Genomic DNA, 113,878 nt, shown 5'->3' with positions numbered 1-113,878 from the left:
ATCGAAGCCGCCCGGCCGCGTATCGACGTTGTCGGGTCGATCACCCGCTCGAAAGGCACGGCCGCACCCTGCGAAAAAGCCTGCCCTCGCAGCTCATCCGAAAAACGGAAGCCAAACGGGTGTGCCTTGGACACGCTTTCGCGAGATTTCTTTCCCGGCCTCGTCGCCGCCACACCTTCCTCTAACGCGCCTAGCCGCAGGACAGGCTCCGTGCAGAGCGTCTTGGAGAGTCGCTTCGATAACGCGCAGCTCGGCGATCCGACCTCGTTTAGCAGTGGAAAGAACAGGACATGTTTTCAGGACTGATGGCAGCCATCGCGGGCTTTATAACCCATGCAATCAGCTCCATGGGCTATGCCGGGATTGCTGCTTTGATGGCGATTGAATCCGCCTGCATCCCACTCCCATCTGAAGTGATCATGCCCTTCTCGGGCTATCTCGCGTCCACTGGTCAGTTCTCGCTGCTACTTGTCGCCACCGTCGGTGCGATCGGCTGCAATATCGGCTCGACGATCGCCTATCTCGCCGGTGCCTATGGCGGTCGCAAGGCCGTGGAACGCTGGGGGCGATACATCTTGCTCAGCCCCTCGGATCTGGACCGGGCCGATCGATGGTTCTCCCGTTTCGGCAGCGCCGCCGTCTTTATCTCGAGGCTCTTGCCGCTGGTGCGAACCTTCATCTCCCTCCCGGCCGGCATCGCACGGATGCCGTTCTGGAAGTTCCAGATCTACACCTTCATGGGCTCGTGGCCCTGGTGCCTCGTCCTTGCCTATGTCGGCCTCAAGCTCGGCGAAGAGTGGGACAAAAGCCCGGCCCTGCGCAACACGATGCACGCCCTCAACGGTGTGGTGCTGGTTGCGATCCTGGTAGGCCTCGGCTTCTACGTCCGGCGCTTCTTGAAAAGTCGGAAGGCCTAACTGCGGGCGAAAGCCGGGCAGCCTAGAAGGCTCGACCACCAAAGATATCGATGGTGGCCTCTGCCGTGACGCCTGCCGAAAGAAAAGCGCCGCTCAAGGCATCGGTCGAGCTTTTGTCGCTCAGAGCATTTGGGCTTTGATAAGGTTCGCAGGGACTTGTTCGGGCCGGCACCCTCGAATTTCATAGGCCGCGCTGCACTTCTGCAAACACTTCGGCCAGCACAGAAACGGCCAGCAGCCTTGGGTCGCGCGCGGATTGGATCACCCCGATCGGCCCGCGAACCCGCGCGCGGGACGCCGCCTCGACACCACGGGCCTGCAAGCCTTTCTGTCGGCGATTTTGCGTGCGCATGCTTCCCTGCGCTCCGATATAGAACGCGGGAGTTGCGAGCGCCTCTTGAAGCATATCCAGTTCCCAATCGTGATCGTGAAACAGAAGGATCACGGCGGTATGGGCGTCGATGACAACATCTGGAGGGATCGCGCTTCGGTCCAATTTTCGCACCGTGCAACCCGCGCCTTCAGCATTGGCAAACGTGTCGTCTTCGGGCGTCAAAAGAAGATGCGGCGCGCCGGTGGCGCGCACCAGATCGGCGAAGAAGACCGCCTCGGCGCCAGCCCCAAAAATCACGAAGCGAGGCTCCGGGAGGAAAGCGATACGCAGATCAATCGTCTCGGCGGGAGCCTCGTCCTCGGGCGTGAAACGCAAGCCACCCGACGCGCTCAACCCTAAGGCCGTCTCCTCGCGCCGCGTGCGCCGGTCTGCCAACTCGGTCAACAAGGCGCGGTCCGGCGCGGGGATCACCGTGACCTCGAGCGCGCCGCCGCAGGGCAGTTTCAGATCGAAAAAGGGCGAGCCCGCGCCATAGCGCAGCTTGCGCACCTTCCCGTCGGCCAGCGCCGCGAGCGCATGATCGACCACATCTTCTTCGATACAGCCGGAGCTGAGCGCCCCGAAGCGCCGACCGTCCGGCAAGATCGCCATCGCGGTGCCGAGATTGCGATAGGCCGGGCCTTCGATGCCGGAGATAACCGCGATCGCACCGGGTTTGTCAGACCTTGCCAGTTCGAACCAGGGATCTTGCGCGGCGGGATGGGTCACGGCTGGACCCTCAATCGTTCGACCCGGCCAGCGCGCGATGCGCGACCTCGACGAAGAACTGCACGCCGAGCGGAAGGATCGCATCGTTGAAATCGTAATGCGGGCTGTGCAGATTGCGCCCGCCCTCTGCCGATCCGTTGCCGATCCAGCCATAGGCGCCGGGCACCTTATCCAGAAGGAACGCGAAATCCTCGCTCGCCATGCTGGGTGCGTAATCGACCTGCACCGCATCGCGGCCCACGATGGCCTCGGCCGCGCGGCGCGCCGTTTCGGCGGCCCCCGCGTCGTTGATCGTGGCCGGGTAGCGACGCTGATAGGTCAACTCGGCCTTGGCGTGAAACGCCTCGGCGATCATCTCGGCGCGGCGCGTCATCTCGACCTGCACAAAGTCACGCGTCGCGGGGCGCAGGGTGCGCACGGTGCCGCGCAAGATCACTTCGTCGGGGATCACATTGAGCGTGTGGCCCGCATGGATTTGCGTCACGGAAATCACCGTCGCGTCGGTCGGATCCACCGCGCGGCTCACAATCGTCTGCCACGCCAACTGCAACTGCGCGGCCAGCGTGATCGGGTCGATCCCCTCATGCGGCATCGCGCCATGCGACCCCTTGCCCATCACCTTCAGTTCGAACGTGTCGAACGCGGCCATCACTGGGCCAGCGCGCATCGCGATCTTGCCTGCCTCCAGCCCCGGCCAGTTATGCAGCGCAAAGGTGCTGTCGAGCGGGAACTGGTCGAGCAACCCATCCTCGATCATCACCCGCGCGCCGCCTTCGTTTTCCTCGGCGGGCTGGAAGATGAACACCACCGTGCCCGGACCCGGCGGATCGGCCGCCATCGCCTGCGCCGCCCCGAGCAGCATCGTGGTGTGACCGTCATGGCCACAGGCATGCATCTTGCCGGGGATCTCGGAGGCATAGTCCGCCCCGGTCAGTTCGGAGATCGGCAGCGCATCGATATCGGCGCGCAGGCCGACCGTCGGCCCTTCGCCATTACGCAGAACGCCGATCACTCCGGTCCCGGCGAGCCCCTCGTGGACCTCGAGCCCGAACCTGCGCAACTCAGCTGCGATGAAGGCAGCGGTCTCGTGTTCTTCGAAGGCCAGTTCTGGGCGGCGATGCAGCGCGTGCCGCCATTCGACCAACTGGTCTTCCATCGCCTTGATCGCCGGGGTGATGTTCATCGCGCGTCCTTTCAACCAAAGAGCCAGCAGATTCCAAACCCGAGGCCAAGACCGACCAGAAGCCATGCCGCGCGGTCGATCAGCGGAATATGCCCCACCGCCGCAGTAGCCACCGCACCCGTCGGGGCGGCGCCTGCGCTATCCGAACTTATATCCTCCGCCTCGCCGGTCACGACCCGCGAGAAGGCATTGAAGAAATCCTCGGCATTCTTGCGCGCGACGCCCTGGATCAATCGCCCGCCGACCGCGGCCAGTTTGCCGCCAACCTCGACATCGGCGACATAGGACAAGCGCGTGCCCTCGCCTTCGGGCGCGAGCTTGATTTCCGCGCCGCCCTTGGCGAAGCCCGCAGGGCCACCCTGCCCGCGCCCGGTGATCCGGTAGGAGACGGGCGGGACAAGATCGCTCAGCTCCACCTTGCCGCGAAAACTGGCCGAGACCGGGCCGACCCGCGCCACGACCGTAGCGGTGAATTCGGACTCACCCGTCTGCTCCATCGCCTCGCAGCCCGGGATCGCGCGGCGCAGCACCTCGGGATCGTTGAGCCCACGCCAGACGGTTTCGGGATCGGCCGGGATCAGGTGATCGCCTTCGAACCGCATCACCCGGCCTCCGCATGGATCGCGTTATAGGCGCGGTAGAGCGCCTGCGTGCCCTCTTCGCCGAAACCGTCATCCACCAGTTTGCCATACAGGCTGTGCGCCAGAGACAGGCCCGGCAGATCGAGACCCAGTCTTTCGGCCTCGCTCAGCGCGATCGACATGTCCTTGACGAAATGATGGACGAAGAAGCCGGGCGCGAAATCCTCATCGACCATTTTCGGTCCGAGCCCGTTGAGCAGGAAGCTCGACGCGGCCCCGGTTCCGATGACCTTGAGAACCTGCATCGGTTCCAGACCGGCGGCGCGCGCATAGCTGATGCTTTCCGCGACCGCGAGCATGGTCGAGGCGATAGCGATCTGGTTGGCCATCTTGGTGTGCTGCCCAGCCCCCGCCTTACCCATCAGCGCGATATTTCCGCCCATCAACTCCAGCACCGGCAGAACCCGCTCGAACGCCCGCTGGTCGCCGCCCAGCATGATCGCGAGCTTGCCCGCTTTCGCGCCGACATCGCCGCCGGACACCGGTGCATCGAGCGCGGAGATATTGCGTGCAAGAGCCGCCTGCGCGATCTTCGCGGCCAGAGCCGGGCTCGAGGTGGTCATATCGATCAGCACCGAGCCCGGGCGCGCCTTGGCGATGATCCCACCCTCACCGAGGTAGACCTGTTCGACATCGGCGGGGTAGCCCACGATGGTGATCGTGATGTCGCTGGCCTCGGCCACGGCGCCGGGACTGTCACACCATGTCGCCCCCTTCGCGACGAGGGCATCGCCCTTGGCGCGGGTGCGGTTGTAGATGTTGAGCGGATGCCCCGCGGCGAGGATATGCCCCGCCATGTGCTGGCCCATGATTCCGAGTCCGATGAAGCCGACGCTGAGTTTCTCTTCTGTCACGGCTGGGTCCTTTTCGTTGAGCTGGGCGCGGTCTCCCGCAGGAGCGCGCGAATGGATTGGGGGGTCAGCGGAAGACGCTCGATCGTCACGCCGCGCGGCGCGAGCGCGTCGCTCACGGCATTGGCGATCACGCCGATCGCACCCATCACGCCGCCTTCGGCCATGCCCTTGATCCCGGCGGGCGTGCGGCGGTTCGGCGTATGGTGATGCAGGATTTCGAACTCCGGCAGTTCGTTCGGGGAGGCCACGAGGTAATCGGCGAGCGTCGCGGAAAGGTTCTGCCCCGTGCCGTCATAAACGACCTGTTCCAGCAGCGCGCCGCTCAGCCCCATCGCGATCGCCCCTTGCTGCTGGCCGCGCACGACGATCGGGTTGAGGACGGTGCCGGCGTCCTCCGCGACGAGATAGCGGTCGATCGAAATCGCCCCGGTCTGCGGATCGACCTCGACCTCGCAGGCATGGGTCGAATTGGAATAGGTCATCGCGGGCGGGTCGTAGCTGTGCGAGAAGTCGAGCCCCGGCGCGATCCCCTCGGGCAGCGCCAGCGGGTCGAGATAGGCGCGTCGCGCGACATCCGGCAACGCAAGCCCCGTCTCCTGCCAGTCGTCGCCAATCATCCGTTCGATCTGGCCCGCCCGCATGCGCAGCCCGCCAGCATCGTTGAGATCGAGCATCGAAGCCGCAATCGCGAGCACCCGCTCGCGCGCCTTGAGAGCACAGAGATAGAGCGTTCCGCCCCCGGCCGTCGCGCCGCGTCCACCGCGGCTGCCCATGCCATAGGGCGCGATATCGGTATTGCCCATATGGACCGTGACATCTTCCGAGCGCACGCCGAGCCCTTCGGCAACCGCCTGCGAAAGCGGGCTCTCGTAACCCTGCCCCGTGCCCATCAGCCCGACGGAGGCATTGACCGCCCCGCTCGGCTCGATCCGCACCCAGGCCGATTCATGCCCCGATCCGGGGATGCCGGCGGCTTTGTAGAATTCCGATCCGTAAGTTGTGCTTTCGATTACCGTGCAAAGCCCGAGCCCGAGAAACCGCCCCTCGGCGAGCGCCTTCTCTTGCCGCTCGCGGAACGCGGCGACATCGATCGCTTCCACGGCGATCTCGAGCGTTTCCCGCGGGCTGACATCCTCGAGGATTTCGCCCGTGGGCATCTTGTAGGGCAAATCCTCCGGGCCGAGCGCGTTGATGCGGCGCAGCTCGACCGGGTCGAGTTCGAGTTCGCGGGCGATGGCGTCGATCGTGCCTTCCATCACCCAGCTCGTGATGGCCATGGGCGCGCGCATCGGGCCAGCACCGCATTTGTTCGTCAGTGCGACGCGGACCTCATAGGCGTAGTCCTGAATCCGGTAAGGCCCGGTCATGATAAGCGCGATGACTCGGGCCATGTAATTGGCCGGGTAGAAGCAGTAGCCGCCGAAATCCTCGTCGATCTCGAGCTCGAGCCCGAGGATCCGTCCGGTTTCGCTGACCGAAGCGCGGGTGCGGCACTCGTATTCCCGCGCATGCGCGGCGGCCATCAGGTTCTCCATCCGGTCCTCGCGCCACCGAACCGGGCGTCGCAGGTGACGAGACAGAGCCGCGACCGTGAGTTCCTCGCGATAGAGCGCGATCTTCTGACCGAACGCGCCGCCCACATCGGGGCTAATGACCGTGACCTGGCTTTCCGACAGGCCCAGCCGCGCAGCAAGCTGGCTGCGCAACGGGTGCGGAACCTGATTGCCGATATGCATGTTCAGATGCGCGCGCCCTTCATCCCAATCGGCGACGCAGCCGCGCGTCTCCAGCGGAACATGGGTATGGCGATGAAGCGCGAAACGGGCCTCGACCACGCGATGCGCCTCGGCCCGGCGCGCGGCGGGATCGCCGACATTCAGGCTTTGATGCGAGACCAGATTGCTCGAAAGGCTGTCATCGACCAGCGCCGCGTCGGGCGCGAGGGCTTCCGCGATCGAGGTTACGGCCGGAAGCTGTTCATAGTCGACAGTAACGCACTCGGCCGCATCCTCGGCGAGGTAGCGATCCGTCGCGACCACGCAGACCACCGGATCGCCGTGGAAACGGACCTTGTCGATCGGCAGCGTCGTCATTTCGGTTGGCTGCAACCCTTCGATCGGCGGCGCGAGACGCAGCCGGGTCGTCATCTGATCGAGATCGCGCCCGGTGAAGACACCTACGACCCCGGGCATCTCGGAGGCTTCTGCGCTGTCGATCCCCAGAATGCGCGCATGAGCGTGGGGCGAGCGCACGAAGCTCACATGCAGCGCGCCGGGAAAGGCGAGATCGTCGAGATAGCGCCCGCGACCGGAGACGAGGCGCCGATCCTCCTTACGCGGCAGGGCGCGACCGATCTCTGTGAAATCACCGGTCATGCCGCCTCTCCACGCATCCGGGCCGCAGCCTTCAGCACGGCGGCGACGATATTCTGATAGCCTGTGCAGCGGCACAGATTGCCTGACAGGACGTCGCGCACCTCCTCTGCGGTCGGGTCCGGGTTCTCGCGCAGGTAATGCTCGAAGGTCACCACGATGCCGGGCGTGCAGAAACCGCATTGCAGTCCGTGTTCCTCGTGCAGCGCCTGCTGAAGCACCGAGAGGGCATCCGGCCGCCCCATGGCCTCGACCGTCGTGACCTCGTGGCCCTCCATCTGGGCGGCGAAAGTCAGGCAGGCACGGGCCGGGCGCCCGTCGATCAGGATCGTGCAGGCACCGCAGACGCCGTGCTCGCAGCCAACATGGGTGCCGGTCAGAGCAAGATCCTCGCGCAGCACATCCGACAGGAGCTTGCGCGCAGGCACCCGAATTTCGTGGGTCTCGCCATTCACGCTCAGCGAAAGCGTCAGAGGGTCGTGTGTCGGAGCGGTCATGCACCCTTCTCCCGGTTCAACGCGGACTGGAACGCGCGAATGACGAGCGTTTCGGCAAGCTCCCGGCGATAGACCACGGGCACCTGCTCGCTGTCTTCGGGCGCAATCGCCGCGGCACTCGCGGCTGCGAGGTCACGGATGGTGTTCTCGTCGGCAGGCCTACCCTGAGCGCGCGCCTCGATCTCGGGCAGGCGCAACGGAACGGTATCGACGCCCCCAAGCCCGAGCCGCAAAGCAATGATCTTCCCCTCCGCGTCGCGCGCAAAACTGAGCGCGACGCTGACCAACGCGAAATCGCCGTGACGTCGGGAAAAGGCCTCGAAGGCCCACAGATCGCCGACGGGAAGCGGAAAGCGCAGCGCGGTGATCAGTTCGCCATCGCGCAGATCGACCGTCATGATCGATTGCAGGAAAGCGGAAGCGGGAACTTCGCGCGCGCCTGCAGTTCCCGAAATCACCAGCGTCGCCCCCAGCGTCACCGCGATCAACGGCAACTGGGCGGCGGGGTCCGCATGGGCGAGGCTGCCGCCGATCGTGCCGCGCTGGCGGATCGCATAATGCCCGATCGAGGCGGCAGCGGCACCGAGAAGCGGCAGGCTCCGCTGCACTTCCGGCGCATTGGCAAGCCGGTGATGGCGCGTCAGCGCACCGATCTCCAGCATGTTCTCCTTCACCCGGACGCGGTCCAGCTCGATCAGATCGTTGAGATCGACGAGATGGCTCGGACGCGCCAGTCGCATGTTCAGCATCGGCCCGAGGCTTTGTCCTCCGGCAATCGGTTTCGCTGCGGGTCCATGCGCGCGCAATAGTGCCAACGCCTCAGCGAGGTTCGCGGGCCGATGGTAGGTGAAAGGGGCCGGTTTCATCGCTTCAAACTGCGTTCCAGACCAGCGACTGACCGGTTTCGCGATCGAAGACATGCAGGCGGTTGAGATCCACTGCGAGGGTGATGTCCTCGCCGAACGCATGGCGCAGATCCTTGCCGACGCGGAAGAACAGCTCCTCGCCGCCGAAATCCATACCCAAATACTGATCCGAGCCAACCGGAAGCACTGAAGTCACTGTGCCGCTGAGGGCATTGTATCCCGGCTCGGCGGTGCCTTCCGCGACATCCTCGGCCCGGATACCCAGCCGCACCGCGCGACCCTCCTGCCCTTTCAGGCGCGCCGCCTGATCGACCGGCAAAACAAGACGCAGCCCATCGCGGACGAAGGCCATCTCGCCATCCGGACCTGCCTCGAGCACGCCGTCGAAGTAGTTGATAGGCGGGCTGCCGAGGAACGACGCCACGAAGGTGTTCGCCGGGCGCTCGTAAATGTCGTCAGGCGTGCCGATCTGCTGCACGACCCCGTCATTCATCACCACGATACGATCCGCGAGCGTGAGCGCCTCGGCCTGATCGTGGGTCACGTAGACGAAGGTCGTCTCCATCGCGCGGTGAAGTTCCTTGATCTCCGCCCGCATCGAGATGCGCAGCGCCGCATCGAGGTTCGAGAGCGGTTCATCCATCAGGAAGACCGACGGATCACGGACCATCGCGCGGCCCAGCGCCACACGCTGGCGCTGGCCGCCCGAAAGCTGCGACGGACGCCGGTCGAGCAGGTGCGAAATCTCGAGCTTCTTCGCCGCATCGCGAACGCGCTCGTCGATCTCTTCCTTGGACGCGTTGCGCATCTTCAGCCCGAAGCCGATATTGTCGTAGACGGTCTTGTGCGGGTAGAGCGCGTAGCTCTGGAACACCATCGCGACGTCGCGCTTGTGCGGGGGCACGTAGTTCACGACCTGCTCGTCGAAGATCAGATCGCCGTCCGAGACTTCCTCGAGCCCTGCAATCATGTTGAGGGTCGTGGATTTGCCGCAGCCCGACGGGCCGAGAAGGACGATGAACTCGCGATCCTCGATATCGAGGTTGAGATCGCGCACGGCATGGAAGCCGTTGGCGTATTTCTTGTTGACGTTGGTGAAGCGGATCCGGGCCAAGACTTTGTCCTTTCTAACCTTTGACAGCCCCGGCGGTCAGACCGGAAACGATGTAGCGTTCGAAGACGATGGCCACGATGACCGGCGGCACGACCGCCAGGACGCCCGCGGCGTTGAGGAAGGAGAAGCTCACCGTGAAATCGGAGGTGAACGAGGCCAGCAGGATCGGTAGCGTTTGCGACGCAGAGGTCTGCGTGAACATCAGCGCGAGCAGGAACTCGTTCCAGCTGGTGAGGAAGGTAAAGAGCACCACGGCGACGAGCGAGGGCATCGAAAGCGGCAGGAACACCTTGATCAGCGCCTGGAACCGCGAACAGCCATCGACCCGCGCGGCTTTGTCCAGCTCGTCTGGGAGGCCCTCGAAATATTGGATGAGGATGAAGACCGTGAAGGGCACCGTGATCGCGAGATAGGTGATCACCAGCGATCCAAGCGTATCGAGCATCCCGAGCTTCCGGATCACCAGGAAGAACGGCACGACCAGCGCGATATCAGGGATCACCCGCGTGATCAGGATGAAATAGACCGAAGCGTTGCGCCCCCAGAACCGGATCTTCGCGATGGCATAGGCGGCCGGGACCCCGACAAGCAGGTTCAAGATCACCACCAGGGTCGCGACGATCAAGCTGTTGGCCATCGACGGCAAAAGGTTCTCGGCGGTCGAGGGGATGAAATCGCCCGCGGCCGGATCGGTGCCCGAGCGCGTGTCGTAGGTGACGGGCTCATCGTTTCCGGCGGTGAAGATCGCCTCGAAATTGCGCAAGGTGGGCTCTTCGGGAATCCAGTGCGGCGGTATCGAGACGATCTCCGTCTCGGTCTGGAAGGCCGAAGAGACAAGCCAGGACACGGGCGCGAGCACGTAGGCCGCCACGACGATCGCGGAGGCAAAAATCACCAGGCGCTGGACGATGCGCCCGATTTTCTGGCGGCGGCGGTAGTCGATCGTGTCGACAGGCGGGGTGATAGGCATATCGCTCATGTCAGATCTTGCGCCCCAGCGTTCGGATGAAGAGGTAGGAGAGTGCGAAAGTCGCGATTGCGAGGAGGTAGGACATCGCAGCACCGCTCCCGAAGGACAGGTTGCGGAAGGTCTCGACATAGATGTGCCAGGAGAGCACATGCGAGGCGCTGCCGGGCCCGCCCTCGGTCAGGATGAAGAACAGATCGAAATGGCGGATGGCCATCATCGTCTCGTAGATCATTACCAGCATGAAGCCGGGCTTCATCGCCGGCAGGGTGACATGCACGAAGCGCTGCCAGACCGTCGCGCCGTCGACGCGTGCCGCCGCGTAGAGATCGGACGGGATCGACTTGAGCGAGACCAGCAGAAGGATCGTCGCCAGCGGCACTTCCTTCCAGACGAAGGCATTGGCGATCAGAAACAGCGTTTTGTCCTGATCCCCCAGCCAGACCATGTATTTGTCGATGAAATCCAGCTGGTAGAGCAGGCCGTTCAGCGCGCCATAGCTGGAATCGTAGATCCATTTCCACATCAGCGCATTCGCGACGTAGGGGATCGCCCACGGCACCAGCAGGATCGTGGAGAGGATACGGCGACCGCGGAATTCCTGGTTCAGCAGCAGCGAGACAAGCAGCGCGATGAGGGCAATCGCGGTGACCGAAACGAGCGAGAAACTCACCGTGCGCCAGACCGCACCCCAGAAAGCTTCGTCGCCCAAGAGATCGGTATAGTTCTTCAGCCCGACGAAGGGGGTCCGGTTCGGACGGGTCAGCTTCATGCTGAAGAAGCTGATGTAAAGCGAATAGGCGATCGGGAAGACCGCGACCGCGCCCAGCACGGCCATAACCGGAGCAAGAAACAGCATCGCGCTGCGCTCCTCGTATCCCACCCGCCATCTCGGGCGTGTCGCCCGTGTCATTGCATTCGCCACGTCATGCTCTCCCGTTGCCCTGCCCGCTCGTCGGCGGGCCTTTCAAAAAGGCCCGCCGCGCTTGTTCAGTAGCTGTCCTTCAGCTCGTTCCAGAGATCGGCGGATTTCTGGACCGCGCCGGCGGCGTCGACATTGCCGAGGATCGCCGATTGCCAGGCCGAACCATTGGTATCGTTCCATTCGCCGAACCACGGGGTGACCGTGTCCTTCTTGCGCGCGAGCGCCTGCTGAGCCTGGATCATGTCGACATCGCCGTAGGAGTCGTAGGCCGCGCGGATCTCGGGATCCTCGAACAGCGGCTTGACGCCGAACCCGGCCCCGATATCGAGGAACAGGAGCTTCTGGAACGTGTAGGCGCCGTCTGCCTTGCCGCCGAACCATTCGATCAGCTTCGCTGCATTCTCGGCGCGGGCCTTGTCCTGCGCAGCCTGCGCCGACATGCCGTGGAAACGCATCCAACCGACCGTCGCGTGAGAGCCGTTGGCGCCCTGCGGCATCATCGCCTGCTTCACGTGGCCGGCGATCTGCGACTGTTCGGGGTCGTTGAGCATCCGCAGACGGTATTTCGCAACCATCGCGAAAGCATGGTTGCCCGCTGCGAAGGCTTTCAGACCAGCCAGCTCGCCGGTCTCGACACAGGCGGGCGAGACGATCTTGTGCTTGTTGACCGCATCGACGACCCAGCTCAGCGCCTCGACGGCCCCTTCTTTCGGGTCTTGCATCACGGCCATACCGTTGTCGTCGACCAGACGCCCGCCATGCGAATAGACCAGCGTCGAGATGAACTCGATCAGCCAGCTTTCCTGCGCCATTGCCAGCATCATCGGGTAGTCGGCAATGCCCTTCTCTTTCATCACGAGCGACTGCTCGACCAGCTCATCCCAGCTCGACGGCGGGGCGTCGAACCCAGCTTCCTTGAGCTTCGCCTCGTCATAGAGAAACGCCATGTAGTCGGTGTAATAGGTCAGGCCATATTGGCGACCGCCGTAGGTCATCGAGTCGGTGCAGAAGTCCTCGGCCTCGGCATTGTATTTCATCAGGCTGTCGAACTCGTCGACCGGGGCGATCCAGCCGGCTTCGGCCCATTCGGGGAGCCAGGAATCCGAGACCCACATGGCGTCGAGAGGAGCGCCGCCGACGAATTTCGCGACCATGCCCTCGCGGTATTGGGCCCAAGGCGAATTGCCGTAATTGACGGGAATCCCGGTTTCCTTGGTGAAGGCGCTGAGGTGGCTCTGCACGGTGTCAACTGCGGCCGACCACGTATGCATCGTCAGCGCGGCCGTTTCGGCTTTTGCCGGACGAACCAGACCCGGCGCCATGAGCGCGCCGGCGCCAGCTGCCGAGTAACGGAGGAAATCCCGGCGCCCGAGACGGCGCGTCTTATCCTTGAGCATCATTCGATTCCTTATGCGTGGCCGCCTCAGCCGAGCCCGATCAAAGCCCGATCCACAGCAAGCCGTCCCTGTTGGTCTTGTTTGTGAGGAATGACGCTATTGGCGATTTATTTATTCGTCAACTGACGACAAACGAAAAGTTGAAGATTTCCTTTCCGCAACGGAAATCGCACAAGTTTTCAGCACCTGCGGAGCCCTCCGCAGACGAAAATGCGACAAAAATGGAGCTGATTGCAGCGCTCAGCGGCCGCTGCACACCTCGACCATGTCCTCGAATCCCGCGAGGAACACACGAACATGCATCGAAACCACCTGATCTTCGGTGAGTGACAGGCTGCTTTGATAGATATGACGCCGAATCGCATAGTGAGAGATCGCACCATGCAGCGTCCACGCCATTTCGCGGAGCAATGCGGGATCTTCCGGCAGTTCCACGCCGCGCTCATGGGCCACCTCACGCATCACCGTCTCCAGCAACTGCATGACGATCGCTGCGATGTAGTCAGGCGCCATATTCGCCTCAGCCAGGGAGGCATAAAGGAACAATCGCAACCACTTGCGCGTCAATGTGGACTGAAGATAGTCGCGATAGAACGCATCGAGGCGCTTGGAAACGGGCTGCGATCGATCTTGAAGCTCCACGAACCAGACGGCCTTGAAGGCGCCAAGAATCTCTCGGTTATAGACCTCTTTGAGCAGGTCTTCCTTGGTCGGAAAGAAGCGATAGAGAAGGCGCTGGGAGATACCGCATTTCTCCGCCAGCTGACGCGTTTGCCCCGCCAACCCATTCTCGGCGAAGAATTCAGTAGCGACGTCCAGAATCTGAGCACGGCGCTCGTTGAACGGCATCCGCACAGTCCCCTGCGGCGAACCGGGCTTGCTTCCGGCGCCGTTCGTTTTGGACGAACCTTCAGTCATTTTCGGCTTGGTCTGCACGTTCTCCCCTTGGCACCCCTTGTTGTTCATTCTGGCGCCGGACGCAATGACTTGAGCCCCTTACATTAGCCCATTCCGCAGGAAGGCAAAGTCTGTTTTCGTCACTTGACGACTTATATGTTGCGAAAGCCCAGGATTTGGTCGTAGCTTCGGCCCGTCAGGTCGCGCCAGCGCCTGCGATTTTCTGCCCTTCATGCCGGAGCCCAACATGATCTACGAACAACGCACCTATCGCATCACGCCCGGGAAAGCGCCCGAGTTCCTGAAGCTTTATGAGGCCGAGGGCCTGCACATCATCACCCAATACGCGAAGCTGGCTGGATGCTGGATTAGCGACAGCGGCGTGCTGAACGCTGTCACTTTCCTCTGGGCCTATGAGGATTACGGCCACCGCAGCGCACAACGGGCCAAGCTGGGCGCGGACCCGGAATGGCAAGGTTTCGTGCCCAAGATCCTCCCCTATCTCGTGCATCAGGAAAGCATCTTCCTGCAGCCCGCAGCATTCTCGCCACTCGACTGAGACAGGCGTAGGCAGCGCGCACAGGCTTGGCCATCCACTGCGCCGCCTACGTTCTACGACGGATATCCGGCTGACACGTTCACGATACGCGTTTTCCCGACCATGATTTCCGTCGGGTAATGCGTATGCCCGAAATACCACTCGGCCGGCTGATATTGGCGAATGATATCGGTGAGATCGCTCGCGTAGCACCAAGGGAGCGGAGCTTCTGGGGGAGCGCGGCCGGATGCGGGGCACGATGAGTGACGACCACCGTCGCGCCATCGAAGAGCGCCGCCAGCTGCACGCGCGAAATCGCTCCACAGAGTGCCGCATAGGTAGCGCTTGTTTCCGACGGTGATCTTCCGGTTCTGAGCGGAATTTGCCCCAGCGTCGCGCGCGATCTTTTCGAGATTAACCTGAAGAACACGGCACCCGAGGAACCCATCAACAATTTCAGCCGGGCCACGCATCCGCACGGTGCGAAAAAAGCCAGATCTGGCTGATGCGAAAAAACGAAAGTCGGTATCTTAGTTGGCATCCGCGGTGCGAACTGACACGTGCCATGAGTTGGCTTTAGAGGTTCATCAGAGCGGATGGACCGGGGACCAGGTCGTCTGGCGATCAGCGAAAAAAGAGCAAAGAACTCCGATCTTCGCTCTGGCAAGGCAAGATAAATGCGTGCGAAATTCCATCTGGTGCGTATCGAAGGTATGTGGTTCCTGCCATCATGGCAGCGGACCTCACGACCAAGGATCGCATGATGACAGCGCCACAAATCACCTTGTTTGCGATTCTGGCCGGAACCCTCTCGCTGTTTCTGTGGGGAGGCTTCGCCACGACCTGGTTGCCTTGGCTTCGCTGATGGCCTGCGTCTTGACCGGGTTGGTTCCGGCCGATGCGGCGTTTGCAGGATTTGGTCATCCTGCCGTGATCACGGTGGCCTGCGTTCTGATACTAAGTCAGGGGTTACAAAATACCGGGGCGGTAGACTGGCTTGCGGGGGCAATTCTACCTTCCGAGGCAAAGCGTCTGACCAGCATGACGGCGCTCATAGCCCTTTCGGCTGTTCTTTCTGGCTTCATGAACAACGTCGGAGCGCTGGCGCTTCTCATGCCGGTCGCGATCCGGCTCGCCGGGCGGCTGGACCTGACACCCGGGCAGATGCTGATGCCCCTGGCCTTTGGCACGATCCTTGGCGGCATGACCACGCTGGTCGGCACACCGCCCAACCTGATCGTCTCGGGTTTTCGCGCCGAAGCCGGATTGGGGCAGTTCGGTATGTTCGACTATGCCCGCGTAGGTGTGGCGGTCGCCGTCGTCGGCGTGGCGTTCATCGCGCTTCTCGGATGGCGCATCGTGCCTGCGCGCAAACCGATGAGCACGGCAGGTTTCGACACTGGCAGCTATCTGACCGAGGTTCGGGTGCCCGAAAAAAGTAAGGCCGTGGGACTGACCCTGCGCAAGTTCGAACGCGGGATTGAAAAAAGCGGCGCGCAGATCATCGGGCTAATCCGCAACGACGTGCGGATGACCGCGCCACATGGCGGACGGCGCATACAGGCGGACGACGTTCTGATCCTGGAGGCCGAAGCTCAAGAGCTGGGCGAAGTATTGTCGGCCTTCGGCATCACGCTTGAAGAGGAGGAGAGCGGGTCGGCGCGAGCGGAAAGGAAAGCCGGAGAGACGACGTCACAGACCGAAAACGACGAAGCCGAGAGCAACACTTTCGCCGAGGACACCGCTGCAGCGACGAAGCCTTCGGACCGCGACGAGGATATCGTGTTGCGCGAATTCGCGGTGCTTCCGGGCTCTACGATCGTCGGGCAGTCCGCGACAGACCTGCGGCTGCGGACGCGCTACGGCCTCAATCTTCTGGCCGTCTCACGGGAAGGACGCCCCCCGCGGACGCGGCTGCGGACGCTGAAGCTGAAGCCCGGCGATCTGCTGATGATGCAGGGGCCCGCCGAGATCATGGCCGATTTCATGAACGAGACCGGCTGCGCGCCTCTGGGAGAGCGGGAATTGCATCTTCCCAACGCGCGAATGGCGATCATCGCCAGCGCGCTCTTGCTTGGTTCTATCGGCATTGCCACCTTCGGCCTGCTGCCGGCATCGGTGGCCTTTACGTTGGGGGTTCTGGGCTCGATGCTCCTGCGAACCGTGCCGCCCGGGCAGGTCTACAAAGCCATCGACTGGCCAGTCATCGTCCTGCTGGGATCGCTTATCCCGGTGGCCGGCGCGATGCAGACCACTGGCGCGGCAGATGTTCTGGCGCGTTTTCTGGTCGAGACGATCGCGCGCGGTAACGCCATCGCGGCTCTGGCGGCAATTCTGGTCACCACGATGTTTTTATCCGACTTGATGAACAATGCGGCCACGGCAGCGGTGCTGAGCCCAGTTGCCCTGGGCATCGCCGCTTCGCTCGACGTGAACCCCGACAGTTTCCTGATGGCGGTGGCGATCGGGGCATCTTGTGCTTTCCTCACGCCGATCGGGCATCAGAACAACACTCTCATCCTCGGGTCGGGCGGCTTTCGCTTCGGCGACTACTGGAAGCTTGGACTGCCGCTCGAGATGATCGTCGTGGCCGTAAGCTTGCCGCTGCTACTGATCGTCTGGCCACTTTAGACGCTCGCGAGGGCACGTGCTGACCAGCAGCCGTTTATTGGATACTAGAAAGCGAGCCCCTACTTCGCGGCAAGTCTTCAAAGCCATCCCCAATGGCCGCAGCCAAGTTCCAAGCCACACGGACCGGGCTCTGATCGCGGATCATCTCGCGGATTAGCGCCGATCTCGACACGACTGCCGCATTTGTTGCCGAGCGCCCCGTGACGTCCCATACCGACCCCGCCGTTTTGACCGTGACTGACGCGACACGCACCGAGAATAGATAAATATTAAATTCGCAAGGGAACCTCTCATGTGCGACAGCGTTAGCTAACGTATTCTGTATGCCAGATGCTCTACCGCTATGGCGTGTTGTCCTTGTGTCTTGGCAAAGCGCACCTCTTCCTCAGGCACCAAGGTGAAGCGATGCGCAATGACGCAATCAAGGTGCTCGTCGTCGAGGACGAGGCCATCATAAGGATGGATCTCGTTCTCGGGCTCGAAGAACTGGGCTACGATGTGATCGAGGCGAACTCCGCTGATGCTGCACTCAACCTGCTAGAAGCACGGCATGAAATTGACCTGCTAATTACCGATATCGATATGCCAGGCAAAATGGACGGAGTGGGACTCGCGCATGAGGTGCGGCGCAGGTTTTCCGCGTGCCAGATCATCATCATGTCGGGGCACGCAGCGCCCGAAACATTAGACCTGCCCAAGCGCAGTGCTTTTGTATCAAAACCGATCAGCCCCGGCGAACTCGCCGCGGCCTTCACCTGACGAAAAACTCTCAATATCATCTAGTGCGTCTGAGCCGGCATCCTCAGCGTGAAGGTCGTGCCGTCTGAAGCGGTGGACTCGACGGTCAACTCTCCATCGTAGGCGCGCCCGATTTCGGCCGCGATGTAAAGGCCGAGCCCCAATCCCTGCAAGCTGCTCTGCTTTCCGGGTCGCGAAAAGGGCTCGGACAGCGAAGCCCGAACCGCATCTGGGATCGGCGCGCCTCGGTTATTGACCGAGAGGAACAATTCGCCGCTTCTTTCAAAGCCCCGCACCTGGATCGGTTGGCTTCGGTCGCCATGCGTCACTGCATTGCCCAACAGGTTCGACAGCAATTGCCCGAGGCGCTGCGGATCCGCGACGATCGGATTTGGCAGGTCGATATCGCTCTCGAGCGGAACGGTCGTTCGGCGCTGGTTGTCGAACCCGTTCCGGCCGAATGACCTATTCGCTAAGAAAGCGAAGCGGCAGGAGTTTCCTCCCGCCGCTTTGCCTCCCGACAAGTCGTGTGGCGAGCATCGTTAAGTTCTTGTGAAACCTCACATCGCTCAGCCCTCTTGCCAGGAACTCCGGTCCCTATTTTCAAGGAAGACTATTCCTGAACACCGCCCGACAGGGCGCTGCGCTCGTCCGATATCTTTTCTTCGGACAAACTCCGGAAGAAGTGGTGCCAAGCAAGGGCTGCATGGCCCTTGGAATGCGCGTGGTCCTTCGTCTGGGACTTCTTGCCCGCAGGCATTTTTTCGACAGCCATATTTCGGCCCTCCCTTTAATCCCCGAGAGATACTCGGGAAATTCCTGTGGATGACCGAAATATCCGGTCAGCGTCGCGGCTTCTTCCCGCGCGGAGCCTCTGCCGCGGCACTTTCGTCCGCATCCCGCTCCATGCGCGCCGCGCGCAAGGTCGCGGTCAGCTCCGCTCTTTTCTCGGCGTCATCGTCACGGATGAGGCGCACTGCAGCATCCGTCTTGTCCTGAGCCGTCGTGGCTTTCTTGGGCAGATCACGGAAAAAGCCGTCCACATTGTAATTGCGGGGCATATGCCCTCCTTGGTTGCGAAATCCGGCCCACCGGGCCGGATATGGAACCTTTGCGTTCAGCCGAGCGCCAGATCGCAGGCGGACTCACGCCCGTCGCGTCCGGTTTCGATCTCGTAGGTGACGGCCTGTCCGTCATCGAGCTGCGAGAGGCCCGCGCGCTCGAGGGCCGAAATGTGGACGAAAATGTCACGTCCACCGGTCTTCGCTTCGATAAAGCCGAAGCCTTTGGTCTGGTTGAACCACTTCACGGTGCCATTGGCCATCGTGATGTCTCCTCAAATATTGCGGTCCGCGGAATGCGACAGCCCGGCTCAGTCAATTCAATAAGGCAGACTGAAGCCAAGTAGGGAGACAGGTTGCAGAAGGGAATAACGTAGCTCGATTTGTCTACGCCAGTTTGACCCATTAAGCAAAGGAAATGAGCGGCACTCCATCGCGCTACCCGGCCTCCCCCTGACGAAAGCCGATTAATATCGAGCACAATCAATCTGTTGTGCGAAAACGCGGGCGCGCACTGCAATTTCCTCGCAATCGCGGCGCCGATCGCTTATCTGTGAACTTGCATATCTTAATTCTCGGACCCTGTTCCTTCCGGCTCAGCGACGATCTTGAGCTTTGTCGGGCCGCGCGTTTTCGAAGGCGGCATAAGGAAAAGGAGCCTCACCCGGCCCATAGCGCCGTGACGCCGTTCGAGCAGACCAGCCTCTCAGCAACCATGCCTCGCGGGCTCTGGTCGATAGCACATATTCCACCCCTTGCGGGTTCGCCGCGAGCTTCGCACATCGAAAGTGCCGGATCGTGATCCGCGCGCGTTGACGCTGAAGCGTCACGATCCGAACGGAAAGACATCTGGCGCGCAATACCGCGCGTCGACCCAATTCACCGCATGGCGCAGGCCTCGCCCGCACCGTGCCTCCGTGATCGCGCGACCAGTCAGACCGGTCCCTTCACGCACTCTTGGAAAGATACGAAACATGATCGAAATTTACTGGGGCAAACCCATCTCTCTCGTCGTGTCGCCCGAAGGCGACGTCAAGAACTTCAGCACCATCGAACAGGTGCATTACTGGCTTCGCAAGAAGTGGCCCGTCGCCGACACCGCGCAAGACCATGCGATCGAATGCATCGAGGCCGCGATGGACTGCCTGGGTTCCGTGGGCGATGCCCGCAGCGCCTTCCTCGGCGCCGCAGGCACCGCCGGTTTCGTGCCATTTGAACCAGCGGCTCGTGCCCTTCTTGCAGCCTGACCGGTTCGCCCCTGCGGCACCCCGTCCGTAACGGGGCCCGCCGCGCTAAGCGCCAAGGCTGCAGACTCTGCGATCGAAACTTTTCGACGGCCTATTCCCTTCACCGCAAGCTGACCCTGCCGATCGTGGATACTGGGGACAAAGTCTGGAGCAAGGGCACGGGCGCCTACTTCCTGGTGATACCGTGCGGGCCTCCCGCCGCCGAAGTAAGCGCGCAGGTCGAGGCGTTTCTCGATTTCGAGCAAGGCCGCCCGCCCTCCCCCCCGAATGCGCATCTGGGTTGAGAGACGCATTTCTCATTTCATTTCTCGGTTGCACCTTGTATCGCCACCCGCCCGCCCCATCTATAGGGAGCTTCGTTATTCCGACCGCACCCTGTCTCCTTCATCGGCCTCAGTTTGCTTTTCGATCTGACCGGCCGACCTGCCGCATCCTGCGGGCAGATTTCCAAACGAGGAGACAACACGATGGCCAATGGCACCGTGAAATGGTTCAACCCCGGCAAAGGCTTCGGCTTTATCCAACCCGAGAACGGTCGCAAGGACGTATTCCTGCACATCAGCGCGCTCGAACGGGCGGGCCTTTCCCAGATCGACGACGGTCAGAAAGTGACCTTCGAGATCGAAACCGGCCGCGATGGTCGGGAATCCGCCAAGGATCTCGAACTCGCCTGATAAAACCGTTCGCGGACCGGTGTCTTCCGGTCCGCGAACGCGCCCGTGTGGCGAGAGTCTTCTCTGCTCGAACACCTTTGCGCAGTCCAGGTTCGAAACATCTGTAGAACCACCCATCCGGCATTGCGGATCAGGATGTGCGGGCGGGTTCAAAATTCACCTGTCTACGTGGAGAAAGATCATGGGCTATTCCCCTCAAAAGAAACAACTCGACCTCAAGGATTTCCTGAGCCAGCCCGCCAAGAAAGGCTTCCGGAAAGGCGTCGGTTTTCGTCGTGCGCCGACAAATCCGACCCCTGTCAAAGCCGGCGCAAAACAGGCTGTGACGAAATAAACGGCTGCGCCGAGTTAACTGATTTCCCCGCTCCCCGAGAGACGGGGCTGATCAGTCGGCGTTCAGCGCGATCCACTTTCCTGAATGCTTACTGAGACGTCTAGATCCCGGCTTTGGGTCAATACTCCCTCATGGGTGGCAGCCTCCTCGCTCGCCGCGTTTGCCGTGGGTTCGCCGCCGTTTGACCCCACATCGCTCAGCACACGGCATTTCCACATTGACGTGGATCACGGACCTAAGACCTCTTCTCGTGGCATCCAACGACAAGTGAACCCATTTCCGCACGCGCTCTGTACTTACGATGCATCGCTCGCCGAACAGGAAACCTGGATGCCCGATGATCCATACAAAGTCCTTGGCCTGACCAAGGCCGCCACAGCTGACGAAATCAAGAAGGCGTATCGCAAACTTGTGCGGACAAGCCATCCTGATTTGCACCCGGATGACGCAGGCGCCGAAGCGCGGTTCAAGGCGATATCAGCCGCTTACGACATCCTGAAAGATCCCGAAACCCGTGCGCGCTATGACGCCGGAGAAATCGATGGCCTCGGTGCAGAACGTCCGCAGCGCCAGTATTACCGTGATTTCTCGGGCTCATCCGACAACGGCTATCATCGACAGCGCGGGTTTGGACCGGATGTCGATCCGGCAGATATCTTCGCTGACATATTGCGCAATCGCAGACGGTCTGGCGCTGGCGACTTCGGCGACCGTGGTTTTTCCGCGCGCGGCGCCGACGCGCGCTATTCGCTCAACGTGCCGTTTCTGGATGCTGCGCGCGGAGCGGAAACCCACATCACGCTGCCCGATGGACAAAGCCTGACAGTCAAGATCCCACGGGGCACTGAAGACGGCCAGACACTTCGGTTGCGCGGCAAGGGGGCGCCTGGCTATGGCGGTGCTCCTGCGGGGGATGCGTTGATCACCGTCCTGGTGGGGTCTCATCCGGTGTTCGACCGAGACGGCGATGATATCCTGGTAACGCTCCCCATCACCATCGAAGAGGCCGTTCTCGGCGGCAAAGTCACCACGCCGACCATTGACGGCCCCGTCGGGCTCACGATCCCAGCAGGCGCGAATTCGGGCCAGGTCTTACGTTTGCGTGGACGTGGCATCGCCAACGCGAAGCGCAAAACCAAGGGTGATCAGCGGGTTGAGCTGAAGATCGTGACACCACCCAGCATTGACGAGAATCTGCGCAATTTCCTCACCGAGTGGCGCAAGACACATCGCTTCGATCCGCGTGTTGATTTGATGAAGAGGGCCAGCGCATGACGGACAGGTTTTCCGAAGAGGACGTGATTTCCAACGTCACCCGGCTCACAAGAAGTCAGCTTTTGAACTTTATCGAAGGCGAACTCGTTCGGCCGGCAAAGGGCGAAACTGGTTTTATTTTTCGCCGCGTCGACATCGCGCGGTTGGAGTTACTGTGCGATCTTTCCCATGATCTTGACCTCGACGAAACGGCGTTGGCGATCGTGATGTCGCTCCTTGACCAGCTGCATGCCGCACGACAGGACCTCGTTGCCATTGCACGCGCGATAGACACCCTGCCCTCAGAATTGCAAACGCGTGTCATTGCGTCAATGAAGCAGCCGTAAGCCCAGCTCGCCTCTCCTCGTTAGGGAAACAGGCTCGTCTCAAAACGAGGACGTTTCAGGGGAGCATGTCACCCTATTTGAAAGCTGGTATTTGAGAGGATGCTCGGCAGACCAGAAAACGAGCAGGAACGCATCTGCGAGAACTGACGCCAAATTCTGAGGCGAAAAGCTAGCTATAAGACAGACCATTGCTCGCTTTCTTGAACGGCTGAATTGCGGGCCGGCGCGACCAGCGTCGGGTCCGGCTTGAAAAGCCAGCACGCGGGACCCACCATAGGGAAACCCGCCCCCTGCCCGAGCACACGGTCTGCACGCTTGACCGCCTGACCTAACGAAGACTTTTCATGCGCAGCACCCCAGACCGTATCCGCCAGGCCGTGAGTTTCGAAATCATCGGGATCCTCATCGTGACGCCGCTCTTCGCCTGGGTCTTCGATCACCCCATGGGAGATATGGGCGTGCTGGTCGTTCTAGGGGCGACCGCGGCCACCGCCTGGAACTACCTTTTCAACCTGGCTTTCGATCACATCCTGCTCTGGCGTCGCGGCGATGTCCGCAAGACGATACCGCTCCGGATCGTTCACGCGGTGCTTTTCGAGGCGACGCTGCTCGCGCTGCTTCTTCCGATATTCGCATGGTGGCTCGAGACCTCCCTGCTGACCATTCTCATGATGGAAGCGTCTTTTGCAGGCTTCTATCTCGGCTACGCCTTCGTCTTCACTTGGGGATACGATACGATCTTTCCGCCGCAAGGACGCGAACGGATCGCGTGACGATGGAAGACAAAGCCGCGGGAGGGACTGCAGCCTTCCCATGCGCTGCACCACAGATCGTATTCGCCGAGCCGTGTGTTTCGAAATCATCGGCATCCTCACTGTGACGCCGATCTTCGCGCGGATGTTCGGCCACCCAATGGGAAATATGGGCCGGGGTGCCAGACGCCATCCCGGTCGAGGCTTGCTACCTCGGCAGGCAACAATCACTGGAGAACCTTGCCCGGTTCGTCGAACCGGAGATCAAGCAGTCGACCAAGTTGGAAAGCTTGACCGTCGCGAGCAGAGGCACTCCGCGACCGAGTCCTCTTGATCGCGCTAAAGCGTGCGCTCTTATCGATGCCGCATGCACCGAAACGGTCATATCGGTCGAGACCCGCGCACTACTACGCCCTTTATTCGTCAGGGTGGAACAGATGCGCCTGGGTGGGGTCGAAAGCCAGATCGATCCGCTCGCCCCGTTCGAATTGCTTGTCCTCACTGAAGGCAGCGATCAGGCTCTTGCCGTCCTGCATCGACAAATCGACGACCGTTTCACTTCCCAGCCGTTCGACCAGAGAAACCTGACCGTGCAGGATGCCCTGATCAGGGGCGCAGGCGGTGACGTATTGCGGTCGTAGGCCCAGCAGGGCCGTGTCGCCGGGGGCGAAGGTGCGACCGCGGACGGGCACGACGATCGGGTCCATGGAGTGCCGCGCGACCTTGGCGTTTTCGCTGTCGGCCTCCACGACTTCGACCTCGAGGAAATTCATCGACGGCGCACCGAGGAAACCTGCGACGAAGCGGTTGGCCGGGTTGTGATAGAGCTCCATCGGCGAGCCCGCCTGCATCACCAGCCCGTCGCGCAGCACCACGATCTTGTCGGCCAGCGTCATCGCCTCGACCTGATCGTGAGTGACGTAGATCATCGTCGCGCCGAGCTGCTTGTGCAGCTTGCCGATCTCCATGCGCATGTCCATCCGGAGCGCCGCGTCGAGGTTCGAGAGCGGTTCGTCGAAGAGGAAGACCGAGGGGTTCCGAGTGATCGCGCGCCCGATCGCGACACGCTGGCGCTGGCCGCCCGAGAGCTGGCTGGGGCGACGGTCCAGCAGATGCTCCATCTGCAGGATTTCGGCGGCGCGCTGCACTTTCTCCGCTTTCTCGGCTTTCGACGCGCCCGAGATGGTGAGGCCGAAGGCCATGTTGTCGCGCACGCTCATATGCGGGAAGATCGCGTAGCTCTGGAACACCATAGCTACGCCACGTTCGCGGGGCTGCACATCGTTGACGCGCTTGCCACCGATCTCCAGCGTGCCACCCGAGATGTCCTCGAGCCCTGCAATCATCCGCAGCAGCGTGGATTTCCCACAGCCCGAGGGCCCGACGAAGACGCAGAACTCGCCATCGGCGATATCGATATCGACGCCGCGGATGACCTCATGGGCGCCATAGCTCTTGCGCAGGCCGCGCAGCTTGATGTCTGCCATGTCACTTCCCTCCCTGCTCGGCATCCGCATCGATGTGCAGATAACCCTCCGCGTCCACGAGAACGGGTTCCGGATCCCGGATCTGGCCGACGAAATGGTCGCGACCGTTGTCGTCGAACCCCATGATCACCAGACCCTCAGCGGTCTTGAGGATGCGTGCGGCATAACGTCGGCACGGGTTCGCGCCATCGAGAAAGCCCGGCGCGATCCGCCACGGCCCACGCGGGTCGTCTGCAATCAGGTAGTGGTTGCCGGTCACCGGGGTCATGCCCGTATCAGCGATGCGTGCCCGACTCCAATGCTGCGCAGCCGTGCAGAACAGGCAATACCAGCGCCCGTTCACCTCGAAGACCTGTGGCACTTCCAGCTGGCCGAATCCACCCACGAAGACCGGCGGCTGCAGGTCCCAGTGGATCAGGTCGGGCGAGGTCGCAAAACCGATGGCCCCCGCCGCATTCGCCTCTTCGATCCCGGGGGCGCGGGCGGTGAAATACATCAGCCAGCCGTCGCCTGTGGGATCGCGCATTACCCAAGGATCGCGCATCGCCCGGTCGTGCCAGTGACCGACCATGTGTTCGGCCTCGTAACGCGCGGCGTTGGGGCCGGTCAGGTCGAGGCAGAGCCCGTCACCCACGCGGTCCCAGTTGTGCATATCGTGCGAGGTCGCATGACCGATGCGCTGATAGAGCCCTTTTTCGAACTGCCGACCGCCCGTGTAGAACAGGTGCCACAGCCCGTCACTGTCGCGAACCACCGACCCGGTCCAGGTGACCAGATCGTCCCAGGCCGGGGCCGGTGCGGGCGCGAGCGACGTTCCCAGATGCTGCCAGCTTATCAGGTCTTCGGAAATCGCGTGGCCCTGGCTGACATTGAAATGGCGCAGTTCCGGATCGCCGAGCGACTTGTCGGCCTTGAGAAACCAGGCATGCCAGCGTTCGCCGTCATGGGCATACCAGCTGTCCCAGACCCATTGCTTGTCGAGTGCGAGAACCATGTCGGATTATCCTTTCACGCCGGTGGAGGCGATAGAGGCGATGAACGCCTTTTGAAGCACGAGATAGAAGGCGAGAACCGGCACCGTGATCAGCGTCAGGTAAGCCATGATCTCTCCCCAGGCGGGGTTGAGTTGGAAGAAATACTGCAGGCCGACCATCACCGGGCGATACTGCTCCTGCTGGACCACGATCAGCGGCCAGAGATACTGGTTATACATGATCAGGAATTTCAGGATCGCGGCGGTCGCGATGACAGGCCCCGAGAGCGGGATCACCACGCGGCGATAGATCTGGAACCAGCTCGCGCCCTCGACGCGGGCCGCTTCGATCAACTCTCCGGGCAGACCTTTGAAATACTGCACGAAGAGGAAGATCGTCAGCCCGTCCGCGATCCATGGGATGATCTGCACGCGGTAGCTGTCGAGCCAGCCCCAGCTGAGCCCGTCCAGCCCCAGCCAGGGCAGTTTCGACACTTCCAGCAGAAGCGGGATCGCGATGGTCTCGAAAGGCACGATGAAGGTGGCGAGAATGATCGAGAGCATCAGGTCGCGCCCACGCCATTGCAGGAAGACGAAGGAGAACCCGGCGAGCGAACAGATCACCAGCGACAGCAGCACGGTCGTCCCGGTCACGAAGATCGAGTTGAAGACGAATAGCCCCACCGGGGCGCGCTCGAAGGCGCCGGAATAATTGTCGAGGCTGAGTTGGCCCACCGGCAGGAAAGCCCGCAAGCTCGACGTGTCGCGCAGCAGCTCGTCGCTGGGCTTGAAGCTGGACATCATCATGAACAGCAGCGGCAGAACGAAGATCAGCGCGATCAGGATCAGCACGAGATAGCGCACGCCCAGCCGCAGATTGCGGTTGTCGGAACCAATAACACTCATTTCAGCGCTCCCTCGTCAGCCAGCGTTGGATCATCGAGATCACAAGAACGATCAGGAACAGGATCACCGAGATCGCCGAGCCGCCTGCGATGTTCTGCATGCCGTAGCCGCGTTGCACGGCCTGGAAGACGAGCGTCTGGGTGGAGTCGAGCGGCCCGCCCTTCGTCATGACGTCTATCTGCGCGAAGATCGCGAAGGCCTGCATGGTGATGACGATCAGCACCAGCACAGCGGTGTGGCGTAGACCCGGCCAGGTGACATAACGGAAGGTCTGCCATTTCGAAGCCCCTTCGATCGCGGCGGCCTCGTAAAGCGTGGGCGGGATCGTCTGCAGTCCGGAGAGCCAGATCACCATATGAAAGCCCACCGCCTGCCAGATCGACATGGTGATGATCGCGCCAAGCGCGGTATGTGGATTGCCCAGCCAGTCGACGGGTTGGAAATGCCCGAAGCTCAGGAGGGAAAGCATGTTGTTCAAAAGCCCGTTCTGCCCCGAATAGATGAAGCGCCAGAGCAGCGAGACGACGACAATGGAGACCACGACGGGCATGAAATAGATCGTGCGGAAGATCGTGATCCCGCGCAGTTTCTGGTTGGTAAGGAGCGCGAGACCGAGTGCGATCGCGGCCTGGACCGGTGCGACTACCAACACGAAGATGCAGGTATTGAGCAGCGCCTTCCAGAAGACGACGTCGCTCGCGATCACTACATGCGCCGTATTGCCCGAGACCCAGCGGAACCACTCCTGCATGCCGTGATATTGCGGCGTGTCCAAATTGCGCGTGATCGAGCGCAAGCGAGGGAATTCGGCCTGACCCTCGGCATCCTTAACGGTCTTTCCGGCGGCATCGGTCTTGGCCTGCAGATCGACCACTGCGATATCGAGCATCTGTCGGTAGTTCTCGAGACCGACGAAGCGTGTCGCATTGGGCGAGATCAGCCGCTGGTTGGTCAGCGAAAAGCCGACGCCCAGGAAGAACGGCGTGATGATGAAGGCAAGGATCAGCACGATGCCCGGCAGGGCAAAGGCCCATCCTGCCCGATTGGCGGAAGTCAGTGACGAGCGCATGGCGCGGTCTCCCGATCTGAAGGTGGAGGTGGGGGCGCGGCAGTCGCGCGCCCCCGCGACACAGCGGCTCAGTTCTTCTTGTAGCCGTCGTTGCGCTTGATATCGGCGTTGATCTGGTCGGTGGCGGAATCGAGCGTATCGATCACGTCAGCCCCGTCCGCGATATCCGCGGCAGCCTTCTGGAACACCTTTGACTCGACGACATAGCCGGGCGTGACCGGGCGCTTCTCGGCTTGCGCCTCGGACAGGCCGTAGAACACGGCGAGCGGACCACCGGACTTATAGTTTTTGGTCATTTCCGCCGCCGACTTGGTCGCCGGGATCAGGCCAATGGCATCCGAGAATTCCGCCAGATACTTGTCCTGCGTCGCGAATTTGATGAACTCCGCCGCACCCTCCGGGTGCTTGGAGGTGGCCGAGATGCCAAATTGCCAGGATGCGGCGCCGATCTTGGGGCCGTGGCCGAAGTCCGGCGCGGGCAGAAACTCCACATCGTCGACCTTGTCCATCGTCTTGACCGCGTTCCAGTTGCCATTCCAAGAGAAGGCGTATTTGCCATCGATGAAGCCGGTCTCATGAGCGGCCGGATCCTGACTGGTGCCCGGCGCCAGCTTGTCGGTGAACAGCGATTGCCACCAGTTGCCCCAAGCGATCGCGGCGTCGCCGTTGAGCACGCCCTCGGCAGTGTCGTAGTTTTCACGGTTCACGAGACCGCCGCCGAAGCTCTGCAGGAAGGGAAGGAAGGCATAGGGATACCATTCGCTCTTGTCCGACATACCGAGATCGATCGCGTAGTCGAACTTGCCGCTCTTCTTCGCGGCCTCGAGCGCGTTCATGAACTCGTCCTTGGTCCAGGGCTTGTCGAGCGTGGGGGGGCGCAGGCCCAGCTCTTTCATCGTGGATTTGCGTGCATAGAGCGCGACCGCCGCGTCCCACAGCCCGATCGAGTAGAGCTTGCCGTCATAGACGCCCTTTGTGCCGGGCAGGAAGTCCTTGAAATGATCCTCCGGGATCGGCAGCGGCTGGAGATAGCCTGACCACGCCCAGTTCGGCATGATCGGTCCGTCCATGTCGAGAATGTCGGGCAGATTGCCCGCCAGCGCGGCAGCCGTCACCGAGTCATTGTAGCTGTTTTGCGGGAAGCTCTGCAGGTTCACCTTGTAGTCGGACTGGCTGCTGTTGAAGTCGTCGATGATCTGGTTGACGATTTTGCCTTCCACCTTGTTGCCCGCGCCGTGATACCACATCGTCAGATCGGTGGTCGCGAAGGCAGCACTGCAGAACCCGGTGGCGGCAATGACCGCCCCGGCCGTCACGTTCAATAGTTTCATGTCATCCTCCCTTGGATGTCTGGCGATCTGGTTCGAGGTCGATCACGGAGGAGCGCCAGAAAACGCCTCCCTCCACGCGCACGGGCTCGTGCGGGGGGGAGACCTTCTCCGAGATCATGGAAAGCAGGAGCTTCGCCGCGCGCCGCCCCATCTCTGCATAGGGCAGTTCGACAGTGCTCAGCGGCGGATAGAGCGTTTCGGCGATCGCGCGGTAATTATCGAAGCCGGCGACCGAGATTTCCTCGGGGACAAGGATGCCGCGCGTGCGCAGCAGCCCGTAGAGCCGCATCGCCATCTCGTCATTGCCGCAGCAGATGACGGTCGGGCGCCGAGGGAGCGCGAGAAACCGATCGAGTGCTTCGCTCAAACGCTGGTGCGCGAAGGCGTCGCCGTTGTGATAGCCGATTTCGACCAGCTCCGGCTGATAGCCGATGCCCGCAGCCTCGAGCGCGGCACGGTAACCCGCAACGCGCAGGGGCACCGCATCCATCGCCGGATCCAGCGTCAGGAAACCGATCCGCCTGTGGCCATGTGCGATCAGTCGTTCGACCAGGCTGCGCTGGCAGGCCTCATCATCAGGCAGGATCGCGGGCGTCGCTTCGGCGTCATAACAATTGGCGAGAACGAGCGGGCAGTTGGGCGGCGTCGGCTCGAAAGCCACTTTCTTGTGGTAGTCCGCGACATAGATCAGCCCTTCGACCCGGTGCTGCTGAAAGGTCCGCAGCAAGGAGGGCACCTTCTCGACCTGCCCCGCCGTATCGGCGATCATCAGCGTCAGGTCGCGCTCGGCCACGATCTGTTGGATGCCCTGCAGGATGAAGAGGTCGGGCAACCCCTTCGGATCGACCAGCTCCGCGGTGCGCGAAATCGCTCCCGTCACGACGCCGATCAGACCTGACCTGTTCGAGCGCATCATGCGCGCTGCACTCGAAGGGACATATTTCAGCTCGCGAATGGCGGCTTCCACCTTGTCACGGGTCTTCCTCCCGACCGGAGCATCCCCGTTCACGACGCGCGAGACCGTCTTCGGCGAAACGCCGGCCAGCTTTGCTACATCATAAATCGTCGACAAGACGGCCTCCTCCCCCGCAGAAATCAGCTCCGCGAGCCCCAAAAGACATCGATGTCATAGCGAGAAATGACATCGATGTCAAACGAAGTCTCAGGGGATCGATGACGACACACTCCTTGGACACTGGAGGCGTAATCTGCAACTTCAGTGCTTTTGCCGAGCCTCCTGCTCCACCACTCGGCGCAGACATCCCTTCCTCACCCGCCATTCCACCGCGACGGCAAAGCCACAGAAGAAAGACGATCCGCCCTCGGACCGTCCGAAAGACGCCTTTTCCTCCGACACTGCAACTCAGGCGGTCTGCGGTTAACGGCGAAAATGGCCCTTCCGGCGCGATTGCAGGTGCTTGAACCTCCCGATGGGACGTGCCTTTCTGGCACGTCCCAAGACGAGGCCAGACGATGTCCACCGCTACACCCGCCACCCGCGGGCTCGACAAGGCCAAAACGGCCTACAAGGTGCGCGAATACCATTACGACCCCTCAGCCGACCGCATTGGCATCGCGGCGGCCGAGGCGCTCGGGGTCGCGCCGGGGCTGGTGCTGAAAACGCTGATGGTCGAGGTGGATGGCAAGCCAGCGGCCTGCGTGGTGCCGTCCGACCGGACCTTGTCGATGAAGCGGGTAGCGGCGGCCTTTGGCGGCAAGTCGGCGGCGATGATGCCGCCCGACAGGGCCGAGCGGTTGACCGGGTTCCATACCGGTGGGATCAGCCCCTTTGGCCAGAAAAAGCGCGTGCCGGTGGTCTTCGAGGCAGACACCGCGGGGCTTGGCGAGGTGGTCATCAACGGCGGCAAGCGGGGGATGATGGTGGTGATCGACGTGGACGCGGCCATCACAGCGACGGGGGCTGCGGCTAAACCGCTCTGTGCGGACTAGCGGTCAGGGTCGGGCCTGGCAGAACCCGAGCGCCGAGCCCAGCGCAAAAGCTGGGCTTCGTTGCGCGCCAACGCGGCCTCGTGGTTAACCCCCAACCCAGCCGGTCGACAGCGCCTGCTAAGATCCCTCGAAATAAGCGGGAGTGCCCCGGGCTTCCACGGATTCCGCGATCCGACGCAGGCCATGGATGTAGGCGGCATCGCGCATCGAGAGTTCCATCTCGTTGTGCAACGTCCAGATCGATTGCGTCTCGGTTTCCATCGTCGTTTTAAGGTGATCCCGGACACGCGAGCTGTCCCAATAAAAACCCGATCTGTTCTGAACCCATTCCAAATGCGAAACCGTAACGCCGCCGGAATTCGCGAGGATATCGGGCACGACGATATGCCCCGCTTCCGTCAGCTTCTTGTCCGCCTCGGGAGACACCGGTCCGTTCGCCATTTCCAAAATAATGCGGGCTTTGATCCTGTCGCAATTCTCAAGCGTGATCTGCCTTTCCAATGCGGCAGGCACCAGCACCTCGCAATCAAGCTCCAGGAGTTCGGCGTTTGAGATTTCTTTGGTCTTGCCTTGACCCTTTGCGCCTTTCACGCCGCCTGTCTGATGCTTGTGCTGCATGACGGCCAGCGGGTCCAAACCGCCCGGGTCATATACGCCGCCGCCGGAGTCCGAAATGGCGACGATTTTATACCCATCCGCGTGCAGCAGCTTGGCGCAGTGGAAGCCGACATTCCCAAACCCCTGGATCGCCACTGTGGCCGTATTCGGGTCGAGAGCGAGCGCGGATTCCAGATAGCGCAGGGCATAATATCCGCCGCGTGCCGTCGCATCGACCCGCCCGTTCGTGCCCCCGAAAGCGAGAGGTTTGCCGGTAATCGCGCTCGGAGAGGCTTGCCCGGAAATCCAGCTGTATTGGTCCGCCATCCACGCGATGACGATCCCGTTCGTATACATATCCGGCGCCAGAATATCGCGATCGGGGCCGATGAACGGAGCGAAGGCTTCGACATAGGCGCGGCTCAAATGCTCCAACTCGTTGGCCGAGAGCGTCTTCGTGTCCACGCAGACCCCTCCCTTCCCGCCGCCGAACGGCAGGTTTGCCACCGCGCATTTGAACGTCATCCAGAAGGAAAGGGTCTCGATTTCGTCGAGCGAGACGTTTGGATGGAAACGAACGCCACCCTTGGTCGGCCCCCGTCGATCGTTATAGCGACACCGCCATGACTGGAACGCCCTGCGGCTCCCGTCATCCATCCGGATCAGAAGCGTTGCGGCCAAAGTCTCCCGGGGCCATTTCAGCTCTTCGTAGACGTCGGGATGGATGTTGAGCCGCTCGCAGGCCGCGCGGAGCGTTTCGCGAGACTTCGCAAGCATGCCAGTCGTCAGGGGCTTATCGTCCTCGACGTCTTTTTTCTTGGGCGGCATTAATCCGGCACTCCCCAGCGAGGCTTCTCAAAGCGGTTTCTTCAGAACATGCTTTTACACTCGGCCGAGATGGCGGCAGCGTCATTGATTTGTCTCAACCTATGCGAGCCGGCACTCGTGAGTTTGATCGCGGACGTTCCTGCGGATCGGCTCTATGAGCAATATGGCTTTGTAACGACGGCGCCCCGGTCTATTGCGATGGCTCGCAGGACTCGCTGAAACTCAAGACAGGAACATATTACAGTGCGATGCAGGAAAGGTGGCCTTCTCCGAGCGCCGAAACTCTAGAATGAGGTCGTGACAGAGATGGCTCGTGCGCAGCCAAGGTGCTCAGCTTGGCCGCGACTGTTCAGGCCGCTTGCGCCTTCCCGCTGGGCCTCGCCGCCTAACATCAGCCCATCCCGGCCGATCATTACCACGATCCTGTGAAGGCCGCATCGCCCAACCCCCAACCTCTCCAGCGCGCTCGATAATAAGTTGCTACTAGTTCTCCCAATGCCGGCGTGACAGAAAACACGCGTTGTTCTGACGAGCCGCTTGAATCGCGCCTTCCAAGCGAACTTGCGAAACCGGAACTTTGAGGGTCACATCGCAGGCTTGCATACGTTCGCAGGTAAGGTCGTCCGCGCGCATTTCGCTGGAGACCAATATCAAGGGGAGCGAGGGGCAAGCGCGCCTTACGCGCATGCAAAAATCAATCGTGTCTTCGATGTCTCCCAGATGATCGCCGTCGACCATCAGGACGTCGATCTCGTCGGTATGAAGCGCCAGCCAAATTTCGGGCAACACCCCTTCCGGCCACACGAGTAATCTTGCGTCCTCACGCTCACAAAGTTCAGAGAGCTCAGCGCCGATCAGACCTCCTGCGCCACAGTAAATAATGCAGCGCTTCGGAAGAAGGAGGGGGGTGGCGAAATGCAACTGATCGCCGGTCGAAACGCGATCCATTTGATCCCGGACGAATGCGCTTGGAGATTGCGCTTTCGCAGTTGCACCTCTGCCAAATTTCCGAGCCATATCAAATCCAAAAAATCTTCAGAAATTTTCGGAAGCATCCACGTGCTTCGAGTTCAACATTTAAGACAACTTTAAGGCGAAATTTGGCCATTGAGACATCTTTGCGTCATCTTTATGCGGAGCCATCGACAGCTATCGCCAGATCGGCCATGGCATTGGGCTAGGAGCGAATGGGAACGGCTTGATGCGTCGGACACGTTGGTGATGGTCGAGTTTATCGGTCTTTGTATCGCGGCTCTCGCGACGGCTGGCGTGATCCTGCGCCCCTTTGGCTGGGCTGACTGGATCTTTGCCGTGAGCGGCGCCGCAGCGGTGGTTCTTCTGGGGGCACTGCCACTCTCCGATGCCTTGCATGCCATCGGCGAAGGCCGAGAGGTCTATTTCTTCCTGCTCGGCATGATGCTTCTCGCCGAAGTCGCCGGTCGTGAGGGCCTTTTCGACCATCTTGCCGCCCGCGCGGTGCAGGCAGCCGCTGGGTCCGCACGGCGCCTGTTTTTCATCCTCTACCTGGTCGGCGCGGGCGTGACGGTTTTCCTGTCGAACGACACCACGGTCGTTGTGCTGACGCCTGCCGTTCTCGCGGTGACACGCCATGCGCGCGTTCCGCCCCTACCCTATCTCTTCACCTGCGCCATCGTGGCAAATGCGGCGAGTTTCGTCCTGCCGATCTCGAACCCGGCAAATCTCGTAATCTTCCATGGTGCCATGCCGCCACTTGGCGATTGGCTCGCGCGGCTCGCCCTCCCCGCTCTTGCCGCGATCGTGGTCAGCTACCTCTCCCTGCGCTGGGCGATGCGCCATGATCTGGACACAGAGCCCACGACAACCGACGTCCCCACGCTTTCGCGGGGCGGCTGGATCGCGGCGACAGGGCTGAGCCTTTCGGCGGTGGCACTGGTGACGGTCTCATCCTGGGGCGGCGGCCTTGGCCTTGCGACACTCAGCGCCGGGGTCGCCGTGGCGCTGGCGGTCGCGCTGAGCACCCGGCGGTCTCCCTTGCCCCTGTTGCGGCACCTGACTTGGGGCGTGCTGCCACTCGTCGCCGGGCTTTTCGTGCTGGTCGCCATGCTGGACCGCGCTGGGGCCCTGTCGACCCTGGGCCAATGGCTCGGGCAGATGTCAGCAACCTCGCCGCGGGCAACCGCGGGGCTGAGCGGGACCGCAGTCGGCATCGCGAGCAACCTCGCCAACAACTTGCCTGTCGGGCTGGCTGCCGCTGCGGCTGCGGCAGCAGGAGAGCTCGGAGATCTCATGCGCGACTGCCTGATGATTGGTGTGGATCTCGGACCGAACCTTTCGGTGACCGGGTCGCTTGCAACACTCCTATGGCTCGCGACCCTGCGCCGGTCCGGGCTTCACGTCTCCGCAGCCCAGTTTTTGGGCGTCGGGCTCAAGGTCATGCCACCGGCGCTGATCCTCGCGCTTCTTATCCGCTTGTGCCTGCCGGGATAAAGCGCCGCCTGCAGATAATTCTTCGCGCTCATTTCGTAGAGGTTCGGCCCGGTCACGCTCAGGCGATCCTGACCACCCCTGGTTGCTCGACCAACGACATGGGCGTGCCTTCAGGGTTCTCGGATCGCGACATTGCATGTTGTCGGTCGAGCACCCCATGCCGCCAGCAAAGCATTGAAAATTCCGGAATCGAGGAATGTCTGGATGCTGCGAAACGCGCGCCCTGATTTGGCCAGACACCCACCTACCAGGCCGAACTGGTCGCCCGCGACAGATACCGCCCGGCCCGGCCCTGCTCTAGAACCTCTCCGTCGGCGGCGATTGTCTGGCCGCGAAGGATCGTGCGGACGGGCCAACCCTCGATCTCCATGCCCTCAAAGGGCGTGTAATCGGCGCCGTGGTTCAGGCTCGCTTGGGTGATCACCGCTTTGCGTTCGGGATCCCAGAGCGTGATATCGGCATCGGCACCGATCACCAGCGCACCTTTTTGCGGGTAGAGGCCGTAGAGCTTGGCAGGGTTGGTCGAGGTGAGCGCCACAAAACGCTCGATACTGATCCGACCCTTGCGCACCCCTTCCGAGAACAGGATGGGCAGCCGCGTCTCCACGCCGGGGATGCCGTTCGGCACCCATTTGAACGAGGTGCGTGCGCGGGGATTATCCTTGCCGGTTTCGTTGGCGCCTTCGAAATAGAACGGGCAGTGATCAGACGAAAAGACGTCGAAGGTGCCGTCGCGCAGCCCCTCCCAGATCGCGTCTTGGCTGTCTGTGTCGCGTGGCGGCGGCGAGCAGACATATTTCGCGCCCTCGAAATCCATGTTCAGCCCTTTGAGATCGTCTCGTGTCAGGACGATGTATTGCGGGCAGGTTTCGGCGAAGACCTTCATGCCACGCTTCTTCGCCCATTGGATCTGCTCCATCGGGTCGCGCCCCGAGACATGCACGATCATCACCGGCACGTCGATCAACTGCGCGTGGCTGATCGCGCGATGGGTCGCCTCTCGCTCGGCGATCTGGTGATGCGCCACAGCGTGGTAATAGGGTGCTGTCTTGCCCTCTTCCTCGAGCCTGCGTGTCATGTGCTTGATCGCGTCGTGGCCTTCGGCATGGACCATCACCAGCGCGCGCTCGCGACGGGCAACGTCAAAGACATCGAGAAGCTCCGCGTCGTTCAGCACCAGATCGTCATAGGTCATGAAGACCTTGAACGAGCTGTAACCGTCGCGCACGAGGGCCGGGAGTTCCTGTCCCAGAACCTGCGGCGTCGGGTCGGATACGATCAGATGGAAAGAGACATCCGTATAGCACGCGCCTTCGGCCTTCTCGTGATAGGCCGTCAGACATTCCCGCAGAGAGCTGCCTTTGACCTGCAGCGCGAAAGGCAAAACCGTGGTATTGCCGCCTGCCGCCGCCGACCGGGTGCCGGTCAGGAAGTCATCGGCCATCACCGTGCCGTCCGAGGTGGGCTGCGCGAGATGGACATGGGCGTCGATCCCGCCCGGCAGCACCATCAGACCAGTGGCGTCGATCTCTTCGCGCGCATCCGCGATCTCTGCCGCGATTTCAACGATCTTGCCGTCGCGAATGCCCAGATCGGCGCGGAACTGATCCGAGGCGGTCACCAGCGTGCCGCCCCGGATCGCGAGATCGCACCCCGCCCTCACGACGCCATCCGCATCTGGGAGGTGATACTCGCAAGCGCCTCGGTCAGCGCGTCGACCTGCGCCACCGAATTGTAATGAACCATCGAGACGCGAAGGCAGCCGCTCTGCCCGGTTTCCTTCAGATCCTCGACCAGACGGCGCGAATGGAAGTCGCCAAAGCGGATAGCGATGCCAAACTTGTCCATCTCGCGAGCCACCGTCTCCGAGTTGAGATCGTCGAACTTGAAGGCGATCGTGGGAACCCGCCCCTTCTCCATCCCGCGCCCGATGATGCGGCAGTCGTTTCGCGCCTCAAGCCAGGAAATCAGCCGTCCGGTCAAGACATCCTCCTGCCGGGCTATGCCTGCATAGGCGGCCTCGAGGCGTGCGCGATCGCTTCCCTCGCCACCCAGATGCGTGCCAAGCGCGATCAGGTAATCGACGACGCCCACAGTGCTAAACGCCAGCTCGTAATTCGGATTGCCGGGCTCAAGCTTTCCCGGGATTTTGTCTTTGCCGTAGAAATAGTGATACTGGCCATCGAGCTCGCCCAGCAGATCATATTTGCCATACATGATCGCCATATGCGGCCCGTAGCACTTGTAGATGCTGAAGATGTAGTAATCGACATCCCAGTCCTGCACGTCGATCGCGCGATGCGGCGCATAAGCGACCCCGTCGACGCAGATGCGTGCGCCGCGCTCATGCACGAAATTCGCAAACTCCTTCACCGGGTTGATCGAGCCGAGGATGTTCGAGACATGATGGATGCAGACCAGCTTCGTGCGCGGGGTCATCAACGGCTCGAGATCCTCGAGACGCATTGACATCGAGGCCTGATCTAGCGGCCAGTTCTTGATGACGATGCCGAATTCGCGCAGCGCATCCCACGGCCCGATATTGGACTCGTGATCCGCGTGGCTGACGATAATCTCGTCGCCGGGCTGCAACTGGCCGCGCATGGCCGAGGCGAGCGTGCGCACGAGTTGCGTGGTCGAGGGGCCAAAAACAATCTCTTCGGGGCGCGCGGCATTGACGAGGGTCTTCGCGGCTTCGCGCCCCGTCATCAGCCCTTCGGCAGCCGCTTTCGACACGGCGTAGCTACCACCGGTCTGCACGTTGCGATGGATCAGGAACTCGCTGATCTTGTCGACCGCGCCCTGAACGATCTGGCTGCCGCCCGCGTTGTCGAAAAACACCCAATCGGCGGCGAGCCCCGGAAAATGTCCCCGAATGAAGTCGAGATCGATCGCGTCCTGCGCTGTGTTCATCTTGATATCCTACTCTTTGATCAATGGCTCAGCACAGCGCTGAGAAAATTCTGCGTGCGGGCTTCACGCGGCGCACCAAGCACTTGCTCGGGCGTGCCGGTCTCGATGACCTCACCCCCATCCATGAAGATCACCCGATCGGCGACCTGACGGGCGAAGCCCATCTCGTGCGTGACAACGATCATCGTGACACCGGTGCCGGCGAGCGACTTCATCACATCGAGCACCTCGCCCACCATCTCGGGATCGAGCGCGGAGGTCGGCTCGTCGAACAGCAACACCTGCGGCTCCATCGCGAGCGCCCGGGCAATCGCCACCCGCTGTTGCTGCCCGCCCGAAAGCTGGCCCGGATACTTGTCGGCCTGCTCTACGATGCCGACCCGGCGCAGAAGTGTCTCGGCCTGCGTCGCGGCATCGGCCCGGGAGGTGCGACGCACGCGGCGTGGGGCCAGCATGACGTTCTCGCGGACGGTGAGATGCGGGAAGAGATTGAAGCTCTGGAACACCATGCCGACTTCGGCGCGCACCTTCGCCAAGGCCCGCCCCGGAAGGACCGGGATGCCGTCGACGCGGATTTCGCTCGCGCGGTCGAAATCCTCCAGGCGGTTGATGCAGCGGATCAGCGTTGACTTGCCCGACCCCGAGGGACCGATCACGCAAACTACTTCGCCTTTTTCGATCTCCAGATTGATCCCGCGCAGCGCTTCGTAGCTGCCGTAATATTTGCGCAGATCTCGGATGCTCACATAGCCAGTCATACGCGCCTCCCGGAATTGAAACGGTTCTCCAGACGTGACACCAGCAGCACCGCCGGCCAGAGGAAAACGATGTAGATCAGCGCGGCTCCGATCAGCGGCGAGGGGTTCGCCGCGAGCGCCTGCGCCTGTGTCGCCTGTTTCAGAAGGTCCGGCATCGCGACCACGGAGGCGAGCGCTGTGTCCTTCATCACGTTGATCGAGTTGTTGGTCAGCGGCGGGATCACGATCCGGATCGCCTGCGGCAGGATCACGTCGACCATCGTCTGGCGGTGGCTCAGCCCCAGCGCCTCGGAGGCCTCGAACTGGCCGTTCGGGATCGCCTCGATACCGGCACGAAAAATCTCCGCCGTATAGGCGCCGGAGACAAGCGTCAGCGCGGTCATCGCCGAAGCAAAGGACGACAGGCGCACGCCGAGGAAGGGCAACGCGTAATAGACAACGATCAGCAACACCAGAAGGGGGATCGAGCGGAACACGTCGATATAGATCTTCGTCAGCAGACGCACCGGCGCCACGCCGTAGAGTCGAAGCATGGAGAGGATCAGGCCGAGGACCAGACCCGCCACGATGCTCGCCACGCCCAGCTGAAGCGTCAGCCAGAGGCCGCTCAGAAGCATAGGCACGCTTCGCTGCAAGACCTCGAAGTTCAGGAATGTGTCAAAAAACGTCATGAGACTCTTTCGGTGAGAAGCGCGCCCCCGCTGAACGGAGACGCGCCCGAGGTCGTTACTTCAGCGAGGGCATGTCCATGACCGTGACGGTGGAGGTGTCCGCCTCAGGGGCGACGCCGAACCACTTCTCATGCAGCTTGGCGATCGTGCCATCCTTCTTGAGCTCGGTGATGATGTCGTTCACTTCGCTGGCCAGCGGCGCGTCCTTGGCGAACATCATCGAGTATTTCTCGCCCGTCGCGATCCGCTGGACGACCTTCAGCTGCGGCTTGTCCTTCACGTAGTAGAGAAGCGCCGGAATATCGGAGATGTAGCCGTCGATCCGCCCCGCCGTGAGGTCGAGCATCGCAGGCGCCAGACCCTCATAGCGCTTGATCTCGGAGAAGCCGTATTCTGCGTTATGCTCGGTCGCCCACATGTCGCCGGTAGAGCCAGTGTCGACACCGACGATCTTGCCCTTCATCTCGTCGAGCGATTGCGGCCCGCTCGCGAGCGCGGTCAGCGACTGGTCGCTATCGTAATAGGGCTGCGCGAAGGAGACCGATTTCAGGCGCTCGTCGGTGATGGTGATCGACGAGATCGCCGCATCGATCCGGCCCGACTGCACGGCCGAGAAGAGACCGTTGAAGGGGATGTTCACGATTTCGACGTCGCGCCCGAGTTTTGCGGCGACCGCATCGACCAGATCGACCTCGAAGCCGACGTTCTTGCCCGTCTCGTCCTGAAACTCCCACGGCACGTTCCCGATATTGGCGCCGACGGTGAGCGTCTCCGCCCAGGCGCTCGTCCCGAGGGCAGTCACTGCAACGAAGGCCATCGCGGCGATCTTTCCAAATTTTCCAGACATGTTCGTTTTCCCTGTTGATCGTCGTTTTATTTTGCTTAACTGGCATGACCGGTCAGACCGGTCTGACCTTTTGAAACATGCTTTCCCCGATCTGACAAGGAACTTCTTTGATGTTGGCGGGCGCGGGGGGCTATAGATTTAATAACTGCCAGCTTAAGAGGCGCCGCATGGATTTCACGAACGACAAAAGCCCCGTCACCCAGACGGTCGCGCGCCAGCTGCAAGAAATGATCCGCACCGGAGCGCTGAAAAAAGACGAGCGCTTGCCCTCGCAGCGCGTGCTGTCAGAACAGCTGGGCGTGTCGCGCGCATCCCTTCGCGAAGCCCTGCTGACGCTGGAAACGATCGGTCTTGTGCGCACCTACCCCGCTCGCGGCACTTTCGTGACCGGCGCTCAGACAGGCAAGCCCGCCGCGATGGATCAGTGGCGTTTCGAGGAGCAGTATTCCATCCTCGACGTCTTCCAGTCTCGCCTTCTGATCGAAGCGGAACTCTGCCGCCTCGCCGCCCCCCACGTGACGCCCGAGATTGCGGACGAACTGCGGCGTGCGACGGAGGAATTCGAGCAGGCATGGCGCAAGGAAGATCTCGTGACCCATGTCGAAGCCGATCTCACCTTCCACAATATCATCGCGCAAACCTGCCCCAACGCCATGCTGCGCCGCCTTCACCAATCCGTGCGCGACCTTCTCACCGAGACCCAGCGCGTGCCAATCCCGAATACCGAAGTCGGCCGCATGAACGCCTCGATCAAAGAACACAGGGCGATCCTGGAAGCCCTCACGCGGCAGAATGCGAACGATGCCGCGGATGCGATGCGAGAGCATATCCGCAATACTGCGCTGTGTGCCGGCGTAGAGATTTGAGGGAACGAGGCTCCTCTGCCTGCGCTTGAGTTTTCAAATCCCCCCGTTTGCGGAATGCTGATGCACGTCGGGGTTTCAGCGCACCCAACACCTTCTGCAAGGCATTGAAGAACATAGAATCCAGATGTGTCTGGATGTCGCGAAACGACCCCCGATTTGGCTGGATACCTATCTCTGGATACAGTTCTCCGGTCGGCTCATGCAGTAATGCTGTTAAGAGGTTTCAGTCGGATATCCTACGGATGATCTGCTTGAGCCAACGTTGCGCCAGTTGCACTCTTTCCGCGTTACACCGCCTAGGCCGGGGAACGTGTTGGCGCAAGTCACCCACCGCGGGGCCAGCGCCTTGCCAATCTCGCAGAAGTTCTCGGCTCAACACCTGCTGGAACGTAAGCGCAGGGGCGCAGCTTGCCTCCCTAGACTGTGGGTCCGACGTCGGCGAACTTCATGACGACTTGGCCTCGTCCACTCCAGCGCGGCCAGGTCATTCGCACCATCGGCTTGGTCAGGTCACATTCGCCGAGGTAGGTCGCGGCACGGCGCGCAGCGATTTCTCCAGGGCACTCATTGCTGAAGGGTAAGGTTGTGCAACCTCCGCCCAGGGACCATATCCCTCCGGCCAATAAGACGGGGGGACTGCATGACTTTGCGCGACCGGATCGCGATGACGCTCGACACGTCGACTTTTAGGAACACGATCACGGGCGTGATCCTGTTCAACGCGTTGCTTCTTGGACTGGAGACTTCAGAACGCGCGATGGCCCTCGCTGGCGATCTGATCCGGCTCCTCGATATGCTATGCCTGTCGGTCTTCGTGATCGAGATCGGGCTGAAGCTGTTTGTGCAGCGACTGGGCTTCTTCCGCTCTGGCTGGAACCTCTTTGATTTCACCATCGTCGGCGTGTCGCTTCTGCCCGGCGCACAGGTCTTCAGTGTGCTGCGGGCGCTGCGCGTGTTGCGTCTGCTGCGCATCATTTCGGTCGCGCCGCGCCTGCGCAGGGTGGTCGAGGGGCTGATCAATGCGCTGCCGGGCATGGGCAGCGTATTCCTGCTGATGGGCATCATCTTCTACATCGCGAGCGTCATGGCGACGAAACTCTTCGGCACGAGCTTTCCGGACTGGTTCGGCTCGCTCGGACAATCGGCCTATTCGCTGTTCCAGATCATGACGCTCGAGAGCTGGTCGATGGGCATTGTGCGCCCGGTGATGGAAACCCACCCTCTGGCTTGGGCATTCTTCGTGCCCTTCATCATGGTCACGACCTTCGCGGTGGTGAACCTTCTGGTGGGCCTGATCGTGAACTCGATGCAGGATGCCCATTCCGAAGAGGAGACCACGCGCACCGACGCTTATCGCGACGAGGTGCTGCTGCGGCTCGAGGCGATCGAACAGCGGATCGGCGATCTGCGCGAGGCGGCTCCGCCCCGCGAGTGAGCCCGTTTCTGAGCGCGCGCGTATAGACAAAGGCTAGCCCGATCTCAGGAGACTCCGCGCGATGCGCCTGCGCCCCACCCCGACTTTCGCACTTGGTTTGTCTGCGCCTGATCCGGTGCGCGCCCGATGACCGACCGTTCGCGCCGAGTTCCCAAGACGCGCCTCACGCGGTTCGCCGCCTTCGGTCAGATGGCGGGCGGGATCGCGGCGGGAGCGTTGGGCGAAGGGGCGCGCAAACTGGCCAAGGGCGAGCGGCCGCAGTTTTCCGACCTTATTCTGACACCCGCAAACGCGCGCCGCGTCACCGATCAACTGGCGCGGCTGCGCGGGGCCGCGATGAAACTCGGGCAGATGATTTCGCTCGATGCAGGCGATGTTCTACCGCCCGAGTTGACCGAAATCCTTGCGCGGCTGCGCGAGGCGGCGAATGTGATGCCGCCCAAACAGCTGGATCGGGTTCTGGCGGCACAATGGGGGCCGGACTGGCGCAGAAAATTCGCGCGTTTCGAGACGCGCCCGATTGCGGCAGCCTCGATAGGCCAGGTGCATCGGGCAGTGCTCCATTCGGGGCGCGAGCTGGCGGTGAAGGTGCAATATCCCGGCGTCGCGACGAGCATCGACGCCGATATCGACAATGTCGCGGCGCTGCTGCGCTATTCGGGGCTCCTGCCGGCCGGGCTCGATATCCGGCCGCTTCTGGCCGAGGCGAAGCGGCAGCTTCATGAGGAGGCCGATTACCTCCGCGAGGCGGAGCAGATGCGCCGCTACCGCACCCTGATGGAGGAAGACCCGCGCTTCGTGATCCCCGAACCGATCGAAGAGCTACTCCGCCCGACGATCCTGCCAATGGATTTCGTCGCAGGCGCCCCGATCGAAACCCTGGCCGAGGCCGATCAGGCGACGCGCGACGAGGTGACCTCGGCGCTGCTCGCATTGGTCCTGCGTGAGCTGTTTGAATTCGGCTACATGCAGACCGATCCGAATTTCGGCAATTTCCGCTGGCAGAAAGAGCAGGGCCGGATCGTGCTGCTGGATTTCGGTGCCGCCCGGTCGATCCCGCCCGAGACGACAGCCGCCTACCGGCGCTTGCTGCGCGCGGGGCTCGACGAAGACCCGGCAAAGCTGCGCATGGCCCTTCTGGAGATTGGTTTCGTGTCTGAGGCACAGCTGACCCGGCACGGTGGCACCTTCGACGAGATGATCGAAATTTTACTCGCGCATGTCGCGCGAAGCCGGCCCGAGGGGGCGCTCTTCGACTTCTCCGACCGCAGTTTCGTCGAGGCGTTGCGCGAACGCGCGGCCCCGATCATGGCGGATCGGGCGAACTGGCATCTGCCACCCGCGCAAACCCTGTTCGTGCAACGCAAGATCAGCGGCACCGCGCTTCTTAGTGTGCGGATGCGCGCCCAAATGCCCTTGATCGAAATGGTCCGCCCCTATGCCGGGGGTAGCCTGCGCGGTTCCATGAGCGCTTCAGACATAAACACGGCAACACGCCCGCCTAGATCTTGACTGGGTGACGTCCATCGGACTCGAACCCATCTCCCAAGGCACGCACACAATAAGCCGCCCCCCTTTCATGCGAGCAGGCAGACTTTCCGGTCTGTAGGTACTCGACCAACGACATCGGGGTGGCTTCAGGGGTTCTCGGAACGCGACGCTGCATGTTGTTGCTCGAGCGCCCCATGCAGTCTGCAAAGCATTGAGAAATAGGGAATCGAAGGGCGTCTGGATGTCGCGAAACGAGCACCCCGATTTGGCTAGACGCCTCAAGCCAGATATTTGCCTGCGTGCTGGAGGCTCTCATTGCCCTGAGCCTATACCCGCCTAGGCGGGCGGGGGTTCAAACCAATGCCAACTTCTTCATTTGGCGCATGCCGCCGTGACGATGATTTCCACTTTCAGCTCCGAGCGTGCCAGCTTGGCTTCACCGCACGCGCGTGCGGGGGCCGCCCCCTCCGGCACCCATTCGTCCCAAACTGCATTCATCGCATCGAAATCGGCCATGTCGGCCAGCCAGATGATCACTTGCAGCATCCGGTCACGCGACGAGCCGGCGCGAGAAAGAAGGGCATCAACTCTGGAAAGACAATCTCGGGTTTGTTCTGCCACGTCGGCGCCGGCACCCACCTGCCCGCACAAATAAGCAACGCCATTGTGGCGCACGATTTTGCTCATGCGCGCCCCCGTCTCAATGCGGTCAATCATCCTGTTTTCTCCGGTTCATTGGGGTGTGTCATCTGCGCGATTTCTCCGAGGGTCACTGGCTTGATAGGCGGTCGCAGTCGATAATACCCGGTCGCTTCCACAGAAGCGCCATTCACCTCTGCGAGAAGCTTGCTCACGGTGAGACCGCAATAACGCCCTTGGCACGGGCCCATACCCGCTCGATTGAAAGCTTTGGACTGGTTGGGGCCGGCGCATCCGAGCGAGGCCGCTCGACGGATGGCACCAGCTGTGACTTCTTCGCAGCGACATATGATGGTGTCGTCCGCAATCGCTTCGGAATAGGGTGGAAAAGCAGCATCGAGGAAAGGGCGCACCGCGCGCTCTGCCAAGAGTGCCCTACGGATCGGCGCCGCGCGTCGATCCCGATCGACGACTTCGATCGCGCCAAGATCTCGTGCAATTTCGAGCGCCGTGAGCCTGCCCGCGTGTTCAGCGGCAATCGCGCCCCCGATCCCCGCCCCGTCGCCGGCAATGAAAATGTTTCGCGCGCTCGAGCGCCCCCAGTCGTCGAGGCGCGGTTGGAAACAAGCCTGCGCCTCGCACCAGTCATGATCGAGCCGCAAAGCCCGGCTCGCCTGGACGTTTGGAACGACGCCATGATGCAGGAAGACTGTATCGCAGGAAATCTCTCGTGTTCGTCCTTTTTCCTCGAACCGAACCTTATTCACCTGCCCTTCGCCTTCGATCGAGATGGCGCGCACGCCGCGGTAGCGGGGAACGCCGGCGCGGCGCAACTCTGCCAAAAGCCTCATTCCCTTGCCGAGGACACGCCAGCCCATGAGTGCGCGCGGCGCATATCGAAGTGCAGAATACGGCTGTCCCTGCGTTTCAAGGAGAGCCAGCGGCGGAGATCCAGCGCGCACCATCTGCGCAGCCACTAGGTAGAGTAGCGGGCCCGATCCCGCGAGCACAGCACGACGTGAAACGAGGCCGGACTGCTTGAGCAGGATCTGAGCCGCGCCCGCAGCCATTACGCCGGGCAAAGTCCAGCCAGGCACGGGCATCGGACGCTCAAGGGCGCCGGTGGCGATCAGCAACCGCTCGAAGCGTAGAGAGCCTGCCGCCCCGTTGCGGGTAAAGCTCAGCACGCCCTCTGGGGTCATGTCCCAAACCGTCGTGCGGGACATATACGTGACGTTTTCGGCTTGCGTGGCACCTGTCAGGCTGAGTCCGTGCGTGTAGTCCTTGCCTAGGATTGCTCCGCGCACGGATGCGGCACGATCGACCTCTCTATAAATCTGGCCGCCGGGCCGCGGCTGTTCGTCGAGAAGCACGACACTCAACCCTGCGGCACTTGCCTCTGCTGCGGCAGCGAGCCCGGCTGGCCCAGCGCCGATAACGGCTAGATCGTATGTCTCCATCAATCGTCCTCCTTCCGCCCGGCAGGGCTGGCAACGAGCCCATCGCACACCTCGATCATGCACGCCTGACGGATCACGCCATCGATTTCGACGAGACAATCGAAACAGGCGCCCATCATGCAGAACGGGCCGCGTGCGGCGCCGGAGACCGGGGTATTTCGGAGACTGAGACGACCCACGGAAAGCAGCCCAGCCGCAAGCGACACGCCCTCTGGCAGGTCGTAATCCTGCCCATCGAAGGTCACCCGGACCCGCGGGCAGTTGCCTTCGGTAATCGGCTCAAACAGCGAAGCGTTTTTCACTGAACTTCTCCAAGTCTGGGGCATCCGCATCCTCTTCGAGCCAAGCAGGCAGGAAGCGCGCATGTGCTGCTGCGAGTGTGATGCCGGAATGGCATGTGATCATCGCTGCTCCGGGCATCGTTTCGGATTTCTGATAGATCGGAAGCCCATCGGGGGTCATCACACGCAGCGCCCCCCAACTGCGCACAAGCTGCGCTCGGGAAAGCGCGGGCATGACGGTCACCGCCCGCTGCGCGATTGTCGACATCGTCTCGACGGTCACATGATCATCGAAGCCCACTTCTTCCTTGCTATCTCCGATCTGAATGCCGCCCTCGTTCACTTGTCGGATGATACCCGAGGGTCTGTTCATCAGTTTCGGAAGCTTCTCAGTGATCAGAACCTGTCCGCGTTGCGGCCGGATCGGAGCGCGAAAACCCAACGCGGGTCCAAGCGTTTGCGCCCCCAAGCCGGCGCTCAGGACAACCTTGCCGGCATCAATGCGACGACCCGAAGCGAGCGTGAGCCGAAATCCTTCTTCGACCCGTGAAACTCGGTCCCCGATGATGACCGTCGCACCAGCCCTTCGCACGGCATCTGCGAGACCGCGCAACAGCAGCAGCGGGTTCACATGACCATCTTGATGGTGAAGGATTGCGCCGGCTACTTTCGGGCCGATCGCAGGTTCTTCGCGCTTGAGTGCATTGTGGCCGAGGACTTCGAATGGATAGTCGCCACCGAGCTCGGCCTTGAGCGCCTCATATTGCGCGACCTTCGCGGCCAGGCTCTCTTCGCTCAGATGGAAGTCATAGCCACCGTCTTGCTGCAAGCTGAGATCGTGACCGGTCTCCGCCGCAAGCTCCTTGGCGAAATCGCCCCATGCGGCAGCGGACCGCTGCGACCAACGGGCGTAGTGCGGCGCGCCGATACCTTTGGACTGGACCCAAACAAGTCCGAAATTCCCTCGGCTCGCCCTGTAAGCGTCGTCTTCACCGTCTATGACAATGACCTTCAGACCGCGTCGCGTCAGGCCATAAGCCACCGACAGGCCGACGACGCCGCCGCCTATGATTGCGTAATCCGCATCCATCGTCTTGCTCTTTTCGGAACGGTTTCAGTATTTCGCGAGCCGGCGCCTCGGCGCGCCGGCTCGCGCCGCCATCAGTTGGTGCCTTGTGCGGACTCCGCCTGTTTCAGTATCCCATTGCCCCAATCCTTACCGATATCGTTCAGGATCACCGGCCAGACCTCGGCGCGCACCTTCTTGGCCATCGCGGCGAGCTGGTCATCGGAGAGTTTGACAATCGAGGCACCCGCATCCGCGAGCTTCTGTTCGTTTTTGCCCTGATCCTCTTGGGCCACGCCCCAGCGGGTCGCTTCGAATTGCTTCGCTGCATCTTTGAGAGCTGACTGATCCTCGGGCGAAAGCGCGTTCAGCGTCTCATTCGAAATAATCATATACCAGACCTCGAAATGGGTATTGGCCGGGATGTAAGTCTTCGTCACGTCACGAAACGATGCGTAGTAGCCCTCGGCCCCCGAACCAATCACGCCGTCAACGACCCCGGTCTGAACGGCAGTGAAAGCGTCCGAGAACGGGATCGGCGCAGGGATGTAGCCAAGGGCTTCACCAAGAAGCTGAAAACTCTTGATGCCGGGAACGCGAACCTTGATGCCCTTCTTGACGTCCGGTTGGCCAGGCGACACCGCCTCTCGGTTGAGTGCGATCCCACCGAAATAGACCGGGTAAGCCGCGAGCATTGTGATGTCTTGCTTCTGGTAAAGCTCCGCCATGGTGTCGCGAATGATCCCACCGGGCCCGTAAATCGCTTTGGCCTGCGCCCAGTTTTGGGCCAAATAGGGGAACGAACTGATCTGCATCCGCCGATCGGCATCGGTCGCGGCAGGTTGAACAGCCATATCGACTGCGCCGACCGAGACCCGCTGCTGCACAGTGGTGTAGTTCCCCAGTTCAGAAGACGGGAAGAGCTTGATGGTTACGTCGCCGTTGGTGCCCGTTTTCACATCATCCGCAAAGGCGGCAAGCTCTTTGTTGATCGTAGCGTCAGCCGGGCGCACGTCGCTCAGCTTGAGCTCCTTCGCCATAGCGGGTCCCGCAACGGCCACGATGGCGGCAGTGGCGGCGCTTAGAAAATAATGTTTCATCGTTAGTCTCCCTGTTGTGTTTGGTTGGTTCAGTAGCCGAAGACACTCGGCAGCCAGGTCGAAAGCCCTGGCCAGAAAGAGGTGAGGAACACCACCGGCACATAGCCCGTGACGATCAGGATCATCGCCGGCGGAATAACCTTGGTGACCTTCACCTTGCCAATGCGCGCACCGAGATAGAGGATCGAGGCATAAGGCGGTGTGACCCCGCCCATCGCGGTGTTGACCCCCATGATTGCGGCGAATTGCACCGGGCTGACGCCAATCGCTTGCATGAGCGGAAGCAGAAGCGGCGCGATCAAGATGATCGCCGTGACGTCATTGACGACCATCCCAACGAAAAACAGCAAGATGTTGATGAGGATCAGGAGGATTGTCTTGTCTTGGGTAATCTCGAAGATCGCTTGCACCAGCTGTTGCGGCACACTCTCCAGCACGAACATCTGGCTGAGGATCATCGAGAAGAGGATCATCATCATGATTGCGCCGACGGCCGTGGCTGCTTCCTTCCCGGCCTCGAGGAAATTCGACCAGCGCAGACCCTTGTAGATGAGGAAACCGACGGGGATCGCATAGATTACGGAAACGGCCGCAGCCTCGGTCGGGGTCATCACCCCGCCATAGATTCCTCCGAGGATGATTACCGGCATCAGGAGCGCCGGAAAGGCGTGAATACCGCGCCGCGCGACCTCTCCGGAGAGCTCGGAGAAGCTCGGCTTGTCATCGAGGATGAGAGGAAATTTCCGCGACATGAAGATGTTCACGACCGAGAAGTTGAACATGATGAACAACCCCGGCAAAAGCGTCGAAAGGAAGCAGGCCAAGATGGACGTGTCCGTTACCCAGCCATAGACGATCATGGTCACGGAGGGCGGAATGAGCAGCCCGAGGATCGAAGAATTCGCGATCAAGGCGGTGGCATATTCACGCGGATAGCCACGCTTCTCCATCTCTGGGATCAAGAGGGGACCGATCGCAGCGATACCCGTCAACCCCGACCCAGAGATCGCGCCGATCACCGCGCAGGAAACGGCGGCCACGACACCCAAGCCGCCCCTTACATGACCGATGAAGGCATTGACGAAGCGCAGGAGCGAAGCGGCAATTCCACTCTCGGACATGATCGTTCCGGCAAGAACAAACAGCGGGATCGCCAACAGAACCGGGTTGCTCAATTGTTGCATGCCCCAGAGCACATTGCCCTTCATGATCACGTCGCCGACGAAATACATCACCATCAAGGCACCGCCGAAGCAGTAGGGCAGAGGAACGCCAAGTGTCAGAAGGATCACGAGCGCGGCGACGGCGAGGAGTGCGACTTCAACCATGGTGGAACTCCCCATTCCGGATATCCCGGATATGTGTGATCAGGTGCAAAGCGGTGAAAACCATCATCAGAGCCAGCCCGAGCACCAGCGCCACATCCGCATAGAAGGTCGGGATGTAGAGCGTTGGGCTCGTGCGCCAGACGCGCCAGGAGTAGGCCGTGAAATCCCAAGCCCAGATCAACAGCCATAGCCCTACGACGAGACTCGCAATCTCCCCGATCACCGCAAGAACAGCATGCTGGCGCGGCGTTTTGAGGAAGATCTCAAGCACATTGGCGCGAATATGGGTATTTTCGCGCGAAGCGTTTACGGCGCCCAGGATGTAGAGCCAAATCGTGGGGTAGAGCATCGTCTCGTCGAGACCCATGACGGGCACCTGCAAGATGTAGCGCGTGATCACCTGCACGAATTGCCCCAAGGCGACAGAACATATCAGCGCAGTCAGGACATATTTCGCGATTTTTTCCATTGAGCCTCCCTGGAGCCTTTCGGCTTCTCTGTTGCGAGCTAATTGACGGAAACCCTCCTATAGATGCAAATTGAAAAAATCGCTGATTTCATAAAGTCACCTTATGGGGCAGGAATGAACCTCACCGTCCGGCAACTACAGACCTTTCGAGAAGTGATGCGGTCGGGTTCGATTTCCGAAGCCGCGCGCAATCTCGGACGAACGCAACCCGCGGTCAGCTCCATGATTGCGGGACTTGAAGACGAACTGGGGTTCTCACTTTTCGACCGCGGCCCGGGACGCTTTCTACCGACCCCCGAAGCCTTGTTCTTCGCCGAAGAAGCCGAAGCCATACTTCTGCGGATCGACCGCACACGTGCGAACCTGCGGAGCCTTTCAGCTCATAACCATGGGCGTCTCAAGATCGCCAGCCATCCGGCGGCGTCCGGGATATTCGTGCCGCGCATTCTCGGTGAATTCTTGCGGGGAAAACCCGATGTCGAGGCGACGGTAATGATGCGCTCGTCAGCAGTGATCGAAGATCTCGTCGCCTCGCAACAGTTCGATGTGGGCTTCGCCGAAACACCGGAACCGCGAAATTCCATCAGGCAAGAAGACTTCGAACTGGAGCACCTCTGCGCAGTCCCGGAGAACGACCCACTTGCAGAAGCGGACGAAATCACGCCAAAAGATCTGCATGGCTTACCCATGGCCGCCCTATTCGATGAACATCCGAGCTTTGTTCAGACCAGTGCCGCCTTTGCCTCGCAGAATTGCGCGTTGAAGAGACGCTTCGAACTCCAGACCTTCCTTCCAGGCCTAACGCTTGTCGCATCCGGGCTTTGCTACATGATCTGCGACATGATCACCGCAGATAGCTACCTGCATGCGCCCCCTACGGGCCCCAAAGTTGTCTTCCGAAGGTTTCGCCCCCGCATTGCAAGCGGCATCTCGATACTCACGCCAGCGCACCGCCCGGTCTCGCTGCTGACAACAGAATTCTGTCGTCAGTTGCTGGAGGAAGTCCGGCGCTTGGAAAACCGGATGGCCGAGAGCTTGTGACAAAGGGACGACGGAAATTCCGAGACTTTCGGCGGGCGTCACGTCCAGTTGAGATGAGGACGTCGAACCCGCCGCGCACAGGCATCGCTTGAAAACCGCGTCCGCTTGCAACAAGACTTGGGCTCGAGCAGAGACGAGGCCGATGTGACGCAAGAGATGTCCCCCGAGGCGCAACCCGGGTCGGGAGATGACCCGATCGACATGCGGATCATGGCGATCTTTCCCGAGCTGACCCCCAGCGAGAAACGCCTTGCCGAGGTTGTGCTCGAAGCGCAATCGACCCTGTCGAGCTACACGGCGGCGGAACTCGCCGAAAGCGCGGGGATCTCCTCGGCCACGGCGGCGCGCTTTTTCAAGCGGCTGGGTTATCGCAATTACAACGAGGCGCGGCTGCATTCGCGGCGCAATGGTAGCTGGGGCTCGCCGCTGAGCGAGTTGAGCGACGGCACCGCGCCGGGACAGCTCGCCGATCACTTTGCACAGGACATGCAGAACCTGACCCGCAGCACCGAGATCCTGTCGGAGGAGGCGGTGCGCGACGCGGTTGAGCACCTCGCCTCGGCGCGCCGGATCTGGGTTCTCGGCTATAGGAACTCGCGGGCGCTTGCGATCTACGCCCGCGCCCTGCTGCTCAATCTGAAATCGGACGTGCAGCTTCTGCCCTATGAGGGCGCGTCGCTCGCCGAGGATGTCGCGGGGTTCGCGCCGGGCGATGTGCTGCTTGCGATCGGGCTGCGGCGCAGGCCGCGCGCACTCGGCGAAGTGATGACGGTCGCGCGCGAGGCGGGCATCCCGACGATCCTGATCGGCGACCCTACCGTGGCGCAGACCGCACGCCACGCGACGATCACTTTACGCTGTCACAATCGCGGTCAGGGCATCTTCGACAGCACGGTCGTCGCGATGAGCCTGATCAACTTCCTCTGTTCGAGCCTGGTGGACTCGCTTGGCCCCGAAGCCCGGAAGCGACTCGCCCGGATTGAGGACCTTCATGCGCGTTTCGACGACCTCGGACCGCCCCCGGAGAGCCTCGAGGCGCTCACCAAGGCTGCAAAACAGGACAAATAGCGCCTAAAAACTGCGCATGGCCCGAATGAAAGCGTATTTTCATTTTTAGAGTTTTGTGAAATAATTCTTTCCTGCGAAGGTGACCTCGCCATCTCATGCAGCGAAAGGATATGCCATGGATCGCCGACTATTCCTGAAATCTGCGCTTGCGGGCACCGCTCTCGGGGCGTTCGGCCCGGCGGGACGAGCGCTGGCCGCGACCGATCTTCTGTGGATGACCTGGGAGAACCTCGCTAAGGACGACTATCTCGCGCCCTTCCTCGACAGCCATGACGTCGACCTGACCAAAACCTTCATCGGCACCGATGACGAGCAATTCGCGAAACTGCGCGCGGGCGGGGCCTCCTCGGTCGATCTGATCACGCCCGGCCTCGACAAGGTGTCCTACTACACCGCCTCTGATCTTCTGCAGCCGATCGACTTCGACAAGGTGCCGAACGCGAAGCTCCTCTACGACACGTTCAAGAAGACCAATCTGGGCAAGACGGACGGCCAGACCTACGGCATCCCCTTCTATTGGGGCATCAACCCGATCGTCTATCGCGCCGACCTGATGGATGGAGAGCCCGATTGGTCCGTCTTCTTCGAAGGCGACAAATACAACGGCAAGCTCGCGATGCGCGATTACGCGCTCGAAGGGATCATGATCGCCGCGATGTATCTGGGCATCCCGCGCGACGAGATGTTCACGATGGACGACAAGCAGCTCGCCGAAGTGAAGAAAGTGCTGATGATCCAGAAGAGCAAGCTGCGCACCTACTGGAACTCGATCGGCGACCTGACCAATCTCTTCGCGACCGGCGAAGTGGTCTGCGCCTTCTCCTGGGTGCCGCCCTATTACGACCTGAAGGAAAAGGGTCTCGAAATGGGGATGGCCAAGCCCAAGCAAGGCGTAATCGGCTGGTGCGATACGATCGCCGTTCCGAAAGGCGTCGAGGGCGCGCGCCGTGATGCGGTGTTTGAACTGGTGAACTACCTGCTCGGCCCGACTTACGGCAAGAAGCTCGCCTATGGCGGTCCCTATGCGCAATCGACCTCCGCCGCGCGCGACGAGATCGACGAAGCCCAGCAGGAAAAGATCTTCATCAAGGATCTGTCGGTCATGGACAACTTCGTCTGGAAGCAAAATCCGCCGCGCTACAACGACTGGGTCGCACTCTGGAACGAAGTGAAGGCCAGCTAAGAATGACCGAGGCAGGTTCCGGGCCGACGGGTGGGCAGGGGCAGACAATGCCCCTGCTCCGCGCGCGCGCCCTTCGCAAAACATATGGCACCGTGCAGGCCGTGCGCGGTGTGAATTTCCGGCTCGACGAGAATTCCTATGTTACGCTGCTGGGGCCTTCGGGCTGCGGCAAGACCTCGATCCTGCGCATGATCGGCGGGTTCGAGGAGGTGAGCGAGGGGATGCTCGAGCTTGACGGCAAGAAGATCAACGACGTGTCCCCAAGCGCCCGCCCGATCAACACCGTCTTCCAGAGCTACGCCCTCTTCCCGCATCTGAGCGTGCTCGAAAACGTGGGCTTTGGGCTGCGCTACAAGGGTCTGAGCCGCAAGCAAGAGCGCGAGAAGGCCCGCGCGGCGCTGGAAACCGTGCAAATGACCGCGATGGCCGACCGCCGCCCGCGCCAGCTCTCGGGCGGGCAGCAACAGCGCGTGGCGCTGGCCCGCGCGATCGCCAACGAGCCGCGCCTTCTGCTGCTGGACGAGCCGCTCTCCGCGCTCGACCGGCGGATGCGCAAGGACATGCAGATCGAGCTGAAAGACCTTCAGCGGCGACTGAAAATGACGTTTCTCCATGTCACCCACGATCAGGAAGAGGCCTTCGCGCTCTCGGATTGGATCATCGTGATGCGTGACGGGATCATCGAACAACAAGGCGCCCCGGATACGATTTATCGCCGTCCCGAGACCGCGTATGTGGCCGATTTCATCGGGGGCGCGGCCTGCGTGCCGGGCGAGATCACCGACACCGCCATTGGGGCCTATGAGATCGAAACCTCCTTGGGCCAGTTCGCGACACCCGGCGTGCGCGGTCTGCAAGCCGGCTCCCCCGCCGTGCTCTGCCTGCGCCCCGAGCAATTGTTCCTTGACCCGCAGGGCCGGATTTCCGCGCGCGTGACACATGCCGTCTATCGCGGTGCGGAGTGGCTGGTCGAAGCCGAGGCCGCGGGCACCACACTGGCGCTGACCGTCGGCCATGACGACGTGCCCGAGATCGGTGCGGAGATCCGCATCGGCTTCGATCCCGCGCAGGTCTGGATCGCGAAAGCCGAGGCGGAACAGAAGGCAGGGCAGACTGCGGAGGCCAAGCCATGAGCCTGCGCGTCGGCACGCTCCTCGCCGCCCCGGTGACGGCCTTCCTGCTGGCGCTTTGCGTGGCGCCGCTTCTGATCCTCTTTGCCTACAGCTTCTTCCGCGTCGATTTCGTCGCGATCTCTTACGACCCGTCCTTCGCGAATTACGCAAAGATCGCGGGCTCTGCGACCTATCGCGGGCTGATCCTGAAAGCCTTTGGTTCGGGCGCGCTCGTGGTCGCGATCACCGCCGTGATCGGCTACCCGGTCGCGTGGTTCCTTGCCAAACGCGCGGGCGCTATGAAATCCGCGCTGCTGACACTGCTGCTGGTGCCGCTTTATTCCGGCGATCTGGTGCGAGTGTTTGCGTGGCGCGTGTTGCTTGGCGCCGAAGGGGTCATTAACCGCTCGCTGATCTGGGCAGGTGTCTCCGACGCGCCCATTCAGGGGCTGCTGTTTTCACCGCTCGCGACCCATATCGCGCTGACCTACAACTACCTGCCCTTCATGGTGATCGGGCTGTGGCTCGCCTTCGAGAGCCTCGATGACGCGTGGCTGGAAGCCGCCGCCGATCTGGGCGCGCGCAGCCCCAGCCGCTTCGCCCGCGTGACCCTGCCGCTGACCTTCCCCGGCCTGGTAGCGGGCGGGCTGATGGTCTTCGTGATGGTGGTCGGCGATTACCTCACGCCGCAACTTCTGGGCGGGGCCTCGGGCATCACCGTGATCTCCGCGATCAACGACCTCTTCGGCACTGCCTTCGACTGGCCACTCGGCTCGGCCATCGCCTGGACGATGCTCGCGATCCTGATGGCATTCTTTGCCGTGGGCGCGATGCTGATCCGCCGCTCCAGCCTTGTGGGAGGGTCCTGACATGTCGCGCCTCTCCACGCTTTGGGTCTGGGCGGTCTTCGCCTTCATGTATTTGCCAATCGCGATGATCGCGCTGTTTTCGGTCAACGATTCCAAGATCATGTCGCTGCCATTCTCGGGCTTCACCCTGAAATGGTATGCCGAGGTGATGGGCGACGGACGCCTGGGCGGGGGCTTCCTGACCACGCTGAGCGTCGCTTTCCCCGTCGCGATCTGCGCGACGCTTCTGGGCGGGCTCGCCGCTTTGGCGATCAGCTTCTACCCGATGCGCGGGCGCGGCATCTTCGCGGTGTTGCTGCTCGCGCCCTTCCTGATCCCGAAACTGATCCTCGCCGTGGCGCAGCTGATCATGTTCAACGAGACCGGGGTGGCGCGCAGCCTACTCACCGTGATCGCCGCGCAGACGGTGATCGTGCTGCCCTTCTCGACGCTGGTGATCGCCTCGGTGCTGATCCGTATCGATCGCGGGTTGCTGGAAGCCGCAGCCGATCTGGGCGCCTCCGGCCTCTCGGCCTTCCGCCGCGTGGTGCTGCCGCTCATGGCGAACGGGCTGATGGCGTCGTGGGTCGTAGCCTTCGTACTCTCCTCGGCCGAATACGTCCTGACCGCTTTCGTCTCGGGCCGCGCGCAACCGCTTTCGGTGCTCGTCGCCTCCGACTTCCGCTTCGCGCTCTCTCCCTCACTCAACGCGCTCGCCGTGATGATCGTCTTCGGCAACATCGCCCTCGTGGCGCTGGCCGAGCTGATCCGCCGCCGCGCCTCCAAGACGGGGGCCTGAGCGCGATGACCAACCACAAGGACCCCATCATGATTTTCGAAAATGCCCTCGGAGAGGGGCAATCCAACGAGCTCATTCTGAACCCGCATTACGACACGGCAAAAGGCTATGGACCCAAGCAGGAGGCCTTTTTGAACGATGCGGCCTTCGATCTGGCCAAGCGCACGATTTCTTCGTGGAAAGGCTACGCGCCGACGCCCCTCGTCTCGCTGCCCGTGATGGCAGCGAAGGCGGGCGTGGCCGAGATTCAGTTCAAGGATGAGGGCGGACGCTTCGGCCTCGGCAGCTTCAAGGCGCTTGGCGGCGCCTACGCCGTGCTGCGGCTTCTGGCCCGGGAGATCGCAAAGGCGAAGGACATCCCCGAGCCCAGCGCCGAAGACATCGTCGCGGGCAAATATGCGGACATCGTTTCGCAACTGACCGTCTGCTGCGCGACCGACGGCAATCACGGCCGCTCGGTCGCATGGGGCGCGCAGCGCTTCGGCTGCCGCTGTGTGATCTTCATTCACGCCACGGTCTCCGAGGCCCGCAAGGAGGCGATCGAGGCCTACGGCGCCGAGGTCCGCCGTTGCGCCGGCAATTACGACGACAGCGTCAGAGAGGCGCAGGACACCGCCACGCGCGAAGGTTGGTTTGTGGTCTCGGACACCTCATATCCAGGCTATACCGAAATCCCGAAAGACGTGATGCAGGGCTATGAGATCATGGCGGCGGAAGCGGCTGATACGCTTGGCCTCCCGCCCACCCATATCTTCATCCAGACCGGCGTCGGCGGGCTGGCGGCGGCGGTCGCGGCGCAGTTCGCGCGCCGCTATGGCCCGGAAGCCCCGCGGGTAATCCTCGCCGATCCCGACCAATCGGCCTGCTGGCTCGAGACGATCCGCGAAAGCAAACCCACTGCCGTCGAGGGCGATCTGGACACGCTGATGGCAGGTCTGGCCTGTGGCGAGGTCTCGCTGCTGGCCTGGGACGTGCTGGAGCCGCTGGCTTTCGCGGTGATGTCCGTGGCCGACCCGGATGCCGTCGCGGTGATGCGCGCGCTGGCCAACCCTGACGGGAGCGATCCGCCGGTGGCCGCCGGAGAATCCGCTGTGGCGGGGCTCGCCGCCTTCCTCGCAGCTGCCGCGAATGACGAAGCACGCGCAACCCTCGGGATCGACGCGCATTCGCGCATCCTGTGCTTCGGCACGGAAGGCGACACCGACGCCGCGCTGTTCAAAACCCTCGTCGGCCGCAGCGCCGCTGAAGTGCGAGGCGCGGCATGAGTATCACCATCGACATCACGCGCCTCATGGCGCGACTGGACCGGCTGGGGCAGATCGGCGCCCTGTCCGGAGGCGGCGTGAAGCGCCTCGCGCTCAGCCCTGAAGACGCCGAAGGCCGCGCCCTCGTAATACGCTGGATGCGCGAGTTGGGTCTCGAGATCACCACGGACGTCATCGGCAATTGCTGGGGCATCCGCGCGGGCGAGGAGGACGGCCCGCCAGTCGTGATGGGCTCGCATATCGACACGGTCGCGACGGGCGGTCTCTATGACGGCAGCCTTGGCGTGTTGGCCGGATTGGAAGTGATCGAGGCGCTCAATGTCGCTGGCGCGCGCACCCGCCGCCCCGTTGCGGTCGCGTTCTTCACCAATGAGGAAGGCGCACGCTTCGCCCCGGACATGATGGGCTCGGGCGTGGCGCAAGGTGCGCTGCCGCTCGACGAGATGCTGGAGGTGGAAGGCATCGACGGGGTGCGCCTGCGCGATGCGCTCGCCGCCATTGATGCCGCAGGCCCCGCCCCGGTCGGCGCGCTGAAACCGCACAGCTATCTGGAACTGCATATCGAACAGGGCCCGGTGCTGGAAACCGAGGAGCTGGAGATCGGCGTCGTGACCGGCGTGCAGGGCATTTCCTGGACCGAGATCACAGTGACAGGCGCCTCGGCCCATGCGGGAACGACGCCGATGGCGCTGCGCCACGATGCGGGGGCCGTGATGGCACGGATCGCCGTGGAGGCCCAGCAGATCGCGGCCGATCACGGGCCGCCGCAGGTCGCGACCGTGGGTCGCATGCGCGTCTCGCCCGATCTGGTCAACGTGGTGCCGCAAGAAGCGGTGATGACCGTCGATCTGCGCCATACCGACGAGGCTACGCTGCAAAAGGCCGAGACCCGGCTTTGGCGCGCAGCGCAGGAGTTCGCACGCGCTGGGGGATGCGCGATCACCCGCCGAACGCTGGCCCGCTTCGAGCCGGTGGAGTTCGACCCGGCGCTGGTCGACCGTGTCGCGGCTGCCGCCGAAGCACGCGGGCTGCGCCATCGCCGTATGCCTTCAGGCGCAGGCCATGATGCGCAGATGTTCGCTCCCAATTGCCCCTCGGCCATGATCTTCGTGCCCTCAAAGGACGGGATCAGCCACAACATTCACGAATATACCGCCCCCTCGGACATCGCGGGCGGGGCGCAGGTGCTGATGGATGTCGTCTGCCAGCAGGCGGAGCTTCAGGACGCGCCCGAATTTCAAACGATCGAGACAGGACAATTGCCATGACCCGCAAATTCATTGCCGCCGCCGCACAGCTTGGGCCGATTGCGCGTGACGAGCCGCGTGCCTCTGCCGTGGCGCGAATGCAGAAGCTGTTGATCGAAGCCCATCGGCGCGGCGCGGAACTGGTCGTCTTCCCCGAACTGGCGCTGACCACCTTCTTCCCGCGCTGGCTGATCGAAGACGAGGCCGAGCTCGACAGCTTCTATGAAACCGAGATGCCGAACGCCGAGGTTCAACCACTGTTCGACACCGCCCGCGAACTCGGCGTCGGCTTCTATCTCGGCTATGCGGAGATCGCCTACGAGAACGGCCAGAAGCGCCGCTTCAACACCTCGATCATGGTCGACAAGAGCGGCCAGATCATTGGCAAATACCGCAAGATCCACCTGCCCGGCCATCCGGAATACGAAGACTGGCGCCCCTTCCAGCATCTGGAGAAACGCTATTTCGAACATGGCAATCTCGGCTTCGGGGTGTTCGACGGCTTCGGCGGCAAGCTGGGCATGTGCCTGTGCAACGACCGCCGCTGGCCCGAGACTTTCCGTGTGCTGGGCTTGCGCGGGGCGGAACTGGTGATGCTGGGCTACAATACGCCGGTGCATTATCCGCTCGCGCCCGAGCATGACCACCTGCAGGACTTCCACAACCACCTGTCTATGCAGGCAGGCGCTTATGCGAACGGGTGCTGGGTGATTGGCACGGCGAAAGCGGGGCGCGAAGAGGGCTGCGACCTGATCGGCGGCACATGCATCATCGCGCCCACCGGCGAGATCATCGCCAAGACCCAAGGGTTCGGCGATGAGCTGGCGATGGCGGAAATCGACCTCGACCGCTGCCGCGAGCTGCGCGAGAACGTCTTCAACTTCGCGCTTCACCGAGAGCCGGACGACTACCGCGACATCTGCGCAGGATAAGAAAGTGGTCGAGTGTTGGGACTATTGATCAGCGCAGCGGCGCATTCGAGGCGGCGGACTGTTTCGCATACGTGCCCCGGATCGGAGGTCGCGAAGGAACTAATGTTGATGGGCACCGAGAACTTCTAAATCGCCGCAATTCTGCGCTGGCTCAAGGAAGACGTTGACGAGGCTTATCACCATACCCTGCCACACGTTGCTTGGGAGGTGGTGATACCGGAACTGGTGTTCGAGACGATATGGTTGGGAACTGATCAGGAGAGTGAGAATAGCTCTTCGGCAAGTGAGACTCTGAACGCCTCGCTTTTTCCCGAAGTTAGAACCCGGAAGAAAAAAGCGAGGCGGCACGCTAGGAGCCTGAAGCGTTACCGAACATTTCAGGCCGATCATCGTTCTGCCTGAAACGAAAGCCGACGACACTCACGCAAGGTCCGCGGGCAGCACGCCCTCGGGGATGTTCTGGTAGCAGACCGGGCGCAGGAAGCGCCGGATCGAGAGCGTGCCGACACTGGTCGCGCCGAAGTTCGTGGACGCCGGATAGGGCCCGCCATGGACCATCGCATCGCTGACCTCGACACCGGTCGGGAAGCCGTTCGCCATCACGCGGCCCGCCTTGCGCTCGAGCACCGGCAGCAGCTTGCGCGCCAGCTCGGCATCGCCGTCATCGAGATGCATCGTCGCGGTCAGCTGACCCTCGAAACCCTTCGCGAGGTCAACCAGCTGCGCCGAGTTAGAGACCCGCACGACCAGACCGAGCGGCCCGAAGACTTCTTCGCCAAGCGCATGATCCTGCAGGTAGTTCTCGGCGCTCGTCTCGTAGAGGTTCGGGGAGGCGTTGCGGCCTTCCTGCTCGGTCGTCAGCACCGGGGTCACGGAGTTTCGCGTATCGAACCGGTCTTTGCCGTCGCGATAGGCCTGCGCGATGCCGTCCGTCAGCATGACCTGTGGGCCGGAGGCCGACAGCGCCTCTTTCGCGGCGGCGACGAAGGCGTCGCCTGCCGGGCCGTCCTCGACCACGGCGATGCCCGGGTTGGTGCAGAACTGGCCCGCGCCCATCGTCAGCGAGCCTGCCCAGCCGGTGCCGATCTCGGCGCCGCGCGCCTTCGCCGCCTCAGGCAGCAGGAACATCGGGTTCACCGAGCCAAGTTCGCCGAAGAAAGGGATCGGCTCGGGGCGCTGCGCGCAGAGATCGAAGAGCGCACGACCACCGCCCAAGCTACCAGTGAAGCCCACCGCCTTGATCAGCGGATGCTGCACGAGCCCTTGCCCCACGTCACGGCGTCCGCCCTGAATCAGACTGAAGACGCCTTTGGGCATGCCGGTCTTCTCGACTGCGGCCTTGATCGCCTCGGCCACGATTTCGCCGGTGCCCGGATGGGCGGAGTGGCCCTTCACCACGACCGGGCAGCCTGCGGCCAGCGCGGCGGCGGTGTCGCCGCCCGCCGTCGAAAACGCCAGCGGGAAGTTCGACGCGCCGAAGACCGCGACCGGACCGATCGGACGCTGCATCATCCGCAGATCGGGACGCGGCAGCGGCTGGCGATCGGGGAGTGCCTTGTCATGGCGGCGGTCGAGATAGTCGCCGTTGCGGATATGGCTGGCAAAGAGGCGCAGCTGGCCTACCGTGCGCCCGCGCTCGCCGTTCAGGCGGGCCTCGGGCAAACCGCTTTCCTGAGTGCCGATCTCGGTGATCGCCTCGCCGCGTGCATCGATTTCGTCAGCGATGGCCTCCAGGAACGTCGCGCGGGTCTCACGGCTCGAATAGCCGTAGTCCCAGAACGCCTCCTCGGCTGCCTCGCAGGCCGCATTCACCATCTCGACCGTGCCGACGCAGAACTCATGGCTCGGCCCGTGGGCTGGGTCGGAGGAGAAAGTCTTGTCGGTGCCGACCCAGTCGCCAGCGATCAGGTGTTGTCCGTGCGGGGTGAAGGTCATGATGTCTCCTTATTAATTCGTCACCAGGCCCGACGCAGAACGGCGTCGCAGAGGCCCTTCGTTCAATACGCGCAGTTTCAAAGAACCGCCGTCATGCCGCCGTCGATGTAGAGGATTTGTCCATTCACGAAATCAGACGCTGAGAAGGCGAGGAACACCACTGCGCCCTGCAATTCCTCGGGCTTTCCCCAGCGCCCGGCGGGAGTGCGACCGCGGACCCAATTGTCGAACTGCGTGTCTTCCTGCAACGGCCGTGTCATGTCCGTCATCATGTAGCCGGGCCCGATGGCATTGGCCTGAATATTGAATGCCGCCCACTCGGCAGCCATCGAGCGCGTCAGCATTTTGACGCCGCCCTTGGCGACCGTGTAAGGCGCGACCGTGACGCGGGCGAGGTCGCTCATCAGCGAGCCGATATTGATGATCTTGCCGCCGCCTTTCGCGATCATCCGCGAGGCTGCTTCGCGGCCACATAGGAACGCGGACGTCAGGTTCGTGTCGAGAACGCGCTGCCAGTCCGCTGCGCCGAGCTCCAACATGGGGCGGCGCAGCTGGATGCCGGCATTGTTCACCAGAATGTCCGGGGGGCGCCCCTCCGCATCGAACCGCTCGAACGCGGCGCGCACGGCGGCTTCGTCAGAGACGTCGAAGGCCGCGGCGCTAACGTCGTAGCCCTGCGCCGCCATCTCTTCCCGAGTCTGCTCAAGCCGCGCGGTATCGAAGCCGTTGAGCACGACATGCGCGCCTGCACCCGCCAATTCCTCGGCGAAAGTTTTCCCCAGGCCGCGAGACGAGCCGGTGACCAACGCGATTTTGCGTGAGAGGTCGAATTTGCTCATCGCCCTATCCTCGTGTCCGTGTCGTGATCAAAAGGAGAGGCGGGCCGGAGGACATGGCCCGCCTCCTGATCCGCCCGAGGGAACAGGCGGATCAGCTTGAGGCTGCATTATGCAGTCTCAGTTGCTGTTTGCGCTTTGGTCGGAGCGCAGCCCGTCGATCGTCTTCTGAACGCGATCGATGACGTCACCACCGATTTCGTCGCGGTGCTTGTCATAGACGACCTGAGACTTCTCACGCATCCGAGCCAGTTCTTCAGGCGAGACTTTGTTGAACTTGATACCGGCCTTTTCCATCTTCTCGAGCGATTGCTTGTTGAGATCCTGGATCACGTTGCGCTCGACCGAGCCACCCTTGACCGCACAGGTGCGCAGCGCGTCCTGTTCGTCGGCATCGAACGTATCGAAGATCGGCTTCGAGAACAGGAAAAGGAAAGGCGTATAGGCGTGCTTCGTCTCGCTGATATATTTCTGCACTTCGTAGAACTTCGATGTGTCGATCGTGACATAGGGGTTTTCCTGTGCATCGATCGCGCCGGTCTCCAATGCCGAGAACACCTCGCCAAAGGCCATCGGCGTCGCGTTGGCGCCGAGATTGTCGAAGGTGTCGAGGAAGATGTTGTTTTGCATCACGCGGATCTTGATGCCTTTAAGGTCTTCCCACTTGGTGATCGGACGCACGGAGTTCGACACGTTGCGGAACCCGTTCTCCCAATAGGCGAGATTGACCAGGCCTTTGTCGGCCAGCTTATCATCCAGGAATTTGCCGAAATCGCCATCCATGACGGCATAAGCTTCCTCGTTGGTCTGGAACAGGAACGGCAGGTCGAACACGCCGAGCGCCGGCTCGATCCCGACGAGCGGCGAGGACGAGGTCACGACCGCGTCGAGCGTTCCCGAGCGCAGCGCCTGCGTTGCCTGAAGGTCGCCGCCGAGCGAACCACTCCAGTAAGCCTGCAGCTTCATTTTGCCGCCGGTTTTTTCGTCGAGGCACTGCTGCATGGCGTCGACGCCATTATGCACCGGGTGGTTCTCGGCGACGCCGTTGGAAATCCGGATAGTGCGCTCGTGGAATTCGGCTGCGGCAGGGCTTGCGACCGCCACCATCGTGCCAAGCAGAAGCGCTGCTTTAATTGCCTTGGTCTTCATTGTTTCCTCCCTTGGGAAATTAACGTTGGCAGAAGTTGACCCGTGACCGGTCAATAGAACCAATGTGCTGGAACCAGCACGATCTGCGGAAAGGCCACGAGAACGAAGAGCACCAGAATCTCGGCCACCAGAAATGGCCAGACACCGATGACCACACGGCCAAGGGGGATCCTCCCGACCCCGCTGACCACGTTGAGGACGACACCGACAGGCGGCGTCAGAAGTCCGATGCAGCAGTTCATGATGAACATCACACCGAAATAGATCGGATCGATCCCCGCCTTCTGGACCAGCGGCAGAAGCACGGGCGTCAGGATCAGGATGGTCGGCGTCAGATCGAGCGCGGTGCCGACGAGAATGATCAGCACCATGATGAAGGCCATGAGGAGCTTCGGATGCTCGATCAGCGGCTCGATGATGCTGCCGAGTTCGGCTGGGATGTTCGCCATAGTGATGAGCCATGCCGAGACCAGGGCGGCACAGACGAGGAACATGATCGCCGCCGTTGTGCGACCTGCCGCGATGAACACGCCAGGCAGAGACTTCAAGGTAAGTTCGCGATAGACGAAGAGCCCGACAAAGAGCGCGTAGAAAGTCGCGATCACCGCAGCTTCGGTCGGGGTGACGACGCCGAACTTGATACCGCCGAGAATGATCACCGGCATGCCAAGCGCCCAGATTGCGCGCATCCCGGCTCGGCCCTTCTCGCCCCAGCTGGCACGCGGCAGGGTTTCGGCCTTGTCCTTCCGGGCGACGAAGAGCCAAGTGACGATCAACACGGTCCCCATTAGGACACCGGGCGCGATACCGGCCATGAATAGCTTGGAGATCGACAGGTTGCTTGCGACGCCGAAGATAATGAAGGCCATCGAGGGCGGGATAACCGGCGCGATCACGCCACCTGCGGCGATGAGGCCGGCAGAACGCGGCACGTCGTAGCCTGCACGGCTCATCATCGGCAGCAAGATCGCAGCGAGCGCCGCACTGTCGGCCGCCGCCGAGCCGGAGATCGAGGCGAGGATCACCGCAGCCATGATGGCGACGATGCCCAGACCGCCCCGGATATGCCCCACGCAGGCGATTGCGAAGTCGATGATCCGACGCGAAAGCCCTCCGGCATTCATCAATTCACCCGCGAGGATGAAGAACGGGATCGCAAGGAGCGTGAAGGTATTCGCACCAATCGCCATGTTCTGAGCGATGATCTGGGTGTTGAACATGCCCAGATATTCCATAAGAGCGATACCGCAGAAGATCAGAGCGAAGGCAACAGGAACGCCGATGGCCATGGCGCCGATGAGCGCGACAAGAAAGACAACGAGGGTCATGATGCACGCCCCTCGATATCTTCAGCGTCGTGATGCTGGCCTGCGAAGCGAGCGAATTCGGCGTCGGTCATCCGCCCCGTCAGAAGACGGATTAGCCGATCGAGTGAGATCAGGATGATTCCGGCGCCGGTGAACAGCCCGGTGCCGTAGACGAAGCCCATCGGCATCATCGTCACCGGCGCGCCCATTGTCATGTTGATCGGCAACTGCTTCCAAGTTCCGATAAAAAGCACTGCCGAGCAGCCGATGATCACGATCTCGCTCAGCCCCATCAGAACCATGCGTCCGCGACGACCGAAGGCGGCGACCACCGTCTCCATGCCCATATGCATATGGTGATGGTGTGCGACGACGGCGCCGATGAAGGTCAGCCAGACGAAGAAGAAGCGCGACATTTCCTCCGAGACGGCAATGCCGCTATCGAACGCGTAGCGCAGGATGACATTGAGAAAGACCATCAGAGCCATCCCGGCAAGCAAAAGCGCCAGCAGAATGTCGAGGCCACGGTAGAAGAGTGAGATAAGTTTCTGCATCCACTTACACCCTGTCGCCGAGGCCGCGGGCGACCAGGTTGGCAATCAGCGCGCGGCTGCCAAAAACCCATTCGGGACAGGCATCACAGCGAGCGACGCAGTTCACCAGAGCCCCGAGCCGCGGCGAAGCAATCTCGACCTCGTCGCCGGTCTCGTGGGTGAAGCCCTGCCCCGGCGCACGGCGATCCTGCACCGGCGCGAAAAGCGTTCCGAGGAACAGGACCGCGCCGTCGGGATATTGGTGGCTGCGATTGAGCATCTGCCGGGCGAGCTCGGCGGGCGACCGGCTGATCGCCTCCATGCGGCTCTCACCCGCCATCTCGAACCCGTCGGTGCCGCGCACGCGCAGAGTGACGACCGCGGTCTCGACATCGGCGAGCGTGAAATGGTCGTCGAAAATCCGCAGGAACGGCCCGATCGCGCAGGAGGCGTTGTTATCCTTGGCCTTGCCGAGCAGAAGCGCCGAGCGGCCTTCGACGTCGCGCAGGTTCACGTCATTGCCCAACGTCGCACCAAGGATCGTGCCATCCGAGCGGATCGCCAGCACAATCTCGGGCTCGGGATTGTTCCAGTCCGAAATCGGGTGGATGCCGATCTCGGCACCGCATCCGACAGATGACATAGGCTGGGCCTTCGTGAAGATCTCTGCGTCCGGACCAATGCCGACCTCGAGATATTGCGACCAGAGGCCCATCTCCTGCAGCAGTGCCTTCACTTTCGCAGCGGCTTCCGATCCGGCAGAGATATCGCGCAGGTTCTTACCGATCACCGGAGCAAGCTTGGCGCGAATGCCCTGCGCGGCCTGAAGGTCGCCGCCGGCGCGTTCTTCGATCACGCGCTCCAGCATACTTTCAGCGAAGGTGACGCCGGCGGCCTTCACCGCCTGAAGATCGATCGGGGCCAAGAGATGCCCGGCCTCCCCGGACACGAAATCCTTCAGAGACCCGAGCACCGGCAGATCGTCGCGCCGCAGAATTCCATTCAAATCGTTGCGCTCCAGAAGCCCCGAAACTGTCGCTGCGATATTCGTTAGATCGAGCAGGACGCCGTTGCGCAGAACGGTTACGCAAGGCCCGCCTTCCGCCTTCGACCAGACCCGGCCGATCAGCAGGGCGCGTGCTTCATCCTCGGGCAAAATACGGCCCGGTTCCAAATTGAGCATAGCTGCCAACTTCCCCTCCATGTTGTCGGGCGCAGCATCTCCTCATACCGCACTGACATATGATGTCAGACAACACTATAACCTAAAATACAACCCCTATTTCGCGTCGCGTTTGCGGCTCAAGCGTATGTGATGTTCGGCTTACTCGATGAATTCGAACTGCAGGCCGACACGCTCGGCGGAGTTCACCAAGTGACGCTGCATCGCAGCCCTTGCCGCGGCGGGATTGCGCGCCCGAATGGCCTCGCAAATCGCCCCGTGCTCTTCGATCGTCCATGCGATCACATCGTCGAGCTGCCCCTCGGCGCGCGCGATCGTGATGACATGGCTGATCCGCTCCGAGATCGCCGTGACGAATTGCACGAAATAGTCGTTGCCTGTCGCCTCGGCGATGATGCGATGGAAATCGAGGTCGGCGGTAACACCCGACTTGCCCCAATCGGGGATATCCGACAGGCCCATCATCGCGGCGTCGAGTGCCGCCATCTGAGCCTCGGTGTGATGCACTGCGGCGAGCGCGGCCGCTTCCATCTCCAACGGCACGCGCACCTGATAGAGCTCGTTGAAAGCGTGCCGGTCCATCTTCTTGCCGTCTTCGAGACGGATCTGGCGCGCGGTGCGCTCCACCACGAAGGCACCGACACCCTGTCGCGTCTCCACCAGCCCTTCGTTACGCAGCTGCGCAATCGCTTCGCGCACAACGGTGCGGCTCACGCCAAAGGTTTTGGACATTGCATGTTCCGTCGGCAGCTTGTCACCGGCTTTCAGCACGCCGTCATAAATCCGCTTGGCGAATTGCGTCGCGATCCGCGTCGGCAGATGATCCGTGCGGGCAATCTGCTCGAACTCTTTATCCATCACTCATCCCTCTTCTCCTCCCCAGCCCTTCAACCTTCAAGATCGAGCAGACATCCGGGATTCATCGTCAAATTCGGATCAATCGCCCGCTTGATCCGCTCCAGCAGATCGCGCTGAACCGAAGATGCGCGCGCGGCGAAATCGGCCTTCTTGAGACGCCCGACCCCGTGCTCTGCGCTGATCGACCCGTCATAGCGGCCCAGGACCTCGTTGAGAACTGTTTTAGCTCGATAAATCTGCCTATCGAGCTCCTCCGCGCCTTCCGGGTCGGGCAGCACGTTCAGATGCACATTGCCATCCCCCACGTGACCGTATGAGACGCAGACCGCCCCGGGCAAGACTTCTGCGACTGCCGCCTCGGCCTCGGCGACGAACGCAGCCAGCTCTGAGAGCGGCACGGAGAGGTCCGTGCGCAGATGTTTTCCGCGCCGCGCTTGCCCCTCGTTCATCCCCTCACGCACCAGCCAGATATTCCGCGCCTGAGCTTTCGACTGCGCGACCACGCCGTCACGCACGAGCCCCTCGTCCATCGCCAGTTCGAGGAATTGCGCGAGAAGCGACTCGATATCGACGAGCCCCGAGCCCGACATCTCCACCAGGGCATAGGCGCGATGTGCGGGCTCGAGCGGCAGCGTGAGATCGGGAATGCCCTCACGAGCGAGCTGGAAAGCCTCGGCGGGCATGAATTCGAAGGCAGACATCAGGTCACAGCATTTAAGGCGCGCGAGACGGTAGAGCTCGATCGCGTCTTCCAGCGAGTCAAGCGCCAGCAATGCGGTCGCGGTCTGGTCAGGCGCGGGCATCAACTTGAAGGACACGGCAGTGACGATGCCCAGCACCCCTTCGGCCCCGATGAAAAGCTGCTTGAGATCGATCCCGCGATTGTCCTTGCGCAGCCGACTGATGAGATCGAGCACGAGACCGTCCGGCAGCACGACCTCGAGCCCGAGCACCAATTCGCGCGTCATCCCGTAGCGCAGAACGTTCACCCCGCCCGCATTGGTAGAGACGTTGCCGCCAATCTGACAGGTGCCTTGTGCGCCGAGCGCGAGCGGGAAGTAGAGACCGGCCTCGGCCACTTCTTTTTTGAACGTCTCGAGCACCACGCCGGCTTCGACAACCGCCGTGAAATCCCGTGTATTCAGGCTGCGAACCCGATCCATTCGCTCGAGCGACAGCACGACCTGAGACGCTGGACCATCGGGCACCGCGCCCAGCGCAAGTCCACTGCGCCCACCCTGCGGCACGACGCCGAACCCGAGCTCCGCACAGGCTCGCACCGCGCGGGATACGTCTTCGGTGCTCCGCGGCCGCAAAAGCGCAATGGCAGAACTGGTCACGTCGCCGTGCCAGTCTTGGCAATGGCGCTCGATCAGCCCGGCATCGGTCGAGACCATGTCGCCGCCGAGCATCGCCAGAAGCTTCTCCGTCCCTTCACCTTTCTGCATGCCTATCTCCCCCACTCTTCTTTGTGCTCGCCCGTCGCCCCATCTCGACTAGCTCGACAAAAATGATTTGCATCCCGCATATATCTGGTTATCAGACAACATTACAACATCTTTGATGCTGGACTGCGAATTTCTCAGGGAGGAGACACGTTATGCACGCACTCATTATCGGCGCGGCGGGAATGGTAGGCCGAAAACTCACCGATCGAATCGTCGGAGGAGCGCCCCTTCAGGGCAAAGCGGTCGACCACCTCTCGCTGGTCGACGTGATCGCCCCGGATACGCCGGAGGGGTTCTCAGGCACCACCGATTGCCTGCAGGCCGACCTGTCCGAAGCAGGCACTCCAGAGAAACTGATCGCCGCGCGACCTGACGTGATCTTCCACCTCGCCGCGATCGTCTCGGGCGAGGCCGAGAAGGATTTCGAAAAGGGCTACCGCATCAATCTCGACGGCACCCGCGCGCTTTTCGAGGCGATCCGGCACGCCAACCTGACCGATGGCTATCGTCCGCGGGTGGTTTTTGCCTCTTCCATCGCGGTGGTGGGCGCACCCCTGCCCTATCCGATCCCCGACGAGTTCCACGCGACGCCCCTGACCAGCTACGGCACCCAGAAGGCGATCTGCGAATTGCTGCTGTCGGACTATTCGCGCCATGGCTTCTTCGACGGGATCGGCATCCGCCTGCCCACGATCTGCATCCGTCCGGGCAAACCGAATGCCGCCGCGTCAGGCTTCTTCTCGAACATCCTGCGCGAACCCCTGGTGGGTCAGGAAGCCGTGCTTCCGGTGCCCGAGACGATCCGGCACTGGCACACATCGCCGCGCTCGGCAGTGGGTTTCATGCTGCACGCAGCCGATATCGATCTGGATAAGGTCGGGCCCCGCCGAAACCTTTCGATGCCGGGTGTGAGCGCAACGGTCGGCGAACAGATCGAAGCCCTACGCCGCGTTGCGGGGGAAAAGGCTGTCGCCCTGATCCGGCGCGAGCCAGACGCGATGATCACCAAAATGTGCGAGAGCTGGGCCGCAGGCTTCGACGCGACCCGCGCCCGCCAGCTCGGCTTCACCTCGGAAGACAGCTTCGACGCGATCATCCAAGCGCATATCGAGGATGAACTGGAAGGTGTCGCGTGACACAGCCGCTCCCCAAAATTGCATTTCTGGGCACAGGTCTGATGGGGGCGCCGATGGTTCGGCGCCTCCTCGGGGCGGGCTATCCCGTCACCGTATGGAACCGCGCTGCCGAAAAGGCCCGCGCGCTGGTCGCCGCCGGGGCCGAGCAGGCGGGGAGCCCCGCCGAGGCCGTCGCGAAGGCGGATATCGCCTTCACCATGCTTTCTGATGGCGCAGCGGTGGCCGACGTGCTGTTTGCGCAAGGCACAGCCGAAGCCCTGCGCCCGGGCAGCGTGCTGATCGACACCTCGTCGATCGCGCCGGACGTGGCGCGCGATCATGCCGCCCGGCTCGAAGAGCTTGGCGTGACGCAGATCGACTGCCCTGTCTCGGGCGGCACTGCGGGCGCCGAGAGCGGAACGCTCGCTTTGATGGCGGGTGGGCCGAAAGAGACGATCGCGCGGATCGCGCCCGTGCTCGAACCACTTGGGCGAATGACCCATGTCGGCCCTGCGGGCGCCGGTCAGGTCTGCAAACTGGCCAATCAGCAGATCGTCGCGATCACCATCGGCGCGGTCGCCGAGGCGATGATCCTCGTGAGAGCGGGCGGTGCAGATCCCGCGAGATTCCGCGACGCGATCCGCGGTGGCTTTGCCGAAAGCCGCATCCTCGAACTGCATGGCGCGCGGATGATCGCCCGCGATTTCACCCCAGGCGGCCCGTCGCGACTGCAGCTGAAAGACCTTCGCGGCGTCGAGACGCTTGCGAACGCGAACCATCTCGAGCTCCCGCTGACCGATACCGTGCGTGCGGCCTACGAGGCCTTCGTCGCCGCTGGAAACGGCGACGTCGATCACTCCGGGCTGCTGCTTCATCTTGAGACGCTCAACAGCGCGTCCCTTCTCGAGGAAAGATCATGACCAAAACCGAACGCCGCCTGCGCTCGCAAGACTGGTTCGACAATCCCGATCATGCAGACCTGACTGCGCTTTATCTCGAACGCTTCATGAATTATGGCACGACGCCTGAAGAGTTGCGCGCGGGCAAGCCGATCATCGGGATCGCCCAGTCGGGCAGCGACCTGAACCCATGCAACCGCCACCATCTGGATCTCGCCAAGCGCGTGCGCGACGGGATCCGCGATGCAGGCGGCATCCCGATCGAATTCCCGACGCATACGCTCTTTGAGAACTGCAAGCGTCCGACCGCCGCGCTCGATCGCAACCTCGCCTATCTCGGTCTTGTCGAACTGCTTTACGGCTACCCGTTCGACGGTGTCGTGCTGACCACGGGTTGCGACAAGACCACGCCGTCGGCCCTGATGGCCGCGGCGACGGTCGACCTACCCGCGATCGTTCTGTCCGGCGGGCCGATGCTCGACGGCTGGCACGAGGGAGAACTCGTGGGCTCGGGCACGGTGATCTGGCGTTCACGCCGCAAATACGCCGCGGGCGAAATCACCCGCGACGAGTTTCTCGAAACCGCGCTCGACAGCGCGCCCTCGATTGGCCACTGCAACACGATGGGCACCGCTTCGACGATGAATGCTATCGCCGAGGCGCTGGGGATGTCGCTCACCGGCTGTGCGGCGATACCGGCAGCCTATCGCGCCCGCGGTCAGATGGCCTATCGCACCGGGCGCCGTGCGGTCGAACTAGTCCACGAGGATATCCGACCCTCGAACATCCTCACGCGCGAGGCCTTCCTGAACGCGATCAAGCTGAACGCGGCGATCGGGGGCTCGACCAATGCGCAGCCGCATATCATGGCGATGGCGAAACATGCGGGAGTGGCGCTCGATCCGTCGGACTGGCAGACACATGGCTATGACATCCCGCTTCTGGCCAATATTCAGCCCGCCGGAAAATATCTTGGCGAACGGTTCCACCGTGCGGGCGGTGTGCCCGCGATCCTTTGGGAACTTCTGCAGGCGGGTCAGCTGAATGGCGATTGCCCCACCGTGACCGGTCGCAACATGGCGGAGAACCTCCAGGGGTGCGAGAGCACCGACCGTGAAGTGATCTACCGTTTCGAGGAGCCGATGATGGAGCGCGCGGGCTTCTATGTCCTCTCCGGCAATCTCTTCGACTTCGCAATCCTGAAGACCTCGGTAATCTCGCCGGAGTTCCGCGAGCGTTATCTCAGCAAGCCGGGCCGCGAGGGAATTTTCGAGGGCAAGGCCTTCGTCTTTGATGGCTCGGAAGACTATCACGCCCGTATCAACGACCCCGCCCTCGAGATCGACGAATTCTCGATACTCATAATCCGGGGGGCCGGTCCGCTCGGTTGGCCGGGCTCTGCGGAAGTGGTGAACATGCAACCGCCCGATCATTTACTGAAGCGCGGCATCACCAGCCTGCCGACGATCGGTGACGGGCGACAGTCTGGCACCTCGGATAGCCCCTCGATCCTGAACGCCTCGCCCGAGAGCGCGGCGGGCGGCGGGCTGGCATGGCTGCGCACGGGCGACACGGTCCGGATCGATCTGAACACCGGGCGCTGCGACATGCTCGTTGACGAGGACGAACTGGCGGCGCGCAAAGCGGGCGACTTGCCGCCGATCCCAGAGGCAGCGACCCCCTGGCAGAAGCTCTATCGCGAGACCGTCACGCAGATGGCGGATGGCGCGACGATCCGCGACGCCGAGCAGTTCCGTCAGCTTGCCAAGAAAGTGCCGCGGCATAATCACTGAAGCTAAGAGGGAAGAGCCATTCACCACAGAGGCGGTGAACGGCTCTTCCTGGCACGCCAGGAGCGCGCCATTTTGCGGGTAGAGGCAGTATAGCTTGACAGGGTTACCGCGCGCTTTGAACTGATCTTAAGTCTCGATGAATCTAGGTTCGGGAAGATCACAGGCCTCGAGTGCTTTGATATCCTCTTCCGTCATTTTCGCTGGCTCCGAAAGGGTGGCTCGCAAGACATAAGCCGTCACTGCCGCTCCCACGGACAAGACGCTGAGCACGCCCATAATGATGTATTCGGCCAGATCCATGACACATCCTTTCCTCGGAACTGTAGCGACGAAGCATCAAAATCGTCAAACTCGCAATTGATCGGGCCGGACACACGGCGTCGGCGAAACGCATCAATGCCACAGCGGTTCGATCGGGGTTGGTCCCGCCTAGTTTGCGGAAAACTGACGCGCGTAGAGGCCTCGGAGCAGCCGTGGTAGTCGCTCACCAGGCGCACGCAGAAGCACAGTTCAAAATTCGCGAAGTCGGTGTCCCCGATCAAACGAGACAAAGCACGGACTTTCAGGCTATAATTAAGTTTTACGGAGGACCACGCATGGAAGATCTTTTCAGGAAACGACAAGAGGAAAAGGCGCGAAGCCGCGCGAAGGATGAAGAGCGGCTGGCGAGAGGCGAGGTCAGTCCCAGCGAGTTGCAGCATCAGAATTTAGTATTCAAGAAAGTCCGAGCCGACCGGGTCGGCTTCGTGAAGAGCCGCGAACCGAAATCCGTCAAATTCCTCAGCCTTTAAGGCTGCTATATCCAACGGTCAGCACCAGGCGCCCAAGCAAGAAACCGGGGCGCAACTGCGCGGCGGCTTGCATACCTGCGAGAAGATGCCGCCTGCGAGATCGAGATGCTAAGCCTCCGACGTGATCAGCATCGTTTTCAGGTCGAGCCATTCGAAGGATCATCCCCCTCGTCGCCGTCTTCATCCGCCTTTTCGCCGAAATAGGCATCGCCGGACAGAGGCTGCGAATTGAACCAACGTATGTCTTCCGCGCTCAGGCTCGCCACATCTTTGATAAACCGGCGCTCACGCATCACAACCCAGAAGGCCGCCGCAGCGAACACGCCCATCAGGATCATGCCGGCTGTCACATTCCAGTCCATATCGTGCTCCCTAACCTTGAATTAGACCGAGGAGGGTAATCAAAGTCAAACGGGACCACGGTTATCGCTTTACCAGAAACACCTTCAGGAGGCAGCGCAGGACGGCCGATCCTTCCCGAATTTCGCCGCAGCACCGAGGGCAGGTCACCTGCCGTATCGGCACGTTCGCGAGAATTGCTATAGCTGCTTACAAGGTGCGCGTGACCTGCCCCCTTGGGGCCCTCGTTCATAACGAGAGTCTGCAGGTTTGAGATTGGTAGTCGGATCGGTTGTTGTGGGCAAGCGCGCCGGGCGCGGAGCCCTCAAATTGCTCAAGCGTCCGGCGCGCTTCGAGCGGCGTCTGGTTTCCCAGAGACGAGTGCGGTCTGACGGCGTTGTAGTCGTAGCGCCAGAGCGCCAACTTGCGCCGGGCATCGTCCAGTGTGTCGAAGATCTCCTCGTTTAATAATTCGTCGCGCAGGCTTCCGTTGAAGGACTCGATGAACGCGTTCTGCTGCGGCTTGCCGGGGTCGATGTAGTGCCAGGGAATGGCGTTCTGGTCGGCCCATCTCAGGATGGCCCGGCTGGTGAACTCCGTCCCGTTGTCGCTGACAATGCAAGCAGGCTTTCCGTAGATCCGCACCAGCGCATCGAGTTCACGGGCAACACGCTTGCCCGATATACTGGTATCGGCGACCAGGCACAGGTTCTCTCTGCAACAATCGTCGATCACGGCCAAAATACGGAACTTGCGCGAGGCGCCGAAGCTGTCCGCCAGGAAGTCGAGCGACCAGCGCGCATTGGGATGCGCCGCCGCAGGCATCGGCGTGCGTGACCCGCGAGCCCGCTTGCGTCCACGCCGTCGCTTCACCGATAGCCCTTCCTCGCGATAGAGCCGATACAGCTTCTTGTGGTTCATGGTCATGCCCTTGCGCTCAAGCAGGATGCCGATCCGGCGATAGCCAAACCGGCGCCGCTTCCCGGCGATCTCCTTCATCTCCTCGCGGATCTCGGGGCAGTCCGGCGGGCGTGTGCGCCGGACCGTCTTGGGGTCGACACCGACAAGCTGGCAGGCCCGACGCTGCGAGATGTCATGATCCCGCATCGCCCTGAGCGCCGCCTCTCGCCGCCTGGTCAATGTCGTCAGTTCTTTCCCAGCAGATCCTTCAGAACCACGTTGTCGAGCATGGTGTCGGCCAACAGACGTTTGAGCTTGGCGTTTTCGTCTTCGAGCGCCTTCAGCCTGGCTGCCTCGGAGAGCTCCATGCCACCATACTTGGCCTTGAACTTGTAAAAGGTCGCCGGGCTGAGGCCATGCCTGCGGCACACATCAGCTGTCGGCATGCCTGCCTCCTGCTCCTTGATCATCCCAATAATCTGCGCCTCGGTGAAACGGCTTTTTCGCATTCGTCTGCTCCTTCAGAGTTGGCGCAGACTCTACACTACGTTGAGGGATCCCGCGGGGGGCAGGTCAAAAGCTCTGCGAGAAATTGCGGCATATCATCTATCACAATGGTGCCTTCCTAAATCTCAGCACGGCTGTCGAAAGGCGCCGCGATAACATCGTCAGGGGCGGTCTACTTTTTCGAGCTTGCCCGTTCCTACATGCGACCAGGCATCTTCACGGCCTATAGGTTCTTGCGTCGCGAAATCGCATGCTGTTGATTGAGCACGCTGGACCACTCTCAAGCTATTGAAATGTAAAGAATCGAAATGTCTCTGGATGTCCCGAACCGAGCACTCCCCGATTTGGTTAAACACTTGTCGCCTCACGCTTTGGTCGCTTCGGGCCAATACTCATCACGCAACTTCCGCTTGAACAACTTCCCAGTGGCAGTTCTCGGCAATTCAGCCCGGAAATCAATACTTCGAGGGCATTTCACCGGAGAAAGCCGCGCAGAACAATATTCCATCAGCGTCTTGCAAAGCGCCGCCGAGGGGGTCTCTCCAGAAGTCAGCTGAACGACGGCCTTCACCTCTTCACCAAAGTCTTCATTGGGAACCCCGATCACGGCAACATCCAGAACAGCCGGGTGATCGAGCAATACATTTTCCGTCTCTTGTGGGTAAATATTGACGCCGCCGGAGATGATCACGAAGGACTTGCGATCAGTCAGATATAAGTATCCTTCTTCATCCACACGACCGATATCACCCAGACTGGTCCAGCCTCGGGCATTCTTGCTGGCTGCGGTCTTAACTGGATCATTGTGATATTCGAATTGGTGCCCATTCTCGAAAAAGATTTCGCCCTCCGTGCCAACTGGAACTTCTTCGCCCTGCTCGTCGCAGATATGAAGGATACCGAGTTTCGCCTGCCCGACTGACCCTTCGTGCTCGAGCCATTCTGAGGTGGTGATGGCGGTGAAGCCGTTGTTTTCGGTTCCGGCGTAATATTCGTGAACTATTGGCCCCCACCATTTGATCATCTCATGTTTGACACTGGCAGGGCATGGGGCTGCCGCATGCACCGCCATGACCATCGAAGAAATATCGTAACGATCACGCACCTCACGTTCCAACTTGAGCATCCGCACGAACATTGTCGGCACCCATTGGCTATGGGTGATCTGCTCGCGTTCAATGATCCTCAGCGCCCTCTCCGCATCGAACTTGCCCATGATATAGCAAGTTCCGCCCATTTTGATTGTTACCATCGTGTGGCGCAACGGCGCGGCGTGATAGAGGGGCGCAGGACACAAATAGCGCGTATGCGCGTCGTATCCGAAAAGTGACGTCAGCAGATCCAGAAGCATCGTGTGTCCGCCGGGATCTTGAACAACCAAGGGCCATTTGATGCCTTTCGGACGCCCGGTTGTCCCGGAGGAATAGAGCATATCAAGCCCTTGGCACTCGTCCGAAACCGGAGTTACCGGCTGCCGCGCTACCGCTTCTTGCCAGTCAAGAGCATCCTTTTGAGCGCCGACCGAATAGAGTTCGATGTCAGAAGAAAGCGCGGATTCCAACCGCTCAACAAGCTCGGGAAACTTCTCTGAAGTGACGACCAGTTTTGCGCCGCAATCCGTAATTATGTAGGTGATCTCGTCGACAGTTAGGTGAGTACTGGCGGTTGTATAATACAATCCGGCGCGATCAGCTGCGAAGCACAACTCCATGAATTCACGCCTATTTTCCATGACAATCACAATGTGATCGCCAGTTTTAAGCCCTCGCTCCCGAAAAAGATTTGCGCCCTGATTTGCGCGTGCCTCCAACTGGGCGAATGTGACCGCTTCTCCCGTATCGCACATCACGTAGGCAAGACGTTCAGGTTCCCGTTCTGCAAAGAAACGGGGGTGAAAGATGTTGCCTTGCGTGTTCATTTTCCGAACTCGATCAGAGTTTTTCCGAGACTGTCACCTTCGCGCAGATGCGCCATCGCGGCCTTCAGATCTTTGAACGCGAAACGATCTCCTAAAACGGGTTTCACCTCGTGCTGCGACATAGCTCTGAGCATGGCTTCGAAGCCATCTCGATGTCCGACGGTAACTCCCTGCAAACGGATTTGACGTGCCACGATCGGCCCAAGCGACGCCTCAAGCTTGAGACCTGAAAGCACTCCGATCATCGATATCGTTCCACCCGGTCGGATGGCACGTAGTGAAAGTGGAAAAGTCGCCTCGCCACCCAGTTCAATGATCTTGTCGAAGCCTCCATTCTCTCTCGTAATTTCACGACTGGCGCGCGCCCAATCGGGTATCTCACGGTAGTTGATAGTGGCGTCTGCCCCCATAGCGCGAACCGTTTCAAGTTTTTCGTCGCTTGAAGAAATCACCGTGACATGCGCCCCATGCAGCTTGGCGAAAGCTAGTGCAAACAATGCCACCCCACCCGTCCCTTGGATCAACACCTGCTCGCCGGCGCGCGTTTGACCGTAAGTAGCAATCGCGCTCCACGCCGTGAGGGCTGCGCACGGCAAAGTCGCCGCTTCGGCGTCAGATAAGTAGCTTGGAACTTTAACGACCCCGTTCTGATCAAGGCACATCAACTCTGTCATGACACCATCAAGCGGCCCCCCAAGCGCCGAAGAGAAGCGCGTGGAACTGGGTTCGCCACTCACCCAGTTCTGAAAATACGTGGGACAAACCCGGTCACCTACAGCAACACGCGTCACCCCTTCGCCGGTCGCAACAACCTCCCCAACTCCATCGGAAACTGGAATTAGCGGCAACTCACCCGTCGCGCGTCCATAACCGCGTGCTGGAACGATAAGATCACGGGCGTTGAGCGCGGCCATGCGCATCGCCACGAGGACCTGCCCTCTGCCCGCGACCGGTTCCGGGCGTGTGCTTAGCTTGAGGTTTTCAAACCCCCAGTCGCCTTCGATCTGAAATACTTGCATAGAAGTCGTTCCTTTTTTTACTGAGACGCTGGTCGGGCAAGCTTTGCCACGCGCTCCAACAGCATCTCTGTCGTCCCATCTACGAGCGCCGCGATCTGTGCCGCGCCGATGTGCCGCGTTACGCAGTGCTCTTGCCGAAGACCTTCCGCGCCCATGGCGTGCAGCGCAGTCGCAAGATGCCGCTGACATGTCTGCACCGCGTGGATTTTTGCTTGTGCCGACAATAGTTGCGCATCCGAACCGCCTTCGATTTGGGCAATAGCCGCCGTTACGAGTGCGCAGGAGGCTGCTAAATCTACTTCAGCCTGAGCCAGTGCGAACCGCCAGCCTTGGTGCTCGGCCAAAGACTTACCGAAGCTTCTGCGCGCCTGCCCATAGGAAGATGCCTCATCTAGGGCGGCATCCAACATCCCGCAGCACATCGCGGCCACGTAGGTGCGGGCACCATTGATCTCGGTCAGGATAGATTTGAATGCTGTGCCCGGAGCGAGAAGGAGATGATCGTCTGGCACAAAAACATCGGATAAGCTGAAATCGCCGATGCCAGCACTTGTTAGAGAAAAGCCCGCGTCTCTGGATCTTCGAACACTTCCCTCGGCATTCAGATCAACGACAAACGCCGCGATCCCGTCACGCGCTCCGATGTCGCCACATTGCGCATAGACGATCGCCACCGACGCATGACGGGCGTTGGTTATCCAGATTTTTTCACCGTTTAGCGTCCAACCGCCTTCGGACCGCACAGCGCGCATCGAGATCGCACCGAAATCGGAGCCCGAGCTATGTTCCGTGAGCGCGGTGCAGCCCGATAACTCGCCGTTGAGGAGCCCGGGAATATATCGTTTCTGCACGGCATCGCTCGCGCACTGCGAAAGTTTCAGGGCAACGTTGTGAGTATTCACGAGCGACATCGCGAAGCCGAAATCTGCAGCGGCTAAGGTCTCGCATACTTTGGCCTTCATGGCGTAGCCGAGTCCGGATCCGCCGAGCTTTACGGTCACTTCTAACCCGGTCAGGCCAAGCTCCGACGCTTTGCGGAACATGTCCATGGAAACAACGCGCCCTTGGGCCCACCCCGCAGCAGCAGGGGTGACCCTTTCGCGAGCGAAGGAACGAATCCGAGACAGATAATCTTCTAGCTCAGCGCCGGTCATTTCTGCACCCGGCGCGTAAGCCTATCGAAAAGATCACTGGAGAGACCCACGATTCCGCGCGGCATGAAGATCGTCGCCAGCACCAGGATCAGGCCGTAAAGGATTAATCGGAAGCTGTCGGCGAACCGCAGAACCTCGGGCAGGAAAACGACGATGAATGCGCCAATGGCGGGTCCAGCAATCGTTCCAGAACCTCCCATGATCACGGCCAAAATCGCATCGAGCGACTGAGCGACACCGAATACATCGGGATTAATGAAGCTCTGATAATGAGCGTAAAGTGCGCCTGCGAACCCTGCGAACATCGCCGAAGTTACAAAGGCGAAAAGTTTGTATTTCCAAGCCGGAATGCCGATAGCCGTGACCATGGGTTCATTTTGCCGGATGGCGACCAAGATTTGGCCTACGCGAGAGCGTGCAATAAGAGCGGCGAGGCCGGTCATGCCGACCGCGCAGATGACCATGAAGTAATAGTAGGTTTCGCGATCGCGGAAGTTGAAGAGGCCGCCTTTGCTACCAGGCTTCGGAATCCCGGGAATGCCAGCTTCGCCATGGGTCAACGACGTGTAGTTCATCAACACAATGAAAATCACCATATTGAATGCGAGCGTGACGATCGCGAAATAGTGCCCTTTGACTCTGAGACTTGGGTAGCCCGTCGCGAGAGCGAAAAGCGCGGTGATCAAAGGAGCTGCAACGATCGTCAGCCAGACCGGAAGTCCGAAGTGAATTCCTAGGAGCGCGGAACTGTAAGCACCGATCCCATAAATCCAGCCTGCACAATAGAGACATAACCGGTGTAACCCTGTATCAGGTTTTGCCCCTGCGCAGAGATCACCCAGACTAGGGCCAGAATACTCAGGTGCAGATAGTATTTAACGGAAATCAGGTGCGGCATCGCAATGAGCCCGACCAACGCGGCGGCGTAAAAAACAGTTCTTGCTACGACCTTCATCACGCTTTCCCCAACAAGCCCTGCGGGCGCACCAAAAGGACGATTATCATCACAGCGAAAGCGATGACGTCTTTATAGGCGGAGGATATGAAGCCTGCTGCCAGCGCTTCGGTCACGCCCAGCACAAGGCCACCCACCACAGCGCCAGGGATGGATCCCAGGCCGCCAAGGATGAGAACGGCGAAGCCCTTGATCACTAGCCCCTCGCCGACGCCTGGCGCGATTGCGAACAGTGAGCCGACCATCACGCCTGCGCAAACGCCGAGCATTGTGGAGATTGCGAAAACTATGAGCGGGATCGTATTGACGTTGATCCCCATCAAGATCGCGGCATCCCGGTTCTGGGCGACTGCGCGGATTGCTTGCCCAGTCTTCGTTTTTTCGACGAAAACGGTCATCGCTCCGATAAGCGCAATCGCCGCCAGAATTACATAAAGCCGCAATTCAGGAACCGTGACGCCACCAATTTCGAAAACACGATCAAAATTGGTCTGGATGATGACCTGATCGGCTCCGAAGAATTGGAGATTTATCCCCTCAACCATCATCGTCAGCCCCAAGGCAACGATGAAGGCATTTATATGGTTCGCGTTGCGCACTGGACGATAGGCCAAGAGCTCGATCGCGATCCCGAGAACGATGCCCACTATCAGGGCGATCAAAATCGCCAGCGCGAGAGGCAAGCCTAGGGAGCTCGAGAGGAAAAACGTCAGATAGCCTCCAAACATCGAAACCGAGCCGTGGGCAAAATGGGCGATTCCGAGGATGCCGAACACCATCGTTAGGCCCAGAGCGATCAAAACGTAGACGCCGCCGATCGCGAGCCCGTTTATGATCTGTTGAATTATCTCAATCATGTTTCCGTTGCTTTCCCAGAACCGGCTCATGAGACCACTACCGCAGGCACGCATACACGCCAGCAGACAGAGCGGGGTCAGTGGAGCAGCGCCATCAAGCCGAGGTTGACGGCGCTGCAATCAGGATCAGTGAAGCGAGCTGAGGAACTCGGAATAGGCTTTGGGATCAGAGGGTAGATCCTGAACGAATACCCAGTTCCCCTTTTGCCATTGGAAGGCGCCGTTCGAGGTATAAGCTTGGCCATTCGCGTCAAAAAGCCTTCCGTCGACCGGCAAATACTGCATCACTGCCTCGTCGGGGATCGGCAGTTCGCGCAGCGCCTCCGCGACAGCTTCGGTGTCGTCGACCGTCCCGGCTTTTTCCAATGCGTGCTTCAGCGCATAAACCTGATCATAGGCATACGGCGAACTCGGCGACGGCGCCGCGCCGAATTTCTCAGAGTAATTCTTGTGATAAGCAATGCCGTTATCAGTCGTCGAAAGCAGCGTTAGCTCGGTCGGACGAAGGTCCCATACGCCTTCCATTTGCTCGTCGCTGGCAACACTCAGGAACTGCTCTTCGCTGCCGCTTGTGAAGCCGAACCTAGGCACATCGATGCCCAGCTCGACCGCCTGACGATAGATAAACGCAGCCGGTTCGACATATCCCACGACGAGCAACGCATCCGGGTTCATTCCGCGAATTTTAGTCAATTGCGGGGTCATGTCGCGATCCTTCAAAGAGAATGACTCGCGCGTGATAACTTCACCGCCGCCCGCTTTCAGCGATTTCTCGAAAGCATCAACGTAACTGGCATAGAAGCTGACATCCAAGGCGCCCAAGACGGCGACGCGTTTGAACCCCTTATCTGCCACAAACTTACCAGCCGCCGCGCCAGTATAGTCGGCGGGAGGACGGGTGCGGGTCAGGTTGGAAAGCCCGAGGGTCGTGATCGAACGCTCAGCAGCATTCCCCACGAGCATAACCGCGTCTTCATTGCCGATGAAGGAAGCCACGGCGGCCGTCGAGCCCGAGCAGCAGAACCCTAAAATGTATTTCACCCCGTCGCGGTCGATCAACTTACGCACGGCGTTGGTAGCTTCAGTCGGGTTTGCCTTGTCGTCATAGGCAATGACATTCAGCATGTAATTGTCTTCGCCGACCTTCACGCCTCCTTCGGCGTTGATCTCGTCAGCCGCCATTTGGACAGCGTTCTTCTGCGGCAGTCCGTAAACTGCGGCGCCGCCAGTCAGGGCGTCGCTCACACCTATATCGAGTGTCTTTTCTTCTGCAGAACCTGGCAAGCTAGTCGCGGCAAGGGTCGTTATGACCACCGCAGTCGTCTTAAGCAGTGTGCCTAATTTCATCTCTCTTCCTCCCTGAGTGAAATACCGGATCTCGCGCGCTGGTGGGCGCGTCTGATCAGTGGCCTAGATAGGCCCGCGCTACCTCCGGATGCGATTGAAGCTCTTCTCCCGTTCCCTCCAGAACGATCTCTCCCGCTTCAAAAAGGTAGGCTCTATCGGCAAGTCGCAGCGCCAAAAGCGAATTCTGCTCCACCAGAAGAATCGTCTTGCCCATTTTCTTAATACGATCGATCGTCTGCCCCACCTCGGCGACGATTTTCGGTGCTAGCCCCAAGGACGGCTCGTCGAAGATGCAAAGCTTCGGCCTCGACATTAGGGCTCTCGCGATGGCGAGCATTTCCTGCTCCCCACCCGATAGTGTCCCGGCGTCCTGCTCAGCTCGTTGACGCAGGATCGGAAACATATCCATCATCTCTTCGATGTCTTTTTCTTGCTCGGAGTCCTTACGGACATATGCACCCAAGCGAAGGTTCTGGACGACGCTCATCTCCGGAAAGACTTGTCGTCCCTCCGGACACATCGTGATGCCGGCACGAACGATGTCGTGGCCATTCTTGCCGGTAACATCGGTGCCCTCGAAAGTGATTTGTCCGGCAGTCGGTTTGATCAGCCCACAGATCGCGCGAAGAGTCGAAGTTTTTCCAGCCCCGTTTGCACCGATAAGCGCAACACATTCACCTTGGTTCACCTCAAGATCGATCCCGTGAATGACTTCGATCGCACCATAGCTGGCCTTGAGCCCGCGCACGTTGAGCATCAAATGGCCTCCCCGAGATAGGCGTCGATGACGGCTGGATTATTACGGATTTCGTCCGGAGTGCCCTCCGCGATCTTCGAACCGAAATTCAGAACTACGATCCGGTCACAGACATCCATGATGAGCGCCATGTGATGCTCGATTACGAGCACCGCCACGCCCCGACGACGGATTTTCTTGATCATCTCGCTCAGCGTTTTGCGCTCATGCGAAATCAATCCGGCTGCGGGTTCGTCCAGAAGCACGACTTTGGGATTGGCCGCGAGAGCGGTCGCAATCATCAGGAATCTCTGCTCTCCGGAAGAAATCGTCGAGACCAACTTGTCTGCGATTTGATAAAGGTCTGTCAGGCGCAGAATTTCATCGATCCGGGCTTCTGTTTCGGCATCATCGCCATGACCGACGGACAACTTGAAGATGGAAGCCAGCGGGTTCGATTTGAGCGTCACAATGCTGGCAAGGCGCACCTGTTGCCGAACCGTGAATTCCGGAAAAACGCTGGCTGTTTGAAATGTTCTGGCCAGACCCAGCGCAACCCGGCTGTGTTCCGGCAAAGTCTGAATCGGAACACCGTCCAGGATGATTTCACCGGAGGTCGCCAAGAACAAACCGGCGAGTGAGTTTACTGTCGTCGACTTTCCAGAGCCGTTAGGACCGATCAGTCCGACCACCTGACCCGGGGCAACATCAAAGGACAAATCCCGAATGGCATGCACGCCTCCAAAGGACTTGTGCAAGTTCCTCACCCGTAGCGCGATGCCTTCCATGTCTCCCCTCCCTGTCGTCAACGTGATGACGTGCTCAGGTTGTAACCGCCGCGGAGATGTTCGGGAAAATAGAAAGAATCTTACGCGTCATCTATTTTTTCGATACCCTAAGTGAAATGAACGACATCATCGACACAGGATAAGCACTGTGAGGGTTAAGAATCTCAATTCAATTCAAGTGTTTGAAACCGTGGCGCGGCTCTCGAACATTACGCACGCTGCCAATTTTCTGAATACCAGCCAGAGCACAGTAAGCTATCATATCAGGAAATTGGAAACCCAGACGGGCAAGACGTTGTTCGAACGCAACGGCGGTGGGCTGGTCCTCACCGATGAAGGCGAGATTCTGGCGAACTATGCTGATCAAGCATTGAGCTTGATCGAAACAGGGCTCAGCAAAATTCTCTACCGGACGGAAATGGTCCGCGTTGCCGTCCTCCCGATGTTTGCAAGTCGTTGGCTGTCGTCGCGTCTTGAAGGGATGTGGCAAGCGCATCCAGATCTGCAAATATCGTTCTTAAATCACAACAATGACTACGTGCGGCACGAGCGTGCGGCTAGCTTTGCCGATATCGGCATTCAATGGGGACGCGGGGACTGGGAAAACTTTGACGTCACTCGTCTTTGGCAGGAAGAATTGGTTGTCGTGTGCAGTCCCGGCTATCTCCAATCCAACCCTATCATCGACCTTGCCAGTCTACGTCGCTGTGTCCTGCTACACGTCGATGACAAGCGGATGTGGTCGGAGGTCCTCAAGAACAACTTGATCGAAATCGGCTCAGACCAAAAGCACATGATGCTTGAGGACCGCCACTTTCAATTGAATGCAACGATCAACGGGGTCGGGGTCTCTTTATTTTCCAAACGCATGATCGAGATGGAGCTTGTTTCAGGCGCATTGGTCAATCCGCTCGGGAGAAGCTTCAAAAGTTCCTTCTCCTACCATATGGCAGTGCCCAAAGGAGCAGTTCTGTCACCCTCTGCCGAACGTTTCAAAAACTGGCTGATCGATCGCTGCCGGAACGATCAGCCTTGGGGCGATGACTAACCGCGTAAGGTTGCCCAAGGCTTTCGAGATATCGTCACTCTCCGCCATGCTCTGCTTCTCTGTGGATTGCCCCCCCCGGAAACTGCGACGCCGGCGATCAAAAAACTTTAGCAGAGCAACATGTTCTACTCCCCAGACCTCTATCGCGAGACTTTTCAAGCCAGCTGCCCCTTCCCACTGCCGAGATCACCCCATCCCCGGCCCATCAATCTCGTAATCGCGCGCCGGCTGCAGCGCACCAACCCCGACCTCTCCAGCCCGCACGATGAGATCGAGAATAGCCTGGATCATCCGGTCCTCCGCAGTCTCACCGAGCGCCTTGAGCGAGGCAGGCATATCCTCCATCACGATGTCGCCATCCGAGATTTCAGCACGGCCTTCGGCCAGCGCAGTTATGACCTCGCCAACGGCGGCCAGCTTTTCCTCGAACGCCCGGTCTCTGCGATCAAGCTCCCTGGATCGTTGATTTACCCGAGACCGGATATCCACGAACCCACGCATGGGGCACAAGAGCCCCACGCGCAGCTCCTCCGGGAGCGCCCGTAGAAGAGATGCGTCCCTCATCACGAGTTTGCCTGTGGCAGGGTCGCGTCGAAGGGTTCCATCTGAAATTTCCGCAAGAGCGTCTTCCATCGCCGCAAGTGCAGCTTGGTAAGTGATCCGGATCTTTTCGGCCTCGGTGCGCGCCGCCTTGACCGCCTCCTCTCGCTTGACAAGTTGGTCTGCGGCTAGAAGTTGCGTCCGTCGCTCCCTGGCAAGATCTGCTTTGTCTTTGTCGATACTCGCCTCCCGCCGGTCAAGCCCATCTTCGCGCTTTTGCTGTTTGTCCTCTTGCGCCCGAACATCCGCATCCCGCGCATCGAGATCCCGCGCGCGGGCCTCCATTTCCGTTTTATGTGACGCCAAGGCAATCCGCTCGGTGCGTTGCTCCTCGCTCAGACGATCGAGTTTTTTGCGCCCCTCATCGATCGAGGCCAGCAACTCTGTTTTGGCAACCTCCAACGCCGCGAGTTCTGCTTCCCGCTCTTCGATCTCCCGCGGCAGGTCTTGGTGGAGAGCCCGGACACTCCGATGTAGTGTCTCGACATAATTCGCTCCTGCGGCAAGGCGATCGAGCTTGCGATGTCCCCGTTCGATTTTGGGACAGAAGCGCACGAGCACGCGGTGCGTGAGATCCTGGATCGAGGCGGTGGCATCGCGCTTGATATTGTCGCTGAGCGGGTGGCCGGAATGGTCGTAGGCGCGCAGCATGAAATGCGCGTGGATCGTCGTTTCATCGAGATGAACGACCAGTGACTCCACCTTTGTGGCGAATTTCTTGGCGAGGCTCCGGGCGAGCTTTCTAAATGCCCTGTTCTGCCGTTTCGGCGAAAGCTTCATGAAATCTCGTGCGGCAAGCACGCCGAAGGTGATCACTCCCATCATGACCACGGCCGCGTTCGATTTCATCTTGCGCTGCCGACCGGCCTGTTCGCGAAGCCGCGCATTCTCGGCGCGCACCTGTGTAAGCGGACGCAACCGGATCAGCACGCGGTTGTCGCGCAGTTTCGTCTGGTCGACATAGGCGGGGATGCGCCCTAACCGACAGTCATGCATGCGCTGACTCTTCGCCTTCGAGAGGGTGCAGGTTTGTATATGGGTCGACGCGGCCCGAGGATTGGAGCGCGCCAGATCGGCGGGAGAGTTTGCAAGATCTTTCATGGGACCCAGTGTCCCTCGCCGACCTGAAAATTCCGGTCAGAAAATTCCAGGCTCCGCATCGGAGAGAGTTTGGAGTGGCTGACCTACTAGGGATAACTTTTCCGGAGAGGCGCATTTCACACTACTCTCTTTGGGAAACGAACCGCTTGCAAAGAGAGTTACGCGCGTTAGTTCGTTGGCCGGACGATTTTGAAACTGCGCGATTGCAGACCAGCACGGAAGCACCGACAAGAGCTCCATGGATACGCTCGTCTTCATCGCCTCCAAGCTCGTAGCCCTCTTCCTGCGCGCAGAAACCTGGGAAGCGCTTTTGCTCGCAGGCGCTCTCCTTGCGCTCGTGAGGGGGCGCATTCACGCAGCGCGCGGAATGCTTTCCCTAGCGCTGGCAGGCCTCCTCGCTCTGGGCATCTTTCCTCTCGGCGATCTCCTGATCGCCCCGTTGGAGCGCACCTATCCGACCAACCCACGACTTTCTCACGTCGACGGGATCATCATCCTGGGCGGCGCGGAGGATGGCGCGGGCACGGCCCGCCACCATCAAGTCCAGCTCAACGCCGCCGCCGAACGCGTCACCGCGGGGCTCGCTCTGGCGCATCGCTTTCCGGATGCCAGGATCCTGCTCTCTGGCGGCAGCGGCGCTTTGCGCGACCTTGCCCGAGAAAGCATGCCCGGCGCCGACGTCATGGCCGCCGCCTTTCGCGAGACAGGTTTCCCGCAAACGCGGCTTCTTCTCGAGAGCCGCTCACGCAACACCAGTGAGAACGCACGCTTCAGCCACGACCTCGCGCAGCCCAAGCCGGGTGAGACATGGGTGCTCGTCTCGAGCGCCTTCCACATGAGACGCGCGATGGCGAGCTTTGAGCGCGCCGGATGGGAGGAGGTAGTCCCCTACCCTGTCGATTATCGCGCGGACGGGTTTCTCGATGGCATCGGCTGGGATCTCGCGGGCCATCTTGAGACGCTGGATCGCGCGCTCAAGGAATGGGTTGGCATCGCGGCTTACGCCGCGAGCGGGAGATAGCTTGTCTGCGAGGCAACGAAAGCACGACTGGTTTCATCCTCCGCAGGGAGCGCCTATCGGAGGGTCGAACAGATTTTTCCCGGGCCACCATTTTCATGAAGATCACCGTCGTCACCGCCGTCTACAACTCTGAAGCCACAGTCGGCGAGGCTATCGAGAGCGTCGGACGGCAAACCCATCCCGATCTTGAGCACCTTATCATTGAGGGGAAATCGAAGGACGGCTCGCTCGCCGCGATCGAACGCGCCGCCCATGACCGGATGACCCTCGTCAGCGAGCCCGACAAGGGGATCTATGATGCGCTCAACAAGGGCGTGGCGAAGGCGTCCGGTGATGTGGTGGGGTTCGTTCACAGCGACGACTTCCTCGCTCATGAAGACGTGCTTTCCCGGGTCGCTGCCGCGTTTGAGGACCCGCAGGTCGAGGCGGTCTTCTCCAATCTCGATTATGTCTCGCAAGCGGACACAAGAAAGGTCGTCCGACACTGGGCGACAGGTCCCTATAGCGCGGCGAAACTCAAGCGCGGCTGGATGCCGGCCCACCCCACCCTCTATCTCAGGCGCTCGGTCTATGAACGCCTCGGCGCCTTCGACACGAGCTTCCGGATCGCGGCCGATTACGACTTCATCCTGCGCTATTTCTCGCAAGCGACCGGTCGCTCGGTCTATATTCCCGAAGTGCTTTACAAGATGCGCCTGGGCGGTGTGAGCAATCGCAATCTCGCCCGGATCCGTGAGAAGATGGGCGAGGACTGGCACGCGATCCGGCGCAATAAGGTCGGCGGCGTGATGACGATTCCGAGCAAGAACTTCTCCAAGCTCGGGCAGTTCGTGGAGCGGCAGAAGAACTGACGCGCAGCGGGCTATGCCCAGAAATCGCCTCAGGCTCCGCGCGCCTTCCTGCTCATCTTCGCATCTCTTACAGGCAGAAAGGCTCCGGCCTTGAGAGAAAGTGGCATCACACGCCCGTGACTTCCCTTGCCGAATGACTGGATTTGCATAAACAGCCTTTTAGCGGGTGCAGCGATCTGTTACCGCTCAACTTTGAACGATGTCGGATTTTCGACCCAAAGCTCTGAACGCCCTTCCCCTCAGGCTGACCCGAGTCAGCGCTGATGCGGTAGCCTGCCAGAATGCGAGCTTCTGATGGCAGGCCAGCGCAGCAAGGTCCAGGAGGATATCCGCTTTCGAGTTTTGCGCCTTCTCGAAGAAAACCCGGAAATGTCGCAGCGCGAGCTGGCAGACGCGGTCGGCGTTAGCACGGGAAGTGCGAACTACTTGCTCAAGGCGCTCGTCGAGAAAGGCTTCGTGAAGCTCGGGAACTTTAAGGCGGCTGAAGACAAGAGACGTTACGCCTACCTGCTGACGCCGAAAGGCGTCACGGAGAAGGCGGCGATTACGCAGCGGTTCTTGGCGCGGAAGATGGCGGAGTTTGAGGCGCTGAAGGCGGAGATTGCCGCACTCAAGTCTGATTTAAACCAGAATGAATAAACCATTGGATAGAAGCTTTTCATGAAAATCGCGATGATCGGCACGGGCTATGTTGGCCTTGTTTCGGGGGTGTGTTTCTCGGATTTCGACCATGAGGTCGTTTGCGTCGACAAGAACCCCGCGAAGATCGAAGTGCTCGAGGGCGGCCGCGTGCCGATCTACGAGCCGGGGCTCGACGAATTGATGGTGAACAACGTGGAAGGCGGGCGCCTGAGCTCTACGAATTTCAAAAGCGCGATCGGCCTCGATATTCAACTGCGGTGAGCGGTCCAAAATTCATCACAAATCAGCGCCCCGATGAGCTCTAAACGAGGCTCTGAACTCCTGAAAGGTTAAAAATGTCCACGATATCCAACAATACAATTGCAGAACGGTTGATCGCAAAGCTAGTAAATCGAAATGCAACTATTGGCATTCTTGGTATGGGATATGTGGGCCAACCATTGGCCTTGCGCTATGCGCAACTAGGTTACGAAGTAATCGGGTTCGATATTGATGCCGAAAAAGTTGCCCAACTGAACGCAGGGCATTCGCATATCGAACATATAAAAGATGCAGATATCGCCTCAGCAAACGCCGCTGGTATGACGGCAAGCACAGACTTCAGCCGCGCGGCGGAAGCCGATGCTTTGATCCTGTGCGTGCCGACGCCGCTAAACAAACATCGCGAGCCGGATCTCAGCTACGTAGTTGGCACCGTCGATGCGATTGTGCCCTACCTGCGAGCTGGACAGGTAATATCCCTTGAAAGCACCACTTATCCCGGGACTACTGAAGAAGAGCTATTGCCCCGTCTAACATCGGGTGGGTTACGAGTAGGTGAGGAACTCTTCCTTGTCTATTCGCCAGAGCGCGAAGATCCAGGCAATGCAGATTTCACCACTAACACCATTCCAAAGGTAGTGGGCGGACACACCGCGCCCTGCCTCCAAGTCGGCAAAGCACTCTATGGCCAAGCCATCGACCACATTGTGCCGATGACTTCGACCAAAGCAGCTGAAATGACCAAGCTGCTCGAAAATATCCATCGTGCTGTGAACATTGGCTTAGTAAACGAAATGAAGATCGTCGCCGACCGTATGGGCATCGACATTTTCGAGGTGATTGATGCTGCAGCTACCAAACCGTTTGGGTTCACCGCTTACTACCCCGGACCAGGTTTAGGCGGGCACTGCATCCCAATTGATCCGTTCTACCTCACTTGGAAGGCACGGGAATATGGCCTGCATACGCGCTTCATCGAGCTTTCAGGAGAGATCAATCGTGCGATGCCCGAGTACGTCGTAGGCAAAGTCGCGAAAGCGCTGAACGAGCGCAGAAAATCGCTAATGGGCAGCAAGATTTTGGTTTTGGGCATCGCTTACAAAAAGAACGTCGATGACATGCGAGAAAGCCCCTCTGTCGAGGTGATGGAACTGCTGCGCGCCGCCGGTGCCGAGATTGCTTATTCGGACCCGCATGTTCCTGTTTTTCCGAAGATGCGCGAGCACACATTCGATCTGTCATCGGTCACTCTGACTCCAGAGACGATCGAAAGCTTTGACGCGGTGGTCCTGACCACTGACCACGCGCAATTCGACTACAACATGATCCGCGACAACGCGCAGGTCATCATCGACAGCCGCGGGGTCTATCGATCCCCGATGAAAAATATTGTAAAGGCCTGATATAATGAAGAATTTTGCCCTAATTGGCGCTGCTGGATATATCGCGCCGCGGCACATGAAAGCGATCCGCGACACTGGAAACGAGCTGGTCGCGGCAATGGACTTGAATGACTCGGTCGGGATCATTGACAGCCATTTCCCCGAAGCGCAGTTCTTTACCGACTTCGAGCTGCTCGACGCCCATGTAAGCGCCGAACGCCGAGCCGGTCGCGGGTTGGACTATGTCTCCATCGCCTCGCCCAACTTCCTGCACTCGGCCCATATGCAATGGGCACTGCGGACAGGCTCGGACGCGATATGCGAGAAGCCGCTGGTGCTGCATCCTGAACAAATAGACGAATTGAAGGCCATCGAGACCGACACTGGCCGCAAGATTCATACGATCCTGCAACTACGTCTGCACCCCGCCATCCTAGCCTTGCGTGACCGCGTAGCCCAGATGCCGGCTGGTGAGAAGGTCGATGTCGACCTGACCTACATTACCTCGCGTGGGAACTGGTACCTGAAAAGCTGGAAGGGCCTGACCGAGAAATCCGGCGGCATCGCTACCAACATTGGTGTCCACTTCTACGACATGCTGCATTTCGTCTACGGCGCGGTGCGCGAAAATATTGTCCACCTGAACACTCCCACGAAGGCGGCAGGCTACCTAGAATACGAACGCGCCCGTGTACGCTGGTTCCTGTCGCTCGATGTCAACGATGTTCCGGTAGAGGAACGCGCCAAGGGCAAGCGCACTTACCGCGCGGTCGTCGCCGACGGCGAGAACCTGGAATTCTCGGATGGGTTTACCGAACTTCATACCAAGATCTACGAAGACATCCTGTCGGGTGGCGGCTTTGGCGTCGAGGAAAACCGCGCGGCCATTGAAACCGTCGCGACCATCCGCAACGCGCCGATTGCGCCGAGTGGTGACCTGACCCACCCATTCGTAAAGGTATAGACATGACCCACTATCAGCACCCCAGTGCTATCGTCGACGACGGGGCCCAGATCGGCGAGAACAGCCGGATCTGGCACTTTGTCCACATCTGCGGCGGTGCTCGCATCGGAGCGGGCGTCTCGCTTGGTCAGAACGTCTTCGTCGGCAACAAGGTCGTGATTGGCGACCGTTGCAAGGTGCAGAACAACGTATCGGTCTACGATAACGTGACCTTGGAAGAGGGTGTGTTTTGCGGCCCTTCCATGGTGTTCACTAACGTGTACAACCCGCGCGGCCTGATAGAGCGCAAGGATCAATACCGCGACACGCAGGTCAAGCGCGGCGCAACGCTGGGCGCGAATTGCACCATCATCTGTGGCGTGACTATCGGCGCCTATGCTTTTGTCGGTGCGGGCGCCGTAGTGAACAAGGACGTGCCGGATTACGCGCTGATCGTCGGCGTCCCCGGTCGCCAGCGCGGTTGGATGAGCGCCTATGGAGAGCGGCTCGACCTGCCGCTGACCGGCAAAGCCAGCGTCGCATGTCCGCACACCGGCGATGTCTATACCCTGTCCGGGTCTCAGTTGACCCGCAAAGAGGCTTCCACATCATGATCCCTTTCATTGACCTGGCCGCTCAGCAAGACCGTCTTCGCGCGGAGATCGAAGCTGGCATCGCGGGGGTTCTAGCGCATGGTCAGTATATCCTTGGCCCGGAAGTGACCGAGTTGGAAGAAAAGCTGGCCACCTACACTGGCGCGGCCTATTGCGTCACCGTGGGCAACGGCACCGACGCGCTGCAAATAGCGCTGATGGCGCTCGGCGTGGGCGCGGGAGATGAGGTAATCACCCCGGGGTTCAGCTATATCGCCACCGCAGAAGCAGCCGCAGTCCTTGGTGCGAAAGTGGTATATGTCGATATAGATCCGGTTAGCTATAACCTTGATCCCGCATTGCTCGAAGCTGCGATCACTCCCAGCACCAAGGCAATCATTCCGGTCTCTCTCTATGGTCAACCTGCTGATTTCGACGCGATCAATGCCATCGCCGCAAGTCACGGCATTCCCGTAATCGAAGATGCTGCACAAAGCTTCGGCGCCTCCTACAAGGGGCGCAAATCCTGTAATCTCACGACGATAGCGTGTACCAGCTTTTTCCCTTCTAAACCGCTGGGCTGCTATGGCGACGGCGGCGCGCTGTTCACCTCGGATCCAGAACTGGCCAAGAATATCCGCCAAATTGCCCGGCACGGCCAAGATAAGAGATACCATCACGTTCGCGTTGGGATCAATTCGCGGTTGGATACGCTACAAGCGGCGATCCTGTTGCCAAAACTCGATATTCTTGACGATGAGTTAGAAGCACGACAACACGTGGCGGATCGTTACTCCACCGCGCTCGGCATGATCGGTTTGGCATCACCAACTGTAGCCAAGCACAATTCTAGCGCGTGGGCCCAGTACACCATCCGCGTCGAAAATCGAGATGAGGTACAACGCGAAATGCGCAATGCGGGAATTCCAACCGCCGTTCACTATCCAATACCACTCAATCGCCAACCGGCCGTTGGCGACATGAAGGCGAGACTGCCAAATGGGAATGAAGCTGCAAGTCAGGTCGTGAGCCTGCCGATGCATCCCTACATGCCTAACGAGGAGATCAACCTAGTCGTAGCGACCCTCAGGGATGTTATCCGTCGGTGAAGCACGTATCCGACGGCGGGGCCATGCAGATTTTTGCGGCTAATCCAGGCGGCTTACTACTTCAAAAAACAGCCCGATCCCTGACCAAATACGCTTACCCCCATTCATCACATGACTTGCGCACGGCCTTGTCTACCTGACAATGCTCCACACGACCTCGAATGCTCGTTTCGCTCCGCAACTAGGTTTATTTATGGCCAAAAGAAAGGAAACTCGCCTCATGCGAGCCTGACCTAGTCATTTCACCGCCTTCTCTGGTCAAAATTAATTAACGACTTTCTAAAAAAGATACGCAAAATAGGCGTGGTTTACTTCACAATGCGCTACATTAATATCAGAGCCCGCTATACTCTTGGTACGTTCGCCAGAGACGCTGTAAAGCTCTCATTTGGAACGGCACTCGGACGGGTTATCGCATTTGCTGCGCTGCCTCTCACCGCAAGGCTGTACACACCTGAAGATTTCTCTGTCCTAGCCGCATTTCTTGCTTTGGTATCGCCACTTGGTGTTGCCGCTTGCTTACGGTTCGAAGTCGCGATTCCGCTCGCAAGAAGACAAAAAGACGCCGCAAGTCTTGCAATACTCGCCTTGTTTTCTGTGATAATCTTCACTGCGATAACACTCCTGGTTACACAAATTTTTTCAAGTGCCATAGCATCAGCGCTAAATAATCAAGATTTTGAAAAATATCTCGTATTGGTCCCTCTCTCTGTTTTCTTAGTAGGAACATTTTCAATCCTGCAATCTTGGGCAACTGCTAAGCGGCGATTTGCAAGTATCGCAAAAGCTCGCGTTTGGCAGGCAACAATCGGATCGGGTGTAACTCTTTCTCTCGGAGCAGTTGGTTTGACCCCTATTGGCTTACTCCTCGGAAGCATCTTTAATATTGGAGCAGGAGGCATTGGTCTCGCAATTGCTGCCGCCCGGAAAGATCGAAAGCAATTTCTTGCGCTATCAGCCAATAGGGTCGTCAAAACTTGCAAGTCGCACCTTCGGTACCCACTTTTTTCAATGCCAGAATCCTTATTAAATTCAGCAAGCTTACAACTTCCCGTTTTCATTATTGCAATCCGAGGAGGAACAGAAGGCGGCCACCTCGCACTAGCCATGCAGATACTGACCATACCCATGGCCTTAATTGGTCAATCCATCTCGCAGGTCTATTCATCCAGATTGGTTGAAGAGCGAAGAGCCGGAAATCTAAATTTTTTAACCGTTTCCATCATGCGAAGGCTGCTAGTCTTTGGGGGAATACCGCTTTTCATATTTGGACTTATCGCTCCCTATACCTTTGAAATAGTATTCGGCTCTGAATGGATCAGATCTGGCGAAATTATACTTTGGATGGTCCCATGGATAACTCTTCAGTTGGTCGCATCACCGGTGTCTATCGTCATTCTCGCTGTCGGCTGGCAACGGGCAATGTTGTTGCTCACAACTTTCGGGCTAATACTTAGAAGTCTTTTTGTCCTCGCTGCACTCAAGTTCGACTACCCTGCGCCAGAATCCCTTGCAGTCGCCTCAGCAATTTTTTACGCGATAACTTGCACAGTTGTTATTCATGCTTCACGCAAGAATAACAAAAACTAAACGGAACTCCCCGATGTGGCTACGTCTAAGAAAAATCTTAAAGCGAATTGTAATTAGCAATCGATCCATCTTAAAGCTTTTCTTTTCTGCCTTTTTTGATCGTCGATTCCTTTCGGGACGATATTTTGACGAGCAACTTATCGGGTATTTTTGGGCAGCGAATGCGGTTTGGACGAGAAACATTCTTAGGTTAGCCGCCCCCCTCCCTTTCCCTACTGGCTTCCGCACTCATGTCTCAAATCCGCGGAACATTCACTTCCATCCGGACGATCTTAACAACCTCCAATCCCCCGGAACCTATTTTCAGAATTTTGCCGGGCAAATATACCTCGGAAAAGGGTGCTTTATTGGGCCAAACGTGGGAATAATTACTGCAAATCATGACCCCAGTTCCCTAGACGAACACCTCTGCGCAAAAGACGTGAGAATTGGCGCAGACAGCTGGATTGGCATGAACGCAATTATCCTGCCTGGAGTGACCCTCGGACCTAGGACGATAGTAGCCGCAGGAGCCATCGTGACTAAAGCAGTCCCAGAGGGAAATTGCGTTTTGGCCGGAAACCCTGCCAAGAAGATTCGTAACCTTGGTAGCGAGATGACTAATCTCCAAAGGCAAGCGGATTAAGAAAGTTTGGTCAACAAGGGAACTTTGATAGCAACGTCAACAGAGCCCAACGGAGCAAACGAAAGACCAGAAAAACCTTATTGGTTGCAAGTTAGCTTAAAGGACCAAACTCTCCTCACTCGATCTGCATGACGCGATGAAGAAGCGGATGAAGCCAAACAAGAAATTTCGAAAACGATGGAGGCCGACTATGCGTCCGCCAGCTGAGATCGATTTGGGTAACAACCGCGTGCCGGACGAGGCGACGACACTCGGTCTCGGCTATCTGCTGCACCGGCTGGGGTCTCAGCAGAGGTCTACCTCGAGCGGAACATACATTTTTCACTCAGAAGCACTACCCTGCGTTCGGACACCTTCACGGAAGCGACACTGAGCATGAATCGAATCCCACGAAAAACAAGTAAAGCCCCTGAAAACCCTGCCAATTCACCCAGAATGACGAGCCAAATCTGGTATCCTGAGATGAAGGCTCATTTTTGTGTTAATCCCGAGAGCGGAGTTCCTACGTCCTAGTAAGCTCAACGTCACTGTGCATGACAATTGGTCTGGGTCGACATCGGCTATTTCCCTCCGCGCAGATGACAACTGCACAGCGACTTTAATTCGATGTGCAAGGCGTCCAGTTCTTTGCCTTGTTTGCCCGTCGAAACCTGTCGCTCGCTCAACTATCTGCATATGAAACCAGCCGCCTAGGTGCTCTCAAACTACTGCCTAAGTTCAGGTAATTTCTGCTCCCATCGGAAATTCCGATCCACGCGTCACGAAAACCATCGCTCTTACGCATCAGAATTGACCGATTTCGTTGTTGCGACATGAAGTGAACTCTTGGAGCCTGAGCAATCGCCATTTTCCTGCGCACTTAAGGGCCATCTAAACGCATGAGAAAAAAGACATGAGAACGATCGTTTTTTCACCATATTCTCGCGCTCAGCATCTCGAAAACGGCCTAGCGACCTTCGCAAATGCGAAGAAAAATGAAGGCGTCGAGCTTGCAAAAATATTTCGATGGTGGCGTCTAACGCCAGACGAGGACGAGAATAGTTTTGACTATGCATTGTTCCCACTATTTCCGATGCGCATTCATTCTAGATTTCCGCTGACAGTACTTCGCGCTACGCGCACACTTCCAGCGGAGGATCAAAAAAACTATACGATAATCATCGACTCGGATCCGTTCATTGTCGCCTCATATAAATCGATCGTCAAAAAAACTCGACCAAAAAAAATAATCTATAGAGCTTCCGACCCTCTTTACCTAAAAACATCAAACAAACATCTCATCCGAGCGGAGCAAAGATTACTGCTAGCGGCGGACGAAATTTGGTGCCCGAATGTCATCATTCAAGCTGAATTCGAAGAACGTTACGGCGACAAGTCCGTAACTCTTAGAAACCCAATGAAGCGGCTAGAACAAAATTTGATCAGAGACGAACAGCCATGGGCCAACCGGAAAGCTTCTCAATTCAATCGCTCATATGAAGGAATTGGAGTCTTTTTCGGGAAAATTAACCTTGATCTTAGTTATCTCTGCAAACTCGCATCCGCAAACAAAAAGTATGCCTTTGTTGTTTTCGGAAACTACAGATGTGCTTCCTGCCCGAATAATGTTTTTTTTGAAGGCTATCAAAATCTAGCCAGAGTTTTGGCATTTATGAAAAATAGCAACTTTTTCTTCGACTTGGCGCATGACGACTTTGGAATTATGGAATTTGCTGGTATAACAGCAAAGGTTCTATCAGCCGTAGAAGCAGAGCTTCCATACTTGATTTCAACGAAACGAGAAGAATTGATTCAGATGGGAGCAGTTTTGTTGCCAACAAGTGCAGAGAAAGCTGATCTTGATTTAATTTTAAAGAGATCTAAACCATTGAATATTGACCTGACTGAGTTCGAAGAAGGAAAATTCATTGCTAGGTGCTGTGATCGAATCCATAAATTATCGATTACCGACTGATGATGCCGCTAGGAGTATTCAAATTGCAAAAACTCTGCGCTTCGAAAAAGCATTCAATCACCATGATTGCTTTTTCTTGTCGCCCCGATTCCGGTTCGGAGTGGGGCGTTGGATGGACCTTTCTCTTATTTTACGCAAGCTTATTCCGCCAAGTCAACCTTCTAGTTCGAGATGCCGAAGATCAAGTAATTAGAATAAGATCGGAACTTTCTGCTTTAAAAATTCACAACTGCAACATTATTCCAATCAAAGATTTCAACCCGCTAGGAATTCGATATTCTGGACGCTGGCAGGGATTGAATTATTTTATATGGATTCGAAAAGTATTTTGGATTCTTATTTCAAGCCGAGATTGGAGGAAATCCGAGTTCGTAAGCCAACCTACTTGGGTTAGCGACTGGAACTGGTCCCCAATTTACTATTTGCCCTATTGTCGCAAAATCGTCGGCCCGCTTGGATCGCAGCCATCTAATTTTTTAAAGACAAAAAAAACTCTCCGAGCGAAGGTCCGCGCCGCTGTCAAAATAATTCTGCGATTTAACCCACTTTTGTGGCAAAACGCGGCTTCTTCCGACATCATCATTGGCGGAATCGCAGCCAGTTCTAAGAAGGCTCCATGGAAATTTTTTACGGAAAAGACTGTCATGATTCCGCCTGTACATTCCGAGTTCGTCAGTAAGCCTTCGGAGAGTGTTACCCGGCGCGGGCCGCCTGAGTTAATCTTTATCGGAAAATATCTTGACTTCAAGAATATAGAATTTTTCTGCCATCTAGTCGATGCCTGCCTTGAAGAAATTGATAACCTTGTTGTAACTTTCGTTGGGGATCGGTTAGGAGGAAATATAAGCGTTGATAGAATTTTGGAAAAATATCCAGGTCGCGCGCGAGAGCTTGGAAAGGTGCCTCACCAGACAGTTCACGAAATATTGCAAACCGCAAACGGAATACTTCTACAAACGGCCGCGGAACACGGTGGAACAGTCGCAGTTGAAGCCATGTCACTCGGCACACCGATAATTTGCCCCTCGGGCCTAGGCATTGACGCCTTGCTACCAAGCGAACATAGCCTGACTTTTTCGAGAAACTCAGAACGGCCGGAATATGAAATCCTTAACTTGGTACGACGAGCCTTCGAGAACTACTCGTATTACAGCAACGATGCCGTCGAAAAATCACTTTACTTTTCGAAAAAGAGAACTTCGGCAGAATTGAAAAAGGCTATCGAGGACGCGCTATGATTCATATTTCTGGGCATTATTTAACTAGACGCACTTCCGGACTTTCGAGATATGCGTCGCAAATCGCTGCTGCGTTAGCTCAATATGGACTTGTTTCGATACATCTTCCGGCTTTTCTTAAGGCAAACCCAGCCGTCAGAAAGATATCTCTGGTGCTATTCGAGGCTTTCTATCCAGCGTTCGCCCTGACACTCGAACGGCAATCGAAATACATTTCCCCCGCATTCAGCGTTCCGTTGTATAACAGCGACCGTGTTGTTGTCGTCGTTCATGATCTTGCATTTTTAGATTTCCCAGAGTGCTATTCGCGGCTCGAAAGAGTCTACTATCGATACAATCTTTTTCTTTTGAAGCAATTTAGCAAAATTCGAATTGTTGCCCCTTCGGCCTTTGTGAAATCAGATATCAACGAACGACTAGGAATCTCTGCTGATCGAATTTCCGTTATCAGTCCGTATGCCTCAATTGAGACACTTCACAGCAACATTGAATCCGAGACGTTAGAGAAAACCTCTGAGACCAATGATGAAACTCGATATATCTTGCTTGTATCCAACGGGCATCCACGAAAGAATATTGAAGCGACAATACTCGGCTTCAAGAGCAGTGCTCTTCCCGGGAATAATGTTAAGCTTTTGTTGGTGGGGACATTCGAAAAGCAATTACCACTACTCGACGACGTTTCAATCGAAGTGCGGAGTGATGTCTCTGACGAGGAGCTAGTCAAACTTTACAAAGGAGCTTACGGCTCTGCCCTTTTTAGCTTGAATGAGGGCTTTGGAATCCCAGTTCTTGAAGCTGCTATGTTTGGTATCCCATGCGTTCATTCTAATGTTACTGGCCTTCATTCTTTCGATCTCGATGGAAACCTGCCGAAGAATGTGATCTCGCCTGAAGATATTTCAGCTCAGTTAAACACAATGCTAGAGCAAGACTCACGTAACTACTACTTGTCAATTGGCGAACGGATCGAAGGGACGTTCAACCAAGAAGTTTTTGATGAAAGCTGGAGGGAATTGTTGAGAGTTCGCCGATTGAAACAATCGTAATTGCTATTTGTGCAAAGAAGGTGTATCGCGTCATATTGCAAAGATCTATTTGTGGAACATATTATTTCAACAGCATATGTCGACTCTATTTTTTCCAACGATGAGACTGCATAACGCGCTTTTCTTAGAGAGAACGACATGCATAAAGATAAAATCGCGAACCTTTTCCGCCAGCGAGGCTTTTGGGGAGCTGTAACTTACCTCCTTCCCTTTCTTATTGGATTCATTCGCGGCATCTTTCGGGGCTACGCTTTTGTTTTTATTGGACGAGGCGTAAAAATCAGATCCCGGAGTAAAGTCAAAATCGGCGCCTTCACGAGAATTGAGGATTTTACCGAGATCGATGGATTTGGCACGCGAGGCGTCCATATAGGAAAGCGCTGTAAAATTGGTAAGTATTCCATTATTCGTGTTCCGCCAACGCCCGACACACCCGGCCAAGGGGTTTTAATTGGTGATCATTCCACACTCGCAGAATTTTGCTTCGTAGGCGGCGCTGCGCTAGTAGAAATAGGGAAAAATTGCAGTATTGGGCAATATGTGTCGTTTCATCCTCAGAATCACTTAGGCCCTGGTAAATCAAGTGGGACAACCCAGTTTGGTATCTCTGTGAGATCAAATGTTTGGATAGGCGCCAAAGCAACACTGCTAGATGGCACTTACATTGATGAACATACGACCGTTGGAGCTTGTGCACTTTTAAATAAACGGTACTCTTCTGGTACAGTAATTGGAGTTCCGGCCAAAAATGTCGCTATCTAAAAAGGCTCTAATAGTTTATCTTCTTTTCGCGAGCTGCCTGAGCAGCGCGTTCTTGATTCCGTTTTTTAATAGTAGCGGTCAGTATCCGCTAGCTTATCTGACTGCAATATTGATTTTCCTGCCTGCATTGAGGGCCGGGGGAATGAAGAAAAATTCATTCTCTCTGATTATCCTGATGTCAACCTTGCTTATCCTAAATGGCACCCCTTTTTCGACTGTAGCGTTCATTTCCGCCTATCTTTTCGTGTTTTCCGCCGTAACAAGCGATAGGTTTATCTCCAATTCATCCAAGCTGTCTAACTTTGGATTTTTCTTATTGCTTTCGATTTCTGTCCTCTACTCCATGGGCGTGGGTGAATACTATTCATCGTCTCGTTTTTTTCCACGCCTAAAGGGATACACCCTAGAGGCTTCATATATGGGTATGACCTTGGTGGGGCTATGGTTCATCACTAAGTCGTCTCAACTACGAGCAGGAATTATTTTTCTGATATGCGCAACCCAGAGCGGGCTCGCAATCATTGGTTTACTCATGCGGTTCACCGTGTTCAGAAGAAGTTTTATTCTTTTGTTTTCCACCTTCACTGCCTACCTCATTTTCACGCCGATAAATCAGGAACTCCTTCTATCGAATAGCTTCTTCATCCGATTTCTGGGTATCGTGTCTGTAAAGAATATGGATTACTTTGGTTTTCTATTCGGGCGCGGCGTTGGAGCCTCTGATGCGCAAGTGGCGATGTTCCTTGAACCATTTGGAATATCTGGCTATAGCGGATCTTTTATCTTTGGCATCTTTAGCGACTTTGGATTATTGCCGTTTATTTTACTGCTGACAATTTTAACCCAGCGGATTCCGCTGGCGCTAGCATTGCTACTTATGCTTAATTTTGCTTTGGCCTCACCCTATACTCTTTTCATATCTTGGGCGTGGTGTTTTTCCGAGGCAAAGACTGCTGGACTGAGGGACAAGAATGGTAGGTCTTTCGCCCTCTCGCGCCGCTTAACAGGAGGCGCAGACCAACCACCTAAGACAAACGGTAACGGTGACCGAACGACAGTAGGCTATGTAGGATGATCGTTTTTTGTCACCTCCTAAATGATCGTTCGGGCAGTCCTACTGTCCTTCGTTCGACAATTGATGCGCTGAACGCGAGCGCGCAGGTGCAGCTCTTCGTTGGCTCGCAAGGACGCGGCGTGCTCGAGGAAGCGGGTGTGCCGACGCAACGTTACTGGTATCGCCGTAGCCGCTACCGAATGATAACTTTGTTGACGTATGTCACGAGTCAATTCGCGCTTTACCGAGCGCTCTCGCAGTCAGCAAATATCCCGCGGGATGCAACGGTTTTCGTGAATACGCTGCTACCGTTCGCAGCAATGCTTTGGGGCCGCCGCACCGGGCGGCGTGTTGTAGTGCATGTTCACGAAGTCTCCGTTGCGCCGGTTCCGCTGCGCCGTTTCCTGACAAGTTTCGCGGCACGCTCAGCCGACCTACTCATTTATGTCTCCAACGACCATCGAGCGCGCCTGCCTATCAATGGCCCTCCCGCAGTTATCTTGCCCAACCCGGTTAGTCCGGCTTTGGCCGCTCGCGCCTGTGAACATACCCCACGACAAAAGGGGCAATTCCGGGTGCTAATGTTAGCCTCGCTAAGAGGCTACAAAGGAATCAGAGAATTCATTGCGCTTGCTGGAGCTCTTAAGGACCGTGGCGATATTACCTTTGACCTCGTTCTGAATGCCGAGGAGCGCGAGATTGCGGCCTTTTCAGGAAGCCATACAAATTCGGCCAACATCACCATCCACCCATCCACGAGCGACCCAGCTGGTTTCTACGCAGCTGCTGACCTTGTTCTAAACCTCTCGCGGCCCGACCAGTGGATCGAAACCTTCGGCCTCACAGTAGTAGAGGCGATGACCTTTGGCGTTCCTGTGATTGTTCCACCTGTCGGTGGCCCAGCGGAGATCATCACCAACGGTGTTGAGGGCTATTGCATCGACTCGCGCGACGGCGTTGCGCTGTGTGCGGCGGTGTTAGCGCTGGCCGACAACCCAGAAACCCATGCTGCCATGGCGCGGGCCGCGCGGATTCGGGCGCGAGATTTTTCCTTCGAGGCGTATGCGACCTCTCTGCGCGAGGCACTCAAAAATCTTTGCGAAAGGTCAGTCAGATGAGAATTGCTATTCTTGGAACCGTTGGCGTGCCGGGCCGCTATGGTGGCTTTGAAACCCTAGCCGAGAACCTTGTTCGATACCACAAAAGAACCGGTCACCGTTCTGCACTTACTGTCTGGTGTTCAGCCAAAGACAATTGCGAACACCCGGTACATTTCGAGAGCGCCGATCTGCGATACGTGGACTTGCGCGCGAACGGGGCCCAGAGCATTCCCTACGACGTAATAAGTCTCTGGCAAGCGGTGCGTAGCGGGCATGATCGTATCCTACTCCTTGGGGTTTCTGGCGCACTGGCGCTGCCCTTGTTCCGGCTTATAAGCCAGTCGCGCGTAATCACAAACATCGATGGAATTGAGTGGAAGCGCGAGAAATGGAAGGGACTAGCCCGACTGGTGTTGCGAGCTTCGGAATGGGCGGCGGTACACTTTTCACACGAGGTCATCGCCGATAATCAGGCGATCGCCGACCATGTCCGCGAAACCTATGGCTTTAATTGCCATGTTATAGCTTACGGTGGCGATCATGCGCTTGACCATATCGGAAAGGCTGAGGTCCCCGCCGGGTTACCTCCGCATTTTGCCCTAGCGCTGTGCCGGATTGAACCGGAAAACAATGTCGATCTCATTCTCGAGGCTTTCGACGAGCTCGACACACCACTGGTCTTCGTGGGCAACTGGGACAACAACGCGTATAGCCGCGATCTTAAGGCACGGTATAGTGGGCGTCCGAACCTGCACTTGGTCGACCCCATATATGAGTCCGGCGCGCTACATGCGCTGCGCAGGCGGGCTTCGGTCTACCTTCACGGCCATTCTGCAGGTGGAACAAACCCTTCCCTAGTCGAGATGATGCATTTTGGCGTTCCGATTATTACGCATGGTTGCGCTTTCAACCGCAACAGCACAGAAGGCCAAGCGTATTACTTTAAGACTGCGGCAGAGCTTGCAGATCGTCTACGTCGCCTCAATCCGGAAGACGCTGCCCAGATCGGCGCCAAAATGCGCGAGATCGCAAAACGCCGCTACACGTGGGAGCGCATCGGCGAGGCCTATTTCCAGCTTCTTGAGCGCAATTGATTCGCACGGCGCGCCAAACCGTTTCAACGAGGTAAAGTTGGCTAATCTTATTCACCCTGTCCTTCTCTGCGGCGGCGCAGGCACGCGACTCTGGCCGCTCTCGCGAAAGAGCTACCCCAAGCAATTCGTCAACCTGATGGGCGAGGAGAGCCTGTTCCAGGCTTCGGCCAAACGGCTCGCGGGCGACGGCTTTGCCGCGCCATCCGTGATTACCGGCGCAGATTTCCGCTTCGTCGTGATAGAACAACTGGCCGCGCTCGAAATCGCCCCCGCCGATATTCTCATCGAGCCCTCCGCTCGCAACACCGCCGCGGCGATCTGCGCGGGTGCGCTGGTGCTCGAGGCCCGCGAGCCCGGCGCGCTGATGCTGATAGCGCCGTCGGATCACGTCATCCCCGATCCCGCGCACTTCCGTGCAGCGGTCGAGGCCGCCGCCCCGGCAGCCGAGGCCGGACAGCTGGTCACCTTCGGCATCCGTCCCGATCGACCCGAGACCGGCTACGGATGGCTGGAACTGAGCGAAGCCCCGGACGCGGAATTCTCCGCGACCCCGCAGCCACTGAAATCCTTCGTCGAGAAGCCTGACTTGGCCATGGCCGAGACGCTGCTCGAGGGTGGCCTGCATCTCTGGAACGCCGGCATCTTCCTCTTCTCCACCTCGGCGATCCTCGACGCCTTCGCAAAACACGCCCCCGAGACGCTCGCGCAAGCGAAGGCTGCTGTCGATGCCGCCGAGCGCGATCTCGCCTTTACCCGGCTTGCTCCCGAGCCTTGGGCGCAGCTCGAAGACATCTCGATCGACTACGCGGTGATGGAACGCGCCGACAACCTGACCGTCGTGCCCTTTGGTGGCGCGTGGTCGGATCTTGGCGACTGGCAGGCGGTCTGGCGCGAGCAGAACCCGAACGAACACGGCATCGTCGCGACCGGCCCTGCCACTGCAATCGACTGCCGCGACACGCTTCTGCATTCAACGGATACCGCTCAGGAACTGGTCGGAATCGGTCTCGAAGACATCATTGCGGTCGCCATGCCCGATGCCGTCCTCGTCGCCCACAAGGACCGTGCGCAGGACGTGAAGAAGGCTGTGGCCGAACTGAAGGCCAAGGGCGCCGCCCAGGCCGAGACCCTGCCCCGCGACTTCCGCCCCTGGGGCTGGTATGAGAGCCTCGTCGTCGGCCAGCGCTTTCAGGTGAAGCGGATTCACGTTCACCCTGGCGCCGCGCTGAGCTTGCAGAGCCATCACCATCGCGCCGAGCACTGGATTGTCGTCGAGGGCACCGCGAAGGTGACGATTGATGACGAGGTGAAGCTCGTGACCGAGAACCAGTCCGTCTATATCCCGCTCGGTGCCGTACATCGCATGGAAAACCCGGGGAAAGTCCCGTTGACACTGATCGAAGTGCAAACCGGCAGCTATCTCGGCGAGGACGACATCATCCGCTACGAGGATGTCTACGCGCGGGGACAGGGTGCGAAAGGCTAGCCGCATCGCCAAGGCAAATTTATTTTATTGAAAGAAATTTATTGATGCAGGTCGAACCAACACCCCTCAGCGGCGTTCTTGTGATCACCCCGAAGCGATTCGGCGATCACCGTGGGTTTTTCTCCGAGAGCTATTCGGCGAAGCGATTTGCCGAGGCCGGGATCGATATCGACTTCGTGCAGGACAACCATTCGGTTTCCGAGGCGGTGGGCACGGTGCGCGGGCTGCATTTTCAGGCCCCGCCGCACGCTCAGGCGAAGCTGGTGCGCTGCGGGCGCGGGCGGCTCTGGGATGTTGCGGTCGATATCCGCAAGGGCAGCCCGAGTTACGGCCAGTGGTTCGGCACGGAACTGAGCTTTGAGAACGGCAAGCAGCTGCTGATCCCGGCAGGCTTCGCGCATGGGTTCGTGACGCTCGAGCCGGGGACCGAAATTGTCTATAAGTGCTCGGATTACTACGCGCCCGACTGCGAAGGCGCGATCCGCTGGGACGATCCCGATCTGGCCATCGACTGGCCGCTTTCCGCAGGAATAGAGCCTGTTTTGTCCGGCAAGGATGCCGAGGCACCTCTGCTCGCTTCCGTCGATAGCCCCTTCAAATGGGAGGGCGCAGCATGAAGATCCTCGTCACCGGCGGCGCAGGTTTCATCGGCTCCGCGGTCGTCCGTCTCGCCGTCTCGCGCGGCCATGCGGTGGTTAACCTCGACGCGCTGACCTATGCCGCCTGCCTCGTGAACGTCGCGCCCGTCGCGGGCAGCCCGCTCTACGCGTTTGAGCAGGCCGATATCCGCGATCCAGAGTCGCTGACGGCGATCTTCGCCCGCCACAAGCCCGATGCGGTGATGCATCTCGCCGCCGAAAGCCACGTGGATCGCTCGATCGACGGCCCCGGCGCCTTCATCGAGACCAACGTGATGGGCACCTACAACATGCTGCAGGCCGCCCGCGCCTATTGGGAGGCCGAGGGTCGCCCCGAAAGCTTCCGCTTCCATCACATCTCGACCGACGAGGTCTATGGCACGCTCGGCCCCACCGGCCAGTTCACCGAAGAGACGCCCTACGCCCCGAACAGCCCCTATTCCGCCTCGAAAGCGGGCTCGGACCATCTCGTGCGCGCTTGGCACGAGACCTATGGCCTGCCGGTCGTGCTCACCAATTGCTCGAACAATTACGGCCCCTATCACTTCCCCGAAAAGCTGATCCCGGTCGTGATCCTGAACGCGCTCGCGGGCAAGCCGCTGCCGATCTATGGCGACGGCTCGAATGTGCGCGACTGGCTCTATGTGGAAGATCACGCCGATGCGCTGCTTCTGGTGCTTGAGAAAGGCGCCTTGGGCCGCAGCTACAATATTGGCGGCGAGAACGAGCGGTCGAACCTCGAACTGGTCCAGACGATCTGCACCATTCTCGACAAGCTGCGTCCGGGCAACGCGCCCTATGCCGATCTGATCAGCTTCGTCACAGACCGCCCCGGCCATGATGCCCGCTACGCGATCGACCCCACCCGCATCCGCGAGGAGCTGGGCTGGCGGCCGAGCGTCACCGTTGAAGAGGGGCTCGAGCGCACCGTGCGCTGGTATCTCGAGAACGAGGACTGGTGGCGCCCGCTGCTGGACCGGCACGGCGTCGGTGAAAGGCTGGGCAAGGCATGATCCTCGTCTTCGGACAGACCGGCCAAGTCGCGCAGGAGTTGCAACGCCTCGCCCCCGATGCGGCGTTCTTAGGCCGGAATAGGGTCGATTTGCGTGATCCCGGTGCCGCCGCAGAGGCGATCCGGGAAGCCAAGCCCGAGGCGGTGATCAACGCCGCCGCCTATACCGCCGTGGACAAAGCTGAAGAAGAGGAGGCGCTCGCCCAGGTGGTCAATGGTGATGCGCCCGCGGCGATGGCCAAGGCCTGCCGCGACCTCGACATCCCGCTCATTCACATCTCCACCGATTACGTCTTCGACGGCTCGGGCGACGCGCCGTTCGAGCCGACCGATCCGACCGATCCGCTGGGCGCCTATGGCCGCACCAAGCTCGCCGGAGAACAGGCGATCCGGGCCGCAGGCGGCCCCTTCGCCATCCTGCGCACGAGCTGGGTCTTCTCATCCCATGGCGGGAATTTTGTGAAGACGATGCTGCGCCTGTCGGAAAGCCGCGAGCGCCTGACGATCGTCGCCGACCAGATCGGTGGACCGACACCGGCCAAGGCCATCGCCGAGGCTTGCCTGACCATCGCGAAGGAACTGCAGCGCGCGCCCAAGAAGAGCGGCGTTTACCATTTCTCAGGCTCTCCCGATGTAAGTTGGGCAGGCTTCGCGCGGGAGATCTTCGCGCGGGCCGGGCGCGGCGTGACGGTGGAGGATATCCCCACCGCCGATTATCCGACGCCCGCGAAACGGCCGCTCAATTCGCGGCTCGACTGCAGCGATCTGGCCGTGTTCGGCCTGAACAGACCCGATTGGAGTTCGGGATTGGACGAGGTTTTGACCGAATTGGGGGCGATATGACGCGCAAGGGGATCATTCTGGCGGGCGGCTCGGGCACGCGACTCTATCCGATCACGATGGGCGTCTCAAAACAGCTTCTGCCGGTCTACGACAAGCCGATGATCTACTACCCGCTGACCACCCTGATGCTGGCCGGTATTCGCGAGATCGCGGTGATCACCACGCCGCATGATCAGGAGCAGTTCATCCGCACGCTCGGCGATGGCAGCCAATGGGGGCTGAGCCTGACCTATATCACCCAGCCCTCGCCCGACGGTCTGGCGCAGGCCTATCTGCTGGCTGAAGATTTTCTCGCGGGCAGCCCTTCGGCGATGGTTCTGGGCGACAACATCTTCTTCGGCGCGGGTCTCGGCAAGATCCTGAAAGCGGCGAATGCGACCACAGAGGGCGGCACCGTCTTCGGCTACCGCGTCCGCGATCCCGAACGCTACGGCGTGGTGGATTTCGACGACAGCGGCAAAGTGCGTGCGATCATCGAGAAGCCCGAAGTGCCGCCCTCGCAATTCGCGGTCACGGGGCTCTATTTCCTCGACGAGACCGCTCCGGACCGCGCCAAGACGATCACGCCGTCCGCTCGGGGCGAGTTGGAGATCACCTCGCTTCTGGAAACCTACCTACATGACGGCGCGCTCTCGGTCACCCAGATGGGCCGGGGCTTTGCCTGGCTCGACACCGGAACGCATGGCAGCCTGCTCGATGCGGGGAACTTCGTGCGAACGCTGGAAGAGCGACAAGGCCTGCAAAGCGGTTCGCCCGACGAGATCGCCTTCGAGAAGGGCTGGATCAGTGCCGACGCGCTCGCCGATCGCGCGAAGAAATTCGGCAAGAACAGCTATGGCGAATATTTGGAAACGACTGTGAAGATCAGGAAATGACCGAGCTCAATGACGTGGTTATCCACCCCGTCCTCCTTTGCGGCGGCTCGCGGACAAGGCGCGAAGGGGTAATGGTGGCGCCGCTTCCGAGGACAAGGTAGCACCAACGCCTCGAAATTCTTGAGCAAAAAGGCAAGAGCCGCGACCTTCATAGTCGCGGCTTTTTTGTTGGAATATCTTTCTATCGCGACGCGACAGAAGGAAAGAAAAACTGACACTCTGTTAGTGGATGCAGCCCTGCTGCCCCCTCGCGAGAACACTTACGGGAGTTCGGACGTGTCGAAGGATACGATAGCAGCCCCAACTCGATCGGCACTATCCGCCCCGGACCAATACGCGCGAGCTTCCATCCAATCGGCCTCGGAAACCGGGTCACTGAAACCAGGATCCGAAAGTTGACGAAGCCCGTAGTCCAGATGGATCAGGCGGCCTAAGACGTTCATATCGTCGAAATCGATCGCGACCTCCAGCACATCTCGCCCCACCACGATACCAGAACCGGCGTCGACAACGAGATAGCGCCGAATAGCCTTCAGCAGGGACTCCGCCGGATCGAGATCCGGCTCAGGCCCCTCCGCTCTTCCGAAGAGCCAGCGATGGGCATAACTGCAAGCCTCATCCGTCAGCAGAACATACTGAAACTCGTCTTCCTTGAATGGGCCTCGCCGCGCGATCATCGACCGCGTCTCGAGGAAACCGCGCCCTTTAAGTTTGAGCGCGCCTTCGTAGCTCGTCGCACCATTCTCCAACAGCTCAAGGAGCGGACGCAGCAAGGGGTCCGCCAGCATGTTCTTGATACGGCGATAGACAAACCCATCGCCGAGCGCTTCGGCAAGACTGAGATCACGATGAACATACATCTCGCGATCGGAAATGAGCAGAAAACTCGGGTCGATTTCAGTTGCGGTCATCGAGGTGGTCCCTTTGCAAGAATGTATCAGCGAGCGCACGAATGTCTCTTATAACCGGTAGAGCTAAAACCAACATTGCGCGATTGCAAGGGGGTGAAACGGACGCCGAAAAGCCCTCTGCGCGACACGCTCGCGAGCAACCTCAGATCACTGCGCGCAGAGCGTGGATGGTCGCAGGAACGTCTAGCGCTCGAATCTGGCCTCAACAGAACCTATTTGAGCGCCGTGGAGCGTAGCGAGCAGAATATCTCCATCGACAATGTCTGGCGCCTCGCTCAGGCACTCGATATCGACCCCGCTAATCTGCTCAAGGTGAAGCTGCGGAGCTGATCGCTCACTCGGCTCAGAACGCGATGGGCTCGAGGAGCTCCGCAATCGTCGCCAACCGCCCGCCTTCCCCATAGCGCTCGCGCCCCAAAGCATGCCCCATCACGTCGCGCCGGATCCGCTCGTCGATCCCAGCGGCAAGCATCCGATCCTCAAACGCATGTCGCAGGCTGTAGAGAGAATGCCGCTCGCTCTCGAGGAGGCCCGCATCACGCAGATAGGTATTCACCGTGGCACTCAGCGTGGCAGAGCTCTCGCGATAGCGCGAAAACCCGTCCGGAAACGCTCGCATCTGACCTGCCCCCCGCGGGATCCCTCAACGTAGTGTAGAGTCTGCGCCAACTCTGAAGGAGCAGACGAATGCGAAAAAGCCGTTTCACCGAGGCGCAGATTATTGGGATGATCAAGGAGCAGGAGGCAGGCATGCCGACAGCTGATGTGTGCCGCAGGCATGGCCTCAGCCCGGCGACCTTTTACAAGTTCAAGGCCAAGTATGGTGGCATGGAGCTCTCCGAGGCAGCCAGGCTGAAGGCGCTCGAAGACGAAAACGCCAAGCTCAAACGTCTGTTGGCCGACACCATGCTCGACAACGTGGTTCTGAAGGATCTGCTGGGAAAGAACTGACGACATTGACCAGGCGGCGAGAGGCGGCGCTCAGGGCGATGCGGGATCATGACATCTCGCAGCGTCGGGCCTGCCAGCTTGTCGGTGTCGACCCCAAGACGGTCCGGCGCACACGCCCGCCGGACTGCCCCGAGATCCGCGAGGAGATGAAGGAGATCGCCGGGAAGCGGCGCCGGTTTGGCTATCGCCGGATCGGCATCCTGCTTGAGCGCAAGGGCATGACCATGAACCACAAGAAGCTGTATCGGCTCTATCGCGAGGAAGGGCTATCGGTGAAGCGACGGCGTGGACGCAAGCGGGCTCGCGGGTCACGCACGCCGATGCCTGCGGCGGCGCATCCCAATGCGCGCTGGTCGCTCGACTTCCTGGCGGACAGCTTCGGCGCCTCGCGCAAGTTCCGTATTTTGGCCGTGATCGACGATTGTTGCAGAGAGAACCTGTGCCTGGTCGCCGATACCAGTATATCGGGCAAGCGTGTTGCCCGTGAACTCGATGCGCTGGTGCGGATCTACGGAAAGCCTGCTTGCATTGTCAGCGACAACGGGACGGAGTTCACCAGCCGGGCCATCCTGAGATGGGCCGACCAGAACGCCATTCCCTGGCACTACATCGACCCCGGCAAGCCGCAGCAGAACGCGTTCATCGAGTCCTTCAACGGAAGCCTGCGCGACGAATTATTAAACGAGGAGATCTTCGACACACTGGACGATGCCCGGCGCAAGTTGGCGCTCTGGCGCTACGACTACAACGCCGTCAGACCGCACTCGTCTCTGGGAAACCAGACGCCGCTCGAAGCGCGCCGGACGCTTGAGCAATTTGAGGGCTCCGCGCCCGGCGCGCTTGCCCACAACAACCGATCCGACTACCAATCTCAAACCTGCAGACTCTCGTTATGAACGAGGGCCCCAAGGGGGGCAGGTCACATCGCATCGAGCGACACGCCGTGAAGCGGCATGACGCGCTCCGCGTTCTGCGTCTTGAGAACCCGCCCGATCGGCTGCAGGAGCAGATGCGGGATCGGGTCATCCAGTCGGATCTCCTCAGGCCTGAGCGCTGCAATCTCGCTCGGTCGGAGCCCAGTATTCACCATCACCAGCAGGATTGCCCGCGCCTGCGGCTCCAGCCCATCGAGCGCACCGGCGGCCAGCAAGCGATCCCGCACCCAGTCGTCCGAGAAGGAGGGCCGCCGCGCAGCTTTCCCCTGTCGAAAGCCGAGATCCTCAAGCGGCAACTCGAGCCCGAGCCGCTTGTCACGGTTCACGCGCCTCAAGACCGCACTCAGATGCGTCAGATCCTTGTTCGCGGAATTGGGTGTGAGCCATTCGCGCTCCAGCCGCTCCACCCACCAATCGCGGAAATCGAGGAAATCATCGATCGTGAGATCGGCAAGCGGCTTGTCACCGACAACCGATACGAAATTCTGCACCGCCTTGATATGCGGGTAACGCCACCGCCGAACCTGGTCCGCACTCTTGCCCAAGGTCTTGTCGCGCGCGAGCCCCCAGAATAGCTCAAGCGCCCGCGATACGGTGATCAACGGCAGCTCCGCCCCACCCAAGAGCGAATCCGCCCCGAGCGGATCACGCATCTCGTCACTGGCAACCAGATCGATTCGCGCGAGTAGCTCTTGCACAGGCAGACGCGCCACCTTGCGCGCATCGAGAAATCGGTAGCCGCGCGCCTTCGCAAACCGCTTGGCCGCAGCGAACCGCGCTTCCGCGTCTTCCGTGTCGCCATCGAGCATCGCCTCCCAGACCTCGACCTGCTCGGCCCAGAGCATCGGCGCCTTCTGCCTGGCCACCGCCTCTGACCCCGTCCGAAGGCTGATCACCACTTCACGGCGCGGATCGACAGAGGCATACCCTTTGGGAACCCGCCGACGCAGATGCCAAATTTCGCCGCGCTTGGTGATATTCATCGCACACCTCCGGGAAAGAGCTTTGTGTATCACTATGTGTAGCACGAAAGCCTTCTCTGGGGAATCGAATTCAAAATAAATAAATGTTTTATTTGTATTTTTTTACGATTCTTCTTTGAAAATCGAGATGGATATGTCGGAGAGGAATTCCGATTATGATGCGCTTTATCTCATCGGCTCGGCTCGAGCTTCGTCGCGCGGCATCCAGATACGGGCTCTGTCATCCAGCCCGGCTCACATGCTGCTAACGGGTGCGCATCCGCAGTGTCCCCCGTCAGCCTCCCTGGGACATCTGAGTTGATTTTGTAACGGAGGGTTTCTGGCTCATCGTAACCACCAAGGAGTGAAGATGAGACAGGAAGCCGGAACAGCGAAGCCGACGCCGGAGTCGATGGTGAAGGACATCCGCCGGCGCACGCGGAAGCACCGTTCCGGCACCTTGGCGTTGGATCCGGCCTGGAGCGGTCGCGCTTCATCGGCCTGTGCCGCAACTGCGAAGGCCTCGGCTGCGGACGCGCTGAGATTACCCTGCCCAAGCTTTTCCCAGCAAGCTCACGAGTCGTTGGCGGATGACTCGCCACCGTCGGGTCGGTGTTGATTGGGGCGTATCGTCGGGCGGGAACGACCACGCCCGTGAAAATACGTCAGATCAATCCGACTGCGGATGGGTATTTCGGTCGACCATTGCCTCAGATGCGTCATACCTGCTGGTTTGCAGGTTAGAAGGGCTCCTCATCGAAGAACACCGCGCCGCCCATGATCTGGCCCATATGATCGCATCCGTCCTCGCGCTGAATGAAGTGCAGCCAAGCTTTCTGCGCAAAACGGTCTGGAGAGAGGGTGTAATACGTTGCGTTCAGCTCTTCTCGCGTGATGCGGTGATCGACGACGGCGGCCGCCTCGAACGCCTCCCGCCCCGCGATCGGCATAGACCTGACCTGCATCGCGTAGGCGGCATATTCGGCTGTCGCACTGCAATCGCTGAACGGGCATTCGACCTTATCGTAGGCGGCATGCGTCAATTCGTGCACTACAACGCTATCGAAATATAGATCATCGGGCACACCGGAAAAGGCGCGTTCCGGTTTACGGCTCTCGGCCATGAGATCCGGCGGCAGCAAGC

114 protein-coding genes and 1 pseudogene (1 of these 115 cut by a window edge) are annotated in these 113,878 nt (G+C 59.8%); 54 read left to right on the top strand and 61 right to left on the bottom strand.

Annotated elements, in window-relative coordinates; translation table 11 throughout:
- The first annotated feature begins 305 nt into the window (after positions 1–305).
- Complete coding sequence (locus BMG03_RS05180; protein WP_208858034.1) at positions 306–917, top strand: DedA family protein; 612 nt, start codon at positions 306–308, stop codon at positions 915–917.
- A gap of 181 nt (positions 918–1,098) precedes the next feature.
- On the opposite strand, the gene BMG03_RS05175 is transcribed toward BMG03_RS05180, so the two are convergent.
- The 12 genes from BMG03_RS05175 to BMG03_RS05120 form a co-directional block, all read right to left on the bottom strand.
- Positions 1,099–2,019 (bottom strand): XdhC family protein, encoded by a 921-nt coding sequence (locus tag BMG03_RS05175; protein ID WP_167733387.1) that lies wholly within the window; start codon positions 2,017–2,019, stop codon positions 1,099–1,101.
- A 10-nt stretch (positions 2,020–2,029) separates the two neighbouring features.
- Positions 2,030–3,202, bottom strand: coding sequence for a M20 aminoacylase family protein (locus BMG03_RS05170; RefSeq protein ID WP_075777141.1), 1,173 nt, complete (start codon positions 3,200–3,202; stop codon positions 2,030–2,032).
- Positions 3,203–3,213: 11 nt separating this feature from the next.
- The gene (locus BMG03_RS05165) at positions 3,214–3,804 is read right to left on the bottom strand and encodes an SRPBCC family protein (RefSeq protein ID WP_075777140.1); all 591 of its coding nucleotides are present in this window, start codon (positions 3,802–3,804) and stop codon (positions 3,214–3,216) included.
- Positions 3,804–4,697 (bottom strand): NAD(P)-dependent oxidoreductase, encoded by an 894-nt coding sequence (locus BMG03_RS05160; protein WP_075777139.1) that lies wholly within the window; start codon positions 4,695–4,697, stop codon positions 3,804–3,806. The genes BMG03_RS05165 and BMG03_RS05160 overlap by 1 nt, the downstream gene beginning before the upstream one ends.
- Entirely contained in the window at positions 4,694–7,072 is a 2,379-nt protein-coding gene (locus tag BMG03_RS05155) for a xanthine dehydrogenase family protein molybdopterin-binding subunit (protein ID WP_075777138.1), read from the bottom strand. The genes BMG03_RS05160 and BMG03_RS05155 overlap by 4 nt, the downstream gene beginning before the upstream one ends.
- Positions 7,069–7,566 carry a (2Fe-2S)-binding protein gene (locus BMG03_RS05150; protein WP_075777137.1) on the bottom strand — a complete coding sequence of 166 codons (498 nt, stop codon included), beginning with the start codon at positions 7,564–7,566 and terminating at the stop codon, positions 7,069–7,071. Before BMG03_RS05150 ends, BMG03_RS05155 begins: the two co-directional genes overlap by 4 nt.
- Complete coding sequence (locus BMG03_RS05145) at positions 7,563–8,432, bottom strand: FAD binding domain-containing protein (protein WP_075777136.1); 870 nt, start codon at positions 8,430–8,432, stop codon at positions 7,563–7,565. Before BMG03_RS05145 ends, BMG03_RS05150 begins: the two co-directional genes overlap by 4 nt.
- A 4-nt stretch (positions 8,433–8,436) precedes the next feature.
- The gene (locus BMG03_RS05140; protein ID WP_075777135.1) at positions 8,437–9,546 is read right to left on the bottom strand and encodes an ABC transporter ATP-binding protein; all 1,110 of its coding nucleotides are present in this window, start codon (positions 9,544–9,546) and stop codon (positions 8,437–8,439) included.
- A gap of 13 nt (positions 9,547–9,559) precedes the next feature.
- Positions 9,560–10,525, bottom strand: a complete 966-nt coding sequence (locus BMG03_RS05135) for a carbohydrate ABC transporter permease (RefSeq protein WP_206184188.1) — start codon at positions 10,523–10,525, stop codon at positions 9,560–9,562.
- A gap of 1 nt (position 10,526) precedes the next feature.
- The gene (locus BMG03_RS05130; RefSeq protein ID WP_206184189.1) at positions 10,527–11,372 is read right to left on the bottom strand and encodes a carbohydrate ABC transporter permease; all 846 of its coding nucleotides are present in this window, start codon (positions 11,370–11,372) and stop codon (positions 10,527–10,529) included.
- A gap of 131 nt (positions 11,373–11,503) precedes the next feature.
- Positions 11,504–12,835, bottom strand: coding sequence for an extracellular solute-binding protein (locus BMG03_RS05125; RefSeq protein ID WP_075777163.1), 1,332 nt, complete (start codon positions 12,833–12,835; stop codon positions 11,504–11,506).
- Between the two features lie 240 nt (positions 12,836–13,075).
- Complete coding sequence (locus tag BMG03_RS05120) at positions 13,076–13,801, bottom strand: TetR/AcrR family transcriptional regulator (RefSeq protein WP_075777133.1); 726 nt, start codon at positions 13,799–13,801, stop codon at positions 13,076–13,078.
- A gap of 178 nt (positions 13,802–13,979) precedes the next feature.
- Between BMG03_RS05120 and BMG03_RS05115 the strand changes: the two genes are divergently transcribed.
- From BMG03_RS05115 to BMG03_RS05105, 3 genes are all read left to right on the top strand, one after another.
- Positions 13,980–14,291, top strand: a complete 312-nt coding sequence (locus tag BMG03_RS05115) for an NIPSNAP family protein (RefSeq protein WP_075777132.1) — start codon at positions 13,980–13,982, stop codon at positions 14,289–14,291.
- 831 nt (positions 14,292–15,122) lie between these two features.
- Entirely contained in the window at positions 15,123–16,901 is a 1,779-nt protein-coding gene (locus BMG03_RS05110; protein ID WP_244270996.1) for an SLC13 family permease, read from the top strand.
- 330 nt (positions 16,902–17,231) lie between these two features.
- Entirely contained in the window at positions 17,232–17,660 is a 429-nt protein-coding gene (locus BMG03_RS05105; RefSeq protein ID WP_208858033.1) for a response regulator, read from the top strand.
- A 20-nt stretch (positions 17,661–17,680) separates the two neighbouring features.
- Here BMG03_RS05105 and BMG03_RS05100 read toward each other — a convergent pair whose 3' ends face one another.
- The 4 genes from BMG03_RS05100 to BMG03_RS05090 form a co-directional block, all read right to left on the bottom strand.
- On the bottom strand, positions 17,681–18,163 hold the full coding sequence (locus BMG03_RS05100) for a sensor histidine kinase (RefSeq protein WP_075777129.1): 483 nt from the start codon (positions 18,161–18,163) through the stop codon (positions 17,681–17,683).
- Positions 18,164–18,252: 89 nt separating this feature from the next.
- Positions 18,253–18,414: a hypothetical protein gene (locus BMG03_RS20665; RefSeq protein ID WP_157771557.1), complete on the bottom strand. Its 162-nt coding sequence runs from the start codon at positions 18,412–18,414 to the stop codon at positions 18,253–18,255.
- A gap of 67 nt (positions 18,415–18,481) precedes the next feature.
- Positions 18,482–18,700, bottom strand: a complete 219-nt coding sequence (locus BMG03_RS05095; protein ID WP_075777128.1) for a hypothetical protein — start codon at positions 18,698–18,700, stop codon at positions 18,482–18,484.
- A gap of 56 nt (positions 18,701–18,756) precedes the next feature.
- The gene (locus BMG03_RS05090) at positions 18,757–18,963 is read right to left on the bottom strand and encodes a cold-shock protein (RefSeq protein WP_075777127.1); all 207 of its coding nucleotides are present in this window, start codon (positions 18,961–18,963) and stop codon (positions 18,757–18,759) included.
- 711 nt (positions 18,964–19,674) lie between these two features.
- Here BMG03_RS05090 and BMG03_RS05085 point away from each other — a divergent pair.
- The 7 genes from BMG03_RS05085 to BMG03_RS21190 all read left to right on the top strand — a co-directional run bounded on the left by BMG03_RS05085 (position 19,675) and on the right by BMG03_RS21190 (position 23,642).
- On the top strand, positions 19,675–19,947 hold the full coding sequence (locus BMG03_RS05085) for a DUF982 domain-containing protein (protein WP_099049354.1): 273 nt from the start codon (positions 19,675–19,677) through the stop codon (positions 19,945–19,947).
- Between the two features lie 467 nt (positions 19,948–20,414).
- Entirely contained in the window at positions 20,415–20,621 is a 207-nt protein-coding gene (locus tag BMG03_RS05080) for a cold-shock protein (protein ID WP_075777126.1), read from the top strand.
- Positions 20,622–20,802: 181 nt separating this feature from the next.
- Entirely contained in the window at positions 20,803–20,955 is a 153-nt protein-coding gene (locus BMG03_RS20660) for a hypothetical protein (protein ID WP_157771556.1), read from the top strand.
- Between the two features lie 330 nt (positions 20,956–21,285).
- Positions 21,286–22,230 carry a DnaJ C-terminal domain-containing protein gene (locus BMG03_RS05075; RefSeq protein ID WP_075777125.1) on the top strand — a complete coding sequence of 315 codons (945 nt, stop codon included), beginning with the start codon at positions 21,286–21,288 and terminating at the stop codon, positions 22,228–22,230.
- Positions 22,227–22,556 (top strand): chaperone modulator CbpM, encoded by a 330-nt coding sequence (locus tag BMG03_RS05070; protein ID WP_075777124.1) that lies wholly within the window; start codon positions 22,227–22,229, stop codon positions 22,554–22,556. Before BMG03_RS05075 ends, BMG03_RS05070 begins: the two co-directional genes overlap by 4 nt.
- A gap of 344 nt (positions 22,557–22,900) precedes the next feature.
- Positions 22,901–23,329, top strand: coding sequence for a PACE efflux transporter (locus BMG03_RS05065; protein WP_075777123.1), 429 nt, complete (start codon positions 22,901–22,903; stop codon positions 23,327–23,329).
- A gap of 40 nt (positions 23,330–23,369) precedes the next feature.
- On the top strand, positions 23,370–23,642 hold the full coding sequence (locus tag BMG03_RS21190) for a chlorhexidine efflux transporter (protein ID WP_157771555.1): 273 nt from the start codon (positions 23,370–23,372) through the stop codon (positions 23,640–23,642).
- Positions 23,643–23,724: 82 nt separating this feature from the next.
- Here BMG03_RS21190 and BMG03_RS05055 read toward each other — a convergent pair whose 3' ends face one another.
- The 6 genes from BMG03_RS05055 to BMG03_RS05030 form a co-directional block, all read right to left on the bottom strand.
- Positions 23,725–24,795, bottom strand: coding sequence for an ABC transporter ATP-binding protein (locus BMG03_RS05055; RefSeq protein WP_075777122.1), 1,071 nt, complete (start codon positions 24,793–24,795; stop codon positions 23,725–23,727).
- A 1-nt stretch (position 24,796) separates the two neighbouring features.
- On the bottom strand, positions 24,797–25,789 hold the full coding sequence (locus BMG03_RS05050; protein WP_075777121.1) for a glycoside hydrolase family protein: 993 nt from the start codon (positions 25,787–25,789) through the stop codon (positions 24,797–24,799).
- Between the two features lie 6 nt (positions 25,790–25,795).
- Positions 25,796–26,674 (bottom strand): carbohydrate ABC transporter permease, encoded by an 879-nt coding sequence (locus BMG03_RS05045; RefSeq protein WP_075777120.1) that lies wholly within the window; start codon positions 26,672–26,674, stop codon positions 25,796–25,798.
- Position 26,675: 1 nt separating this feature from the next.
- Positions 26,676–27,743: a carbohydrate ABC transporter permease gene (locus BMG03_RS05040; protein ID WP_075777119.1), complete on the bottom strand. Its 1,068-nt coding sequence runs from the start codon at positions 27,741–27,743 to the stop codon at positions 26,676–26,678.
- Positions 27,744–27,811: 68 nt separating this feature from the next.
- Positions 27,812–29,074: an ABC transporter substrate-binding protein gene (locus tag BMG03_RS05035; RefSeq protein WP_075777118.1), complete on the bottom strand. Its 1,263-nt coding sequence runs from the start codon at positions 29,072–29,074 to the stop codon at positions 27,812–27,814.
- 1 nt (position 29,075) lies between these two features.
- Complete coding sequence (locus BMG03_RS05030; RefSeq protein WP_075777117.1) at positions 29,076–30,146, bottom strand: LacI family DNA-binding transcriptional regulator; 1,071 nt, start codon at positions 30,144–30,146, stop codon at positions 29,076–29,078.
- A 401-nt stretch (positions 30,147–30,547) separates the two neighbouring features.
- On the opposite strand from BMG03_RS05030, the gene BMG03_RS05025 reads away from it, so the two are divergent.
- Positions 30,548–31,024: an aminoacyl-tRNA deacylase gene (locus BMG03_RS05025; protein ID WP_075777116.1), complete on the top strand. Its 477-nt coding sequence runs from the start codon at positions 30,548–30,550 to the stop codon at positions 31,022–31,024.
- 117 nt (positions 31,025–31,141) lie between these two features.
- Here the strand turns inward: BMG03_RS05025 and BMG03_RS05020 are convergent, their stop codons facing one another.
- Both BMG03_RS05020 and BMG03_RS05015 read right to left on the bottom strand, forming a co-directional pair.
- Complete coding sequence (locus BMG03_RS05020) at positions 31,142–32,398, bottom strand: Glu/Leu/Phe/Val family dehydrogenase (protein WP_075777160.1); 1,257 nt, start codon at positions 32,396–32,398, stop codon at positions 31,142–31,144.
- A gap of 534 nt (positions 32,399–32,932) precedes the next feature.
- Positions 32,933–33,397, bottom strand: a complete 465-nt coding sequence (locus BMG03_RS05015) for a hypothetical protein (RefSeq protein WP_157771554.1) — start codon at positions 33,395–33,397, stop codon at positions 32,933–32,935.
- 273 nt (positions 33,398–33,670) lie between these two features.
- Here BMG03_RS05015 and BMG03_RS05010 point away from each other — a divergent pair, with 273 nt between their 5' ends.
- Positions 33,671–34,918 (top strand): SLC13 family permease, encoded by a 1,248-nt coding sequence (locus BMG03_RS05010; protein ID WP_075777159.1) that lies wholly within the window; start codon positions 33,671–33,673, stop codon positions 34,916–34,918.
- Positions 34,919–35,162: 244 nt separating this feature from the next.
- On the opposite strand, the gene hydA is transcribed toward BMG03_RS05010, so the two are convergent.
- Genes hydA through BMG03_RS04985 form a run of 5 tightly spaced genes read right to left on the bottom strand, consistent with a single transcriptional unit; the run spans position 35,163 to position 40,107 of the window.
- A complete protein-coding gene (gene hydA / locus BMG03_RS05005; protein ID WP_075777114.1) occupies positions 35,163–36,581 on the bottom strand; it encodes a dihydropyrimidinase in 1,419 nt (472 codons plus the stop codon).
- Positions 36,578–37,831 (bottom strand): aminotransferase class V-fold PLP-dependent enzyme, encoded by a 1,254-nt coding sequence (locus BMG03_RS05000; protein ID WP_075777113.1) that lies wholly within the window; start codon positions 37,829–37,831, stop codon positions 36,578–36,580. Before BMG03_RS05000 ends, hydA begins: the two co-directional genes overlap by 4 nt.
- Positions 37,832–37,851: 20 nt before the next feature.
- A complete protein-coding gene (locus BMG03_RS04995; RefSeq protein ID WP_075777112.1) occupies positions 37,852–38,589 on the bottom strand; it encodes an amino acid ABC transporter ATP-binding protein in 738 nt (245 codons plus the stop codon).
- Positions 38,586–39,260, bottom strand: a complete 675-nt coding sequence (locus tag BMG03_RS04990; protein ID WP_075777111.1) for an amino acid ABC transporter permease — start codon at positions 39,258–39,260, stop codon at positions 38,586–38,588. The genes BMG03_RS04995 and BMG03_RS04990 overlap by 4 nt, the downstream gene beginning before the upstream one ends.
- 55 nt (positions 39,261–39,315) lie before the next feature.
- Complete coding sequence (locus BMG03_RS04985) at positions 39,316–40,107, bottom strand: ABC transporter substrate-binding protein (RefSeq protein WP_075777110.1); 792 nt, start codon at positions 40,105–40,107, stop codon at positions 39,316–39,318.
- A gap of 167 nt (positions 40,108–40,274) precedes the next feature.
- Between BMG03_RS04985 and BMG03_RS04980 the strand changes: the two genes are divergently transcribed.
- The 3 genes from BMG03_RS04980 (at position 40,275) to BMG03_RS04970 (ending at position 43,920) form a co-directional block, all read left to right on the top strand.
- Positions 40,275–40,973 carry a FadR/GntR family transcriptional regulator gene (locus BMG03_RS04980; protein WP_075777109.1) on the top strand — a complete coding sequence of 233 codons (699 nt, stop codon included), beginning with the start codon at positions 40,275–40,277 and terminating at the stop codon, positions 40,971–40,973.
- Between the two features lie 640 nt (positions 40,974–41,613).
- Entirely contained in the window at positions 41,614–42,408 is a 795-nt protein-coding gene (locus tag BMG03_RS04975) for an ion transporter (RefSeq protein ID WP_099049353.1), read from the top strand.
- Positions 42,409–42,534: 126 nt separating this feature from the next.
- Positions 42,535–43,920 (top strand): ABC1 kinase family protein, encoded by a 1,386-nt coding sequence (locus tag BMG03_RS04970; protein WP_075777108.1) that lies wholly within the window; start codon positions 42,535–42,537, stop codon positions 43,918–43,920.
- Positions 43,921–44,271: 351 nt separating this feature from the next.
- Here BMG03_RS04970 and BMG03_RS04965 read toward each other — a convergent pair whose 3' ends face one another.
- The 7 genes from BMG03_RS04965 to BMG03_RS04935 form a co-directional block, all read right to left on the bottom strand.
- On the bottom strand, positions 44,272–44,616 hold the full coding sequence (locus tag BMG03_RS04965; RefSeq protein ID WP_075777107.1) for a RidA family protein: 345 nt from the start codon (positions 44,614–44,616) through the stop codon (positions 44,272–44,274).
- Positions 44,613–45,998, bottom strand: coding sequence for an FAD/NAD(P)-dependent oxidoreductase (locus BMG03_RS04960; RefSeq protein ID WP_075777106.1), 1,386 nt, complete (start codon positions 45,996–45,998; stop codon positions 44,613–44,615). Before BMG03_RS04960 ends, BMG03_RS04965 begins: the two co-directional genes overlap by 4 nt.
- Positions 45,998–46,300, bottom strand: coding sequence for a (2Fe-2S)-binding protein (locus BMG03_RS04955; RefSeq protein ID WP_075777105.1), 303 nt, complete (start codon positions 46,298–46,300; stop codon positions 45,998–46,000). The genes BMG03_RS04960 and BMG03_RS04955 overlap by 1 nt, the downstream gene beginning before the upstream one ends.
- Entirely contained in the window at positions 46,278–47,369 is a 1,092-nt protein-coding gene (locus tag BMG03_RS04950) for an NAD(P)/FAD-dependent oxidoreductase (protein ID WP_075777104.1), read from the bottom strand. Before BMG03_RS04950 ends, BMG03_RS04955 begins: the two co-directional genes overlap by 23 nt.
- 71 nt (positions 47,370–47,440) lie before the next feature.
- Entirely contained in the window at positions 47,441–48,445 is a 1,005-nt protein-coding gene (dctP, locus tag BMG03_RS04945) for a TRAP transporter substrate-binding protein DctP (RefSeq protein WP_075777103.1), read from the bottom strand.
- Between the two features lie 29 nt (positions 48,446–48,474).
- A complete protein-coding gene (locus BMG03_RS04940; protein WP_075777102.1) occupies positions 48,475–49,773 on the bottom strand; it encodes a TRAP transporter large permease in 1,299 nt (432 codons plus the stop codon).
- A complete protein-coding gene (locus tag BMG03_RS04935; protein ID WP_075777101.1) occupies positions 49,766–50,242 on the bottom strand; it encodes a TRAP transporter small permease in 477 nt (158 codons plus the stop codon). The genes BMG03_RS04940 and BMG03_RS04935 overlap by 8 nt, the downstream gene beginning before the upstream one ends.
- Before the next feature lie 114 nt (positions 50,243–50,356).
- Between BMG03_RS04935 and BMG03_RS04930 the strand changes: the two genes are divergently transcribed.
- The 9 genes from BMG03_RS04930 (at position 50,357) to BMG03_RS04890 (ending at position 59,737) form a co-directional block, all read left to right on the top strand.
- The gene (locus BMG03_RS04930) at positions 50,357–51,283 is read left to right on the top strand and encodes a LysR family transcriptional regulator (RefSeq protein ID WP_075777157.1); all 927 of its coding nucleotides are present in this window, start codon (positions 50,357–50,359) and stop codon (positions 51,281–51,283) included.
- Positions 51,284–51,427: 144 nt separating this feature from the next.
- Entirely contained in the window at positions 51,428–52,351 is a 924-nt protein-coding gene (locus tag BMG03_RS04925; RefSeq protein ID WP_088725771.1) for a MurR/RpiR family transcriptional regulator, read from the top strand.
- A 115-nt stretch (positions 52,352–52,466) separates the two neighbouring features.
- Positions 52,467–53,534, top strand: a complete 1,068-nt coding sequence (locus BMG03_RS04920; protein WP_075777100.1) for an extracellular solute-binding protein — start codon at positions 52,467–52,469, stop codon at positions 53,532–53,534.
- A gap of 47 nt (positions 53,535–53,581) precedes the next feature.
- Positions 53,582–54,667: an ABC transporter ATP-binding protein gene (locus BMG03_RS04915; protein WP_077701360.1), complete on the top strand. Its 1,086-nt coding sequence runs from the start codon at positions 53,582–53,584 to the stop codon at positions 54,665–54,667.
- Positions 54,664–55,515, top strand: coding sequence for an ABC transporter permease (locus tag BMG03_RS04910; RefSeq protein WP_075777098.1), 852 nt, complete (start codon positions 54,664–54,666; stop codon positions 55,513–55,515). Before BMG03_RS04915 ends, BMG03_RS04910 begins: the two co-directional genes overlap by 4 nt.
- A 1-nt stretch (position 55,516) precedes the next feature.
- A complete protein-coding gene (locus tag BMG03_RS04905) occupies positions 55,517–56,293 on the top strand; it encodes an ABC transporter permease (protein WP_075777097.1) in 777 nt (258 codons plus the stop codon).
- Between the two features lie 29 nt (positions 56,294–56,322).
- On the top strand, positions 56,323–57,558 hold the full coding sequence (locus tag BMG03_RS04900) for a diaminopropionate ammonia-lyase (protein ID WP_075777096.1): 1,236 nt from the start codon (positions 56,323–56,325) through the stop codon (positions 57,556–57,558).
- The gene (locus BMG03_RS04895) at positions 57,555–58,826 is read left to right on the top strand and encodes a Zn-dependent hydrolase (RefSeq protein ID WP_075777095.1); all 1,272 of its coding nucleotides are present in this window, start codon (positions 57,555–57,557) and stop codon (positions 58,824–58,826) included. The genes BMG03_RS04900 and BMG03_RS04895 overlap by 4 nt, the downstream gene beginning before the upstream one ends.
- Entirely contained in the window at positions 58,823–59,737 is a 915-nt protein-coding gene (locus tag BMG03_RS04890; protein ID WP_075777094.1) for an N-carbamoyl-D-amino-acid hydrolase, read from the top strand. The genes BMG03_RS04895 and BMG03_RS04890 overlap by 4 nt, the downstream gene beginning before the upstream one ends.
- Positions 59,738–60,157: 420 nt before the next feature.
- Here the strand turns inward: BMG03_RS04890 and BMG03_RS04885 are convergent, their stop codons facing one another.
- The 8 genes from BMG03_RS04885 to BMG03_RS04850 all read right to left on the bottom strand — a co-directional run bounded on the left by BMG03_RS04885 (position 60,158) and on the right by BMG03_RS04850 (position 68,986).
- On the bottom strand, positions 60,158–61,672 hold the full coding sequence (locus BMG03_RS04885; RefSeq protein ID WP_075777093.1) for an aldehyde dehydrogenase (NADP(+)): 1,515 nt from the start codon (positions 61,670–61,672) through the stop codon (positions 60,158–60,160).
- A gap of 77 nt (positions 61,673–61,749) precedes the next feature.
- Positions 61,750–62,511: an SDR family oxidoreductase gene (locus tag BMG03_RS04880; RefSeq protein ID WP_075777092.1), complete on the bottom strand. Its 762-nt coding sequence runs from the start codon at positions 62,509–62,511 to the stop codon at positions 61,750–61,752.
- A gap of 117 nt (positions 62,512–62,628) precedes the next feature.
- Complete coding sequence (locus tag BMG03_RS04875) at positions 62,629–63,657, bottom strand: TRAP transporter substrate-binding protein (protein WP_077701117.1); 1,029 nt, start codon at positions 63,655–63,657, stop codon at positions 62,629–62,631.
- 50 nt (positions 63,658–63,707) lie between these two features.
- Positions 63,708–64,985 (bottom strand): TRAP transporter large permease, encoded by a 1,278-nt coding sequence (locus BMG03_RS04870; protein WP_075777091.1) that lies wholly within the window; start codon positions 64,983–64,985, stop codon positions 63,708–63,710.
- Positions 64,982–65,518 carry a TRAP transporter small permease gene (locus BMG03_RS04865; RefSeq protein ID WP_075777090.1) on the bottom strand — a complete coding sequence of 179 codons (537 nt, stop codon included), beginning with the start codon at positions 65,516–65,518 and terminating at the stop codon, positions 64,982–64,984. The genes BMG03_RS04870 and BMG03_RS04865 overlap by 4 nt, the downstream gene beginning before the upstream one ends.
- 4 nt (positions 65,519–65,522) lie before the next feature.
- Positions 65,523–66,680, bottom strand: coding sequence for a fumarylacetoacetate hydrolase family protein (locus BMG03_RS04860; protein ID WP_075777089.1), 1,158 nt, complete (start codon positions 66,678–66,680; stop codon positions 65,523–65,525).
- A 141-nt stretch (positions 66,681–66,821) separates the two neighbouring features.
- Positions 66,822–67,538, bottom strand: coding sequence for a FadR/GntR family transcriptional regulator (locus BMG03_RS04855; RefSeq protein ID WP_075777088.1), 717 nt, complete (start codon positions 67,536–67,538; stop codon positions 66,822–66,824).
- A 29-nt stretch (positions 67,539–67,567) separates the two neighbouring features.
- Positions 67,568–68,986 (bottom strand): FAD-binding oxidoreductase, encoded by a 1,419-nt coding sequence (locus BMG03_RS04850; RefSeq protein WP_075777087.1) that lies wholly within the window; start codon positions 68,984–68,986, stop codon positions 67,568–67,570.
- A gap of 152 nt (positions 68,987–69,138) precedes the next feature.
- Here BMG03_RS04850 and denD point away from each other — a divergent pair, with 152 nt between their 5' ends.
- From denD to BMG03_RS04835, 3 genes are read left to right on the top strand one after another with little or no spacing between them, the layout of a single operon-like run.
- Positions 69,139–70,122: a D-erythronate dehydrogenase gene (denD, locus tag BMG03_RS04845; protein WP_075777086.1), complete on the top strand. Its 984-nt coding sequence runs from the start codon at positions 69,139–69,141 to the stop codon at positions 70,120–70,122.
- Positions 70,119–71,021 carry an NAD(P)-dependent oxidoreductase gene (locus tag BMG03_RS04840; RefSeq protein ID WP_075777085.1) on the top strand — a complete coding sequence of 301 codons (903 nt, stop codon included), beginning with the start codon at positions 70,119–70,121 and terminating at the stop codon, positions 71,019–71,021. The genes denD and BMG03_RS04840 overlap by 4 nt, the downstream gene beginning before the upstream one ends.
- Positions 71,018–72,793: an IlvD/Edd family dehydratase gene (locus tag BMG03_RS04835; RefSeq protein ID WP_075777084.1), complete on the top strand. Its 1,776-nt coding sequence runs from the start codon at positions 71,018–71,020 to the stop codon at positions 72,791–72,793. The genes BMG03_RS04840 and BMG03_RS04835 overlap by 4 nt, the downstream gene beginning before the upstream one ends.
- A 126-nt stretch (positions 72,794–72,919) precedes the next feature.
- On the opposite strand, the gene BMG03_RS20650 is transcribed toward BMG03_RS04835, so the two are convergent.
- Positions 72,920–73,093: a hypothetical protein gene (locus BMG03_RS20650; protein ID WP_157771553.1), complete on the bottom strand. Its 174-nt coding sequence runs from the start codon at positions 73,091–73,093 to the stop codon at positions 72,920–72,922.
- A 296-nt stretch (positions 73,094–73,389) separates the two neighbouring features.
- On the opposite strand from BMG03_RS20650, the gene BMG03_RS04830 reads away from it, so the two are divergent.
- A complete protein-coding gene (locus BMG03_RS04830; protein WP_075777083.1) occupies positions 73,390–73,584 on the top strand; it encodes a hypothetical protein in 195 nt (64 codons plus the stop codon).
- Positions 73,585–73,721: 137 nt separating this feature from the next.
- On the opposite strand, the gene BMG03_RS04825 is transcribed toward BMG03_RS04830, so the two are convergent.
- From BMG03_RS04825 to BMG03_RS04780, 11 genes are all read right to left on the bottom strand, one after another.
- Positions 73,722–73,946: a hypothetical protein gene (locus BMG03_RS04825; protein ID WP_075777082.1), complete on the bottom strand. Its 225-nt coding sequence runs from the start codon at positions 73,944–73,946 to the stop codon at positions 73,722–73,724.
- A 226-nt stretch (positions 73,947–74,172) separates the two neighbouring features.
- A protein-coding gene (locus tag BMG03_RS04820) for an IS3 family transposase (protein WP_244270937.1) occupies positions 74,173–75,332 on the bottom strand; the annotation gives its coding sequence in 2 pieces (ribosomal slippage) (positions 74,173–75,083 and positions 75,083–75,332; 1,161 coding nt in all).
- A gap of 362 nt (positions 75,333–75,694) precedes the next feature.
- Positions 75,695–77,248 (bottom strand): AMP-binding protein, encoded by a 1,554-nt coding sequence (locus tag BMG03_RS04815; protein ID WP_088728253.1) that lies wholly within the window; start codon positions 77,246–77,248, stop codon positions 75,695–75,697.
- Complete coding sequence (locus BMG03_RS04810; RefSeq protein ID WP_075777425.1) at positions 77,245–78,267, bottom strand: zinc-dependent alcohol dehydrogenase family protein; 1,023 nt, start codon at positions 78,265–78,267, stop codon at positions 77,245–77,247. Before BMG03_RS04810 ends, BMG03_RS04815 begins: the two co-directional genes overlap by 4 nt.
- A gap of 17 nt (positions 78,268–78,284) precedes the next feature.
- On the bottom strand, positions 78,285–79,421 hold the full coding sequence (locus BMG03_RS04805; protein ID WP_075777426.1) for an acyl-CoA dehydrogenase family protein: 1,137 nt from the start codon (positions 79,419–79,421) through the stop codon (positions 78,285–78,287).
- On the bottom strand, positions 79,418–80,152 hold the full coding sequence (locus BMG03_RS04800) for a branched-chain amino acid ABC transporter permease (protein ID WP_244271023.1): 735 nt from the start codon (positions 80,150–80,152) through the stop codon (positions 79,418–79,420). The genes BMG03_RS04805 and BMG03_RS04800 overlap by 4 nt, the downstream gene beginning before the upstream one ends.
- A 2-nt stretch (positions 80,153–80,154) precedes the next feature.
- Positions 80,155–80,376 carry a hypothetical protein gene (locus BMG03_RS20985; protein ID WP_244270994.1) on the bottom strand — a complete coding sequence of 74 codons (222 nt, stop codon included), beginning with the start codon at positions 80,374–80,376 and terminating at the stop codon, positions 80,155–80,157.
- Positions 80,376–81,263, bottom strand: a complete 888-nt coding sequence (locus BMG03_RS04795) for a branched-chain amino acid ABC transporter permease (RefSeq protein ID WP_244270993.1) — start codon at positions 81,261–81,263, stop codon at positions 80,376–80,378. Before BMG03_RS04795 ends, BMG03_RS20985 begins: the two co-directional genes overlap by 1 nt.
- A gap of 96 nt (positions 81,264–81,359) precedes the next feature.
- Positions 81,360–82,580 (bottom strand): ABC transporter substrate-binding protein, encoded by a 1,221-nt coding sequence (locus BMG03_RS04790; RefSeq protein WP_075777429.1) that lies wholly within the window; start codon positions 82,578–82,580, stop codon positions 81,360–81,362.
- 55 nt (positions 82,581–82,635) lie between these two features.
- A complete protein-coding gene (locus BMG03_RS04785) occupies positions 82,636–83,337 on the bottom strand; it encodes an ABC transporter ATP-binding protein (RefSeq protein WP_075777430.1) in 702 nt (233 codons plus the stop codon).
- Positions 83,337–84,104 (bottom strand): ABC transporter ATP-binding protein, encoded by a 768-nt coding sequence (locus BMG03_RS04780; protein WP_075777431.1) that lies wholly within the window; start codon positions 84,102–84,104, stop codon positions 83,337–83,339. Before BMG03_RS04780 ends, BMG03_RS04785 begins: the two co-directional genes overlap by 1 nt.
- A 148-nt stretch (positions 84,105–84,252) precedes the next feature.
- On the opposite strand from BMG03_RS04780, the gene BMG03_RS04775 reads away from it, so the two are divergent.
- Positions 84,253–85,152: a LysR family transcriptional regulator gene (locus BMG03_RS04775; protein WP_075777432.1), complete on the top strand. Its 900-nt coding sequence runs from the start codon at positions 84,253–84,255 to the stop codon at positions 85,150–85,152.
- Between the two features lie 186 nt (positions 85,153–85,338).
- Here the strand turns inward: BMG03_RS04775 and BMG03_RS04770 are convergent, their stop codons facing one another.
- Positions 85,339–86,853, bottom strand: coding sequence for a plasmid recombination protein (locus BMG03_RS04770; protein ID WP_077701116.1), 1,515 nt, complete (start codon positions 86,851–86,853; stop codon positions 85,339–85,341).
- Between the two features lie 238 nt (positions 86,854–87,091).
- Between BMG03_RS04770 and BMG03_RS04765 the strand changes: the two genes are divergently transcribed.
- The 22 genes and pseudogenes from BMG03_RS04765 (at position 87,092) to rfbA (ending at position 108,975) form a co-directional block, all read left to right on the top strand.
- Positions 87,092–87,874, top strand: coding sequence for a YdcF family protein (locus BMG03_RS04765; protein WP_075777434.1), 783 nt, complete (start codon positions 87,092–87,094; stop codon positions 87,872–87,874).
- A 95-nt stretch (positions 87,875–87,969) separates the two neighbouring features.
- Complete coding sequence (locus BMG03_RS04760) at positions 87,970–88,725, top strand: glycosyltransferase family 2 protein (RefSeq protein WP_075777435.1); 756 nt, start codon at positions 87,970–87,972, stop codon at positions 88,723–88,725.
- A gap of 294 nt (positions 88,726–89,019) precedes the next feature.
- Positions 89,020–89,364, top strand: coding sequence for a MarR family EPS-associated transcriptional regulator (locus BMG03_RS04755; RefSeq protein ID WP_075777436.1), 345 nt, complete (start codon positions 89,020–89,022; stop codon positions 89,362–89,364).
- A gap of 21 nt (positions 89,365–89,385) precedes the next feature.
- Positions 89,386–89,586, top strand: a pseudogene (locus tag BMG03_RS04750) (UDP-glucose 6-dehydrogenase); the annotation flags it as partial.
- A gap of 116 nt (positions 89,587–89,702) precedes the next feature.
- Positions 89,703–91,031: a nucleotide sugar dehydrogenase gene (locus BMG03_RS04745; protein WP_075777438.1), complete on the top strand. Its 1,329-nt coding sequence runs from the start codon at positions 89,703–89,705 to the stop codon at positions 91,029–91,031.
- Positions 91,032–91,035: 4 nt separating this feature from the next.
- Entirely contained in the window at positions 91,036–91,974 is a 939-nt protein-coding gene (locus BMG03_RS04740; RefSeq protein WP_075777439.1) for a Gfo/Idh/MocA family protein, read from the top strand.
- Between the two features lie 2 nt (positions 91,975–91,976).
- Positions 91,977–92,567, top strand: a complete 591-nt coding sequence (locus BMG03_RS04735; protein ID WP_075777440.1) for an acyltransferase — start codon at positions 91,977–91,979, stop codon at positions 92,565–92,567.
- The gene (locus BMG03_RS04730) at positions 92,564–93,655 is read left to right on the top strand and encodes a DegT/DnrJ/EryC1/StrS family aminotransferase (RefSeq protein ID WP_075777441.1); all 1,092 of its coding nucleotides are present in this window, start codon (positions 92,564–92,566) and stop codon (positions 93,653–93,655) included. Before BMG03_RS04735 ends, BMG03_RS04730 begins: the two co-directional genes overlap by 4 nt.
- Before the next feature lie 318 nt (positions 93,656–93,973).
- On the top strand, positions 93,974–95,245 hold the full coding sequence (locus BMG03_RS04725; RefSeq protein WP_075777442.1) for a lipopolysaccharide biosynthesis protein: 1,272 nt from the start codon (positions 93,974–93,976) through the stop codon (positions 95,243–95,245).
- Positions 95,217–95,870 (top strand): acyltransferase, encoded by a 654-nt coding sequence (locus tag BMG03_RS21305; protein WP_425275162.1) that lies wholly within the window; start codon positions 95,217–95,219, stop codon positions 95,868–95,870. Before BMG03_RS04725 ends, BMG03_RS21305 begins: the two co-directional genes overlap by 29 nt.
- Before the next feature lie 892 nt (positions 95,871–96,762).
- Positions 96,763–97,824 (top strand): hypothetical protein, encoded by a 1,062-nt coding sequence (locus BMG03_RS20645; protein ID WP_157771552.1) that lies wholly within the window; start codon positions 96,763–96,765, stop codon positions 97,822–97,824.
- Positions 97,825–97,847: 23 nt separating this feature from the next.
- Positions 97,848–99,062, top strand: coding sequence for a glycosyltransferase (locus BMG03_RS04715; RefSeq protein ID WP_157771551.1), 1,215 nt, complete (start codon positions 97,848–97,850; stop codon positions 99,060–99,062).
- A complete protein-coding gene (locus BMG03_RS04710; protein WP_077701114.1) occupies positions 99,059–100,111 on the top strand; it encodes a glycosyltransferase family 4 protein in 1,053 nt (350 codons plus the stop codon). Before BMG03_RS04715 ends, BMG03_RS04710 begins: the two co-directional genes overlap by 4 nt.
- A gap of 138 nt (positions 100,112–100,249) precedes the next feature.
- Positions 100,250–100,873 (top strand): LbetaH domain-containing protein, encoded by a 624-nt coding sequence (locus BMG03_RS04705; RefSeq protein ID WP_075777446.1) that lies wholly within the window; start codon positions 100,250–100,252, stop codon positions 100,871–100,873.
- Positions 100,860–101,948, top strand: a complete 1,089-nt coding sequence (locus BMG03_RS04700; protein ID WP_157771550.1) for a hypothetical protein — start codon at positions 100,860–100,862, stop codon at positions 101,946–101,948. The genes BMG03_RS04705 and BMG03_RS04700 overlap by 14 nt, the downstream gene beginning before the upstream one ends.
- A complete protein-coding gene (locus tag BMG03_RS04695; RefSeq protein WP_075777448.1) occupies positions 101,945–103,045 on the top strand; it encodes a glycosyltransferase family 4 protein in 1,101 nt (366 codons plus the stop codon). The genes BMG03_RS04700 and BMG03_RS04695 overlap by 4 nt, the downstream gene beginning before the upstream one ends.
- Positions 103,042–104,121 carry a DUF1972 domain-containing protein gene (locus BMG03_RS04690; protein WP_075777449.1) on the top strand — a complete coding sequence of 360 codons (1,080 nt, stop codon included), beginning with the start codon at positions 103,042–103,044 and terminating at the stop codon, positions 104,119–104,121. The genes BMG03_RS04695 and BMG03_RS04690 overlap by 4 nt, the downstream gene beginning before the upstream one ends.
- A gap of 37 nt (positions 104,122–104,158) precedes the next feature.
- On the top strand, positions 104,159–105,607 hold the full coding sequence (locus BMG03_RS04685) for a mannose-1-phosphate guanylyltransferase/mannose-6-phosphate isomerase (protein WP_075777450.1): 1,449 nt from the start codon (positions 104,159–104,161) through the stop codon (positions 105,605–105,607).
- A gap of 44 nt (positions 105,608–105,651) precedes the next feature.
- On the top strand, positions 105,652–106,224 hold the full coding sequence (rfbC, locus tag BMG03_RS04680; protein WP_075777451.1) for a dTDP-4-dehydrorhamnose 3,5-epimerase: 573 nt from the start codon (positions 105,652–105,654) through the stop codon (positions 106,222–106,224).
- Positions 106,221–107,258: a dTDP-glucose 4,6-dehydratase gene (rfbB, locus tag BMG03_RS04675; protein WP_077701113.1), complete on the top strand. Its 1,038-nt coding sequence runs from the start codon at positions 106,221–106,223 to the stop codon at positions 107,256–107,258. Before rfbC ends, rfbB begins: the two co-directional genes overlap by 4 nt.
- A complete protein-coding gene (rfbD, locus tag BMG03_RS04670; RefSeq protein ID WP_075777681.1) occupies positions 107,255–108,100 on the top strand; it encodes a dTDP-4-dehydrorhamnose reductase in 846 nt (281 codons plus the stop codon). The genes rfbB and rfbD overlap by 4 nt, the downstream gene beginning before the upstream one ends.
- Positions 108,097–108,975, top strand: coding sequence for a glucose-1-phosphate thymidylyltransferase RfbA (gene rfbA / locus BMG03_RS04665; RefSeq protein WP_077701112.1), 879 nt, complete (start codon positions 108,097–108,099; stop codon positions 108,973–108,975). The genes rfbD and rfbA overlap by 4 nt, the downstream gene beginning before the upstream one ends.
- Positions 108,976–109,235: 260 nt before the next feature.
- On the opposite strand, the gene BMG03_RS04660 is transcribed toward rfbA, so the two are convergent.
- Positions 109,236–109,886, bottom strand: coding sequence for a hypothetical protein (locus tag BMG03_RS04660; RefSeq protein WP_075777682.1), 651 nt, complete (start codon positions 109,884–109,886; stop codon positions 109,236–109,238).
- 93 nt (positions 109,887–109,979) lie between these two features.
- On the opposite strand from BMG03_RS04660, the gene BMG03_RS04655 reads away from it, so the two are divergent.
- Positions 109,980–110,216: a helix-turn-helix domain-containing protein gene (locus tag BMG03_RS04655; RefSeq protein ID WP_075777684.1), complete on the top strand. Its 237-nt coding sequence runs from the start codon at positions 109,980–109,982 to the stop codon at positions 110,214–110,216.
- 13 nt (positions 110,217–110,229) lie between these two features.
- Here BMG03_RS04655 and BMG03_RS04650 read toward each other — a convergent pair whose 3' ends face one another.
- Complete coding sequence (locus BMG03_RS04650; RefSeq protein WP_075777683.1) at positions 110,230–110,505, bottom strand: site-specific integrase; 276 nt, start codon at positions 110,503–110,505, stop codon at positions 110,230–110,232.
- A gap of 68 nt (positions 110,506–110,573) precedes the next feature.
- On the opposite strand from BMG03_RS04650, the gene BMG03_RS04645 reads away from it, so the two are divergent.
- A protein-coding gene (locus BMG03_RS04645) for an IS3 family transposase (RefSeq protein ID WP_244270937.1) occupies positions 110,574–111,733 on the top strand; the annotation gives its coding sequence in 2 pieces (ribosomal slippage) (positions 110,574–110,823 and positions 110,823–111,733; 1,161 coding nt in all).
- Positions 111,734–111,756: 23 nt separating this feature from the next.
- Here the strand turns inward: BMG03_RS04645 and BMG03_RS04640 are convergent.
- Positions 111,757–112,755 (bottom strand): DUF6538 domain-containing protein, encoded by a 999-nt coding sequence (locus tag BMG03_RS04640; RefSeq protein ID WP_075777421.1) that lies wholly within the window; start codon positions 112,753–112,755, stop codon positions 111,757–111,759.
- A 719-nt stretch (positions 112,756–113,474) separates the two neighbouring features.
- Positions 113,475–113,878: the 3' portion of a DUF6639 family protein gene (locus BMG03_RS04635; protein WP_157771549.1), read on the bottom strand. Its footprint extends 268 nt past the window's final position; the window shows 404 of its 672 coding nt (coding positions 269–672); its start codon lies beyond the right edge, outside the window; the stop codon is at positions 113,475–113,477.

The organism is Thioclava nitratireducens (assembly GCF_001940525.2).
Classification (GTDB): domain Bacteria; phylum Pseudomonadota; class Alphaproteobacteria; order Rhodobacterales; family Rhodobacteraceae; genus Thioclava; species Thioclava nitratireducens.
This window is presented reverse-complemented; position numbering and strand designations above follow the sequence as displayed.

Bases quoted from the DNA above. Each gene is read 5' to 3' on its own strand.
- BMG03_RS05165 (WP_075777140.1), bottom strand. From the start codon at position 3,804: ATGCGGTTCGAAGGCGATCACCTGATCCCGGCCGATCCCGAAACCGTC.
- BMG03_RS05055 (WP_075777122.1), bottom strand. From the start codon at position 24,795: ATGGCAGACATCAAGCTGCGCGGCCTGCGCAAGAGCTATGGCGCCCAT.
- BMG03_RS21305 (WP_425275162.1), top strand. From the start codon at position 95,217: ATGCTTCACGCAAGAATAACAAAAACTAAACGGAACTCCCCGATGTGG.
- BMG03_RS04745 (WP_075777438.1), top strand. From the start codon at position 89,703: ATGTCCACGATATCCAACAATACAATTGCAGAACGGTTGATCGCAAAG.
- BMG03_RS04895 (WP_075777095.1), top strand. From the start codon at position 57,555: ATGAGTATCACCATCGACATCACGCGCCTCATGGCGCGACTGGACCGG.
- BMG03_RS04965 (WP_075777107.1), bottom strand. From the start codon at position 44,616: ATGATTGACCGCATTGAGACGGGGGCGCGCATGAGCAAAATCGTGCGC.
- BMG03_RS04740 (WP_075777439.1), top strand. From the start codon at position 91,036: ATGAAGAATTTTGCCCTAATTGGCGCTGCTGGATATATCGCGCCGCGG.
- BMG03_RS04700 (WP_157771550.1), top strand. From the start codon at position 100,860: ATGTCGCTATCTAAAAAGGCTCTAATAGTTTATCTTCTTTTCGCGAGC.
- BMG03_RS04885 (WP_075777093.1), bottom strand. From the start codon at position 61,672: ATGACCTTCACCCCGCACGGACAACACCTGATCGCTGGCGACTGGGTC.
- BMG03_RS20985 (WP_244270994.1), bottom strand. From the start codon at position 80,376: ATGAAGGTCGTAGCAAGAACTGTTTTTTACGCCGCCGCGTTGGTCGGG.
- BMG03_RS05105 (WP_208858033.1), top strand. From the start codon at position 17,232: ATGCTCTACCGCTATGGCGTGTTGTCCTTGTGTCTTGGCAAAGCGCAC.
- BMG03_RS04770 (WP_077701116.1), bottom strand. From the start codon at position 86,853: ATGAAAGATCTTGCAAACTCTCCCGCCGATCTGGCGCGCTCCAATCCT.
- BMG03_RS04870 (WP_075777091.1), bottom strand. From the start codon at position 64,985: ATGACCCTCGTTGTCTTTCTTGTCGCGCTCATCGGCGCCATGGCCATC.
- BMG03_RS04690 (WP_075777449.1), top strand. From the start codon at position 103,042: ATGAGAATTGCTATTCTTGGAACCGTTGGCGTGCCGGGCCGCTATGGT.
- BMG03_RS04850 (WP_075777087.1), bottom strand. From the start codon at position 68,986: ATGCAGAAAGGTGAAGGGACGGAGAAGCTTCTGGCGATGCTCGGCGGC.
- denD (WP_075777086.1), top strand. From the start codon at position 69,139: ATGCACGCACTCATTATCGGCGCGGCGGGAATGGTAGGCCGAAAACTC.
- BMG03_RS04920 (WP_075777100.1), top strand. From the start codon at position 52,467: ATGGATCGCCGACTATTCCTGAAATCTGCGCTTGCGGGCACCGCTCTC.
- BMG03_RS04830 (WP_075777083.1), top strand. From the start codon at position 73,390: ATGGAAGATCTTTTCAGGAAACGACAAGAGGAAAAGGCGCGAAGCCGC.
- BMG03_RS04755 (WP_075777436.1), top strand. From the start codon at position 89,020: ATGGCAGGCCAGCGCAGCAAGGTCCAGGAGGATATCCGCTTTCGAGTT.
- BMG03_RS05010 (WP_075777159.1), top strand. From the start codon at position 33,671: ATGGTCGAGTTTATCGGTCTTTGTATCGCGGCTCTCGCGACGGCTGGC.
- BMG03_RS04860 (WP_075777089.1), bottom strand. From the start codon at position 66,680: ATGCTCAATTTGGAACCGGGCCGTATTTTGCCCGAGGATGAAGCACGC.
- BMG03_RS04795 (WP_244270993.1), bottom strand. From the start codon at position 81,263: ATGAGCCGGTTCTGGGAAAGCAACGGAAACATGATTGAGATAATTCAA.
- BMG03_RS05130 (WP_206184189.1), bottom strand. From the start codon at position 11,372: ATGCTGTTTCTTGCTCCGGTTATGGCCGTGCTGGGCGCGGTCGCGGTC.
- rfbC (WP_075777451.1), top strand. From the start codon at position 105,652: ATGCAGGTCGAACCAACACCCCTCAGCGGCGTTCTTGTGATCACCCCG.
- BMG03_RS04760 (WP_075777435.1), top strand. From the start codon at position 87,970: ATGAAGATCACCGTCGTCACCGCCGTCTACAACTCTGAAGCCACAGTC.
- BMG03_RS05035 (WP_075777118.1), bottom strand. From the start codon at position 29,074: ATGAAACTATTGAACGTGACGGCCGGGGCGGTCATTGCCGCCACCGGG.
- BMG03_RS04960 (WP_075777106.1), bottom strand. From the start codon at position 45,998: ATGGAGACATACGATCTAGCCGTTATCGGCGCTGGGCCAGCCGGGCTC.
- BMG03_RS05050 (WP_075777121.1), bottom strand. From the start codon at position 25,789: ATGGTTCTCGCACTCGACAAGCAATGGGTCTGGGACAGCTGGTATGCC.
- BMG03_RS04865 (WP_075777090.1), bottom strand. From the start codon at position 65,518: ATGCAGAAACTTATCTCACTCTTCTACCGTGGCCTCGACATTCTGCTG.
- BMG03_RS04890 (WP_075777094.1), top strand. From the start codon at position 58,823: ATGACCCGCAAATTCATTGCCGCCGCCGCACAGCTTGGGCCGATTGCG.
- BMG03_RS05125 (WP_075777163.1), bottom strand. From the start codon at position 12,835: ATGCTCAAGGATAAGACGCGCCGTCTCGGGCGCCGGGATTTCCTCCGT.
- BMG03_RS04660 (WP_075777682.1), bottom strand. From the start codon at position 109,886: ATGACCGCAACTGAAATCGACCCGAGTTTTCTGCTCATTTCCGATCGC.
- BMG03_RS05120 (WP_075777133.1), bottom strand. From the start codon at position 13,801: ATGAACAACAAGGGGTGCCAAGGGGAGAACGTGCAGACCAAGCCGAAA.
- BMG03_RS04905 (WP_075777097.1), top strand. From the start codon at position 55,517: ATGTCGCGCCTCTCCACGCTTTGGGTCTGGGCGGTCTTCGCCTTCATG.
- BMG03_RS05150 (WP_075777137.1), bottom strand. From the start codon at position 7,566: ATGACCGCTCCGACACACGACCCTCTGACGCTTTCGCTGAGCGTGAAT.
- rfbD (WP_075777681.1), top strand. From the start codon at position 107,255: ATGATCCTCGTCTTCGGACAGACCGGCCAAGTCGCGCAGGAGTTGCAA.
- BMG03_RS05155 (WP_075777138.1), bottom strand. From the start codon at position 7,072: ATGACCGGTGATTTCACAGAGATCGGTCGCGCCCTGCCGCGTAAGGAG.
- BMG03_RS05025 (WP_075777116.1), top strand. From the start codon at position 30,548: ATGTCCACCGCTACACCCGCCACCCGCGGGCTCGACAAGGCCAAAACG.
- BMG03_RS04950 (WP_075777104.1), bottom strand. From the start codon at position 47,369: ATGGATGCGGATTACGCAATCATAGGCGGCGGCGTCGTCGGCCTGTCG.
- BMG03_RS20660 (WP_157771556.1), top strand. From the start codon at position 20,803: ATGGGCTATTCCCCTCAAAAGAAACAACTCGACCTCAAGGATTTCCTG.
- BMG03_RS20645 (WP_157771552.1), top strand. From the start codon at position 96,763: ATGAGAACGATCGTTTTTTCACCATATTCTCGCGCTCAGCATCTCGAA.
- BMG03_RS04875 (WP_077701117.1), bottom strand. From the start codon at position 63,657: ATGAAGACCAAGGCAATTAAAGCAGCGCTTCTGCTTGGCACGATGGTG.
- BMG03_RS05080 (WP_075777126.1), top strand. From the start codon at position 20,415: ATGGCCAATGGCACCGTGAAATGGTTCAACCCCGGCAAAGGCTTCGGC.
- BMG03_RS05070 (WP_075777124.1), top strand. From the start codon at position 22,227: ATGACGGACAGGTTTTCCGAAGAGGACGTGATTTCCAACGTCACCCGG.
- BMG03_RS05095 (WP_075777128.1), bottom strand. From the start codon at position 18,700: ATGCCCCGCAATTACAATGTGGACGGCTTTTTCCGTGATCTGCCCAAG.
- BMG03_RS05135 (WP_206184188.1), bottom strand. From the start codon at position 10,525: ATGAGCGATATGCCTATCACCCCGCCTGTCGACACGATCGACTACCGC.
- BMG03_RS04790 (WP_075777429.1), bottom strand. From the start codon at position 82,580: ATGAAATTAGGCACACTGCTTAAGACGACTGCGGTGGTCATAACGACC.
- BMG03_RS04940 (WP_075777102.1), bottom strand. From the start codon at position 49,773: ATGGTTGAAGTCGCACTCCTCGCCGTCGCCGCGCTCGTGATCCTTCTG.
- BMG03_RS05000 (WP_075777113.1), bottom strand. From the start codon at position 37,831: ATGAACACAGCGCAGGACGCGATCGATCTCGACTTCATTCGGGGACAT.
- BMG03_RS20665 (WP_157771557.1), bottom strand. From the start codon at position 18,414: ATGGCTGTCGAAAAAATGCCTGCGGGCAAGAAGTCCCAGACGAAGGAC.
- rfbA (WP_077701112.1), top strand. From the start codon at position 108,097: ATGACGCGCAAGGGGATCATTCTGGCGGGCGGCTCGGGCACGCGACTC.
- BMG03_RS04980 (WP_075777109.1), top strand. From the start codon at position 40,275: ATGGATTTCACGAACGACAAAAGCCCCGTCACCCAGACGGTCGCGCGC.
- BMG03_RS04975 (WP_099049353.1), top strand. From the start codon at position 41,614: ATGACTTTGCGCGACCGGATCGCGATGACGCTCGACACGTCGACTTTT.
- BMG03_RS04810 (WP_075777425.1), bottom strand. From the start codon at position 78,267: ATGCAAGTATTTCAGATCGAAGGCGACTGGGGGTTTGAAAACCTCAAG.
- BMG03_RS05115 (WP_075777132.1), top strand. From the start codon at position 13,980: ATGATCTACGAACAACGCACCTATCGCATCACGCCCGGGAAAGCGCCC.
- BMG03_RS04835 (WP_075777084.1), top strand. From the start codon at position 71,018: ATGACCAAAACCGAACGCCGCCTGCGCTCGCAAGACTGGTTCGACAAT.
- BMG03_RS05170 (WP_075777141.1), bottom strand. From the start codon at position 3,202: ATGAACATCACCCCGGCGATCAAGGCGATGGAAGACCAGTTGGTCGAA.
- BMG03_RS04695 (WP_075777448.1), top strand. From the start codon at position 101,945: ATGATCGTTTTTTGTCACCTCCTAAATGATCGTTCGGGCAGTCCTACT.
- BMG03_RS20650 (WP_157771553.1), bottom strand. From the start codon at position 73,093: ATGGATCTGGCCGAATACATCATTATGGGCGTGCTCAGCGTCTTGTCC.
- BMG03_RS04765 (WP_075777434.1), top strand. From the start codon at position 87,092: ATGGATACGCTCGTCTTCATCGCCTCCAAGCTCGTAGCCCTCTTCCTG.
- BMG03_RS21190 (WP_157771555.1), top strand. From the start codon at position 23,370: ATGCGCTGCACCACAGATCGTATTCGCCGAGCCGTGTGTTTCGAAATC.
- BMG03_RS04780 (WP_075777431.1), bottom strand. From the start codon at position 84,104: ATGGAAGGCATCGCGCTACGGGTGAGGAACTTGCACAAGTCCTTTGGA.
- BMG03_RS04915 (WP_077701360.1), top strand. From the start codon at position 53,582: ATGCCCCTGCTCCGCGCGCGCGCCCTTCGCAAAACATATGGCACCGTG.
- BMG03_RS04785 (WP_075777430.1), bottom strand. From the start codon at position 83,337: ATGCTCAACGTGCGCGGGCTCAAGGCCAGCTATGGTGCGATCGAAGTC.
- dctP (WP_075777103.1), bottom strand. From the start codon at position 48,445: ATGAAACATTATTTTCTAAGCGCCGCCACTGCCGCCATCGTGGCCGTT.
- BMG03_RS05045 (WP_075777120.1), bottom strand. From the start codon at position 26,674: ATGAGTGTTATTGGTTCCGACAACCGCAATCTGCGGCTGGGCGTGCGC.
- BMG03_RS04735 (WP_075777440.1), top strand. From the start codon at position 91,977: ATGACCCACTATCAGCACCCCAGTGCTATCGTCGACGACGGGGCCCAG.
- BMG03_RS04990 (WP_075777111.1), bottom strand. From the start codon at position 39,260: ATGACGTTTTTTGACACATTCCTGAACTTCGAGGTCTTGCAGCGAAGC.
- BMG03_RS05145 (WP_075777136.1), bottom strand. From the start codon at position 8,432: ATGAAACCGGCCCCTTTCACCTACCATCGGCCCGCGAACCTCGCTGAG.
- BMG03_RS04985 (WP_075777110.1), bottom strand. From the start codon at position 40,107: ATGTCTGGAAAATTTGGAAAGATCGCCGCGATGGCCTTCGTTGCAGTG.
- BMG03_RS04970 (WP_075777108.1), top strand. From the start codon at position 42,535: ATGACCGACCGTTCGCGCCGAGTTCCCAAGACGCGCCTCACGCGGTTC.
- BMG03_RS04900 (WP_075777096.1), top strand. From the start codon at position 56,323: ATGATTTTCGAAAATGCCCTCGGAGAGGGGCAATCCAACGAGCTCATT.
- BMG03_RS04855 (WP_075777088.1), bottom strand. From the start codon at position 67,538: ATGGATAAAGAGTTCGAGCAGATTGCCCGCACGGATCATCTGCCGACG.
- BMG03_RS04995 (WP_075777112.1), bottom strand. From the start codon at position 38,589: ATGACTGGCTATGTGAGCATCCGAGATCTGCGCAAATATTACGGCAGC.
- BMG03_RS04880 (WP_075777092.1), bottom strand. From the start codon at position 62,511: ATGAGCAAATTCGACCTCTCACGCAAAATCGCGTTGGTCACCGGCTCG.
- BMG03_RS05020 (WP_075777160.1), bottom strand. From the start codon at position 32,398: ATGCTTGCGAAGTCTCGCGAAACGCTCCGCGCGGCCTGCGAGCGGCTC.
- BMG03_RS04815 (WP_088728253.1), bottom strand. From the start codon at position 77,248: ATGAACACGCAAGGCAACATCTTTCACCCCCGTTTCTTTGCAGAACGG.
- BMG03_RS04640 (WP_075777421.1), bottom strand. From the start codon at position 112,755: ATGAATATCACCAAGCGCGGCGAAATTTGGCATCTGCGTCGGCGGGTT.
- BMG03_RS05065 (WP_075777123.1), top strand. From the start codon at position 22,901: ATGCGCAGCACCCCAGACCGTATCCGCCAGGCCGTGAGTTTCGAAATC.
- BMG03_RS04930 (WP_075777157.1), top strand. From the start codon at position 50,357: ATGAACCTCACCGTCCGGCAACTACAGACCTTTCGAGAAGTGATGCGG.
- BMG03_RS05085 (WP_099049354.1), top strand. From the start codon at position 19,675: ATGATCGAAATTTACTGGGGCAAACCCATCTCTCTCGTCGTGTCGCCC.
- BMG03_RS04710 (WP_077701114.1), top strand. From the start codon at position 99,059: ATGATTCATATTTCTGGGCATTATTTAACTAGACGCACTTCCGGACTT.
- BMG03_RS04935 (WP_075777101.1), bottom strand. From the start codon at position 50,242: ATGGAAAAAATCGCGAAATATGTCCTGACTGCGCTGATATGTTCTGTC.
- rfbB (WP_077701113.1), top strand. From the start codon at position 106,221: ATGAAGATCCTCGTCACCGGCGGCGCAGGTTTCATCGGCTCCGCGGTC.
- BMG03_RS05015 (WP_157771554.1), bottom strand. From the start codon at position 33,397: ATGGATCGCGTTTCGACCGGCGATCAGTTGCATTTCGCCACCCCCCTC.
- BMG03_RS05075 (WP_075777125.1), top strand. From the start codon at position 21,286: ATGCCCGATGATCCATACAAAGTCCTTGGCCTGACCAAGGCCGCCACA.
- BMG03_RS04825 (WP_075777082.1), bottom strand. From the start codon at position 73,946: ATGGACTGGAATGTGACAGCCGGCATGATCCTGATGGGCGTGTTCGCT.
- BMG03_RS04725 (WP_075777442.1), top strand. From the start codon at position 93,974: ATGCGCTACATTAATATCAGAGCCCGCTATACTCTTGGTACGTTCGCC.
- BMG03_RS05040 (WP_075777119.1), bottom strand. From the start codon at position 27,743: ATGCGCTCGTCACTGACTTCCGCCAATCGGGCAGGATGGGCCTTTGCC.
- BMG03_RS04910 (WP_075777098.1), top strand. From the start codon at position 54,664: ATGAGCCTGCGCGTCGGCACGCTCCTCGCCGCCCCGGTGACGGCCTTC.
- BMG03_RS04730 (WP_075777441.1), top strand. From the start codon at position 92,564: ATGATCCCTTTCATTGACCTGGCCGCTCAGCAAGACCGTCTTCGCGCG.
- BMG03_RS05180 (WP_208858034.1), top strand. From the start codon at position 306: ATGGCAGCCATCGCGGGCTTTATAACCCATGCAATCAGCTCCATGGGC.
- BMG03_RS04650 (WP_075777683.1), bottom strand. From the start codon at position 110,505: ATGCGAGCGTTTCCGGACGGGTTTTCGCGCTATCGCGAGAGCTCTGCC.
- BMG03_RS04805 (WP_075777426.1), bottom strand. From the start codon at position 79,421: ATGACCGGCGCTGAGCTAGAAGATTATCTGTCTCGGATTCGTTCCTTC.
- BMG03_RS04705 (WP_075777446.1), top strand. From the start codon at position 100,250: ATGCATAAAGATAAAATCGCGAACCTTTTCCGCCAGCGAGGCTTTTGG.
- BMG03_RS05090 (WP_075777127.1), bottom strand. From the start codon at position 18,963: ATGGCCAATGGCACCGTGAAGTGGTTCAACCAGACCAAAGGCTTCGGC.